The sequence below is a fragment of the Microbacterium sp. genome, assembly GCF_040394595.1.
GTDB lineage: Bacteria > Actinomycetota > Actinomycetes > Actinomycetales > Microbacteriaceae > Microbacterium.
Genome location: NZ_JBEBSA010000001.1, coordinates 1 through 112,525 on the forward strand (window position 1 = coordinate 1; position 112,525 = coordinate 112,525).

The 112,525-nt window shown below is 69.7% G+C and carries 113 protein-coding genes and 2 tRNA genes; 40 read left to right on the forward strand and 75 right to left on the reverse strand.

Annotated features, from left to right (window positions below; genetic code table 11):
• Positions 1-134: 134 nt before the first annotated feature.
• The 5 genes from ABWO84_RS00005 to ABWO84_RS00025 all read right to left on the reverse strand — a co-directional run bounded on the left by ABWO84_RS00005 (position 135) and on the right by ABWO84_RS00025 (position 5,026).
• Positions 135-1,628, reverse strand: coding sequence for an amidohydrolase (locus tag ABWO84_RS00005; protein ID WP_353111226.1), 1,494 nt, complete (start codon positions 1,626-1,628; stop codon positions 135-137).
• Positions 1,625-2,266 carry an FMN-binding negative transcriptional regulator gene (locus ABWO84_RS00010; RefSeq protein WP_353111228.1) on the reverse strand — a complete coding sequence of 214 codons (642 nt, stop codon included), beginning with the start codon at positions 2,264-2,266 and terminating at the stop codon, positions 1,625-1,627. Before ABWO84_RS00010 ends, ABWO84_RS00005 begins: the two co-directional genes overlap by 4 nt.
• A 62-nt stretch (positions 2,267-2,328) precedes the next feature.
• The gene (locus ABWO84_RS00015; protein WP_353111230.1) at positions 2,329-3,333 is read right to left on the reverse strand and encodes an Fpg/Nei family DNA glycosylase; all 1,005 of its coding nucleotides are present in this window, start codon (positions 3,331-3,333) and stop codon (positions 2,329-2,331) included.
• Position 3,334: 1 nt separating this feature from the next.
• On the reverse strand, positions 3,335-3,820 hold the full coding sequence (locus ABWO84_RS00020) for a ribose-5-phosphate isomerase (protein ID WP_353111232.1): 486 nt from the start codon (positions 3,818-3,820) through the stop codon (positions 3,335-3,337).
• A gap of 21 nt (positions 3,821-3,841) precedes the next feature.
• Positions 3,842-5,026, reverse strand: coding sequence for a ferrochelatase (locus ABWO84_RS00025; RefSeq protein WP_353111234.1), 1,185 nt, complete (start codon positions 5,024-5,026; stop codon positions 3,842-3,844).
• 151 nt (positions 5,027-5,177) lie between these two features.
• Between ABWO84_RS00025 and pepN the strand changes: the two genes are divergently transcribed.
• From pepN to ABWO84_RS00045, 4 genes are all read left to right on the forward strand, one after another.
• A complete protein-coding gene (pepN, locus tag ABWO84_RS00030; protein WP_353111236.1) occupies positions 5,178-7,724 on the forward strand; it encodes an aminopeptidase N in 2,547 nt (848 codons plus the stop codon).
• Between the two features lie 61 nt (positions 7,725-7,785).
• The gene (locus ABWO84_RS00035) at positions 7,786-8,922 is read left to right on the forward strand and encodes a mechanosensitive ion channel family protein (protein ID WP_502915354.1); all 1,137 of its coding nucleotides are present in this window, start codon (positions 7,786-7,788) and stop codon (positions 8,920-8,922) included.
• Complete coding sequence (locus ABWO84_RS00040; protein ID WP_353111238.1) at positions 8,919-9,344, forward strand: globin; 426 nt, start codon at positions 8,919-8,921, stop codon at positions 9,342-9,344. Before ABWO84_RS00035 ends, ABWO84_RS00040 begins: the two co-directional genes overlap by 4 nt.
• Before the next feature lie 32 nt (positions 9,345-9,376).
• Positions 9,377-11,038 (forward strand): FAD-binding dehydrogenase, encoded by a 1,662-nt coding sequence (locus ABWO84_RS00045; RefSeq protein WP_353111240.1) that lies wholly within the window; start codon positions 9,377-9,379, stop codon positions 11,036-11,038.
• Here ABWO84_RS00045 and ABWO84_RS00050 read toward each other — a convergent pair.
• Complete coding sequence (locus ABWO84_RS00050; RefSeq protein ID WP_353111242.1) at positions 11,035-11,694, reverse strand: DUF8185 domain-containing protein; 660 nt, start codon at positions 11,692-11,694, stop codon at positions 11,035-11,037. The genes ABWO84_RS00045 and ABWO84_RS00050 overlap by 4 nt on opposite strands.
• A gap of 62 nt (positions 11,695-11,756) precedes the next feature.
• Between ABWO84_RS00050 and ABWO84_RS00055 the strand changes: the two genes are divergently transcribed.
• Positions 11,757-12,641, forward strand: coding sequence for an acyl-CoA thioesterase (locus tag ABWO84_RS00055; RefSeq protein WP_353111244.1), 885 nt, complete (start codon positions 11,757-11,759; stop codon positions 12,639-12,641).
• A gap of 9 nt (positions 12,642-12,650) precedes the next feature.
• Here the strand turns inward: ABWO84_RS00055 and ABWO84_RS00060 are convergent, their stop codons facing one another.
• From ABWO84_RS00060 to ABWO84_RS00085, 6 genes are all read right to left on the reverse strand, one after another.
• Entirely contained in the window at positions 12,651-13,133 is a 483-nt protein-coding gene (locus ABWO84_RS00060; RefSeq protein WP_353111246.1) for an acyl-CoA thioesterase, read from the reverse strand.
• The gene (ettA, locus tag ABWO84_RS00065; protein WP_353111248.1) at positions 13,126-14,805 is read right to left on the reverse strand and encodes an energy-dependent translational throttle protein EttA; all 1,680 of its coding nucleotides are present in this window, start codon (positions 14,803-14,805) and stop codon (positions 13,126-13,128) included. Before ettA ends, ABWO84_RS00060 begins: the two co-directional genes overlap by 8 nt.
• Before the next feature lie 94 nt (positions 14,806-14,899).
• On the reverse strand, positions 14,900-15,391 hold the full coding sequence (locus tag ABWO84_RS00070) for a DUF6993 domain-containing protein (RefSeq protein WP_353111250.1): 492 nt from the start codon (positions 15,389-15,391) through the stop codon (positions 14,900-14,902).
• A 45-nt stretch (positions 15,392-15,436) separates the two neighbouring features.
• Positions 15,437-15,943: a single-stranded DNA-binding protein gene (locus ABWO84_RS00075; protein ID WP_353111252.1), complete on the reverse strand. Its 507-nt coding sequence runs from the start codon at positions 15,941-15,943 to the stop codon at positions 15,437-15,439.
• 130 nt (positions 15,944-16,073) lie between these two features.
• Entirely contained in the window at positions 16,074-16,595 is a 522-nt protein-coding gene (gene msrA, locus ABWO84_RS00080) for a peptide-methionine (S)-S-oxide reductase MsrA (protein ID WP_353111254.1), read from the reverse strand.
• A 59-nt stretch (positions 16,596-16,654) separates the two neighbouring features.
• Positions 16,655-17,281: a LysE family transporter gene (locus ABWO84_RS00085; protein WP_353111256.1), complete on the reverse strand. Its 627-nt coding sequence runs from the start codon at positions 17,279-17,281 to the stop codon at positions 16,655-16,657.
• Between the two features lie 90 nt (positions 17,282-17,371).
• On the opposite strand from ABWO84_RS00085, the gene ABWO84_RS00090 reads away from it, so the two are divergent.
• Positions 17,372-17,647 carry a hypothetical protein gene (locus ABWO84_RS00090; protein WP_353111258.1) on the forward strand — a complete coding sequence of 92 codons (276 nt, stop codon included), beginning with the start codon at positions 17,372-17,374 and terminating at the stop codon, positions 17,645-17,647.
• Between the two features lie 11 nt (positions 17,648-17,658).
• Here ABWO84_RS00090 and ABWO84_RS00095 read toward each other — a convergent pair.
• Positions 17,659-17,731 (reverse strand) — tRNA-Arg (locus tag ABWO84_RS00095).
• A 59-nt stretch (positions 17,732-17,790) separates the two neighbouring features.
• On the opposite strand from ABWO84_RS00095, the gene orn reads away from it, so the two are divergent.
• The 3 genes from orn to ABWO84_RS00110 all read left to right on the forward strand — a co-directional run bounded on the left by orn (position 17,791) and on the right by ABWO84_RS00110 (position 19,216).
• Positions 17,791-18,417, forward strand: a complete 627-nt coding sequence (gene orn / locus ABWO84_RS00100; protein WP_353111260.1) for an oligoribonuclease — start codon at positions 17,791-17,793, stop codon at positions 18,415-18,417.
• A 36-nt stretch (positions 18,418-18,453) separates the two neighbouring features.
• Positions 18,454-18,529: transfer RNA gene (locus ABWO84_RS00105), tRNA-His, on the forward strand.
• Positions 18,530-18,652: 123 nt separating this feature from the next.
• Positions 18,653-19,216, forward strand: coding sequence for an AAA family ATPase (locus tag ABWO84_RS00110; RefSeq protein WP_353111262.1), 564 nt, complete (start codon positions 18,653-18,655; stop codon positions 19,214-19,216).
• Positions 19,217-19,354: 138 nt separating this feature from the next.
• On the opposite strand, the gene aspS is transcribed toward ABWO84_RS00110, so the two are convergent.
• Entirely contained in the window at positions 19,355-20,656 is a 1,302-nt protein-coding gene (gene aspS, locus ABWO84_RS00115) for an aspartate--tRNA(Asn) ligase (RefSeq protein WP_353111264.1), read from the reverse strand.
• Between the two features lie 206 nt (positions 20,657-20,862).
• Here aspS and ABWO84_RS00120 point away from each other — a divergent pair, with 206 nt between their 5' ends.
• Genes ABWO84_RS00120 through ABWO84_RS00130 form a run of 3 tightly spaced genes read left to right on the forward strand, consistent with a single transcriptional unit; the run spans position 20,863 to position 21,988 of the window.
• Entirely contained in the window at positions 20,863-21,207 is a 345-nt protein-coding gene (locus ABWO84_RS00120) for a metallopeptidase family protein (RefSeq protein ID WP_353111266.1), read from the forward strand.
• Positions 21,204-21,491, forward strand: coding sequence for an ATP-dependent Clp protease adapter ClpS (clpS, locus tag ABWO84_RS00125; RefSeq protein ID WP_353111268.1), 288 nt, complete (start codon positions 21,204-21,206; stop codon positions 21,489-21,491). Before ABWO84_RS00120 ends, clpS begins: the two co-directional genes overlap by 4 nt.
• A complete protein-coding gene (locus tag ABWO84_RS00130; RefSeq protein WP_353111270.1) occupies positions 21,491-21,988 on the forward strand; it encodes a DUF2017 family protein in 498 nt (165 codons plus the stop codon). Before clpS ends, ABWO84_RS00130 begins: the two co-directional genes overlap by 1 nt.
• 12 nt (positions 21,989-22,000) lie before the next feature.
• Here ABWO84_RS00130 and ABWO84_RS00135 read toward each other — a convergent pair whose 3' ends face one another.
• The 9 genes from ABWO84_RS00135 to ABWO84_RS00175 all read right to left on the reverse strand — a co-directional run bounded on the left by ABWO84_RS00135 (position 22,001) and on the right by ABWO84_RS00175 (position 30,417).
• A complete protein-coding gene (locus ABWO84_RS00135) occupies positions 22,001-22,582 on the reverse strand; it encodes a nucleoside/nucleotide kinase family protein (protein ID WP_353111272.1) in 582 nt (193 codons plus the stop codon).
• A complete protein-coding gene (locus ABWO84_RS00140; RefSeq protein WP_353111274.1) occupies positions 22,566-22,883 on the reverse strand; it encodes a hypothetical protein in 318 nt (105 codons plus the stop codon). Before ABWO84_RS00140 ends, ABWO84_RS00135 begins: the two co-directional genes overlap by 17 nt.
• A gap of 40 nt (positions 22,884-22,923) precedes the next feature.
• Complete coding sequence (gene dinB / locus ABWO84_RS00145; protein WP_353111276.1) at positions 22,924-24,180, reverse strand: DNA polymerase IV; 1,257 nt, start codon at positions 24,178-24,180, stop codon at positions 22,924-22,926.
• Between the two features lie 28 nt (positions 24,181-24,208).
• Positions 24,209-25,729, reverse strand: a complete 1,521-nt coding sequence (gatB, locus tag ABWO84_RS00150) for an Asp-tRNA(Asn)/Glu-tRNA(Gln) amidotransferase subunit GatB (RefSeq protein WP_353111278.1) — start codon at positions 25,727-25,729, stop codon at positions 24,209-24,211.
• Complete coding sequence (gene gatA, locus ABWO84_RS00155) at positions 25,729-27,246, reverse strand: Asp-tRNA(Asn)/Glu-tRNA(Gln) amidotransferase subunit GatA (RefSeq protein WP_353111280.1); 1,518 nt, start codon at positions 27,244-27,246, stop codon at positions 25,729-25,731. Before gatA ends, gatB begins: the two co-directional genes overlap by 1 nt.
• Positions 27,243-27,542, reverse strand: a complete 300-nt coding sequence (gene gatC / locus ABWO84_RS00160; RefSeq protein WP_353111282.1) for an Asp-tRNA(Asn)/Glu-tRNA(Gln) amidotransferase subunit GatC — start codon at positions 27,540-27,542, stop codon at positions 27,243-27,245. The genes gatA and gatC overlap by 4 nt, the downstream gene beginning before the upstream one ends.
• Positions 27,543-27,575: 33 nt before the next feature.
• Positions 27,576-28,757 carry a DUF2079 domain-containing protein gene (locus ABWO84_RS00165; protein ID WP_353111284.1) on the reverse strand — a complete coding sequence of 394 codons (1,182 nt, stop codon included), beginning with the start codon at positions 28,755-28,757 and terminating at the stop codon, positions 27,576-27,578.
• A 79-nt stretch (positions 28,758-28,836) separates the two neighbouring features.
• Complete coding sequence (locus ABWO84_RS00170; protein ID WP_353111286.1) at positions 28,837-29,625, reverse strand: cache domain-containing protein; 789 nt, start codon at positions 29,623-29,625, stop codon at positions 28,837-28,839.
• A gap of 18 nt (positions 29,626-29,643) precedes the next feature.
• On the reverse strand, positions 29,644-30,417 hold the full coding sequence (locus ABWO84_RS00175; RefSeq protein WP_353111288.1) for a FadR/GntR family transcriptional regulator: 774 nt from the start codon (positions 30,415-30,417) through the stop codon (positions 29,644-29,646).
• A gap of 121 nt (positions 30,418-30,538) precedes the next feature.
• Here ABWO84_RS00175 and ABWO84_RS00180 point away from each other — a divergent pair, with 121 nt between their 5' ends.
• From ABWO84_RS00180 to ABWO84_RS00210, 7 genes are all read left to right on the forward strand, one after another.
• On the forward strand, positions 30,539-31,621 hold the full coding sequence (locus ABWO84_RS00180; RefSeq protein WP_353111290.1) for an ABC transporter ATP-binding protein: 1,083 nt from the start codon (positions 30,539-30,541) through the stop codon (positions 31,619-31,621).
• A 53-nt stretch (positions 31,622-31,674) separates the two neighbouring features.
• Entirely contained in the window at positions 31,675-32,850 is a 1,176-nt protein-coding gene (locus ABWO84_RS00185; protein ID WP_353111292.1) for an ABC transporter substrate-binding protein, read from the forward strand.
• A gap of 62 nt (positions 32,851-32,912) precedes the next feature.
• Entirely contained in the window at positions 32,913-33,839 is a 927-nt protein-coding gene (locus ABWO84_RS00190; RefSeq protein WP_353111294.1) for an ABC transporter permease, read from the forward strand.
• An 8-nt stretch (positions 33,840-33,847) separates the two neighbouring features.
• Positions 33,848-34,645, forward strand: a complete 798-nt coding sequence (locus ABWO84_RS00195) for an ABC transporter permease (RefSeq protein WP_353111296.1) — start codon at positions 33,848-33,850, stop codon at positions 34,643-34,645.
• A gap of 36 nt (positions 34,646-34,681) precedes the next feature.
• Positions 34,682-36,385 (forward strand): long-chain-fatty-acid--CoA ligase, encoded by a 1,704-nt coding sequence (locus ABWO84_RS00200; protein ID WP_353111298.1) that lies wholly within the window; start codon positions 34,682-34,684, stop codon positions 36,383-36,385.
• A gap of 49 nt (positions 36,386-36,434) precedes the next feature.
• Positions 36,435-38,240 carry a DEAD/DEAH box helicase gene (locus ABWO84_RS00205; protein ID WP_353111300.1) on the forward strand — a complete coding sequence of 602 codons (1,806 nt, stop codon included), beginning with the start codon at positions 36,435-36,437 and terminating at the stop codon, positions 38,238-38,240.
• Positions 38,241-38,276: 36 nt separating this feature from the next.
• Entirely contained in the window at positions 38,277-38,624 is a 348-nt protein-coding gene (locus tag ABWO84_RS00210) for a nuclear transport factor 2 family protein (RefSeq protein ID WP_353111302.1), read from the forward strand.
• Between the two features lie 22 nt (positions 38,625-38,646).
• On the opposite strand, the gene ABWO84_RS00215 is transcribed toward ABWO84_RS00210, so the two are convergent.
• The 4 genes from ABWO84_RS00215 to ABWO84_RS00230 form a co-directional block, all read right to left on the reverse strand.
• Positions 38,647-39,402: an ABC transporter permease gene (locus ABWO84_RS00215; RefSeq protein WP_353111304.1), complete on the reverse strand. Its 756-nt coding sequence runs from the start codon at positions 39,400-39,402 to the stop codon at positions 38,647-38,649.
• An 18-nt stretch (positions 39,403-39,420) separates the two neighbouring features.
• Positions 39,421-41,739 carry an NAD-dependent DNA ligase LigA gene (ligA, locus tag ABWO84_RS00220; RefSeq protein ID WP_353111306.1) on the reverse strand — a complete coding sequence of 773 codons (2,319 nt, stop codon included), beginning with the start codon at positions 41,737-41,739 and terminating at the stop codon, positions 39,421-39,423.
• A gap of 64 nt (positions 41,740-41,803) precedes the next feature.
• Positions 41,804-42,910 (reverse strand): tRNA 2-thiouridine(34) synthase MnmA, encoded by a 1,107-nt coding sequence (mnmA, locus tag ABWO84_RS00225; protein ID WP_353111308.1) that lies wholly within the window; start codon positions 42,908-42,910, stop codon positions 41,804-41,806.
• Positions 42,911-42,919: 9 nt separating this feature from the next.
• Positions 42,920-44,095, reverse strand: a complete 1,176-nt coding sequence (locus ABWO84_RS00230; protein ID WP_353111310.1) for a cysteine desulfurase family protein — start codon at positions 44,093-44,095, stop codon at positions 42,920-42,922.
• A 99-nt stretch (positions 44,096-44,194) separates the two neighbouring features.
• On the opposite strand from ABWO84_RS00230, the gene glgX reads away from it, so the two are divergent.
• The 3 genes from glgX to glgB all read left to right on the forward strand — a co-directional run bounded on the left by glgX (position 44,195) and on the right by glgB (position 50,609).
• A complete protein-coding gene (glgX, locus tag ABWO84_RS00235; protein ID WP_353111312.1) occupies positions 44,195-46,264 on the forward strand; it encodes a glycogen debranching protein GlgX in 2,070 nt (689 codons plus the stop codon).
• A 65-nt stretch (positions 46,265-46,329) separates the two neighbouring features.
• Positions 46,330-48,405, forward strand: a complete 2,076-nt coding sequence (locus tag ABWO84_RS00240; RefSeq protein WP_502915356.1) for an alpha-1,4-glucan--maltose-1-phosphate maltosyltransferase — start codon at positions 46,330-46,332, stop codon at positions 48,403-48,405.
• Positions 48,402-50,609: a 1,4-alpha-glucan branching protein GlgB gene (gene glgB / locus ABWO84_RS00245; RefSeq protein ID WP_353111314.1), complete on the forward strand. Its 2,208-nt coding sequence runs from the start codon at positions 48,402-48,404 to the stop codon at positions 50,607-50,609. Before ABWO84_RS00240 ends, glgB begins: the two co-directional genes overlap by 4 nt.
• A 40-nt stretch (positions 50,610-50,649) precedes the next feature.
• Here the strand turns inward: glgB and ABWO84_RS00250 are convergent, their stop codons facing one another.
• Positions 50,650-51,576 (reverse strand): tetratricopeptide repeat protein, encoded by a 927-nt coding sequence (locus ABWO84_RS00250; protein ID WP_353111316.1) that lies wholly within the window; start codon positions 51,574-51,576, stop codon positions 50,650-50,652.
• A gap of 16 nt (positions 51,577-51,592) precedes the next feature.
• Positions 51,593-53,455, reverse strand: coding sequence for a DUF8094 domain-containing protein (locus ABWO84_RS00255; RefSeq protein ID WP_353111318.1), 1,863 nt, complete (start codon positions 53,453-53,455; stop codon positions 51,593-51,595).
• Positions 53,456-53,632: 177 nt separating this feature from the next.
• Between ABWO84_RS00255 and ABWO84_RS00260 the strand changes: the two genes are divergently transcribed.
• The gene (locus ABWO84_RS00260) at positions 53,633-54,691 is read left to right on the forward strand and encodes an AI-2E family transporter (RefSeq protein WP_353111320.1); all 1,059 of its coding nucleotides are present in this window, start codon (positions 53,633-53,635) and stop codon (positions 54,689-54,691) included.
• A gap of 1 nt (position 54,692) precedes the next feature.
• Here the strand turns inward: ABWO84_RS00260 and ABWO84_RS00265 are convergent, their stop codons facing one another.
• The 9 genes from ABWO84_RS00265 to rpsB all read right to left on the reverse strand — a co-directional run bounded on the left by ABWO84_RS00265 (position 54,693) and on the right by rpsB (position 61,473).
• Positions 54,693-55,409 (reverse strand): alpha/beta hydrolase, encoded by a 717-nt coding sequence (locus tag ABWO84_RS00265; RefSeq protein ID WP_353111322.1) that lies wholly within the window; start codon positions 55,407-55,409, stop codon positions 54,693-54,695.
• The gene (locus ABWO84_RS00270) at positions 55,406-55,693 is read right to left on the reverse strand and encodes an Rv1322 family protein (RefSeq protein WP_353111324.1); all 288 of its coding nucleotides are present in this window, start codon (positions 55,691-55,693) and stop codon (positions 55,406-55,408) included. The genes ABWO84_RS00265 and ABWO84_RS00270 overlap by 4 nt, the downstream gene beginning before the upstream one ends.
• Positions 55,694-55,702: 9 nt before the next feature.
• Positions 55,703-56,293, reverse strand: a complete 591-nt coding sequence (locus ABWO84_RS00275; protein ID WP_353111326.1) for an aggregation-promoting factor C-terminal-like domain-containing protein — start codon at positions 56,291-56,293, stop codon at positions 55,703-55,705.
• Between the two features lie 174 nt (positions 56,294-56,467).
• Positions 56,468-57,052, reverse strand: coding sequence for a DivIVA domain-containing protein (locus ABWO84_RS00280; protein ID WP_353111328.1), 585 nt, complete (start codon positions 57,050-57,052; stop codon positions 56,468-56,470).
• Complete coding sequence (locus ABWO84_RS00285) at positions 57,052-58,248, reverse strand: phosphatidate cytidylyltransferase (RefSeq protein ID WP_353111330.1); 1,197 nt, start codon at positions 58,246-58,248, stop codon at positions 57,052-57,054. The genes ABWO84_RS00280 and ABWO84_RS00285 overlap by 1 nt, the downstream gene beginning before the upstream one ends.
• 5 nt (positions 58,249-58,253) lie before the next feature.
• Positions 58,254-58,808, reverse strand: coding sequence for a ribosome recycling factor (frr, locus tag ABWO84_RS00290; RefSeq protein WP_353111332.1), 555 nt, complete (start codon positions 58,806-58,808; stop codon positions 58,254-58,256).
• Between the two features lie 107 nt (positions 58,809-58,915).
• Entirely contained in the window at positions 58,916-59,632 is a 717-nt protein-coding gene (gene pyrH / locus ABWO84_RS00295) for a UMP kinase (RefSeq protein WP_353111334.1), read from the reverse strand.
• 90 nt (positions 59,633-59,722) lie between these two features.
• A complete protein-coding gene (gene tsf / locus ABWO84_RS00300; protein ID WP_353111336.1) occupies positions 59,723-60,550 on the reverse strand; it encodes a translation elongation factor Ts in 828 nt (275 codons plus the stop codon).
• Positions 60,551-60,588: 38 nt separating this feature from the next.
• A complete protein-coding gene (gene rpsB / locus ABWO84_RS00305) occupies positions 60,589-61,473 on the reverse strand; it encodes a 30S ribosomal protein S2 (RefSeq protein ID WP_353111338.1) in 885 nt (294 codons plus the stop codon).
• A 350-nt stretch (positions 61,474-61,823) separates the two neighbouring features.
• Here rpsB and ABWO84_RS00310 point away from each other — a divergent pair, with 350 nt between their 5' ends.
• On the forward strand, positions 61,824-62,378 hold the full coding sequence (locus ABWO84_RS00310) for a murein hydrolase activator EnvC family protein (RefSeq protein WP_353111340.1): 555 nt from the start codon (positions 61,824-61,826) through the stop codon (positions 62,376-62,378).
• A gap of 5 nt (positions 62,379-62,383) precedes the next feature.
• Here the strand turns inward: ABWO84_RS00310 and ABWO84_RS00315 are convergent, their stop codons facing one another.
• The 10 genes from ABWO84_RS00315 to ABWO84_RS00360 all read right to left on the reverse strand — a co-directional run bounded on the left by ABWO84_RS00315 (position 62,384) and on the right by ABWO84_RS00360 (position 70,664).
• Positions 62,384-63,289 carry a tyrosine-type recombinase/integrase gene (locus ABWO84_RS00315; protein WP_353111342.1) on the reverse strand — a complete coding sequence of 302 codons (906 nt, stop codon included), beginning with the start codon at positions 63,287-63,289 and terminating at the stop codon, positions 62,384-62,386.
• The gene (gene trpS, locus ABWO84_RS00320; RefSeq protein ID WP_353111344.1) at positions 63,286-64,374 is read right to left on the reverse strand and encodes a tryptophan--tRNA ligase; all 1,089 of its coding nucleotides are present in this window, start codon (positions 64,372-64,374) and stop codon (positions 63,286-63,288) included. Before trpS ends, ABWO84_RS00315 begins: the two co-directional genes overlap by 4 nt.
• 153 nt (positions 64,375-64,527) lie before the next feature.
• Complete coding sequence (gene dprA / locus ABWO84_RS00325; RefSeq protein ID WP_353111346.1) at positions 64,528-65,727, reverse strand: DNA-processing protein DprA; 1,200 nt, start codon at positions 65,725-65,727, stop codon at positions 64,528-64,530.
• Positions 65,724-67,253 (reverse strand): YifB family Mg chelatase-like AAA ATPase, encoded by a 1,530-nt coding sequence (locus ABWO84_RS00330; RefSeq protein WP_353111348.1) that lies wholly within the window; start codon positions 67,251-67,253, stop codon positions 65,724-65,726. Before ABWO84_RS00330 ends, dprA begins: the two co-directional genes overlap by 4 nt.
• Complete coding sequence (locus ABWO84_RS00335; RefSeq protein WP_353111350.1) at positions 67,250-67,612, reverse strand: YraN family protein; 363 nt, start codon at positions 67,610-67,612, stop codon at positions 67,250-67,252. Before ABWO84_RS00335 ends, ABWO84_RS00330 begins: the two co-directional genes overlap by 4 nt.
• Before the next feature lie 100 nt (positions 67,613-67,712).
• Positions 67,713-68,039, reverse strand: coding sequence for a DUF2469 family protein (locus ABWO84_RS00340; protein ID WP_353111352.1), 327 nt, complete (start codon positions 68,037-68,039; stop codon positions 67,713-67,715).
• A gap of 44 nt (positions 68,040-68,083) precedes the next feature.
• Complete coding sequence (gene rnhB / locus ABWO84_RS00345) at positions 68,084-68,740, reverse strand: ribonuclease HII (protein ID WP_353111354.1); 657 nt, start codon at positions 68,738-68,740, stop codon at positions 68,084-68,086.
• Entirely contained in the window at positions 68,737-69,471 is a 735-nt protein-coding gene (gene lepB / locus ABWO84_RS00350) for a signal peptidase I (protein ID WP_353111356.1), read from the reverse strand. Before lepB ends, rnhB begins: the two co-directional genes overlap by 4 nt.
• Before the next feature lie 114 nt (positions 69,472-69,585).
• On the reverse strand, positions 69,586-69,933 hold the full coding sequence (gene rplS, locus ABWO84_RS00355) for a 50S ribosomal protein L19 (RefSeq protein ID WP_353111358.1): 348 nt from the start codon (positions 69,931-69,933) through the stop codon (positions 69,586-69,588).
• Positions 69,934-70,112: 179 nt separating this feature from the next.
• Positions 70,113-70,664: an MFS transporter permease gene (locus ABWO84_RS00360; RefSeq protein ID WP_353111360.1), complete on the reverse strand. Its 552-nt coding sequence runs from the start codon at positions 70,662-70,664 to the stop codon at positions 70,113-70,115.
• Positions 70,665-70,705: 41 nt separating this feature from the next.
• Between ABWO84_RS00360 and map the strand changes: the two genes are divergently transcribed.
• Entirely contained in the window at positions 70,706-71,488 is a 783-nt protein-coding gene (gene map, locus ABWO84_RS00365; RefSeq protein ID WP_353111362.1) for a type I methionyl aminopeptidase, read from the forward strand.
• A 17-nt stretch (positions 71,489-71,505) separates the two neighbouring features.
• Here the strand turns inward: map and ABWO84_RS00370 are convergent, their stop codons facing one another.
• Genes ABWO84_RS00370 through rpsP form a run of 5 tightly spaced genes read right to left on the reverse strand, consistent with a single transcriptional unit; the run spans position 71,506 to position 73,916 of the window.
• The gene (locus tag ABWO84_RS00370; protein ID WP_353111364.1) at positions 71,506-71,946 is read right to left on the reverse strand and encodes a pyrimidine dimer DNA glycosylase/endonuclease V; all 441 of its coding nucleotides are present in this window, start codon (positions 71,944-71,946) and stop codon (positions 71,506-71,508) included.
• Positions 71,947-71,956: 10 nt separating this feature from the next.
• Complete coding sequence (gene trmD, locus ABWO84_RS00375; RefSeq protein WP_353111366.1) at positions 71,957-72,637, reverse strand: tRNA (guanosine(37)-N1)-methyltransferase TrmD; 681 nt, start codon at positions 72,635-72,637, stop codon at positions 71,957-71,959.
• A 13-nt stretch (positions 72,638-72,650) separates the two neighbouring features.
• Positions 72,651-73,256 (reverse strand): ribosome maturation factor RimM, encoded by a 606-nt coding sequence (rimM, locus tag ABWO84_RS00380; RefSeq protein WP_353111368.1) that lies wholly within the window; start codon positions 73,254-73,256, stop codon positions 72,651-72,653.
• Entirely contained in the window at positions 73,240-73,470 is a 231-nt protein-coding gene (locus ABWO84_RS00385) for an RNA-binding protein (protein ID WP_353111370.1), read from the reverse strand. The genes rimM and ABWO84_RS00385 overlap by 17 nt, the downstream gene beginning before the upstream one ends.
• Positions 73,471-73,475: 5 nt before the next feature.
• Positions 73,476-73,916 (reverse strand): 30S ribosomal protein S16, encoded by a 441-nt coding sequence (rpsP, locus tag ABWO84_RS00390; RefSeq protein WP_353111372.1) that lies wholly within the window; start codon positions 73,914-73,916, stop codon positions 73,476-73,478.
• Positions 73,917-74,153: 237 nt separating this feature from the next.
• On the opposite strand from rpsP, the gene ABWO84_RS00395 reads away from it, so the two are divergent.
• On the forward strand, positions 74,154-75,296 hold the full coding sequence (locus ABWO84_RS00395; protein WP_353111374.1) for a glutamate--cysteine ligase: 1,143 nt from the start codon (positions 74,154-74,156) through the stop codon (positions 75,294-75,296).
• Between the two features lie 6 nt (positions 75,297-75,302).
• Here ABWO84_RS00395 and ABWO84_RS00400 read toward each other — a convergent pair whose 3' ends face one another.
• Positions 75,303-76,277 (reverse strand): sugar-binding transcriptional regulator, encoded by a 975-nt coding sequence (locus ABWO84_RS00400; protein WP_353111376.1) that lies wholly within the window; start codon positions 76,275-76,277, stop codon positions 75,303-75,305.
• A 101-nt stretch (positions 76,278-76,378) separates the two neighbouring features.
• Between ABWO84_RS00400 and ABWO84_RS00405 the strand changes: the two genes are divergently transcribed.
• From ABWO84_RS00405 to glpK, 3 genes are all read left to right on the forward strand, one after another.
• The gene (locus ABWO84_RS00405) at positions 76,379-78,088 is read left to right on the forward strand and encodes a glycerol-3-phosphate dehydrogenase/oxidase (RefSeq protein WP_353111378.1); all 1,710 of its coding nucleotides are present in this window, start codon (positions 76,379-76,381) and stop codon (positions 78,086-78,088) included.
• Between the two features lie 100 nt (positions 78,089-78,188).
• Entirely contained in the window at positions 78,189-78,947 is a 759-nt protein-coding gene (locus ABWO84_RS00410) for an MIP/aquaporin family protein (protein ID WP_353111380.1), read from the forward strand.
• A 26-nt stretch (positions 78,948-78,973) separates the two neighbouring features.
• Positions 78,974-80,488 carry a glycerol kinase GlpK gene (gene glpK, locus ABWO84_RS00415; RefSeq protein ID WP_353111382.1) on the forward strand — a complete coding sequence of 505 codons (1,515 nt, stop codon included), beginning with the start codon at positions 78,974-78,976 and terminating at the stop codon, positions 80,486-80,488.
• Between the two features lie 54 nt (positions 80,489-80,542).
• Here the strand turns inward: glpK and ABWO84_RS00420 are convergent, their stop codons facing one another.
• The gene (locus ABWO84_RS00420) at positions 80,543-81,412 is read right to left on the reverse strand and encodes a LysR family transcriptional regulator (protein ID WP_353111384.1); all 870 of its coding nucleotides are present in this window, start codon (positions 81,410-81,412) and stop codon (positions 80,543-80,545) included.
• A gap of 78 nt (positions 81,413-81,490) precedes the next feature.
• Here ABWO84_RS00420 and ABWO84_RS00425 point away from each other — a divergent pair, with 78 nt between their 5' ends.
• The gene (locus ABWO84_RS00425; protein WP_353111386.1) at positions 81,491-82,414 is read left to right on the forward strand and encodes an EamA family transporter; all 924 of its coding nucleotides are present in this window, start codon (positions 81,491-81,493) and stop codon (positions 82,412-82,414) included.
• Position 82,415: 1 nt separating this feature from the next.
• Here ABWO84_RS00425 and ffh read toward each other — a convergent pair whose 3' ends face one another.
• The gene (gene ffh / locus ABWO84_RS00430; RefSeq protein WP_353111388.1) at positions 82,416-83,966 is read right to left on the reverse strand and encodes a signal recognition particle protein; all 1,551 of its coding nucleotides are present in this window, start codon (positions 83,964-83,966) and stop codon (positions 82,416-82,418) included.
• A 40-nt stretch (positions 83,967-84,006) separates the two neighbouring features.
• Positions 84,007-84,600: a TetR/AcrR family transcriptional regulator gene (locus ABWO84_RS00435; protein ID WP_353111390.1), complete on the reverse strand. Its 594-nt coding sequence runs from the start codon at positions 84,598-84,600 to the stop codon at positions 84,007-84,009.
• Positions 84,601-84,696: 96 nt separating this feature from the next.
• Here ABWO84_RS00435 and lipB point away from each other — a divergent pair, with 96 nt between their 5' ends.
• Positions 84,697-85,338: a lipoyl(octanoyl) transferase LipB gene (gene lipB / locus ABWO84_RS00440; RefSeq protein WP_353111392.1), complete on the forward strand. Its 642-nt coding sequence runs from the start codon at positions 84,697-84,699 to the stop codon at positions 85,336-85,338.
• Positions 85,335-86,324, forward strand: a complete 990-nt coding sequence (gene lipA / locus ABWO84_RS00445; RefSeq protein WP_353111394.1) for a lipoyl synthase — start codon at positions 85,335-85,337, stop codon at positions 86,322-86,324. The genes lipB and lipA overlap by 4 nt, the downstream gene beginning before the upstream one ends.
• A 31-nt stretch (positions 86,325-86,355) precedes the next feature.
• Here lipA and ABWO84_RS00450 read toward each other — a convergent pair whose 3' ends face one another.
• The 3 genes from ABWO84_RS00450 to smc are packed head-to-tail and all read right to left on the reverse strand — an operon-like array spanning position 86,356 to position 91,359.
• A complete protein-coding gene (locus tag ABWO84_RS00450; RefSeq protein WP_353111396.1) occupies positions 86,356-86,856 on the reverse strand; it encodes a DUF2004 domain-containing protein in 501 nt (166 codons plus the stop codon).
• Positions 86,857-86,903: 47 nt separating this feature from the next.
• Entirely contained in the window at positions 86,904-87,779 is an 876-nt protein-coding gene (gene ftsY, locus ABWO84_RS00455) for a signal recognition particle-docking protein FtsY (RefSeq protein ID WP_353111398.1), read from the reverse strand.
• 58 nt (positions 87,780-87,837) lie between these two features.
• Positions 87,838-91,359: a chromosome segregation protein SMC gene (smc, locus tag ABWO84_RS00460; RefSeq protein ID WP_353111400.1), complete on the reverse strand. Its 3,522-nt coding sequence runs from the start codon at positions 91,357-91,359 to the stop codon at positions 87,838-87,840.
• 511 nt (positions 91,360-91,870) lie between these two features.
• On the opposite strand from smc, the gene ABWO84_RS00465 reads away from it, so the two are divergent.
• From ABWO84_RS00465 to ABWO84_RS00485, 5 genes are all read left to right on the forward strand, one after another.
• A complete protein-coding gene (locus tag ABWO84_RS00465) occupies positions 91,871-92,158 on the forward strand; it encodes a hypothetical protein (protein WP_353111402.1) in 288 nt (95 codons plus the stop codon).
• A gap of 23 nt (positions 92,159-92,181) precedes the next feature.
• On the forward strand, positions 92,182-93,267 hold the full coding sequence (locus ABWO84_RS00470; protein WP_353111404.1) for a GNAT family N-acetyltransferase: 1,086 nt from the start codon (positions 92,182-92,184) through the stop codon (positions 93,265-93,267).
• Positions 93,264-94,340: a GNAT family N-acetyltransferase gene (locus ABWO84_RS00475; RefSeq protein WP_353111406.1), complete on the forward strand. Its 1,077-nt coding sequence runs from the start codon at positions 93,264-93,266 to the stop codon at positions 94,338-94,340. Before ABWO84_RS00470 ends, ABWO84_RS00475 begins: the two co-directional genes overlap by 4 nt.
• 83 nt (positions 94,341-94,423) lie before the next feature.
• Complete coding sequence (locus ABWO84_RS00480) at positions 94,424-95,119, forward strand: ABC transporter ATP-binding protein (RefSeq protein ID WP_353111408.1); 696 nt, start codon at positions 94,424-94,426, stop codon at positions 95,117-95,119.
• Positions 95,116-96,438: an FtsX-like permease family protein gene (locus tag ABWO84_RS00485; RefSeq protein ID WP_353111410.1), complete on the forward strand. Its 1,323-nt coding sequence runs from the start codon at positions 95,116-95,118 to the stop codon at positions 96,436-96,438. Before ABWO84_RS00480 ends, ABWO84_RS00485 begins: the two co-directional genes overlap by 4 nt.
• A gap of 39 nt (positions 96,439-96,477) precedes the next feature.
• On the opposite strand, the gene ABWO84_RS00490 is transcribed toward ABWO84_RS00485, so the two are convergent.
• Both ABWO84_RS00490 and ABWO84_RS00495 read right to left on the reverse strand, forming a co-directional pair.
• Entirely contained in the window at positions 96,478-97,053 is a 576-nt protein-coding gene (locus ABWO84_RS00490; RefSeq protein WP_353111412.1) for a hypothetical protein, read from the reverse strand.
• A 106-nt stretch (positions 97,054-97,159) separates the two neighbouring features.
• On the reverse strand, positions 97,160-97,693 hold the full coding sequence (locus ABWO84_RS00495) for a hypothetical protein (RefSeq protein WP_353111413.1): 534 nt from the start codon (positions 97,691-97,693) through the stop codon (positions 97,160-97,162).
• A 127-nt stretch (positions 97,694-97,820) separates the two neighbouring features.
• On the opposite strand from ABWO84_RS00495, the gene ABWO84_RS00500 reads away from it, so the two are divergent.
• Positions 97,821-98,309, forward strand: a complete 489-nt coding sequence (locus ABWO84_RS00500; protein ID WP_353111415.1) for an RES family NAD+ phosphorylase — start codon at positions 97,821-97,823, stop codon at positions 98,307-98,309.
• Between the two features lie 494 nt (positions 98,310-98,803).
• On the opposite strand, the gene mutM is transcribed toward ABWO84_RS00500, so the two are convergent.
• From mutM to ABWO84_RS00530, 6 genes are all read right to left on the reverse strand, one after another.
• On the reverse strand, positions 98,804-99,718 hold the full coding sequence (gene mutM / locus ABWO84_RS00505; RefSeq protein WP_353111417.1) for a bifunctional DNA-formamidopyrimidine glycosylase/DNA-(apurinic or apyrimidinic site) lyase: 915 nt from the start codon (positions 99,716-99,718) through the stop codon (positions 98,804-98,806).
• Positions 99,711-100,403: a ribonuclease III gene (rnc, locus tag ABWO84_RS00510; RefSeq protein ID WP_353111419.1), complete on the reverse strand. Its 693-nt coding sequence runs from the start codon at positions 100,401-100,403 to the stop codon at positions 99,711-99,713. The genes mutM and rnc overlap by 8 nt, the downstream gene beginning before the upstream one ends.
• A gap of 16 nt (positions 100,404-100,419) precedes the next feature.
• Complete coding sequence (rpmF, locus tag ABWO84_RS00515) at positions 100,420-100,629, reverse strand: 50S ribosomal protein L32 (RefSeq protein ID WP_353111421.1); 210 nt, start codon at positions 100,627-100,629, stop codon at positions 100,420-100,422.
• 2 nt (positions 100,630-100,631) lie between these two features.
• Positions 100,632-101,126, reverse strand: a complete 495-nt coding sequence (locus ABWO84_RS00520) for a YceD family protein (protein WP_353112272.1) — start codon at positions 101,124-101,126, stop codon at positions 100,632-100,634.
• Positions 101,127-101,233: 107 nt separating this feature from the next.
• Positions 101,234-101,731, reverse strand: coding sequence for a pantetheine-phosphate adenylyltransferase (gene coaD, locus ABWO84_RS00525; protein ID WP_353111423.1), 498 nt, complete (start codon positions 101,729-101,731; stop codon positions 101,234-101,236).
• A gap of 57 nt (positions 101,732-101,788) precedes the next feature.
• On the reverse strand, positions 101,789-103,960 hold the full coding sequence (locus ABWO84_RS00530; protein WP_353111425.1) for an ATP-dependent DNA helicase RecG: 2,172 nt from the start codon (positions 103,958-103,960) through the stop codon (positions 101,789-101,791).
• Positions 103,961-104,024: 64 nt separating this feature from the next.
• Here ABWO84_RS00530 and rsmD point away from each other — a divergent pair, with 64 nt between their 5' ends.
• Complete coding sequence (gene rsmD, locus ABWO84_RS00535) at positions 104,025-104,594, forward strand: 16S rRNA (guanine(966)-N(2))-methyltransferase RsmD (protein ID WP_353112274.1); 570 nt, start codon at positions 104,025-104,027, stop codon at positions 104,592-104,594.
• Positions 104,595-104,604: 10 nt separating this feature from the next.
• On the opposite strand, the gene thiL is transcribed toward rsmD, so the two are convergent.
• Entirely contained in the window at positions 104,605-105,603 is a 999-nt protein-coding gene (thiL, locus tag ABWO84_RS00540; protein ID WP_502915358.1) for a thiamine-phosphate kinase, read from the reverse strand.
• Between the two features lie 23 nt (positions 105,604-105,626).
• On the opposite strand from thiL, the gene ABWO84_RS00545 reads away from it, so the two are divergent.
• On the forward strand, positions 105,627-106,133 hold the full coding sequence (locus ABWO84_RS00545; RefSeq protein WP_353111427.1) for a DUF3515 family protein: 507 nt from the start codon (positions 105,627-105,629) through the stop codon (positions 106,131-106,133).
• Positions 106,134-106,137: 4 nt separating this feature from the next.
• Here ABWO84_RS00545 and ABWO84_RS00550 read toward each other — a convergent pair whose 3' ends face one another.
• From ABWO84_RS00550 to leuC, 6 genes are all read right to left on the reverse strand, one after another.
• The gene (locus ABWO84_RS00550; RefSeq protein ID WP_353111429.1) at positions 106,138-107,220 is read right to left on the reverse strand and encodes a D-alanine--D-alanine ligase family protein; all 1,083 of its coding nucleotides are present in this window, start codon (positions 107,218-107,220) and stop codon (positions 106,138-106,140) included.
• The gene (locus tag ABWO84_RS00555) at positions 107,120-108,262 is read right to left on the reverse strand and encodes an NAD(P)H-dependent glycerol-3-phosphate dehydrogenase (protein ID WP_353111431.1); all 1,143 of its coding nucleotides are present in this window, start codon (positions 108,260-108,262) and stop codon (positions 107,120-107,122) included. Before ABWO84_RS00555 ends, ABWO84_RS00550 begins: the two co-directional genes overlap by 101 nt.
• The gene (locus ABWO84_RS00560; RefSeq protein WP_353111433.1) at positions 108,252-109,001 is read right to left on the reverse strand and encodes a lysophospholipid acyltransferase family protein; all 750 of its coding nucleotides are present in this window, start codon (positions 108,999-109,001) and stop codon (positions 108,252-108,254) included. The genes ABWO84_RS00555 and ABWO84_RS00560 overlap by 11 nt, the downstream gene beginning before the upstream one ends.
• A gap of 4 nt (positions 109,002-109,005) precedes the next feature.
• On the reverse strand, positions 109,006-110,370 hold the full coding sequence (gene murA / locus ABWO84_RS00565) for a UDP-N-acetylglucosamine 1-carboxyvinyltransferase (RefSeq protein ID WP_353111435.1): 1,365 nt from the start codon (positions 110,368-110,370) through the stop codon (positions 109,006-109,008).
• Positions 110,371-110,446: 76 nt separating this feature from the next.
• Entirely contained in the window at positions 110,447-111,043 is a 597-nt protein-coding gene (gene leuD, locus ABWO84_RS00570; RefSeq protein WP_353111436.1) for a 3-isopropylmalate dehydratase small subunit, read from the reverse strand.
• Positions 111,044-111,045: 2 nt separating this feature from the next.
• Positions 111,046-112,482 carry a 3-isopropylmalate dehydratase large subunit gene (gene leuC, locus ABWO84_RS00575; protein WP_353111438.1) on the reverse strand — a complete coding sequence of 479 codons (1,437 nt, stop codon included), beginning with the start codon at positions 112,480-112,482 and terminating at the stop codon, positions 111,046-111,048.
• Between the last annotated feature and the right edge of the window lie 43 nt (positions 112,483-112,525).

A 112,525-nucleotide genomic window follows, 5' to 3' on the forward strand; every position in this document is an offset into this window, starting at 1 on the left:
CGCCCCAACGCCCGCGCCCCCGCTCCCCCCCCCGGGCCACCCCCCCCCCCCCCCCCCCGCCCCCCCCCCCGCGGCGGGGGGGGCGGGCGCGCGCGCGCCCCCCCCCCCCCCCCTCTGCATCCGCCTGCCGTCGCTCATCCGCCGTACGTGAAGCGTCCGCCGACGAGAGTGGCCGCGATCTCCATCGTCCTCAACGCGTCCGCATCCGCATCACGCGGATCCTCGGCGCACAGAGCGATGTCCGCCAGAGCCCCGGGGGCGATCTCCGCGCTTCCCCGGGTGCCGTGGTGCGAGCTCGCGCGCAGGGCCCTCTCGATCGGGATCCGCTCCTCCGGACGCCAAGGGGTGTCATGGTCGGCATCGATGCGAGTGACCGCCGACGCGATCGCCTGCCAGGGGTCGAGCGGAGCCACAGGTGCATCCGAGCCGAATCGCAGTCCCGCACCGGCCGCGTCCAGGCTGGCGAGCGGATAGGCGACCGACGTCTGGGCCGCCCACAGCCGATCGACGAGCCGGCGGTCGTCCATCGCATGCTGCGGCTGAACGCTGGCATCGACCCCGAGCCGCGCGAAGCGGACGAGATCCGCGTACCGCACGAGCTGCGCATGCTCGATCGTGCCCTGGATGCCGGTCGCCGTGAACGCGTCGAGCGCGATGGTCGTGGCCACGTCGCCGATCGCGTGCACAGCGGCCTCGAGCCCGGCGCCGGCCGCACGGACAAGCAGCGCATGCAGCTCGTCCGCCGAGACGTTCAGCATCCCTGTGCCCTCGGCGCCGTCCGTGTAGGGATGGCTGCAGGCAGCCGTCCGCGTGCCGAGAGAGCCGTCCGAGATGACCTTCAACGGCCCCATGCGCACGAGCCCGTTCGTGCCGTCGATCTCGGAGCCGGTCGCAAGGCCTTCGGCGATCGCCCGCTCCAGCTCCGCGGGATAGACGGCGCACTCGACGCGGTGGGACGAGAATCCGCCGGCGACACGGCGTGCCCAGGCCTCGGGGTTCCAGGCCATGTCGAAGTCGACGACGCCGACGACACCGCGCGCCGCGGCACGACGGCCCGCCTGTTGCACAGCTCCGTCCGCGACGTTCGAGTCCGCGGCGTTGAGGCGGCGAGAGATCTCGAACGCCGGCGCCTCGCGCAGCACCCCGTCGTCATCGGCCCCGATGAAGCCCTCCCGGCGCAGAGCGGCCGTGTTCAGCCAGACGCTGTGGACGTCGGCGTTGATCAGGTACGTCGGGGTGGTTCCGGTCGCCGCGTCGAGCAGTGCCCGCGACGGAGGCTCGGTCCAGAGCGCGTCGCGGTAGCCGGACCCGACCCTCCGCCCGTCACCCAACGCGGACACCGACGCCATCAGCCGCGCGGCCTCGGATGCGGATCTCGCCGCGCCGAGGGGCTCGCGCTGCGCGGCCAGTGCCCATTGCACCGTGTGGACGTGATGATCCCAGAGGCCGGGGATCGCCCAGCATCCCTCGCCGTCGAACACCTCTCCGCCGTGCCGGAGGTTCCCGGAGGGAGCGATGTCCACGATGATCCCGCCACAGATCAGCAGGTCGACGGGATCGCCGGTCGGGAGCAGCTCGCTTCCAGCCCCCGCGACGCGGATGTCGCGGAGGAGTACCTCAGCGCTCATCCGCGTGCAGCCACTCGGGCCTGATGCGCCCGGCGCATCTCCGCCGCCAGCTCGGGCTGCCCGTACTCCCCGCCCGCTTCGAGCTCGGCGATCACGGCCTCCACGACGTTGTCGGGCCGATTCTGGCTGAGCTTGCGTTTCGCGACCACTCGCGTCGGCGTCAGCCGGAATCCCGCCGTGCCGAACTCGAGGGCGGAGATGTAGGCCTCGTCATTGGGCGCTTCCCACATTGATCGCGGCTTCGGCAGCCTGCTCTCGAAGTGGCGGACGAGGTCGTCGAGCACCTTCAGGTTCTCCTCTGTGCTGAGCACCTCCGGCACCCCGGAGAGATGGACGGCGACGTAGTTCCAGGTGGGCACCGCCTTCACATCGCCGTACCAGTTCGGCGAGACGTACCCGTGCGGCCCCTGGAAGACGAGCATCAGCTCCCGTTCTCCCAGTCCGAGGATCCGGTCGTCCGGCTTTCCCACATGGCCCACGACCGTGAGGTCGTCGCGGGCGGGGTCGAGCAGCACCGGATAGTGGGAGGCGACGAGCCCCTCCTCGCCGCCGGAGACGATCGTCGCCCAAGGGTTGCGGGCGATCACGCGACGGAGCTCCGTCACATCGGTCATCGCGAAACTCGGGTTCTGACGCATGAGAACAGACTACGGTCGCGCGGACGTCCCGGCGCTCCGCGAGACCGATTCGGACGCAGGGTTCAGCGCTGGCAGGAGGGGCACCAGTACAGCTTGCGCGCGCCGATCTCCTCCAGCGCGATCTCCGTGCCGCACACTCGGCAGGGCAGGCCGGCGCGGTGATAGACCCAATGCCGGTCGTCCCGGCTCGCCATCGCCGCCCGGTACCCCTCGGGCGAGAGCCCGTCCATCGTCATCATCTGCCCGGTCTCGACGCCGATCGAGAGGAGCGCCACCCAATCGCTCCAGAGCGCACGGACGATCTCCTCCGGCACGTCCCGCCCGGGGGTGTGCGGGTCGAGACGCGCGCGGAACAGCATCTCCGCACGGTAGACGTTGCCGATGCCGCTCACCACGGCCTGGTCCATCAGCAGCAGCGCGATCGCCGTGGGCTTGCGCCGCACGGCGGCGACGAATCGCTCCTCGCCCTCGGCAGGATCGCCCACGAGCGGGTCGGGACCGAGCTTCGCCACAGTCGCGAGCATCTCGTCCGGCGTCTGCAGGACGCACGCGGTCGGTCCGCGCAGATCCGCGCAGGTCGACTCGGTCAGCAGCCGCAGCCGCACCTGGCCCACCACCGGCGGCGGCCATTCCGCATCGTCGTCCGCGAGCGGGCTCGTCTGCTCCGACATCCGCACGTGCACCCGAGCCCGGCGCGGGGCGCCGATCGAGGTCAGGGAGTTCTCCCCCGCCTCGTCGAGCACTGCAGCCTCAGCGTCCAGGACGGTGCCGCGTTGATTGGTCTGCCCCATGCGCCCGTTCGCCGCGGCGATGGTCGGATCCACGAGGATCTCACCGGCGAAGTCCCAGGCGCCGTAGAGTCCGAGGTGCACGCGCAGCCAGGTGTCCCCCTCGAACTCCAGGAACATCTGCTTGCCCACCGCCATCGCCCGCAGGGTCTCGCGCCCGTCGAGCACGGCGGCCCCTTCCGCGAACCGCCCCTGTGGGCTGGACGCGTGGATCTGGCGGCCGACGAAGTTCCGCGTGAACTGCCGGGCGATCCGGTGGACGGAATGTCCCTCTGGCATGTCAGGCCCGCGGGTCCGGGAGCAGGGAGCCGTCGCGCTCGAAATCGGCGATCTGCCCGATCCGCCGCACGTGGCGCTCCTCCCCCGAGAAAGGCGTCTCGATGAAGCGGTCGATGAACGAGACGACCTCCTCGAAGGTGTGCTGGCGTGCGCCGATCGAGATCACGTTGGCATCGTTGTGCTCGCGGGCGAGCTCCGCCGTCGAGAGGTTCCAGACGAGCGCGGCGCGGATGCCCCGCACCTTGTTCGCGGCGATCTGCTCACCGTTGCCGGAGCCGCCGAAGACGATGCCGAGAGCCTCGGCACCCGTCGACTGATCGGCGACGACGGCCTGCGCCGCGCGGATGCAGAACGCCGGATAGTCGTCGACCGGGTCATAGGAGAGCGGACCGTGGTCGACGACCTCGTGGCCCGCGGTCCGCAGATGCTCCTGCAGCTGTGTCGAGAAGTCGAGGCCTGCGTGATCGGTGGCGATGTGGATGCGCATGGCAACCATCCTAGAAGCGGCTCAGGGCGCGATCCCCGCCGCCGCAGGACGGAAGCCGAGACGCGCGTTCTCGCAGTCACCCGGACGGGAGACGTCGTACCAGGGGCCTAGAGGTGTCACGTGCGGCCTCTCCGCCGCCGGCGTGCCTTCGATCCGTTCCTCCACGAGGTCGACCAGGCCGGAGACGAACGCCGGATGCACACCGGGGGTCGGCGTGCGCACCGCGCGGATGCCCGCCTCCGCCGCCGACTCCATCGCTTCGGTGTCCAAGTCCCAGAGCACCTCCATGTGGTCGCTGACGAATCCCAGCGGCACGATCACGACCGCCTCGACGCCCCGCGAAGGGAGCTCGGCGATCACGTCGTTGATATCCGGCTCGAGCCACGGCTGGCTGGGCGGGCCCGAGCGCGACTGGAAGACCAGCTCCCACGGCAGCACCCCTCCGCCGACCGGCAGGTTCTCCATCACGAACTCCGCGACGGCGCGGTGCTGCGCGGCGTACGCCCCGCCCTCTCCCCAGTCGACGTCGCGCGGACCCGAGCGCTCGGCGTCGCCGGTCGGGATGCTGTGCGTGGCGAAGAGGACCTGGATGTGCTCGGCGGGGATCCCGTCGTCGAGCAGCGCCGATACGGCCTCGGCGACGCCCTCCTGAAACGGGGCGACGAAACCGGGGTGGTCGAAGAAGAGGCGGACCTTGTCGGCGACGACCTGCCCCTCCAGCTCCGACGCCGTGATCGCCCGCGCGATGTCCTCACGGTACTGGCGGTCGCTGGAGTAGGAGCTGTAGGCGCTCGTCGCGAGGACCAGGAGTGTGGTGTGGCCGTCGTCAGCGGCCTGTGTGAACGCCTCATCGAGGTACGGGCCCCAGTTGCGATTGCCCCAGTACACCGGCAGCTGCAGTCCGCGACGGGAGATCTCCGCCTCCAGGGCGGCCTTCAGCGCGCGGTTCTGCTCGTTGATCGGACTGATGCCGCCGAAGTGACGGTAATGATGGGCGACCTCCTCGAGACGCTCATCCGGGATCCCCCGCCCACGTGTGACGTTGCGGAGGAACGGGATGACGTCCTCCTGCCCCTCAGGACCGCCGAAGCTGGCGAGCACCAGCGCGTCGTAGCCGACCGGGGTCTCGACGAACGGTGCGCCGCTCGCCGCGGCGGGTGAGGCGAACAGGACGACGTCTGAAGTCTCGATTGTCACGCCTCGCATCCTCGCATCCTCGCCTATGACTCTCCTCTGTCCGGCCGATGACGCGCGGGCACCGCCCCCGCGAGCACCTGGCGTAGGCTGTCAGGGTTGCCGCCGGCGCCAGCAGCGTCACACCATGGCGACACCCCCTGAACCCCCTGGGAGAAGAGCAGTGCCTGGAGAGAACCTCACCCGCATCGAGGCGCAGGAACGTCGCGCCGTCGTCGACACACAGTCCTATGAGGTCGCGCTCGACCTCACCAAGGGCGACGAGGTCTTCGGCTCGCGCAGCGTGGTGCGCTTCACCGCGACACCGGGGAGCTTCACCTTCATCGACCTCATCGCCCGTTCGGTGCGGGAGATCTCGCTGAACGGCGAGCAGCTCGATCCCGAGGACGTGTTCGCCGACTCGCGCATCGCCCTCACCGACCTGCAGGCCGAGAACGTGCTCGTCATCGACGCCGACTGCGCCTACACGAACACCGGAGAGGGCCTGCACCGCTTCGTCGATCCCGTGGACGGCGAGGTCTACCTCTATTCGCAGTTCGAGGTGCCGGACTCCCGCCGCGTGTTCGCGGTGTTCGAGCAGCCCGATCTCAAGGCCACCTTCCAGTTCACGGTCACTGCGCCGGCCGCTTGGAAGGTCGTCTCCAACTCCCCCACCCCCGAGCCGATCGTGCACGGCGAGAACGCCACCTGGGGCTTCGAGCCGACTCCGCGCATCTCTTCCTACATCACCGCGCTCGTCGCCGGACCCTATGAGGCGGTCTTCTCGGAACTCACCAGCGCGTCCGGCCGGGTGATCCCCCTCGGCGTCTACGGGCGCAAGAGCCTGTGGCAGTACCTCGACGCCGACTACATCTTCGACAAGACACGAGAGGGCTTCGCCTATTTCGAGTCGAAGTTCGGTGTGCCCTATCCCTTCGCCAAGTATGACCAGCTCTTCGTGCCCGAGTTCAATGCGGGCGCCATGGAGAACGCGGGCGCGGTGACGTTCACCGAGACCTACGTGTTCCGGGGCAAGGTGACCGACGCGGTCAAGGAACGCCGCGTCGTCACGATCCTCCACGAGCTGGCGCACATGTGGTTCGGCGACCTCGTGACCATGAAGTGGTGGAACGACCTGTGGCTCAACGAGTCGTTCGCCGAGTGGGCGTCGACCATCGCCACCGCCGAGGCCACCGAGTGGACCGAGGCCTGGACGACCTTCAACGCCATGGAGAAGACCTGGGCGTACCGCCAGGACCAGCTTCCGTCGACGCATCCCGTCGTCGCCGAGATCAACGATCTGCAGGACGTGCAGGTCAACTTCGACGGCATCACCTACGCCAAGGGCGGGTCCGTGCTCAAGCAGCTCACCGCGTGGGTGGGCATCGACGCCTTCTTCACAGGCGTCCACGAGTACTTCGCCAAGCACTCCTGGGGCAACACGGAGCTCTCCGACCTCCTCACCGAGCTGGAGCGGACCAGCGGACGCGACCTCGGATCGTGGTCGAAGAAGTGGCTCGAGACCGCCGGCGTGAACACACTCGCTCCCGTCATCGTCGAAGACGCATCCGGGGTGATCTCCCGCTTCGCCGTCACCCAGACCGCCCCCGCGGACTACCCGACGATCCGCCCGCACCGCCTCGGCATCGGATTCTACGACCTCGACGGCGACGCCCTGGTGCGCACCCACTACGTCGAGGTGGACGTCGACGGCGACCGCACCGAGATCCCCGAACTGCAGGGACGCAAGCGCCCCGCGCTCGTCCTGCTCAATGACAACGACCTCGCCTACGCGAAGATCCGTCTCGACGAGAAGTCGCTCGCCACGGCGATCGAGCACCTCTCCGACATCAGCGACCCCCTGGCGCGGTCCCTGGTGTGGGGTGCGGCCTGGGACCAGACCCGCGACGCCGAGAGCGCGGCGAGCGACTACATCGACCTGGTGCTCGGCAACATCGGCCGCGAGAGCGAGTCGACAACCATCCGCACGACGCTCGCGCAGCTCCTCCTCGCGGCGAGCAGCTACGTCGCGCCCGGAACCAGGGCGGCGACGCGCGAGAAGGTCGCCGACGGCCTCTGGGCCCTCGCACAGCAGGCCGCTCCCGGCAGCGACAGCCAGCTGCAGCTGGTCACCGCGTTCGCGAACGTCCTCGTGACCCCGGAGCACGCCGGCATCGTCGGACGCCTGCGCGCCGGCGAGGAGACGCTGCCCGGTCTCGACATCGACGCCGACCTCTCCTGGCAGCTCCTCGCGGGCCTCGCCGCGGCGGGGGCGACCGACGCGGCCGCGATCGACGCCGCGCTCGCCGCGGACAACACCTCGAAGGGTGCCGAGTTCGCGGCGCAGGCCCGTGCGGCCCTGCCGACCGCGGAGGCCAAGCAGACCGCCTGGTCCTCGCTGATCGACGAGGATTCCCTGCCCAACACGCTGGTGCGCTCCGCGGCGCTGGGCTTCGTGCATCCCTCGGGCGTGGACGTGCTCGACGAGTTCGTGCCGCGGTACTTCGACATGCTGCTGCCCATCTGGGAGGGCCGCACGTACCAGATCGCCGACTACCTGGTGGTCGGGCTGTACCCGCGTTCGCTCGCCAGTCGTGAGCTGCGCGACGCGACACGCGGCTGGCTGTCGGAGCACCAGGACGCGCCGCCCGCGCTGCGCCGCCTGGTGCACGAGAACCTCGCCGACGTCGAGCGGGCCCTCGCTGTGCAGAGCCGCGACGCCGACATCTGAGCCGCTTCGAGAAGGCCTCCGCACCCAGCCGGCGCGGAGGCCTTCTCGATAGGATCGGCCTGTGACTGTCCTCCCCTTCGCCACCAACGATCCGGGTTTTCCGACCACCTGGAACGACGTCGTGGCGCTCCTCGGGACCATTGGTGAAAAGCTGCTCCGGATCGCCATCGTCGTCGCGATCTGCGTGGCGCTCGCCTTCCTCCTCAGGCTCGTGATCCGGCGTGTCGTCCGCCGGATCGTGAACAGCGCCAAGAGCAAGGCCCAGGTGAGCGACACCGTCGCCCTCGAGCGCTCCCCGCTCGCCGACATGCGGCTCGTGCAGCGCACCCGCACCCTCGGCACGATCCTCCAGAACATCGTCAACGTCACGCTCGTCGTGGTCGCGCTGGTGCTGATCGTCAACGTGATCGACAACCAGCTCATCGGATCGCTCACACTCATCACCGCGGCTGTCGGCGCCGGCCTCGGCTTCGGCGCCCAGAACATCGTCAAGGACGTCCTCAACGGCCTGTTCATCGTCGCGGAGGACCAGATCGGCATCGGCGACGTGGTCGATCTCGGGCTGGCGACGGGTGTCGTCGAGTACGTCAGCGTGCGGATCACACAGGTACGCGATGTGAACGGCACGCTCTGGTACGTCCGCAACGGCGAGGTCACCCGCATCGGCAACATGTCCCAGGGCTGGGCACGGGCGATCACCGACGTCGGCGTCCCTGCGGACGCCGCGATCGAGGACGTCGAGCAGGCGCTCATGGACGCCGCGCACGGGCTCGCGACCGACCCGCGCTGGCGCACCCGCATCATCGAGAGCCCCGAGCTGTGGGGCCTCGAGGTCATCACGGGCGAGACGCTCATCATCCGCGTGGTCATCAAGACCCGCGCGAACGCCAAGGACGACGTCGCCCAGGAGCTCCGGCTGCGACTCAAGGCCGCGATCGAAGGCCTCGGGCTCCCGGCGCCCAGCCTCACCGCGGTGTACCCGACGGGCTCCGAGGGCTCCCGGCGCGTACGGGGCGCGAACCCTCCGCGCACTCGTCCCAATGCGGTGACCGGCGTCCCTGCTCCGGAGCGCGGCACCTGGCGCAAGCGGAACCCCACGCCGAAGACCGAGAAGGCACCGGCGGAGACGCCGAAGAAGCCGCGGAAGCCGGCCGAGGGGTACGGCCCCGGCGCCGACGGAGAGGACGGGAAGAAGTGACGTTCTACGACGAAGTCGGCGGCCACGACACCTTCGAGCGTCTGGTGTCGGTGTTCTACCGCGAAGTCGCCCTCGATCCCGTGTTGCGCCCGATGTACCCCGAGGAGGACCTCGGCCCGGCGGCCGAGCGCCTGACGCTCTTCTTCGTGCAGTACTGGGGCGGGCCGGGGACCTACAGCGAGCAGCGGGGGCATCCCCGTCTCCGTATGAGACACGTCCCCTTCCGCGTCGACCCCGACGCCCGGGACCGCTGGCTGCGGCACATGCGCACCGCGGTCGACGAGGTCGGCTTCTCGCCGATGCACGAGGCCGCACTGTGGGACTATCTGGAGAGGGCCGCGCACGCCATGGTGAACACCATGGAGCGCTCCGACCTCGGCCCCTCGCAAGGGCCGCGCACCGACCTCGGACTCACCTCCTGAGCCCGAGTCCTCTCACGACGAAGGAGTCGCAGATGACGTCCACTCCCCTCGAGACAGACGTCCTCGTCATCGGCTGGGGCCTCTCGGGCCTCGTCGCCGCGGCGGAGGCGCTGGCCGCAGGCAAGCATGTGACCGTGATCGACCAGGAGCCGAGGAGCAACCTGGGCGGACAGGCCTGGTGGTCGTTCGGAGGTCTCTTCCTCGTCGACTCGCCGGAGCAGCGACGGATGGGCATCCGCGACTCCTACGACCTGGCCCGGGAGGACTGGTTCGGGAACGCCGGTTTCGACCGGCCGGAGGACGAGTGGCCGCGCCGCTGGGCCGAGGCCTATCTGCAGTTCGCCGCTACGGAGAAGCGGACCTGGCTGCGCGAGCGGGGAGTCGGTCTCTTCCCCATCGTGGGGTGGGCGGAACGCGGAGGCTATGGAGCGATCGGCCCGGGAAACTCCGTCCCGCGCTTCCACATCACCTGGGGCACCGGCCCCGGCATCGTCGCCCCGTTCGCCGACGCCGTCCAGCAGGCGGAGTCCGAGGGTAAGGCGGCGCTGCTCCCCCGCCATCGGGTCACCGAGCTGATCGTCTCGGAGGGCACAGTCGTGGGAGCGCGCGGGTCGGTCCTCATCGCGAGTGCCGAGGCGCGGGGTGTCGAGAGCAGTCGCGACGTCTCCGGCGACTTCGAGATCAGGGCCGGCGCGACGATCGTCGAGTCCGGCGGGATCGGCGGCAATCACGAGCTCGTGCGCAAGGCCTGGCCCGGGCGGCTCGGGACGCCGCCGGACGAGATGCTCACGGGCGTCCCCGCCTACGTCGACGGCTCGATGCACGAGGTGTCCCGGGCCGCCGGAGCCCGGCTCGTCAACGAGGACCGGATGTGGCACTACGTCGAGGGCATCACGAACTGGGATCCGGTGTGGCCGTCGCACGGCATCCGCATTCTGCCCGGCCCCTCCTCCCTCTGGCTCGACGCGACAGGGGCACGTCTTCCCGTGCCCCTGTTCCCCGGCTTCGACACACTGGGAACCCTCGCGCATCTGCGGACGACCGGGTACGACCATTCCTGGTTCGTGACCACGTTGAAGATCGTGGAGAAGGAGTTCGCCCTCTCCGGCAGCGAGCAGAACCCCGACCTCACCGGCAAGGACGTGCAGCTGCTCCTGAGGTCGCGCCTCGCCAAGGGAGCCACCGGGCCGGTCCAGAGGTTCCTCGAGGAAGGCGGCGACTTCATCGTCGAGGACGATCTCGACCTGCTGCTGCGGCGGATGGCCGCGATGCCGGGCGGCGAGCACCTCGATCTGGATCGCGTCCGTCGGGAAATCGTGGCCCGCGATCGCGAGATCGACAACGACTTCACCAAGGACTCCCAGATCGCGATGCTGCGCTCGATGCGCGCGTACCGCGGGGACAAGCTGCTCCGCACCGCACCGCCGCACAGGCTCCAGGACCCGTCCGCCGGGCCACTGATCGCCGTCAAGCTGCACGTCCTCACGCGCAAGTCGCTCGGCGGCATCGAGACCGACCTCGACGGCCGCGCTCTCGACGCCACCGAACAGGCGATCCCCGGCCTGTACGCGGTCGGCGAAGCGAGCGGGTTCGGCGGAGGGGGCATGCACGGTTATCGCGCACTGGAGGGGACCTTCCTCGGCGGATGCCTCTTCTCGGGACGCCAGGCGGGAAGGACGGTCGCCCGCTCCTAGCTGCCCGTCTCGCGGATCGGCGTCAGCCCGACGGCTGCGGGGCCGCGGCTCAGCACATGCCCTCGCCGGAATGCGAGACGCGTCCAGCGGCCGGAGACGGTCACGGCGATGTCCTCGGCGCCTGAGATGAAGCCGAACGCGTGAGCCGCGAAGGCGACACCCCGCGGCAGATCCCCGAGTTCCGGATCGGGCTCCCCCCATACCGAGGCGCGGACGCTCCGCACGATCTCCTCGCCGGACTGCGTCCCGGCACCGCGCGCGACCGCGGCCATCCCCCACTGAGCGCGTTCTGCGATCGTCGAGGCGGCGATCTCACCGGTGCGCTCCCATCCGCCTCGGGGGGCGGAGATGCCCGCCCAGGCGGGCGCACGACCGCTGTCCGGCAGCTGCAGCATCCGGTCGTCGTCCGTCTCCCCGAGCTCATCGACGACGAGGTCGCATTCGAGCTCGGGATCGGCGTGGACGATCCGCATCGCGAGCACGGTCGGGGTGCGATCGAAGAGCCCCTGAGGCGCGAGGGCGGCGGCGGTGACCGCGAGCACGCCTCCGGAGGCCTGAAGGCGCACGCCGTCATCGGAGATCGTGGCCGCCCGGCCGAGGAAGGTCAGCACATCCCGAGCGGTGGGCGCATCGGCGAGCACGAGACGAGGGGGCACGCCCTCTAGAATACCGATCGGTGCCGCGACCGAGGCCGGCGCCGAGGAGCGGAAGGCGGGCGATGGAAGAGCAGACCACGGCGGAGGAGACCGTCGAACGACTGCTGGCCGTGCTCGATCTGGACGGCTCCGGCGCGCGCACCACCGAGGACATCTTCACCGGGGTCTCCCATCCGATGCCCACCGGACGCATCTACGGCGGGCAGGTCCTCGCGCAGTCCGTCGTGGCCGCGGAGCGGACGCTTCCCGATGATCGCGCTCTGCATTCGATGCACGGCTACTTCCTGCGCCCCGGGGATGCCTCCCAGGGGTTGACGATCTCCGTCGATCGGATCCACGACGGCCGTTCCTTCTCCACCCGCCGTGCTCAGGCCTATCAGAACGGCGTGCCCATCTTCTCGATGATCGCGTCCTTCCAGGATGAGGCCCCGGGCATCGAGCATGCGGAGCCGATGCCCGTGGGCATACCGGCACCGGAGGACCTCCCTTCCGATGAGGAGGTCTCCGGAGGCATCCATCCTCTGTCGCAGCGGATGCTGACCGATCGGCCGGCGGATGTCCGTCACGTCGAAGGCCCGATCTACCTGGCCGCCGGCGAAGAGAGGAAGGCCAGCCAGGCGGTCTGGATGCGCATGCGTGCGCCGCTCCCCGACGAGCCGGGCATCCACCGCGCGGCACTCGCGTACCTCAGCGACATGACGATCCAGGAGTCGATCCTCCGTGCGCACGGCCTCGCCTGGTCGCTCGGCGGGATGAAGGTCGCGAGCCTCGACCACGCGATGTGGTGGCACCGCTTCGCGCGGGTGGACGACTGGCTTCTCTACGTGCAGACCTCCCCGAACGCGCGGAGCGGTCGGGGTCTCGCCGCCGGCCGGATCTACACCCGCGACGGCGTGCTGGTCGCGAGCATCGCACAGGAGATCATGATCCGGGTCCCGGAGGACTGATCCACCGCCTCAGCGGCGGACGTATTGCAGGGGCTCCCCCACGTACGGCTCCCACGCTTCACGCATCTCCGGGGCGAGGCGGACGGGCCTCGTGGTCTCGGCGTCCACGAGCACGATGACCGCGGTCGAACGGGCGTAGAGCACGCGCTCCTCGCTGCCCGGATGGTTGTACACCTCGTAGCAGACCTCGATGCTGGATCCGCCGAGCTTGCCGAACCACATCTGCACGTCGAGCGGGTGGCGCTGATACGGCACCGGCGCCAGGTACTCGATCTCCTGCCGTGCCACGAGCGTGAGCACGCCCGCGTCGATCCCGGACGACAGCACCGCGGTCGGCGGGGCGTCCTCCCCCGGTCCGGCGGTCCAGAAGGCGCGTACGCGCGCCTCCTCGAGCAGTTTGAGCATCGACGTGTTGTTCACATGGTTGAACGCGTCGAGGTCACCCCATCGCAGATGGATGGGGATGCTCAGCCGGCCCGGTCCCTCAGTCACGGGTCAGCTTGCGGTGCGCGGTGCGGTGCGGGCGGGCGGCGTCGGGGCCGAGCCGCTCGATCTTGTTCTTCTCGTACGCCTCGAAGTTGCCCTCGAACCAGTACCACTGGTCGGGCTTCTCGTCAGTCCCCTCGTAGGCGAGGATGTGCGTGGCGATGCGGTCGAGGAACCACCGGTCGTGGGTGATCACCACGGCGCAACCCGGGAACTCGAGGAGGGCGTTCTCCAGCGACTGGAGGGTCTCGACGTCGAGGTCGTTCGTCGGCTCGTCGAGGAGCAGCAGGTTGCCGCCCTCCTTGAGCGTCAGGGCGAGGTTGAGACGGTTGCGCTCACCGCCCGAGAGCACCCCGGCCTTCTTCTGCTGGTCCGGTCCCTTGAAGCCGAACTTCGAGACGTAGGCCCGGGAGGGGATCTCGGTCTTGCCGACCGTGATGATGTCGAGCCCGTCGGACACGACCTCCCAGAGGGTCTTGTCGGGGTCGATGCTCGCGCGCGACTGGTCGACGTAGCTGATCTTGACGGTCTCGCCGACCTTCAGGTCCCCGCCGTCGAGCGGTTCGAGGCCCACGATGGTCTTGAAGAGCGTCGTCTTGCCGACGCCGTTCGGGCCGATGACGCCGACGATGCCGTTCGGCGGCAGGTTGAAGCTGAGCCCGTCGATGAGCGAACGGCCGTCGAAGCCCTTCTGCAGGTTCTTCGCGTCGATCACGATACTGCCGAGACGCGGACCGGCGGGGATCTGGATCTCCTCGAAGTCCAGCTTCCGGGTGCGCTCGGCCTCGGCCGCCATCTCCTCGTAGCGGGCGAGACGCGCCTTGGACTTCGTCTGGCGTCCCTTCGCGCTGGAACGCACCCACTCGAGCTCGTCCTTGAGACGCTTGGCGAGCTTGGCGTCCTTCTTGCCCTGGACCTCGAGGCGCTCGGCCTTCTTCTCGAGGTAGGTGGAGTAGTTGCCCTCGTAGCCGATCAGGCGGCCTCGGTCGACCTCGGCGATCCACTCGGCGACGTGGTCGAGGAAGTACCGATCGTGGGTGATCGCGATCACGGCGCCCTTGTAGGCCTGAAGGTGCTGCTCGAGCCAGAGCACGCTCTCCGCGTCGAGGTGGTTGGTCGGCTCGTCGAGCAGGAGGAGGTCGGGCTTCTGCAGCAGGAGCTTGGCAAGGGCGACGCGGCGCTTCTCTCCACCGGAGAGAGGGGCGATCGAGGCGTCTCCCGGCGGCGTGCGCAGAGCGTCCATCGCCTGCTCGAGCTGCGAGTCGAGGTCCCAGCCGTCGGCCGCGTCGATCTCCTCCTGGAGCACGCCCATCTCGGCCAGCAGGGTGTCGAAGTCGGCATCAGGATCGGCCATGAGAGCCGAGATCTCGTTGAACCTGTCGAGCTTCGCCTTGATCGCGACGCCGTCCTGGATGTTCTCCAGCACGGTCTTCGACTCGTCGAGCTCCGGCTCCTGCATGAGGATCCCGACCGAGAAACCGGGACTCAGCTTCGCCTCGCCGTTCGAGGGCTGATCGAGACCGGCCATGATCTTCAGGATCGTCGACTTTCCGGCGCCGTTCGGGCCGACCATGCCGATCTTCGCCCCGGGCAGGAACGCCATCGTCACGTCGTCGAGGATGAGCTTCTCGCCCACCGCCTTGCGCGCGCGAACCATGGAGTAGATGTACTCGGCCACGAAGATGCCCCTTCTGTCGGCGATCGTCCGGTCGTCAGGACCGACTCACCAGCCTACCGGCCTTCTCCGCCGCCTCGCGCGGGCGGCGCGGTCTTCACCAGTCGATCGGCCGCGTGTCCCCGATCAGGCACCGCCCCTCGGCGAGCTGCGCCATCACCATGGTCACCGGCTCGCCCGTGGACGGACCGACCTGCCCGATCAGGCACTGCTTCTGTCCCCAGGCCACCGAGAACTGCAGGCTCTCTGCCGGATTCCGCACGGTCGACTCGTCCTGCGTCACCTGCATCCGCTTCTTGTCGAAGCCCGCCGCGACGAGCGCGTCGACATAGGCCCGCCCCTCCGCCTTCTTGGCCGCCCCCCACACGCTCATGGTCACCTTGTCGAACAGGGGAAGGTTCTCCTCCGCCGTCCCGTCGGGGTGGAGCACCGGCTCCGAGGGTCCGGCCGTCGACGCGGTGTTCCCAGGGGAAGGCGAGGCCGAAGGCGTCGCCGCCGGAATCGGAGAGCACGCCGTCAAGGCGAGCAGCGCGACCGCGAGAGCAGCGGTGCGGATGCGGGCTGAGGACGAGATCTTTCCACGGGGCACGATCCGAGTCTATGCGGCCGCGCGCGGCCTCCCGCGGTCCGGGGCTCAGGCCGTCTGCAGCGCGACCGGGAAAGCCGGCGCCTGCTCGTCCTCGGCCGGGACCTCCCAGCTCTCCGCATCCGACACCACCCCGCCGACGTCGGCGGCCCGATCGGCGGAGCGCTCCGATGCAGGCGCCTCAGCGTTCTGCCCCGCACGGTACGGCTTCGTGAACGCCGCCGTGCCTCGTCGGAGGTCGTGCCCGATCGCATCGGCCTCGATCTCCACCGCGGTCCCCCGCTTGCCGTTGCTCTCCCAGCGCCGCACGCGGAGCCTCCCCGTGACGATGACGGGATCCCCGATCCTGAGCGAGGACTTCGCGTGGTCGGCGAGTTGCCGGAAGGCCGAGACGTCATACCAGTTCGTCTCGCCCTCGACCCACGTCGAGCTGCGCGGGTCGTACCGACGCTGCGGCGAGGCGAGTCGGAAGTTGATCACCGCGTCCCCGCGTCCGGTGGTGTTCCTGACGGGCTCGGCGGCGACGTTGCCGAGGATCGTGACGGTGTCGTTCATGGTGTGCTCCTTCGTCGTCCGGCTCACGTCGTCCGGGTGGCAACAGCGTGCCAAGGACCGACGACGCAGCGGGCCGGAGAAACCCCGAACGGTGGAAAGGCCGGAGCAGAAGCGAATTCGTGAGGGGAAGTCAGCCGAGGTACGCGGAGAACCGCGCGCGCACCTTGTTGACCTTGGGCACGGCGACCGCGAGGCAGTACCCCTGCGTCGGGTTCTTGGCGAAGAAGTCTTGGTGGTAGTCCTCGGCCGGATAGAACTCGGCTGGCCCCTCGATCGTGGTCACCGGGGCGCCGTCCCAGATCTCGGCCGCACGGTCGCGCGCGGCCTCGAAGATCTCGCGCTGGCGCTCATCGGCCGGGAACATCGCACTGCGATACTGCGTGCCGATGTCGTTGCCCTGGCGGTTGAGCTGGCGCGGATCGTGCATGGTGAAGAACGCGTCGAGGATCACCTCGGCGGGGATCTGCTCCGCATCGAACGTCACCGCGACCGCCTCGGCGTGCCCGGTGGTACCGGTGCACACCTGCTCGTAGCTGGGGTGTGCGACGTGTCCGCCGATGTAGCCGGACACGACCGACTCGACACCCCGCAGCGGACGGTATGCCGCGTCCAGGCACCAGAAGCAGCCTCCGGCCAGAACGAACGTCTCCATCGTGGTCCTCTCTTCGGTGATTTCCACGCTAGTCGCTCCCGGAGGGCCACGGGCCGTCGTCAGTGGATGAGGACGAGGAGCACGGCGACGGCGATGAACAGGGTCCCGAACACCCTGTTGAGGACTCGCTGCCCTCTGGTGGTCGACGTCAGACGACGGAACGGCCGCGCCGCGGCGGCGAAGAACAGCCACATCACGAGTACGTCGACCACCACCACCGTCGCGATGAGGATGAGGTACTGCGAGAGCTGGTCCCGATCCGGCCGCACGAACTGCGGCACGAAGGCGAGGAAGAACACGATCGCCTTGGGATTGAGGATGTTGACCCAGAAGCCGCGGCGGAACATCGACCATCCGCTCTCCCTCCGCGCCGTCGCCGTCTCCTCCTCCCCCTGGAGGGACGGCCGCGCCAGGATCAGCCGGAGGCCGAGGAACACCAGATAGGCGGCGCCGAGGTACCGGATGGTCTCGAAGAGGATCGGGGATCGGGACACGAGGAGTCCCACTCCGGCGGCGACGATCGCGACATGCACGACGAGCGCGGCCTGCTGCCCCGCGACGCCCCACAGGGATCGGCGCCACCCCTGCGTCAGGGAATTCGTCATGGTGTTGATCGCCCCCGCCCCCGGGGTGAAGCTGATCACGATGCTCGCCACCAGCAGCGAGAGCCAGAGCGTCCAGGTCACCAGCACAGTGTAGGGAGAATGCGGTCGACCGGCGCCATCGCGGGGCGATGTCGGTGGCCCTCCGTAGATTCGTCCTCGGAAGGAGACATCATGACCGCCATCGCCGAACACCCCATCGCATCGCCCGCACCCGTGCTCTGGGCCACGCCGTCGCTCCGGTCCGGTCGTGAGACGCTTCAGCGGGCAGGGGACCAGCTCTGGCGGGTCCTCGACGCGCGCGGCGCCATCCGCGGCCATCTGCGCACCGTGGCCGACCCGCTCGGAGTGCGCTACCGAGCGGAACGGCTGCATCTCGCCACCGGCGCCTTCCGCGTCGTGGGCGAGTTCTGGAGCCCGGACGATGCCGTGGCCGCGCTCCGCCTCTGAGACGGGATATGCGCCCCCTGCAGGATTCGAACCTGCGACCCACAGATTAGAAGGCTGTCGCTCTATCCACTGAGCTAAGGGGGCTTCACCCTCCAGGCTATCGCGACGGGGCCGGAAAGCACGCAATCACTAGGATGGAACGTATGGCTTCAGCGACTGAGAACGACCGGCTCGTATGGATCGACTGCGAGATGACCGGCCTCGATCTCTCGGTGGACGAACTGGTCGAGATCGCCGTCGTCGTGACCGATTTCACGTTGACCCCGCTGGATCCCGGATTCCACGTCGTCATCAAACCGGGAGACGCCTCTCTCGCCCACATGAACGACTTCGTCACCGACATGCATCGCACGTCGGGCCTGCTGGATGACATCCCGAACGGGATTCCGCTGCCCGAGGCGCAGCGGCGGACCCTGGAGTACATCAAGCGCTTCGTGCCCCAGGAGCGCAAAGCGCCTCTCGCCGGCAACACGATCGGCACCGACCGGATGTTCCTCGCGAAATACATGCCCGAGCTCGACCAGTACCTGCACTACCGCAACGTCGACGTGTCCAGCATCAAGGAACTGTCGCGGCGCTGGTATCCCCGGGTGTTCTTCCAGGCTCCGGCCAAGGACGGCGGCCACCGGGCGCTGGCGGACATCCTGGAGTCGATCCGCGAGCTGCAGTATTACCGGTCTGCGGTCTTCATCGATGAGCCCGGTCCCTCCAGTGACGAGGCGCGCGACATCGCCGCTCGCGTCGTTTCGGAGTTCGGCACCAGTCTGTAATAGACTTACGTGGTTGCCTGCTTCAGCGGGCGCATGGTGGGTATAGCTCAGTCGGTAGAGCGCCTGGTTGTGGTCCAGGAGGTCGCGGGTTCAAGCCCCGTTACTCACCCCAGATGAGCGAGGTGCGAACCTCGACTGTTGAACCAGTCGGGGTTCGCACCTCGCTGGTTTTCAGGCCTCCGATCTCAGCGCGGATGGCTGATTGTGCCGACACACCCGGCGTAACGTGGGCCCTATGAGCGCTGATGTCATCATCCTCACCGGACCGCCCGGTGCGGGGAAGTCGACGACGGCCCGTCACCTCGCCGAGTCCTTTTCGCGGTCGGTGCACCTTCACACGGACGATTTCTGGGACTACATCGTCACAGGCGGGATCCTGCCGTATCTGCCCGAGTCCGACCAGCAGAACCAGACCGTGATGCGCGTCATCCAGCAGGCAGCGTTCACCTATGCTGCCGGCGGGTTCAACACAGTCGTCGACGGCATCATCGGTCCATGGATGATCGGGCGCTTCGCCGCCGACAGCCGCGTCGCGGCCGCACCCCGCCTGCACTACGTGGTGCTGCGCCCGTCCCGAGACGAAGCCGTACGACGAGCACAGGCGAGAACCCGCCCGGGTGCGCTCGTGGACGAAGGCCCCATCGTTTCGCTGTGGGAGCAGTTCGCAGACCTCGGCGGGTTGGAGCCCCATGCGATCGACACGACCGATCAGACGCCGCCCGAAACGCTGCAGGCGGTCGCAGATGCGATCGGCAGTGGCCGATTCGTCCTCGACCCGGCTGCCGCGCAATCGACCTGATACCCCCGGCAACCGCGGTCCCGCGATCACCCGCCCCTCCGCAGCGAGCGTCGGGGGGCGCTTGGCCACTGACCGCACGAGGCCCGCTCCTTGCACACATGCGCCGAAGCGGGCCTCGCACTGGCTCGGACAAGCATCTCAGGGTGCGAGCCGATGGAGGTCTCGCGGGAAGAGGGTCGCCTCCCGGATGTTGGTCGCTTCGATCAGCCGGCCGACCCAGCGCTCGAGGCCGATGGCGAAGCCGCCATGAGGCGGCATACCGGCCGAGAACGTCGGCAGATACGACGCGTAGGCGTCCGCCGCTTCTCCCCTCGCCTCGATCGCCGCCACGTAGTCGCCATGCCGATGAAGCCTCTGGCCTCCCGTCACGAGTTCCATGCCGCGGAAGAGCAGGTCGAAGCTGTTGCTCCACCGCGGGTCGTCCGGTTGGGGATGGGTGTAGAACGGCCGCTTGCGCATCGGGTACCCCTCCACGGCGAGCACATCGCTGCCGAGCTCCGCCCGGGCCCATCTGCCGAGCTCCCTCTCGTGCTCAGGGGCGAGATCGGGCTCGTCGGCCGGCGCCCCTACCCTCGCAAGGGCGTCGCGGAAGTGGATGACGGGGATGTCCGCGGGGATCACCGGGAGCCGCACCCCGAGCCGGCCCAGCGCCTCTTCCGCATGTTCGGCGACGGCCTCGACCATCCCCGAGAGGACCTCGCGGAGCACGGCGAGCACATCGCGGTGGTCATCGATGAAGCCGAGCTCGACGTCGAGTGAGACGTATTCGGCCAGGTGACGGACCGTGTCGTGCGGCTCCGCCCGGAACACCGGACCCACCTCGTAGACGCGCTCGAAGACCCCGACGAGCTGCTGCTTGTAGAACTGCGGGCTCTGCGCAAGGAATGCCGGCCTGCCGAAGTAGTCGACCTCGAACACGTCCGCACCCGACTCCGCGACCGTCTCGACGATCTTCGGGGTGTGCACCTCCACGAAACCGGCACGGTCGAGCGTCTCTCGGAACCCTCGCAGGCTCGCGGCTGTGAGCTGCCACTTCGCGCGCTGCGCGAGATGGCGCCAGGTCACCGGGGCATGGTCGAGCAGCGTCGGCAGCCCCGTGGACAGCGAGGGGCGCCAGAGTTCGACCGGCGGGGTGCGCGCAGGATCCGACAACGCGATGATTTCCGCACCCACGACCTCGACGCCGCCTGGCGCCTGCGGGTTCTCGATCGCAGTCCCGGACACCTCGACGGGCGTCTCCTCCGGCGGGATGTCCCCGGCGGCCATCTCGTCGGGGCGCACGACGATCTGCGCGAGCCCGCTCCGGTCGCGAAGCACGACGAAAGTCACCGTCGACAGCTCACGCCGCCGATGGACATGCCCGCGAAGGACGACTCTCTCCCCGGCAGGCATCGTTCCGAGCTCGGCGGCAAGGACGCGCGGGGGTACAGGTGATCTCATTTCTCCTCCAGGTGGTGAAAGCCCTGGAGGTGCGGGCGGGGGCTAGATCGCGGTGCCACCACACCTTCGCCGGCGGATCGCACCGGCCTCTCGTCGGTACGCCGGACGCGCGGGCGGCGTTCGCCTCGGAGTTCCTCGGCGGAGGATCGTCACTCCTCCACGTCGCCGAGGCCAGCCTACCCCGCACCGCAATAGGCTTGGTCACGATGGAGATGGAAGCCGAAGCATTCGAGACGCTCGTCATCGACGAGCTGGACCGCCTGCCCGACGACATGGTGAACGGCCTGGAGAACGTCGTGTTCGTCGTCGAAGAGCGCGCGGAGAACGGCGAGGATCTCTTCGGCCTCTACGACGGCCTGGCGCTCCCCGAACGCGGGCAGTACGGTCTGGGTGAGCTGCCCGACCGCATCGTCGTCTACCGACGTGCCCACCTCGATGCGTGCGAGAACGAGGACGAGCTGCGTGACGAGGTGCACACCACTCTCGTCCACGAGATCGCCCACTTCTACGGCATCGATGACGAGCAGCTTCACGAGATGGGGTGGGCATGACCATCCCCGCGGCGGTCCCCGATCTCGAGGAGGTGTTCGTCACCGCTCCCCTCGAGCCGTGGCAACTCGTCGTGTGGGACGATCCGGTGAACCTCATGAGCTACGTCGTGCGCGTCTTCCGCCGTTACTTCGGCTATTCCACGGAGCACGCGACATCACTGATGCTCGCCGTGCACCAGGAGGGACACGCGATCGTGGCGACGGGTCCGCGCGAGACCATGGAGGTGCATGCGCAGGCGATGCACGACTACGGACTGTGGGCCACGATCCGGAAGGCGTCGTGATGGAGGACGGCGCCGTCGTCGTGCCCCTCGCACTGCTGGAGGGACGCCATCTGCTCGCGCTGATCGAGGAGTTCCGGCTGATCATCGAATCCGCCGATGACGACGACCGCGATCTCACCCGGCGACTCGTGCCCGACGCGTACCCTGACGATTCCGAGGCGTCTGCGGAGTTCGGCGCGCTCACCCACGGCGACCTGTTCGAGCGGCGTCTCTCCGACGGCGCCGCCGTCCGTCAGGATCTCGTGGCCTCCGGGTTCGATGACGAGAACCCGGATGAGGATCCCCTGGGTCCGCGGAGGCTCGCGATCCCGGCTGAGCGGCTCGACGCCTGGATGCGCACCCTCACGGCGATGCGGCTGATGATGGCGTCACGGCTGGGAATCGGTCAGCAGGACGCCCACGACCCCGAGGATCCTCGTTTCGGCGTGTACGACTGGCTGGGCTATCGGCTCGACGGCCTCATCCAGCTTGCGGACGAGTTCGACGAGCAAGCCTGATCTCCGCCTCCGTCACGGAACCTCGATGCGGATCTGCGCGGAGGCCTCCGGAGCATGGACGCGGATGTGCTCATCCTCCTGCCTCGCCCAGCGCTCCCAGTGCGGGCGGAACCCGTCTCCGTCCCTTTCCAGGGCGCGCCGCCGACGGCTCTCGGCGGGACCGTCGACCCAGACGGACACGTCCGCCACGCGTGCCGCTGCCGGAGTGAGGACACCACAGCCTTCGAGGATCAGCCCGAGCGCAGGGTCGACCCCATGTGTCTCGGCTTCGGCGCTGCGCTCCCAGTCCCACCGCCGCCAGCTGCCCATGAGCCCCCGGGCGTGCGCCCGGAGAACGCCGTCATAGGCGCGCTGCGCACCCTCGGCGAGGCCGTCCCAGCCCGGGTAGAGCGAATCGAGGGCGACCATCTGCACCGGTCCCCCGATCGGCCATCGGTCGGCGACGAGACGGGCCAGCGTGGTCTTCCCCGCACCGCTGCGCCCGTCGATCACGACCACCGGGTTCGTCACCCCGAGCGCCTCGACGGCGCGCACGATCTCCTCCGCGGCGGCGGAGATCCGCTCGCCGAAAGGATCGCTACTTCTTGAGGGCACGGATGATACGGGTGATCGCCCGTCCGGCGACCCACACGAACGGCACGGCGACGACGAGCAGCGTGATGACGTTCGGCTCGAAGCGCAGTCCCTCCTCGCGCCGGACGTAGACGCCGAGAGGCACGGCGATGCCCCCGGCGGTGCCTCCGTCCATCTCCTCCGACCCACCGGCGGCGTACCCGGAGACGGTGAGCGCGACGGGTGTGACGACGGCGCCCTCCACGTCGATCGGCGCACCGTATGCGCTGTCGACGCCGAACTTGGCGGCCTGCTTTCCGAGATCCCCTGCGATGTGCGGCATGCCTCCACGCTAGTCGACGTGCGCACCGGACGCCGAGAGATCACTCCAGACCGCGCGCCTTCGGGTGCTGCGGCGCGCCGCGTCCCTCTCCTCTGCCCACATGCCGTGCACGCGTGATGGTCGCGTTGCCGAACCGCGCGCGAGCATCGTCGAGCGCGCCCTCGAGCTTCCTGCGTCCGGCATCGTCGTCCCACAGCGCCATCCCGCCGGCACCGGCGTCCTGGAGCTTCTCCGCCCGCACACCGATCAGGCGAACGGGATCACGACGCTCGATCTGCTCGAAGAGCGCGATCGCGGTCTCTCCGATCCTCTGCCCCACATCCGTCGGCTCCGAGAGCGAGAGCGATCGGGACAGCGTGGTGAAGTCATCGAAGCGCACCTTGATCGAGACGGTCCGCGCCTCCCAGCCAGCCTTCCGAAGCCGCTCACCGACGCGATCGGCGAGCAGCAGCATCTCCGATCTGAGCATGTCGGCATCGACGACGTCCACTTCGAAGGTCTCCTCGTGCCCGACGCTCTTCTCGATCCTGTTCGTCTCCACCTCTCGCGCATCGAGACCCCGCGCGAGCTGCTGCAGGCGTTCACCGAGGGAGGACCCCACGGCGCGCGCCAGCATCTCCGCGGGCGCCTCCCGCACATCGCGGATGAGGCGGATACCCCGACGCTCGAGCGCCTCCGCGGCTTTCGGGCCCACTCCCCACATCGCGCCGACGGGGCGCGGATCGAGGAACTCCTGTGTGCGGCTTCCCGGCACGATGAGCAGGCCGTCGGGCTTCGAGATCGTCGAGGCCATCTTCGCCACGTGCTTCGTCGCCGCAACGCCGACGCTGCAGGTGATCCCCACCTCTTCGGACACCCGACGCCGGATGAGTGCGGCGATCTCTCCCGGACTCCCCCACAGCCGGCGGGCGCCGCGGACGTCGAGGAAGGCCTCGTCGATCGACAACGGCTCGACCAGGGGCGTCACCTGCTCGAAGATGGCCATCACCTGCTTCGAGACCTCCTGATAGCGCCGGAAGTCGGGCGGCACGATCCTCGCGGTGGGGCACAGGCGGAGCGCCTGAGACACCGGCATCGCCGAGCGGACGCCGAAGCGCCGTGCCTCATAGGAGGCGCTGGACACCACCGAGCGCCCGTCGGGCGCACCGATGATCAGCGGCAGCCCGCGCAGCGAAGGGTCGTGCAGTACCTCGACGGCTGCGTAGAACGCGTCCATGTCGACGTGCAGGATGCCGGTGCCGGTGTCGTCCGCGCCGGCGGGCGACACCAGGCGTCCCGAACCATCGCCGCGTCCCATGCCTCCATTCTCCCGGAGGCCGGGGACATCAGCCCTCCAGCGCCGCGCGCTCCAGGATCAGCTCCCGCACGCGCGCGGCGTCGGCCTGTCCCTTCATCGCCTTCATCACGGCGCCGATGATCGCACCGGCGGCCTGCACCTTGCCGTCCCTGATCTTCTCGAGCACGTCGGGCTGAGCCGCGAGGGCCTCATCGATCGCGGCGATCAGGGGCCCGTCGTCGGAGACGACCGCGAGGCCACGGGCGTCGACGACCTGCTGCGGCGTGCCCTCCCCCGCGATGACGCCCTCGAGCACCTGGCGCGCGAGCTTGTCGGTGAGGGTGCCCGCGTCGACCAGCTTCTGCAGGGCCGCGACGTTCTCCGCGCTGACGAGGTCGACAGCGTCCCGCTCCCCGGCGTTCGCCAGACGGGTGATCTCACCCGTCCACCACTTCCGGGCGGCCGCCGGGGCCGCGCCGGCCGAGATGGTCGCCTCGACGACCTCGACCAGGCCGCCGTTGCGGACGTCCTGGAACTCCAGATCGGTGAAGCCCCACTCGGCCTTCAGCCGACGGCGACGGGCGACCGGCTGCTCGGGAAGCGCTGCGCGAAGCGCTTCGACGAGCGCACGAGGAGGGACGACCGGCAGCAGGTCCGGCTCCGGGAAATAGCGATAGTCATCGGCGTCCGATTTGGGACGACCGGGCGACGTCGTGCCGGTGTCCTCGTGCCAGTGCCTCGTCTCCTGGACGATGACTCCGCCCTCGGCGAGGATCGCCGCCTGGCGCTGGATCTCGTAGCGCACCGCGCGTTCGACGGAGCGCATCGAGTTGACGTTCTTCGTCTCCGTGCGGGTCCCGAGCTTCTCCTGTCCGCGCGGGCGCAGTGACACGTTGGCGTCGCAACGCAGGTTTCCGCGCTCCAGACGGGCCTCCGAGATACCCAGCCCCCGCACGATGTCCCTGATCGCCGAGACGTACGCCTTGGCGAGCTCCGGGGCGCGATGCTCGGCCCCGAAGATCGTCTTGGTGACGATCTCCACCAGCGGCACGCCGGCGCGGTTGTAGTCCACCAGCGAGTACTCCGCGCCCTGGATACGCCCGGTCGCCCCGCCCACGTGCGTGAGCTTCCCGGCGTCCTCCTCCATGTGCGCGCGCTCGATCGGCACCGTCACGAGGGTGCCGTCCTCGAGCTCCACCTCGACGGACCCCTCGAAGGCGATGGGCTCGTCGTACTGGGAGATCTGGTAGTTCTTTCCGAGATCCGGGTAGAAGTAGTTCTTCCGCGCGAACCGGCAAGACTCCGCGATCGAGCAGCCGAGCGCCAGGCCGAGGCTGATCGACGAGCGCACCGCCTCCTCGTTCACGACCGGCAGGGATCCGGGGAGGCCGAGGTCGACCGGGGCGATCAGCGTGTTCGGCGCTGCGCCGTGGTGCGCATCGTGCGCCGGGTTCGGTGCGTCGGAGAACATCTTCGTCTCCGTGTTCAGCTCGACGTGCACCTCGAAGCCGAGCACCGGCTCGAAGAGCTCGAGGGCCTTGTCGTAGTCCATGAGCTTCACAGCGGCCATCAGCGGGTTCCTCCTTCGAGCGACGGAGCTCTGTCGAGCAGCGGTCCGCCCCACGAGTCCACCAGCAGCGCCTCCAGCGCGGCGCCGACACGGTACAGACGTGCGTCCTCGCGGGCGGGGGCCAGGAACTGGATCCCGACCGGCAGCCCGTCCTCGGACGCGAGGCCGGAAGGGATCGAGATGCCGGGGACACCGGCGAGGTTCGCCGGGATCGTGGTCAGATCATTGAGGTACATCTGCAGCGGGTCGCCGATCTTCTCGCCCAGTTTGAACGCGGTCGTGGGCGCGGAGGGCGTCGCGATCACGTCGACCTGGGAGAAGGCCTGCGCGAAGTCGCGCTGGATCAGCGTACGCACCTTCTGGGCGCTGCCGTAGTACGCGTCGTAGTAGCCCGCGGACAGCGCGTAGGTTCCCAGGATGATGCGCCGCTTCACCTCGGGTCCGAAGCCCGCCTCGCGGGTCGCCGACATGACGTCCTCGACCGTGGGGCTCCCGTCAGGCGTCACCCGCAGCCCGAAGCGCACGGAGTCGAACTTCGCCAGGTTGCTCGACGCCTCCGCGGGGAGGATCAGGTAGTAGGCGGCCACGCCGTACTCGAAGTGCGGTGCCGAGATCTCGACGATCTCCGCCCCCTGCGCCTCCATGACGGCGAGGGACTCGCGGAACGAGGCCGCGACGCCCGCCTGGAAGCCGGAGTCGGGCAGCTCGGCGACGACGCCGACCTTGAGCCCCTTCAGCACCTGACCGGTCGCCCCCTCCCGGGCCGCGGCGGCGAACGAGGGCCACTCCTCGGGCAGCGAGGTCGAGTCCCGGGGATCGTGACCGCCGATCACGTCGTGCAGCAGCCCCGCGTCCAGCACCGTGCGCGTGACCGGGCCGACCTGGTCGAGGCTCGAGGCGAGCGCGATCGCCCCGTAGCGGCTGACGCCGCCGTAGGTGGGCTTGACTCCGACCGTCCCGGTGACATGGGCGGGCTGGCGGATCGAGCCTCCGGTGTCGGAGCCGAGCGCGAGAGGCGCTTCGAAGGCCGCGACGGCGGCCGCCGATCCGCCGCCGGAGCCTCCGGGGATGCGGTCCAGATCCCAGGGGTTGTGCGTCGGGCCGAACGCCGAGTGCTCGGTCGACGAGCCCATCGCGAACTCGTCCATGTTGGTCTTCCCGATGCCGATGAGACCAGCTTCGCGGGAGCGCGCGACCACGGTCGCGTCGAAGGGCGACATGTACCCCTCCAGGATCCGTGAGCCGCTCGTGGACGGCTGGTCGGTGGTGACCAGCACGTCCTTGATGGCGAGCGGCACTCCGGCGAGGGCGCCGAGCCGCTCTCCCGCGGCGCGGCGGCGGTCGATCTCCGCCGCCGCGTCGAGCGCGTGCTCGTTGACGTGGAGGAACGCGTGGACGTCGCCGTCGACGGCGGCGATGCGGTCGAGGTGCGCCTGCGTCGCCTCCACGCTGGAGACCTCTCCGGAGGCGAGCCTCTCGCCGAGTTCGGCGGCGGACAGACGGATGATGTCGCTCACTGCTCTTCTCCCAGGATCGCGGTCACGCGGAAGCGGTCGTCATCGGCGTCGGGGGCGTTCTGCAGCACCTGCTCGATGGTGAGGGTCTGCCCCGGCACGTCCGGGCGGAGCACGTTCTCCATCGCGATCGGGTGGCTCGTCGCCGCCACGTCCGGGGTCGCCACCTCCGACACCTTGGCGATGTTGTCGACGATGGCGTCGAGCTGTCCGGTGAGCTCCGTCACCTCGTCATCGGTGAGCTGGATGCGCGCGAGCACGCCGAGATGGCGCACGAGATCAGGGGTGATTTCAGACACCACCCCAGTCTAGTTCGACCGCCTCGGTGTCGATCACGGATAGCCGAGCACCCACAGCAGCACGATCGCGACAGGCTGCACGGCGATGCCCGCGATGAGCAGGCAGACGCGCAGCCCGCGTCGCTCGGCGAGTCCGGGATCGCCGAGCATCGGTGCCAGAGGGAGGAGCAGCCGCGGGAGGCTCTGCTGAGGAAGGAACACGGCGAGCAGATAGAGCCCGTACGAGGCCGGCCAGCTGACCAGGACGAGGGGATCGGCACCCGCTGCGAGCATCCGTCTGCGGGAGCCGACGATCCACCAGGCGAACAGCCCGGCGACCACGAGTACCGCCACCCAGCCCAGGAGACCGAGATAGCGTCCCCAGAAGAGGAACCACGGCGTGAGCGGCAAGAAGTCGACCCGGCCGATGAACCCCGCCCACCAGGCCGTCTCCGTACGGAGATACGCGTCGGGAACGCCGGTGACGGCTCCGGCGATCATCGGCCAGCACAGTCCCGCCGCGGCGATCAGGAGTCCCGAGACCACCACGGCCACGGTGCTGCGTCGCGACAGCCGGGCTCGTCCGCGCGCGCGTACCGAGCGCATGACGAGGACGATGCCGAGCGTCAGTGCGATCGCGAGCGCACCCGGACGGGTGAACGCGGCGACGATGCCGAGCCCACAGGCCAGCGACCACCGCTCGCGGCGGATGGCATGGAGCGCGAAGAACGCCAACGTGAGGAAGAGGCTCTCCGCGTACTCCGCCTGGAGCACGAAGCTGAGGGGGCCGAAGCAGAACAGCGCCACCGCCCACAGAGCAGAGCGATCCGACCCGTCGACCCGTACGAGCAGGTAGAGGCCGATGGCCGCGAAGGCTCCGGCGACCACCGAGACCACGATCCCCGCCAGGTCGACGTTCAGACCGGTCAGCGATACCGCGCGGACCACCAGTGGATACACCGGCAGGAACGCCCACTCGTTCGCCTTCACCTCGCCGTCGGGGCCGATGGGGAGCGACGCCGGATACCCCTGGACGGCGATATGACGGTAGTACGTCGCATCCCAGCCGCCGGAGAAGAAGCGCAGGTCGGGCGTGCATCGCGATCCGCAGTCCCCCTGAGCCGCGAACGGCAGCACGGCGAACAGGAACACCGTCGTCACCAGACGGGACAACGCGTAGAGCGCCAGCACGCGGGGAATCGCGCGCTTCACTCCCGCGGCGGGGTACGAGGGCATCCTCGCCACGATAGCGGTCACGAGCGCCTGGCGGACAGACTGTGCGCCGGAGCGGCGTCGGCCGCGCTGCGCCGTCCGCTCAGGCCTGGAAGACGAGGAAGAGCGAGACGTCGCCGCACCGCACGGCCCGTGCTCCCCCGACCGCGACCCGCGGGGCGTCCCCTTCATGGAGCGCGGTGAGCGCCAGCTGCACCTCGTCGCCGCGGAGCAGCGAACCCGTCGCCCGATGCGAGTCGTTCGAGGCCACCACGCGCTTCGAGCCGTTCACGATCGAACAGACGCCGTCGGCCTCCCGGAGGATCGGGAGGAGGACCCGCTCGAGACGCGACACGTGGACGTCGGCGCCGACCACCCCCACCATCCGCCCGCCCGCCGACACCGGGGACGTGACGGTCATCGTGTAGTCGTCGGTGCAGAGGTAGTCCACGTAGGGGCCGGTGATGTGCCGTCGGCCCGTCCTCTCCGGCACCCGCCACCACTCCAGCTGACGGTAGTCGCGGAACTGGTCCGAGTCGGGATCGTTCACGGCCTCGAGGCGACGCACGCCGCCCCGGTCCCCGCGGTCCAGACCGTGCACCTCCCGCAGCCACCAGGCGAGATGCCACGGCGCATCCGCGAGCACTCCCGGCGTGGCGACGAACCCGGCGCCGGTGATGAGCCCGCCCGGCTCCTTTAGCGAAGGCCGGGCGATCCCCTCCATGAAGGGGTCGAGCGCCGATGCGGAGGGCGCCTGCCCGGCGAGGGCGAAGCGCTCGAAGCGGGCGACCACCTCCGCCCGCCACCCCTCGACGAGTTCGAACACGGGCGCGAGGGTCATCGCCACCCGCTCGGCGGTGCGCTCGTCATGCTCGGCGACAGTGCCGTTCATCTCACACTTCCATTCCTGTCACAGCGACGGCGAAGGGATGCCGTCCACCAGCTCCAGTCGCGACTTCTCGTCGAGAAGCCATTCCACGCCGCCGAAGATCCGGCGCAGCGTGATCGCACGCGCCTCCTCGACGTCCGCCTCTCGGATCGCCTCGATCACGCGACGACGCGCCTGCGCGCTGCGGACCCGATTGTCCTCCTCGCGCAGGCAGAGCCAGATCAGTGTGCCGATCTCGGCCTGCATCCGCAGTTCCTCGCGCACCAGTCGGGGCGACTGGCTGAGCGCGGCGATCTCGAGCTGGAAGCGCGCGACCGCCCGCCGCGCGCCACCTTCGCTCTCGTGGTCCGCCTGCTCCTCCAGCTCGAGCAGGCCCTCCACATCGTCCTCGCTGGCACGGTCCGCGGCGACCTCTGCAGCCATGCCCGCGATCGCCGCGTAGTGGATCGACGCGTCACGCAGTTCGACGCGACTGAGGGTGCGGATGCGCTCGTCGGTGAACTTCCTCGCCCGTGCGGGATCGAAGCTCACGAAGCTGCCGCCGTCGCGGCCACGCCTGGTGTAGATCAGCTCGGCATCGCGAAGCGCCTCGAGCGCCTCTCGAGCGGTCACCACGGCGACGCCGAACCGCCGGCCGAGCTCGGACTCGCTGGGAAGCCGCTCCTGGTCGTGGAGGACTCCGGTGGTGATCGCATCCTGCAGCCGCTGGGCCACCAGTTCGGCGCGTCCGACGTCGGAGAGCGGCGCGAACACGGCGGAGCGGGTGGGGTCCACACCTGCCGTCACCTGGGTCACAACGCCTCCGTTCCGCTTCGTGACACGACCGTAACACGAGGGACTGGACAAATTCATCTGTTCCCATATGATTCAATTCATCTACTAACAGAGGATTAGTCCTCGCATCGAAGGAGATGTGATGACCGACAGACCAGTCGCGATCAGCCTGACCGGGCTCACCCGCACCTTCGGCGCTGTGACCGCCGTCGACGGCGTGGACCTCGAGATCGCCGAAGGGGAGTTCTTCTCCATGCTCGGCCCCTCGGGGTCGGGGAAGACCACCGTGCTCCGCCTGATCGCCGGCTTCGAACAGCCGACCTCGGGAACCGTCCGCCTCTTCGGCGAGGACGTCACCTCACGACCGCCGTTCGACCGCGACGTGAACACCGTCTTCCAGGACTATGCGCTCTTCCCCCACATGTCCGTGCTCGACAACGTCGCCTACGGACTGCGGGTGCGCGGAGTCGGGAAGAGGGAGCGCCGCGATCGCGCGATGACCGCGCTGGCGAGCGTCCGGCTCGAGCATGTCGCCGACCGCCGCCCCACCCAGCTGTCCGGAGGCCAGCGGCAACGCGTGGCGCTCGCACGGGCCACCGTCGTCCAGCCCAAGGCGCTCCTGCTCGACGAGCCGCTCGGCGCGCTCGACCTCAAGCTCCGTGAGCAGATGCAGGTCGAGCTCAAGCAGATCCAGCGCGACCTCGGGATCACCTTCATCTTCGTGACGCACGACCAGGAGGAGGCACTGACCCTCTCGGACCGGATCGCGGTGTTCAACGCCGGACAGATCGAGCAGCTGGGCACGCCTTTCGAGCTGTACGAGAAGCCCGCCTCGCGGTTCGTCGCCGACTTCGTCGGCACGTCGAACCTGTTCGACGACGTCCGCAGCGAGTTGATCCTCGGCCGCCCCGGCCACCACTCCCTCCGCCCGGAGAAGCTCGTCGTCTCCGACGGCGCGACCGGCTCACCGGGTATGCGTTCCGCCGAGGGCGTCGTCGCCGAGTCGATCTACCTCGGATCCGCGGTGCGCATCGTCGTCGACCTCGACGCCGGCATGCGGGTCTCCGTCCTGCAACAGAACGTCGGCGGTCACGCGCACGGGAACCACGGCGACCGTGTGCACGTCTCCTGGCGGGACGCGGACGTCGTCGTGCTGGACGATTCCCCCATCGGCGAGCAGAACGACACCCCCAGCAGCACCATCCGAACGGTCGGCACCCGCTGACCGGAATCACCTAGCACCGCACCACCTCATCGCATTCGAACAAGGGAGTATCCATGCGAAAGAACGCCATCACCGGCCTCGCCGCGATCGGCCTGGCCACCGCCGTGATCGCCGCCCTCACCGGCTGCGGTACCGCCGGCCCATCCGCCGGTTCCGCCGCCGGCCCCGCCCAGAAGCTCGGAGAACGGGAGGGCAAGGTGTCGATCCTCTCCTGGCCCGGGTACGTCGAGAACGGCTCCAACGATCCCAACGTCGACTGGGTCTCCGCATTCGAGAAGGAGTCCGGCTGCAAGGTCGAGGCGAAGACCTTCGGTACCTCGGACGAGGCGCTGAACCTCATGAAGACCGGCGACTACGACGTCGTATCGGCGTCCGGCGACGCCTCGCTCCGGCTTGTCGCCTCGGGCGACGTCGCCGAGGTCAACACCGATCTCCTGAAGAACTACGCGGGCATCTACGACTTCCTCAAGGACCGCGCCTGGAACACCGTCGACGGCAAGCACTACGGGGTTCCGCACGGCTACGGCGCGAACCTGCTGATGTACAACAAGGCCGACTTCCCCACTGCGCCGACCTCCTGGGACGTCGTCTTCGACAAGGCGTCCGAGCACGCCGGCAAGGTGACGGCATACGACTCGCCGATCTACATCGCCGATGCGGCCGTCTATCTGATGGCGCACAAGCCCGAGCTCGGCATCAAGAACCCGTATGCGCTCGACCAGAAGCAGTTCGACGCCGCGGTATCGCTGCTCAAGGACCAGAGGAAGAACATCAGCGAGTACTGGGGCGACTACCTCAAGGAGGTCCAGTCGTTCCAGTCCGGCGACAGCGTCGTCGGCACCACCTGGCAGGTGATCCAGAACACGCTCGCCTCCGAGGGAGCGAAGACCGACGTGGTCCTCCCGAGCGAGGGCGCCACCGGCTGGAGCGACACCTGGATGATCTCCGCCAAGTCGAAGAACCCGAACTGCGCATACGCCTGGCTCGACTACATCTCGAGCCCGAAGGCCAACGCGCAGGCCACCGCCTTCTTCGGCGAGGCCCCCTCCAGCGCAGAGGCGTGCAACTACCGCGACGACTGCGAGTCGTACCACGCCGGCGACGCCGACTACGCCGGGAAGATCTGGTACTGGACCACTCCGATCGAGAAGTGCCTCGACGGCCGCACCGATGCGAAGTGCATCGACTACGCCGGCTGGACGACCGCCTGGCAGCAGATCCGGAACTGAACGGAGGCTGCCCGGGGCACGAGCTCCGGGCAGCCGCCACCGGCTTCGAAAGGACAACCTCCATGAGTGCCATCGCCCCGGCGAAGACGCCGCCGCGCTCGCCGCTTCCGAACCGGCGCCGCACCCCGGCCCGGCGCGGATCCGCCTTCCTCTCCGCCCATCCCCGCGCCCGGCTGTCGCTGCTCCTCTCCGCGCCGCTGTTCTGGCTCGGCGCGGTCTACGTCGTCGCGCTGGCTCTGCTCCTCGTCACCGCGTTCTGGAAGACGGACACGTACACGGGGCAGATTCGCACGGAGTTCACGCTCGACAACGTGATCACCGTGGTCACCGACGCGTTCTACCAGGGGATCACGCTGCGCACCGTCGGGATCGCGCTCGCGGTGACGGCGATCGACGTCGCGCTCGCCCTCCCGATCGCCTACTTCATGGCGATGGTCGCCTCACCGGCCCTGCAGCGCACGCTGGTCGTCCTGGTGCTCACCCCGCTGTGGGCGTCCTATCTCGTGAAGGCCTTCGCCTGGCGGTCGGTGCTCTCCAGCGACGGCATCCTCGAGTGGCTTCTCCGTCCTCTCGGCGGCCACTCCCCCGGCTACGGCATCCCCGCGACGATCATCACGCTGGCGTACCTCTGGCTGCCCTATGTGATCCTGCCGATATATGCCGGCCTGGAACGGGTGCCCGGTTCGCTGCTCGAAGCGTCGGGCGACCTCGGCGGACGCGGCTGGACCACCCTCCGTCTCGTGGTTCTCCCCCTGGCGCTCCCGGCGATCATCGCAGGGACCATCTTCAGCTTCTCCCTCTCCCTCGGCGACTACATCACCATCGGGATCGTCGGCGGAGGCAGCCAGATGCTCGGCACGCTCGTCTACCAGGACATCGGGGCCGCGAACAACCTCCCGCTCGCCGCCGCGATCGCACTCATCCCGATCGTCATCATCTTCGGCTACCTGTTCCTCGTCCGGCGCACCGGCGCGCTCGACAACCTGTAGGAGTCCTCATGCGCATCTCCCTCGGAACCCGGACGACGCTCGGGATCATCACGGCGGTCATCCTCGTGATCGTCTACGTCCCTCTGCTCGTCGTCCTGGTCAACTCCTTCTCCACGTCGTCGTCTCTCACCTGGCCGCCTCCGGGCTTCACTCTCGAGTGGTGGGCTCGGGCGTTCCGCAGCGACGGCGCGCTCGATGCCGTGGGGACCAGTGCACTGGTCGCACTCATCTCGTCGGCGCTCGCACTGGTCCTCGGCACGATGCTGTCGTTCGCGCTGCAACGGTTCGAGTTCTTCGGCCGCAACACGGTGAACCTCCTGGTCATCCTGCCGATCGCCCTTCCCGGCATCATCACCGGTATCGCCCTCAACAACCTCTTCCGCACGATCATGGGCGTTCCGCTCTCGATCTGGACGGTGATCATCGCGCACACCACGTTCTGCATCGTCACCGTGTTCAACAACGCGATCGCGCGACTGCGGCGGATGGGCACCTCGCTCGAAGAGGCATCGGCGGACCTGGGAGGCGGGATCTGGACGACATTCCGGCTCGTCACCTTCCCACAGCTCCGCTCCGCCCTGCTCGCCGGCGGTCTCCTCGCCTTCGCGCTGTCGTTCGACGAGATCGTGGTGACAACCTTCACGGCCGGCTCCGGGGTGAAGACGCTGCCGATGTTCATCATCGACAACATCACCCGCCCCAACCAGGCGCCCATCGTCTCGGTCATCGCGATCGTGCTCGTCGTCGTCTCGATCGCTCCGATCGCGCTCGCCCAGAAGCTCTCCGGCAGCGAGCAGCGCCGATGACGCCGACGCCCGCGGCACGGTAATAGGCTCGTGCCTGTGACGACGTTCGTACCGCCCCGCCCCTGGACAGCCAGCTACGCGGAGGGCGTGCCGGAGGATCTCTCCCCGGTGTCCGGTTCGCTGATCGACATCGTGGAGGCCTCCGCCCGCGACTATCCGGATGCGCCCGCGCTGCAGTTCTTCGGACGCGAGACCACTTACCGGGATATGCAGGACGCGATCGAGAGGGCCGCGGCCGGCCTGCGCGCCCGGGGCGTGGGAGCCGGCGATCCCGTCGCGATCGTCCTGCCGAACAGCCCGCAGCACATCGTCGCCTTCTACGCGGTGCTGCGACTCGGCGCCGTCGTCGTGGAGCACAATCCGCTGTACACCCCGCGCGAGCTCCGCAAGCAGTTCGAGGACCACGGCGCCACGCACGCGATCGTCTGGAACAAGGTCGTCGCCACCGTGCAGGACTTCCCCGCCGACCTGGCGGTGCAGAATCTGATCTCCGTGGACGTCACCCGCGCCATGCCGTTCGGGATGCGGTTCGCTCTCGGACTGCCCGTCAAAAAGGCACGGGAGTCGCGTGAAGCCCTGACGACGAAGGTGCGCGGCACCACGACCTGGGAGCAGGTGCTCTCCTCGGAGCCGCTCCCCGCCTCGCACCCGCGGCCGGCCACGGATGACCTCGCGATCATCCAGTACACGTCCGGCACGACCGGCACGCCCAAGGGGGCGGCGCTGACGCACCGCAACCTGCTCGCGAACGCGGCCCAGGCGCAGGCCTGGGTCCCGTCGATCCAGCGGGGCAAGGGCTGCGTCGTGTACGCGGTCCTGCCGATGTTCCACGCCTACGGACTGACGCTCTGCCTGACCTTCGCGATGTCGATGGGCGCCCGTCTGGTGCTCTTCCCCAAGTTCGACCCGGACCTCGTGCTCGCCGTGGCGAAGAAGCACCCGGCGACGTTCCTGCCGCTCGTGCCGCCGATCGCGGACCGCCTGCTCACCGCGGCGAACGAACAAGGGGTGTCGCTGGAGGGCACCGAGATCGCGATCTCCGGCGCGATGGCCCTTCCCCATGAGCTGGTCGTCCCCTTCGAGGCGGCGACGGGCGGCTATCTCGTTGAGGGCTACGGCCTCAGCGAGTGCTCTCCCGTGCTGATGGCGAACCCCGTCGCCGGCAACCGCGTGCCGGGAACGGTCGGTCTCCCCCTCCCGGGCACGGAGTGCCGTGTCGTCGACCCCGACGACCCCGCCCGCGACGTCGAGCCCGGAGAGGCCGGCGAGCTGGTCGTCCGCGGACCGCAGGTGTTCCAGGGCTACTACGGCAAGCCCGAGGAGACCGAGGCGGTCTTCACCGACGGCTGGTTCCGCACCGGCGACATCGTGACGATCGACGAGGGCGGTTTCGTCCGGATCGTCGACCGGATCAAGGAGCTCATCATCACGGGCGGCTTCAACGTCGCCCCGACCGAGGTCGAGAACGTGCTGCGGCAGCATCCGGACATCGAGGACGCCGCCGTGGTCGGGCTTCCCAGCTCTCACTCCGGCGAGGAGGTCGTCGCGGCGATCGTCGTCGACGGCGCCAAGGACGTCGACGTCGAGGCCGTCCGGGACTATGCGCGGAGCATCCTCACCCCGTACAAGGTGCCGCGACGGCTCTTCGTCGTCGACGAGCTGCCGAAGTCGCTCATCGGCAAGGTGCTGCGCCGTCAGGTGCGGGAGAAGCTGCTCGAGCTCACCGGCGCAGGCGGCTGAGCAGGCACTCTCCCAGCGGCGGGCGCCCCTCGGGCGCTACGGTTGGTCAGTGACTACCGCAGATCAGGCCGCGCAGGCAGACGACGTCCCCGAGACCCCCGGCTTCGACGAGCTGGGCATCACCGGTCCGGTGCTCGCGGCGATCCGCGACCTCGGCTACGAGACCCCCTCCCCGATCCAGGCCTCCACGATCCCGCTGCTGCTCAACGGCCGCGACGTGCTCGGCACGGCCCAGACCGGTACCGGGAAGACGGCCGCGTTCGCCCTGCCCGTGCTGGAACGACTCGACCACGCGCAGAAGACCCCGCAGGCGCTCGTGCTGGCGCCCACGCGCGAGCTTGCACTGCAGGTGTGCGAGGCTTTCGAGGCCTACGCCGCGCGGATGAAGGGCGTCCGCGTACTGCCGGTCTACGGCGGACAGGGTTACGGCGTGCAGCTCTCCGCCCTGCGCCGAGGCGTCCACATCGTCGTCGGCACGCCCGGGCGCATCATGGACCACCAGGCCAAGGGCACGCTCGACCTCTCCGAGCTGAAGTACCTCGTGCTCGATGAGGCGGACGAGATGCTGAAGATGGGCTTCGCCGAGGACGTCGAGCAGATCCTCGCCCAGACCCCCGAGGACAAGCAGGTCGCGCTCTTCTCCGCGACCATGCCTGCGGCGATCCGGCGGCTGGCGCAGCAGTACCTTCATGACCCCGAAGAGGTCGCGATCACCGCGAAGACCACGACCAACCAGAACATCACCCAGCGCTACCTCGTGGTCTCCTACGCGCAGAAGGTCGACGCGCTGACCCGCATCCTCGAGGTCGAGAACTTCGACGGGATGATCGTCTTCGTCCGCACGAAGAACGAGACAGAGACGCTGGCGGAGAAGCTCCGTGCCCGCGGCTATTCGGCCGCGGCGATCAACGGAGACGTGCCGCAGGTGCAGCGCGAACGCGCCGTGAACCAGCTCAAGGACGGCAAGCTCGACATCCTCGTGGCCACCGACGTCGCCGCCCGTGGCCTCGACGTCGAGCGCATCAGCCATGTCGTGAACTTCGACATCCCCACCGACACCGAGTCGTACGTGCACCGCATCGGCCGCACCGGCCGGGCGGGGCGCTCCGGCGACGCCATCAGCTTCATCACGCCGCGAGAGCGCTACCTGCTGAAGCACATCGAGAAGGCGACGCGCCAGCAGCCCGCCCAGATGCAGCTCCCCACCACCGAGGACGTCAACACCACGCGCCTCGCCCGCTTCGACGACGCGATCACGGCGGCCCTCACCGAGTCCTCCCGCATCGAGGGATTCCGCGACATCATCGCCCACTACGTGCGCCACCACGACGTGCCGGAGGCCGATGTCGCCGCCGCGCTCGCGGTGGTCGCCCAGGGCGAGACGCCGCTGCTGCTCGACCCGGAGAACGATCCCCTCGCCGCGACGGTCGAGGCGGCGGGGCGTCCGCCGCGCGAGCGCACCGAGCGCGCGCCGCGCGAGCCGCGCCGCGGCAGGGGCGACTACCAGCCGTACCGCATCGAGGTGGGCCGCCGCCATCGTGTCGAGCCGCGTCAGATCGTCGGCGCCCTCGCCAACGAGGGCGGCCTCGGCAGAGACGACTTCGGCGCGATCGCCATCAAGCCCGACTTCTCCATCGTCGAGCTCCCGTCGAACCTCGACCCCACGGTGCTCGACAAGCTCCGGGACACCCGCATCTCCGGCCGGCTCATCGAGATCAAGCTCGATCGCGGCGCTCCGAATCGCCGCGCACCCAGGGACGGGGATCGCCGTCCCTCCGAGGGCACCCGGGGACGCCGGGACGACCGTCCTGAGCGCGACGACCGTCCGCCGCGCAAGCCTCGTCACAGGGGCTGATCCACGACCGGCGTCTCAGCGCGGAAGGACGGGCCCATGGGAGCCGATGACCTCGATCTGGTGCTCGCACTCGAACGGGAGCTTCAGACGCCTGCCTGCCGGCAGGACCGAGGACGCCTCGAAGAGCTGCTCGCCCCCGAGTTCGTCGAGATCGGCGCCTCCGGCACCCGCTGGAGTCGCGCGGAGATCATCGAGTCGCTCCTCGATGAGGATGCCGGGACGATCGTCGTCCGAGGCATCTCGGCGCGCGCGATCGCGGAAGACGTCGTGCTCGTCGCCTGGTCATCCGAGTGGGAAGGCCGCCGCGCGCTGCGCACCTCGCTCTGGCGCCGCGAGCCGTCGGGCTGGAGGCTGACGCACCACCAGGGCACACCGACCGCCTGACCTCGTCAGGCCGCAGGGACCATCAAGCCGGGGCGGCGACCCGTATCGCGACGCCGCCCTGCCACGTGGCCACCAGCACCGCGGTGACGGCTCCCGCCGCCATGATGGCGGCGAGGACGATGATCTGGAACCGGCCGGCGTCGACCGGCGACAGCCCGCCGAAGATCGCGCCCACGAACGCCCCGGGGAGCACCACGAGTCCCGTGGTCTTGGTCTGATCGATCGAAGGGATGAGCGCCTCTCGCACCGCTCGACGGGCCAGATCACGGGTGGAACGCCGAGGAGTCGCCCCGAGGGCCAACCAGCCCTCCACCTCGTCCCAGTGGTCCGCCACGGCACCGGTGAACAGACGCCCGGTGAGAGTGGCCACGTTCATCGTGTTCCCGATGACGATCGCGCCGATCGCGAGGGCGTACCGGGGCGTCGGCTCGAGGGCGCCGGAAGAGAAGATCGCGATCACCGAGACACCGATGCCCGCGGCCATCGAGGTCGCCATCACCGCCCAGGCGCGCCGACCGCCGCCGATCCGTCGCACGGCGACCGCTGTCGCCACCGCGAACATCACGAGCAGAGCGAGGCCGATCAGCATCGGATCGACGAGGATGCCGCCGAGGATCAGGCTGATGATCGCCAGCTGAACCGTTCCGCGGAGGATCGCCGCTGCGGGACCCCAGGACCCCCGGACGCCGAACAGCAGGAGAGCCGCCGACGCGATGGCCACCAGGACGACGACCGCGACGGCCGTCGGCAGCAGGGCGGCCGCTGTGGTGGTGCTCATGCGGTTCCGGGAACTCCGCTAGGCGTCCAGCGCATCGGGTCCCTCGGTGACCAGCAGGTGGAACTGCGCGGCGTCGAGAACGCGGACGCCGAGCTCCTCCGCCTTCGCGAGCTTCGATCCCGCGCCGGGACCCGCCGCGACGAAGTCGGTCTTCTTCGAGACGCTCGTCGCCGCCTTGCCGCCCGCCTTGATGATCGCCTCCTGGGCGCCTTCACGGGTGTAGCCGTCGAGCGATCCGGTCGCGACGACCGTCAGGCCGTCGAGCACCCCGCCCTCGGCGACCGCCGCTCCGGGCCCGGGATGCCCCGGCGTCGTCCACTGCACCCCGGCGTCCGCCCATCGCCGCACGATCTCCTGGTGCCAGTCCACCTCGAACCAACTCCGCAGCGACTCCGCGATGATGCCGCCGACGCCTTCGACCGCGGCGAGCTCCTCCTGGGACGCCGCGCGGATCGCATCGAGCGAACCGAACCACTGTGCGAGCGCCCGGGCGGCGACGGGGCCGACGTGGCGGATGTTCAGCGACACGAGGAGCCGCCAGAGCTCCTTCGTCTTGGCCTTCTCGAGCTCGGCGAGGAGCTTGATCGCCTGAGAGGAGGGCTGCGGTCCCTCGACCCCCTCCTTGCGCTCGGACGCCGTGGGATTGCGACGGAAGGGCGCCCGGGTCTTCACGACGCCGTCCTCGTCCTCCTTCGGCAGCCCCGTCTCGGCGTCGCGCACGACGACCTCGATGGGCACCAGCTGGTCGAGGGTCAGGGTGAACAGCCCCGCCTCGGTCTCGAGTGGAGGCTCCGACGGCAGAGAGGGCTGCGTGAGGGCCGCGGCGGTCACCTCTCCGAGCGCCTCCACGTCGAGCGCGCCTCGCGAACCGATGTGCTCCACCCGGCCCCGCACCTGCGCGGGGCATGAGCGGGTGTTGGGGCAGCGCAGGTCGATGTCGCCCTCCTTGGCGGGCGCGAGCACCGCGCCGCACTCCGGACACTCCACGGGCATCACGAACTCGCGCTCGGAGCCGTCGCGCTTCTCCACGACCGGACCGAGGACCTCGGGAATGACATCACCGGCCTTGCGCAACACCACGGTGTCGCCGATGAGGACGCCCTTGGCCTTCACCACGTCCTTGTTGTGCAGGGTGGCCTGCCGCACCACCGACCCCGCGACGTGGGCGGGTGCCATCACGGCGAACGGCGTGGCTCGCCCCGTGCGACCGACGGACACGACGATGTCGAGGAGGTGCGTCTGCACTTCCTCCGGCGGGTACTTGTAGGCGATCGCCCACCGCGGCGCTCGGCTCGTCTGACCGAGCTCGGTGTGCAGCGCCAGCTCATCGACCTTCACCACGATCCCGTCGAGCTCATGCTCGATGTCGTGCCGGTGCTCACCGAAGTAGGCGACGAACTCCGCGACCTCGTCGATCGTGCGGCACACCTTCGTATGCGGGCTGGTCGGCAGCCCCCACTGCGCCAGCAGCTCGTAGACCTCGCTCTGCGCGTCGACCGGCGGGTTGTCCCACGCACCGATCCCGTGCACGTACAACGAGAGGGAGTCCACCCGCAGCAGACCGGCCTCGAGCTCGAGGCCGTCCTTCTTGTCCAACTGCTGCCGGAGACCCCCGCTGGCGGCGTTGCGCGGGTTGGCAAAGGACGGGAACCTCCGTGCCGCCGCCGCTCGGGCCTTCTCCTCGTCGAACGGCTTCTTCACGCCCGTACGGCTCTCCCAGCGCCCGAGCGCGTCGGCGTAGGCCCGCTCGCGGAACGCAGCCTGTGCGGCGTTCAGGCGCTCGAAGGCGGCGACGGGGATGAACACCTCGCCGCGCACCTCGACCAGCGTCGGATGCCCGGTTCCGGACAACCGCTCCGGGATGTCGGCGAGACGGAGGGCGTTCTCGGTCACGACCTCTCCCACCCGTCCGTCGCCGCGGGTCGCCGCGGACGTGAGGACCCCGTTCTCGTACCGCAGGTTGATCGCGAGGCCGTCGATCTTCAGCTCGGTCAGCCAGGCGACCTCCCGCCCTGCGGACGCCTCCGTCTTCACGGCCCACTCGCGCAGCTCGTCGAGGGAGAACACGTTGTCGAGGCTGAGCATCCGCTCCGCGTGCTCGATCGTGTCGAGTCCGGTCGACTCCGCGGCCCCGACCATCTGCGTCGGCGAGTCCTGCCCCTGCAGCTCGGGATGCAGACGCTCGAGCTCCTCCAGCCGCCACATCCAGCCGTCGTAGGTGGCGTCGTCAACGAGGGAGGTGTCGCGCCCGTAATAGGCGTCCTTCGCATCGAGGATGCGGGTCGTCAGCTCCCCCGCTTCGAGGCGGGCGTCTTCCAGCGAGATGTTCTCCGGCACTCGTCGATTCTACGAGCGGGCACCGACATCGGCGGAGTGCCGCTCGACCTCCCGAGCCCCGGGATCAGCCGGCGGCGACCGCCTCGGGGACCGCCGACACGGTCGTGTCGATCGTGAACTGACCCAGCACGCGGGTGCCGATGTAGAGCACCGCGCTCTGACCGGGGGCGACGCCGTCGAGCGGCGCGTCGGGGACGACGCGCACCCCGGAGCCGCCCACGAACGCCGTGGCGGGGACCGGCTCCGCGTGCGCGCGGATCTGCACCTCGCAGCCGAACTCGACTGCCGCGGGGGCTGCTCCTGCCCAGGAGAACCGCTCCCCCGAGATCTCCGCGATGGCGAGCGCCTCCTTGGGACCGACCACCACGGTGTTGGTGACCGGACGAACCTCGAGCACGAAACGGGGCTTCCCATCGGCGGCGGGGACGCCGAGCTTGAGCCCCCGACGCTGGCCGACGGTGAACGCGTGCGCCCCCTCGTGCGAACCCACCACCGCGCCGGAGCGGTCCACGATGTCGCCCTGCTCCGCGCCGACCTTCTCCGCGAGCCACCCGCGCGTGTCGCCGTCGGGGATGAAGCAGATGTCGTGGCTGTCGGGCTTCTGCGCGACGCTCAGCCCCCGCTCCTCCGCCTCCTCGCGGACCAGCGCCTTCGACGGCGTCGCGCCGAGCGGGAAGTAGGTGTGCGCGAGCTGTTCGGCGTTCAGCACGCCCAGCACGTAGGACTGGTCCTTCGCCCCGTCCGAGGCCCGGTGCAGCTCGAGACCCCCCTCGCCGGCGACGAGCGTCGCGTAGTGCCCGGTGCAGACCGCGTCGAAGCCGAGCTCGATCGCGCGCTCCAGCAGCGCCGCGAACTTGATCTTCTCGTTGCAGCGAAGGCACGGGTTCGGGGTGCGCCCGGCGCGGTACTCGGAGACGAAGTCCTCGATGACGTCATCGCGGAAGCGCTCGGAGAAGTCCCAGACGTAGAACGGGATGCCCAGCAGGTCGGCGGCGCGACGGGCGTCCATCGCGTCCTCGATCGTGCAGCAGCCGCGGCTGCCGGTGCGGAGGGTACCGCCGGCACGGGACAGCGCGAGGTGCACGCCGACGACGTCGTGGCCCGCCTCCACGGCCCGCGCGGCCGCGACGGCGGAGTCCACTCCGCCGCTCATCGCCGCCAGGATCCGCATCGGTCCAGTCTACGAGCGTCCGGCTGAACGGGCTCCGGATGCCCGGGCGTAGGCCTCTCCGATGGCCTCGACAACCGCATCCACGTCTGCGTCGTCCGACGTGCGGCCGAGCGTGAAGCGCAGGACGCTCCGCGCGGCGCGTTCGTCGCGGCCCATCGCCCGCACCACATGGGAGGGCTCCGCGACACCGGCCTGACAGGCCGACCCCGTGGACGCCGCCACGCCCGCGCGGTCGAGGAGGAAGAGGAGGCTCTCCCCCACCGCTCCCGGGAAGAGGAGATGCGCGTTACCCGGAAGCCTTCCGACCGGATCGCCGAGCAGCTCCGAGCCGGGAGCCTCGCGGAGGACGCCGGCCACCAGGCGGTCGCGCAGGCGTGCGAGCCGCGACGCCTCCCCCTCGCGCTCCGCCTCCGTCCGCTCCAGTGCGACCGCCAGCGCCGCGGCACCGGCCACGTCCTGCGTACCCGCGCGGAGGCCGCGCTGCTGCGTGCCGCCGTGCATCGACGCCGTGATCCTCGCGGACCGCGCGACGACGAGCACGCCGACGCCGACCGGGGCGCCCAGCTTGTGCCCGGCGATGCTCATCGCGACCAGTCCCTCGCCGGCCTCCGCATCCCCGCGCAGCCGGCGGAACGACAACGGGACATGCCCCCAGGCGGCGACCGCGTCGAGATGGAACGGGACGCCCGCGTCGGCGGCGGCCGCGGAGAGCGCCGCACTGTCATTGACCGTGCCCACCTCGTTGTTCGCCGCAAGGGCCGTGGCCAGCGCAGCTCCCGGCAGCGCGGCGGCGAAGACGTCGGGCCGGATCCTCCCGAAGCCGTCGAGCGGGACGGCGCGCACCTCTGCGCCGTCGCGCACGAGGGCGGCGACCGAGTCCATCGACGCATGGTGCTCGCCGTCGGGGAGGACGATCGCCGAGGTCCCTCCTCCGCGGGAGAGCCAGAGCCCGCGGAGCGCGAGATTGATCGACTCCGTCCCTCCCGAGGTGAAGACGACCTCGATCGGGTCGCATCCGAGCACCGCCGCGACGCGCTCGCGGCACTCCTCCAGCAGTCTCCTGGCGTCCTGCCCCGCAGCGTGCGTCGACGACGCGTTGCCGAGCACCGTCGCCGCGCCGAGCCAGGCCTCTCCGGCCTCGGGGCGCAGCGACGTCGTGGCCGCATGATCGAGGTAGAAGCGCATCGCCTCCATCATCCCACCCGCTGCGGACGCGGGACTCGGAACCGGGACCGGCGGCACCCGGGTTCACGGCGTTCATCTCGGGCGTCTAGGCTGTTCCCCATGCCCGCGCCGACCACGATGCCTCTCGGAGGCACCGCTCTCGACGATCTCGGCGTCCGTCTGCACGACGGCGTCGGCACGCTCCGCATCTGGTCGCAGAACGCGTCGGCCGTCGAGCTGGTCATCTTCGACGCGACCGATCTCGACTGGGAGACCGCGCAGCTGCCGCTCGAACGGCAGCCCGGGGGCGTCTGGGAGGTGAGCAGCGAGCTCCTGCAGCCCGGCATCCGCTATGCGATCCGGGTCGACGGCCCGCACGGCCCCGGGAACACCTTCAACCCCGAGACCCTGCTGCTCGACCCCTATGCACGCGGTCTGGCACAGGGCGACGGTTACGAGGAGTGGCGCTCGGTGGTCATCGCCGACGGCTTCGACTGGGGCGGCGTGCCCAAGCCCGCGATCCCCCTCGATCGCACCGTGATCTACGAGGGGCATCTCAAGGGGATGACGAAGCGGCACCCCGACGTGCCGCCCGCCCTGCACGGCACCTACGCCGGCCTCGCGCACCCGGCGATGATCGAGTACTTCCGCTCCCTCGGCGTCACCGCGGTGGAGCTGCTCCCCGTGCACGCCTTCGTGCCCGAGCCCCGGCTGCTGGAGCGCGGACTCACCAACTACTGGGGGTACAACACCCTCAGCTTCTTCGCTCCGCACACGGCGTACGCGACCGAGGAGTCCCGCAAGGGCGGTCCCGAGGCCGTGCTCGCGGAGTTCAAGGGCATGGTCCGGCTCCTGCACGAGGCGGGTCTCGAGGTGATCCTCGACGTCGTCTACAACCACACGAGCGAGGAGGGCATCGGCGGTCCCCGCTCGAGCCTCCGCGGCATCGACAACACCTCCTATTACCGCCAGCAGCCCGACGGCGCCTACGTCGACACCACCGGCTGCGGCAACACCCTCGACACGGCGACGGATGCGGGCGCGCGCCTCGTGCTCGACTCCCTGCGCTACTGGGCGACGGAGATGCAGATCGACGGCTTCCGGTTCGACCTCGCGGTCGCGCTCGGTCGCAACGCCCAGCACGAGTACGAGCGCGAGCATCCGCTGCTGAAGGCGATCGCCGAGGACCCCGCGCTGCAGGATGTCAAGCTGATCGCCGAGCCCTGGGACGTCGGGCTCGGCGGCTGGCAGACCGGCAACTTCGCCGCAGGCTGGAGCGAGTGGAACGACCGCTATCGCGACAGGGCGCGCAACTTCTGGCTCAGCGACATCGACTACGCCCGCCGCGCCTCCGCACCGGTCGGCATCGGAGGGTTCGCGAACCGTCTCGCCGGCTCGGCGAACACCTACAGCGAGGAGCGGGGTCCGCTCGCCAGCATCAACTTCGTGACCGCGCACGACGGCTTCACGCTGCACGACCTCGTCTCCTACGACGTCAAGCACAACGAGGCGAACGGCGAGGACAACCGCGACGGCGCGGACATGAACAGGTCGTTCAACCACGGGGTCGAAGGACCCACCGCCGACCCCTCGATCCTCGCCGCGCGCCGCAAGGCGATGCGGAACCTCCTCGGCACCCTCCTCCTGTCCGCCGGTATCCCGATGCTCACGGCCGGGGACGAGTTCGGCCGCAGCCAGCGCGGCAACAACAACGCCTACTGCCAGGACTCGCCGCTCACCTGGCTCAACTGGACCCATGAGCCCTGGCAGCAGGACCTGCGCGAGCACGTCGCGCTCCTCACCCGGCTCCGGGCCGAGAACCCGGCCCTCCGTCCCGCCCGGTTCGCGCGACTGGGCGAGCACATCCCCGAGTCCAGCGTCATGGACTGGTTCGACCAGAACGGCGAGACGATGGAGGTCGAGCAGTGGAACGATCCGCGCAACCGTACGCTGCAGTACGTGGCCGCCAGTGTTCCGGTCGACGGCGCCGCCAATCGCATCCTCCTCATCGTGCACGGAACCGAGGCTCCGATCGACGTGCGGCTGCCCGAGTCGATCGAGGGCGCCAGCTCCTTCGTATCGCTCTGGTCGAGCGCTGACGAGCGTCCGGACGGCAACGGACAGCGCTTCCAGCCGGGAGACGTCCTGCCCGTCCCCGGCACCTCCATGCACCTCTTCCGCGTCGAGTAGCCCCCGATCTCCGAGCCACCCTCGGCGCGCTACCTCCCGACGCCGGGGCGCGGTACATTCAACGTGTGGCTGCACGAACCGTCCCGAGTCCTGCGGCGCTGAGAAGCCCCGCGCAGATCCCGTCGCGGCCCGCCGCAGATCCCGGAGACGTCTCCGACGGCATCCTCACCGGGCGGATACCCCTCGCCGATCCCCAGCCGTCAGCGCCGGGCGGCTTCGCAGCGAAGGCCTTCGCGGGCGAGGTGGTCCCGTTCCGCGTCGTCGCATTCCGCGAGGGGCATGATCTCGTCGGCGTGCACCTCCGGCTCACCGCACCCGACGGAACCGAGACCCTGCACCGCCTCGCCCCCCTCGCGGACGGCACCGACGGCTGGATCGCGTGGATCGCCCTCGATGCCACCGGGCCCTGGTCCTACCGCTTCGAGGCGTTCTCCGACGACTTCGCCACCTGGGCGCACGCCGCCGAGGTGAAGGCGGAAGCGGGGGTGGACATCGCCGTCATGTCCGCCTCGGGCTCCGCCCTGCTGTCCTGGGCGGCCGCCGAGGCCGACCGTCCGACGGCGGAGCGCAAGACGATCCGCGCCGCCGCCAAGCGCCTCGCGAAGCCGGATGCCGCAACGCTCTCCGCCGTCGCCTCGGACACCGCCCTCTCGGCGTTCTTCGCAGAGCGCCCCGTCATGACGCTCGCCTCGTCGACCGCTCCGCAGCGGATCCTCGTCGAACGGGAGCGCGCAGGCGTCGGCGCCTGGTACGAGTTCTTCCCCCGGTCGGAGGGCGCCACGCGCCGCAAAGACGGCTCCATCGCCGGCGGGACGTTCCGTTCGGCCGCCAAGAGACTCCCCGCCGTCGCGGCGATGGGCTTCGACGTGCTCTACCTCCCGCCGATCCACCCGATCGGACGGACGCATCGCAAAGGCCCGAACAACACGCTGACCGCCGGTCCCGAAGACCCGGGCTCGCCGTGGGCGATCGGAGCCGCGGAAGGCGGGCACGACGCGGTGCATCCCGATCTGGGTACGCTCGCCGACTTCCGGGCCTTCGTCAAGGCCGCGCGCAGGGCCGGGGTCGAGGTGGCGCTCGATCTGGCACTGCAGGCCTCGCCGGACCACCCGTGGGTCGCCGCCCATCCGGAGTGGTTCACCACGCTCCCCGACGGGACCATCGCCTACGCCGAGAACCCTCCGAAGAAGTATCAGGACATCTATCCCCTGAACTTCGACAACGACCCCGAGGGACTACACGCGGAGGTGTTCCGCGTGGTCGAGCACTGGATCGCGCAGGGGATCCGGATCTTCCGCGTGGACAACCCCCACACCAAGCCGCTGCGCTTCTGGGAGTGGCTGATCGGCGCCGTGAACGCGAAGCATTCCGACATCGTCTTCCTCGCCGAGGCCTTCACACGGCCCGCACCGCTGCGGGGCCTGGCCGCCGCGGGGTTCCAGCAGAGCTACACCTACTTCACCTGGCGCAACACCAAAGAGGAGCTCGAGGAGTTCCTCGGCTCGCTCGCGACCGACACCGCGGACTATCTCCGCCCGAACCTGTTCGTGAACACGCCGGACATCCTCACCGAGTACCTGCAGTTCGGCGGCCGGGCGGCGTATCGCGTGCGCGCCTGCATCGCCGCCACGGCTGCGCCGCTCTACGGCGTCTACGCCGGGTACGAGCTGTTCGAGAACGTCGCCCGGCCGGGCTCTGAGGAGAACATCGACAACGAGAAGTACGAGTACAAGCTGCGGGACTGGGCCGGAGCCGAGGAGCGCGGTGACTCCCTCGCTCCCCTGCTCACGACGCTGAACCGCATCCGGCGCGCGCATCCCGCGTTGCGCCAGCTGCGGAACATCCGATTCCACTGGAGCGACGACGACGCGATCCTCGTCTACAGCAAGCACCTCGACGCCGCGTTCACCGGCACGGGAGCCCACGACACGATCCTCGTCGTCGCCAACGTCGACCCGCACTCGGTGCGGGAGACGACGGTCCATCTCGACACCACGGTCTGGGGTGTGCCGCTCGGCGAGGACTTCGAGGTCGAGGACCTCCTGACGGGGAGCGTCTGGACCTGGAGCGACCACAACTACGTGCGACTCGACGCGTTCGCCGAGCCGGTCCACATCCTGAGGGTGAAGGAGCGATCATGACCCACATCGAGGACGTCGCGGTCGGCGCGGACTGGGAGGAGATCGCGAACGGGGCGCATCACGACCCGCATTCCGTTCTGGGGGCGCATCCGTCACAGGACGCCGTGGGTCGCACCACCACCGTCATCCGGGCGCGGAGGCCCCTCGCCGCCGAGGTGTCGGCCGTCTTCGCCGATGGATCGAGGCTCGGCCTCTCACACGTCTCCCACGGCATCTGGGAGGGGCGACACGAAGGCCCTCCCGTCGAGTACCGGATCGCGACCGCCTACGAGGGGCAGGACGAGACGCTCGCCGGAGACCCCTACCGCCATGCTCCGACCGTCGGGGAGCTCGACCTGCATCTCATCGGCGAAGGCCGGCACGAACGCCTCTGGCAGGCCCTCGGGGCGCATCCGCGGGTACGCGACGGAGAGAACGGTGTGGCGTTCGCGGTATGGGCGCCCGATGCCCGGGCAGTGCGAGTCGTCGGCGACATGAACGACTGGTCCGGCGAAGGCCATGCCATGCGCTCCATGGGCGGCAACGGGGTGTGGGAGATCTTCGTCCCGGACGTCCGGACCGGCACGCGCTACAAGTACGAGATCCTCACACCCGACGGATCCTGGCTGCTGAAGGCCGACCCGATGGCGCAGGCCGCCGAGATGCCGCCTGACACCGCCTCCGTCGTCGCACTCTCCGCCCATGTCTGGGGGGACGGAGCATGGATGACCCGTCGCGCCGCGACGCACGCGGTCGCACAGCCGATGTCCGTCTACGAGGTGCACCTCGGTTCGTGGCGCGGGAGCCTCGGCTACCGCGAGGCCGCTGACCCGCTCATCGAGCACGTGACGGCGACGGGATTCACGCACGTGGAGTTCATGCCCCTGGCGGAGCACCCGTTCGGCGGGTCCTGGGGTTATCAGGTCAGCGGCTACTACGCCGCGACCAGCCGGTACGGCTCGCCCGACGACCTCCGATACCTCATCGACAGGCTGCATCAGGCCGGCATCGGCGTGATCATGGACTGGGTCCCCGGTCATTTCCCGAAGGACGAGTTCGCCCTCGCCCGCTTCGACGGCAGGCCGCTGTACGAGCACCCCGACCCCCGCCGCGGGGAGCACCAGGACTGGGGCACGCTGATCTTCGACTACGGGCGCCCGGAGGTACGCGGCTTCCTCGTGGCCAACGCGCTGTTCTGGCTCTCCGAGTTCCATGTCGATGGACTGCGTGTCGACGCCGTCGCCTCGATGCTCTACCTGGACTACTCCCGGCAGGAGGGCGAGTGGGAGCCCAACGTCCACGGCGGGCGCGAGAACCTCGAGGCGATCCGCTTCCTCCAGGAGGTCAACGCCACGGCGTACCGCACGCACCCCGGGATCGTGATGATCGCCGAGGAGTCCACGGCTTTCCCGGGGGTCACCGCGCGCACCGACCACGCCGGCCTCGGGTTCGGGTTCAAGTGGAACATGGGCTGGATGAACGATTCGCTCGAGTACATGAAGCACGACCCGATCCATCGCGCCCATCACGAGGGCGAGATCACCTTCTCCTTCGTGTACGCGTTCGGCGAGAACTACGTGCTGCCCATCAGCCACGACGAGGTGGTGCACGGCAAGGGGACGCTGGTGTCGCGGATGCCGGGAGACCACGCGGCCAAGCTCGCGAACGTACGCGCCTACCTCGGGCACATGTGGGGGCATCCCGGCAAGAAGCTGCTGTTCATGGGGCAGGAGTTCGGGCAGATCGGCGAATGGTCGGTGGACCGCGAGCTGGACTGGTGGCTGCTCGACCAGCCGTCGCATGCTCAGCTCCAGGAGTTCGTCAGCACGATGAATCGCGTCTATCGGGGACAGGCACCGCTGTGGGAGCGGGACGATGACGGCTCGTCCTTCTCCCGCCTCGGCGCGCCGACGTGGGATCCGAACGTGATCGCCTTCGAACGGCGAGACGCCCATGGCGGAAGGCTGGTCGTCGTCAGCAACTTCGCTGGAGCGCAGCGCACCGGCTTCCGGCTCGCGCTGCCCCTGGAAGGCACCTGGCACGAGGTCCTCAACACCGACGCCGCCGAGTACGGCGGCTCGGGCGCCGGCAACCTCGGCCTCGTCACCGCCCATCCTCTGGAGGAAGAGGACGCGCCGATCGCCATCCTCACGCTGCCCGCGCTGTCGACGCTCTGGCTGCGCCATCAGGCGGATCCGCACGTGCCTTCTGTCGTGCGCTACTGACGCCGCACCGGCGTCCGCGCCGATGCGGACACCGGCCGGTTCAGAAGAGCAGCGAGGCGAGGCGAGTCCGTGCGGCGGCGACGCGCGGGTCGGCGACGCCGACCAGATCGAACAGCTCGATGAGCCGCTCCCGCACGGGCGCACGGTCCTCTGCGCCGAGCACGGCGAAGAGGTCGAGGAGACGGCCGAAGGCGTCGTCGACATGACCGCCGGCGAGATCGAGGTCCGCCACGGCCAGTTGCGCCTCCACGTCCTGCGGAGCCGCCGCGGCGGCTGCCCGGGCCTCCTGGAGGTCCAGGTCCTGCACGCGGGCCAGCAGCCGCACCTGGCCGAGACCGGCCTTCGCGTCCTCGTCCCGCGGGTTCTCTGCGAGAGCCTTCTCGTACGCCGTGATCGCCCGTCCGTAGTCGCCGGCCTCGATCGCCTCGAACGCCTCTGCATGGAGCGGCGGCAGCGGCGTCTCGACCGGCTCGCCGTCCTCCTCGCCCTGCTCCCCCACCGGAACGGAGCCGCTCACGCCGTTCTGTGCGGCGAGCTCGAGCAGACGTCCGAACACCTCGCGCACCTGCGCCTCAGGAACGGCACCGGTGAACATCGGCACCGGCTGTCCCGCGATGAGGGCGACGACCATCGGGATCGACTCCGCGCGGAAGCCCTGCGCGATCTGCGGGTTCGCGTCGACGTCGACCTTCGCGAGGACGACGCGGCCGTTCTGCTCGCGCGTCACCTTCTCGATGATGGGGCTGAGCTGCTTGCAGGGACCGCACCACTCCGCCCACAGGTCGACGACGACCGGTACCGTCCGGGAGAGCTCGAGGATCTGCCCGAACGTCGCGTCCGTCACGTCGACCACGACATCCGCGGCGGGAGCCGGGGACTCGCCGCCGCCCGCAGACGGCTGCGGACGATTGCGCAGCGAGGACAGGTCGACGGCGCCACGGAGGGCGGCTGCGGAGATGTCGGTCATCGGATCACTCCCACACTCACTTGAGGACTTCGATGCTGAGGGTGTCCTGGTGGTATCCCAGGAGCCGGATCTGCTCGGTGGCACCCTGAGCCGGCACCGAGAAGAAGAGCTGCAGGCCGTACGTGGTCTTCACGCCCTTCGACGACTCCGAGACGCCGGTCAGCGCCTTCGCCTCCGGGACGTCCCCGAAGCGGATCACGGCATCCGGTGTCCTCGGGGTGATCGTCTCGAGATCCACGACGGACACCGCGACGATCGCGCCGCTGTTCAAGGTGGTCATCGAGATCGGATCGGCGTCCGTCGCCTGCATGTCGAAGTCGGCCTTGGAGGTCGTCGCGGCGTTCTTCTCCGCGAGCTTCTTCACCTGCGCCGCACGGCTGTCGCGAACCGCGGTCGCCAGCTTGTGCGCGGCCTCGTCGAACACACCGTCGAACTGGCTCTTGTCCGCCTCGTCCACGAGCGACGCGAAGGCCGCGCCGAGGTCTTTCGGCTGCATCATGAGGAAGTTCGACTCCGGCGGGACGCGCGAGGTGCCCATCCACTCGGGAGCGAGTTTGGGCAGCTCCGCCGAGGCCTGCATCTCGGCAAGGCTCGTGATGCGGTAGTTCGACCAGGGGTCCGCCTGCGTCATGGTGAAGATCACCGGGGGCGTCTTGTCATCGCCGGTCTTGCTGGTGAGCATGAGCACCGTCCGCGGCCAGTTGTCGGTCGCCTCCGGCAGGAGCACCTCGACCTTGTCCGTCGGGATCGGGTTGGGGGCCGAACGGTCGGCGAGCTTCGCTCGCAGGGCGTAGTCCACCTTCCTGGCGGCGAGGACCTCCCCGTCGAGCCTCGTCGCGGCGAGGTCGGCGTCCTTCGCCTCATCGGCCTTCGCGACGGTCTCCGCGACGCTCTTCAGGATGCGATTCGCCTGCTCGACCGTGACGGCCGGCGGCTTCTGGTTCTCCGGGGCGACGACCGTCGCAGTCGGGCTGGGCGTCGGCGAGGCCTCGCCGAGCTGGGGCCATGAGTCGGCGGTGCACCCCGTGGCGAGCACGGCGGTCAGGCCCAGCGCGGGAACGGCGACAGCGAGACGACGACGAAGCGACCGTGCCGACCTCTCCGTCCTCCCCTGCTCGCCCTTCGGCTGCTCCTCCGCGTCTGCGGGCGCCGAAGCGGGCGCATCGGCGGCGTCGGGAGCGGGGGCGATCGCCTCCCGCTCGGGCAGCGTGTCCACGGCGAGGTCGATCGGCTCCGTGGCGGGCATCGGCCCCGGTCCCTTCCGGCGCGGTCCGCGCCCACGCCGCTGGTGGCGGATCCCCAGCACGTAGAGGATGAGACCGATCAGCAGCATCACGCCGCCGGCCACGATCAGCGGTCCTGCGAGCGGCGTCCGGCTGTCGATCGGCCACGACACGACCAGGTCGCTCGGCGCGTCCTGCACGCCGTCCCGCGCGACGAGCACGCTCATGCCCGCAGGGAGCTTGAGCGGCGTGATCAGGGAGTCCTTGTCGGTGAAGGAGTCGAGCCACAGATCCGAGCCGGACGGGTTGCGGCCCTCCCCCTCGGCCTTCTCCTTCGGCGCGACGACCTGCGTCTTCGGCTCGCCCTGCTTGTCCAGCGTGACGCTGTTGTAGGACGCGTCCGAGAGCCAGGCCTTCATGTCGGCGGTGCGGCCGTAGGCGGCGAAGATGTCGCCCTTGCCCCGCATCATGAGGGTCTGCAGCCCGGGGTTCGCGCGCAGCACCTCCCCGTCGATCAGGATGTAGGGCTCCGGTTGGTCGACCGTCAGCTCCACCTTCTTCTCGGAGGGTCCCAGGAAGATGGTTCGCTGAGCGATACCGGCTCCGATCAGGACCGTGGCCAGGACGAAGGCCAGGACGGCCCATACGAATCGCACGAAAATGACTCCTTACGTGACCCGGCGTTTGCGCCTGCGGTCTCCGCTCGACATTTCAGGTTAGCGAACCCGTCTGTATATTGCCCACGAGCGTCGCGGATGAGGCGAAGACGCACGTCGCGGCGAAGAACGTCGGACGGGTCGAACTAAGCTTTCCAGCATCCGACTGGAGAGCCGATGAAGATCCACAACCCGTTCCGCACCGCCCTCGTGGCGACGCTCGGCGTCGGCCTCGGCATCATGCTGATCGGCAGTGTCCAGAGCCTGTCGACCGTCCTGCTGTACGTCGGGACCGCGCTCTTCCTCAGCCTGGGCCTCGATCCTCTGGTGTCCTTCCTCGAGCGCTGGCTCCCCCGCTGGGCCGCCGTCCTCGCCACGATCCTCGCCGTGCTCGGCGTGTTCACGGGCATCGTGCTGATCGTGCTCCCGGTACTCATCGACCAGATCTCGCAGCTCGTCTCGCGGATCACGATCATGGTGCAGTACGGACGCACGCTCGACGACATCAAGGAGTGGATGAAGGCGACCTTCCCCACCCTCAAGGTCGACGAGGTCTTCGCCTACGTCACCGACTGGCTCAACAAGAACGTCGCAGAGATCAGCGGATCGATCGGGCAGGGAGTGCTCACGGTCGGCGGCGCCGTCCTCTCCGGGGCCTTCGGCACCTTCATCGTGCTCATCCTCACGATCTACCTCACCGCCTCGACACCGTCGTTGAAGCGCTCGGTCTATCAGCTCGTCCCGGCCTCCAAGCGCGAGCGGTTCATGGACATCGGAGACCAGATCACCGACTCGGTCGGCTACTACGTCATGGGGCAGGTCGCACTCGGCGCGATCAACGGGGTGCTGAGCGCGATCTACCTCTCGATCATCAACGCGCCCTACGCCGCCGTCCTCGCGGTGATCGCGTTCTTCTTCTCGCTGATCCCGCTGGTGGGCACGCTGACGGGCTCGACGCTGATCGTGCTGACGTGTCTGATCCCCGGACTGGGCTCACCCGGCACCGCTCTGGCCGCCGGCATCTACTACCTGATCTACATGCAGATCGAGGCGTACTTCATCTCGCCGCGCATCATGAGCCGGGCGGTCGCGGTACCGGGCGCGGTGGTCGTAATCGCGGCCCTCGCCGGCGGCGCGCTCCTGGGGCTCCTCGGCGCCCTCATCGCGATCCCGGTCGCCGCGAGCATCCTCATCATCTACCGGCAGGTGGTCATCCCACGGATGAACGACCTCTGAGTCAGTCTTCCCATTCGGTCGGCAGCGGAAGCCCCGCCGGGTTCACCGCGGCGACGATCTCGGTGAGCACGCGCCGGGTCTGGGTCTCGCCGACCCACAGATGCCGGCCGCCGTCAACCGCGATCAGGGTCGCATCCGGGATCGCGGCGAAGCGCTCCCTCGCCTCCGCGGGACGGAGATAGTCGTCGAACTCGGGGATCAGCGCGATCACCCGGCGCGGATCGTCCGCCCACCCGGCGAGATCCTCGCCGGTGGCGCGATGCAGCGGAGGGGAGAGCAGGATGGCGCCGTCCACCGGATGCTCCCTGCCGTACTTCAGGGCGAGCTCCGTGCCGAAGGACCAGCCCAGTAGCCAAGGGCGAGGCAGCGCACGCTCGCGCACGAGGTCCATCGCCGCGGCGACGTCGAGACGCTCGGAGGCCCCGCCATCGAACGATCCCTCGCTCGTGCCCCGGGGAGACGTCGTCCCCCGCGTGTTGAACCGGAGCACCGCGAGGTCTGCCAGCGCCGGGAGCCGCGCCGCCGCCTTGCGGATGATGTGAGAGTCCATGAAGCCGCCGGCCGTCGGCAGCGGGTGCAGCGTCACGAGGGTCGCCACCGGGTCGTGCTCGAGCGGGAGCGCGAGCTCGCCGACGAGCGTCAGGCCGTCGGCGGTGCGCAGCTCGATGTCCTCGCGACGGGCGGGCAGCTCGAGCGGCCCGCGGATCTCGACGCTCATGCGATCCTCCAGCAGTGCGAATGCCAGTGACGGCGAGCCGCGAGGTCCGCGGCGTCGCCCAGCACGCCGTCTGCGCGCCACACGACCACGTGGGCGACGCCGGCGGCGACGGCTCCCCCACATCCGGGGCAGACGTAGTCCTTCTGCGCCTGAGCCGAAGAGACCGGTTGAACCGACCACTCCTGCCCGCGCCGGGACTCCGTGCGCTTCCAGCCGGAGATCAGGCGGTCGAGCGACTCATCGGCGGCGCTGCTGTCCGGTCGGCGTCGTCGTGAGCGTGCCATCGCGGCCGCTCACCACCAGTGCTGACGAACCCAGGCCGAGTACGCGCCCGCCCAGCCGCCGTAGCGGCTGTTTGCGTAGCCGGTGCCCCAGCGCAGGTTGTCGACGGGGTTGTAGCCGTTGCCCGGCACCTTGCTGCACGGCAGGGCCTGGACGAGACCGCAGGCTCCCGAGCCCTTGTTCGTCGCGTTCGGGTTCCAGCCGCTCTCATGCGAGACGATGTAGTCGACGTAGGGCCAGTCGCTCTGCGCGATGCCGGCCGCCGTCATCCACTGCTCCTTGGAGCCGCCGCCCGTGTACTTGGGCGTGCCGACGTTGCCGCCACCACCGCCGCCGGACTTGCCGGTGCCGTCGTTCGACGCCGTGGTGGGCTTCTCCACCGGCTTGGGCTTCGGCTTGACGTAGACCTCATAGGAGCCGCGCACGATGGGCTCGATCGTCGCGCCCTCGGCCGACACCGTGACGCTCTGGGTGTCCTTCGCTGCGAGCGAGTACGCCGTCACGGACTCCGTCGTGGCGGGCGGGTCGGCCAGTGCCACTCCGGTCGGGGCGAGGAGCGCGGCGGAGAAGCCGACGACCGCCAAACCGGCCAGCACGGCCACGACGGGCTTACGCGCTGACTTCCGCGTGCTCTGAGCGGATCGCACGGAGGCCGCAGGACGCAGGTCTTTTGATATCGATTCGTTATCGGGAGTCACGATGAAGCTCAGTCTACGCAATCTCGTCTGAAACATCTATGGGAAGCCCGGCACGTCGCAACATGACGTGTCCGGGCGTCAGCGCACGGCGAGGATGACCTCGACCGTGGCGTCGAGCAGGGCGTCCACCTGCTCCTCGCGGTATCCACCGCGCTGCATCCGGAACGCCGTCGACCTCACCTGCTCCGCGGTCAGATGCTCCCCGTCGCGGAGGAACCGCACGATGCGATCCGCCACATGGTCGACCTCGTCGATGCGGTACCCGAACGTGAGAACGCCGGTACGGGCGAAGCGGTGCCGTCTGTCGCGCGCGAGATGGTCGAGAATGAGCTGCGCCTCGGTCCTGGCACTCTCGACCCAGGCCCCCACCCCCTGCTCGCGCACCGCTCTCTCCCGTCGCCGAGCGGCGAAGGCGTCCTCGACGCGCCCGAGGGCCGCATCGACGTCGGCGACGGCGTATCCGTTCTTCACCAGCGGGAACGAGGCGGTCCGCACCTCCTCGGCGCTCAGCTCCGCGCGGTCGTCCTCGAAGGCGCGCCGGGCGGACTCGAGGAACGCGTCGACCGCCGTGCGGTGGTAGCCCTTCACCCGCCCGCTGGTGAGCGGGAAGGCGGCGGGACTCGACTCGGCGTCCTGGGGAGCATCGGTGCGGGCAGCCATCATCAGGACACCATCCAGGAGGAGAGCAGGACGTACAGGGCGAGGGCGGGCACCGTGGAGGGCAGGATGCTGTCCAGACGGTCCAGGAGGCCGCCGTGACCGGGAAGCCAGGAGCTCATGTCCTTGATGCCCAGGTCGCGCTTGAGCATCGATTCGCCCAGGTCGCCCATGGTCGCCGACAGCAGCACCGCCGCACCGAGCACGAGACCGGCCCAGATCGGGATGTGGAGCAGGAAATAGCCGAGCAGCGCACCGGCGAGCAGCGAGCCGACCACCGCACCGGCGAAGCCCTCCCAGGTCTTCTTCGGACTGATCCGGGGCGCCATGGGATGCCGGCCGAACGCGAGGCCCGTCGCATAGGCCGCGGTGTCCGCCGCCACGGCGATCGCGATGAACGACAGCACCCACCATTCGCCGTTCTCACGATTGAGCAGCATCAGCGCGACGGCGGTGAGGAACGGCACATACACCTGGATGAAGGCGCCGACCGTGAGGTCGGCGATCACGGCGCCATAGGTCCGACCGTCCTGCTCGACCATCTGGCCGATCACCCGCCAGACGACAGTGAACGCCACCGCGGCGAACAGGGCGACCCAGACGAGCCAGGGGGCGGCGAAGTACCCGGAGACGATGAGGAGGCCGCCCGCGACCATCTGCGGGATGACGTCGATCTTCCGGCCGCCGGCACGGAGCGCACGAGCAAGCTCATAGGTGGCGAGCACGCCGATCGCGACGGCGATCGGGACGAACAGCACCTTGTTGAAGAGGAGCGAGCCAAGCAGGACGGCTCCGAAGACGAGCCCGATCGCGATCGCGAGGAACAGGTTGCGTCCCGTTCGCTGGTTGATCCGCTCGTTCGCCTGCTCGAACTGGTCGCGCGCATGCGCGACGTGCGTGCCGATCTCGTCACGGGCTGCGCGCCACTGCTCGCGGATCGCGCTCTGATCCCCCGTGCTGAGACCGTCGATGTCATCCGCGGGGTGCGGGGGGCGCGGGGGGATGCTGCGGGCGTCGAATCCGGGGAAGGCCTCGTCCTCGAGCGGCACCGCCGGCGCAGGCGCGGGCATCACCGGAATGCCGCGCACCGGCGTCTCGACGTCCTCCCCATCCATCCGGAGGCCGTCGTCGTCCGGCGTCCCCACGTCCCGCGCCTCGCGCCGGGTGCGGGGACGATCCTGCGAATCGGACTCGTCGGACATCCCGCTCACACCTCGAGGAGCTCGGCCTCTTTGCGCTTCAGGGCGTCGTCGATGAGGTCGACGTGCTGGCGGGTGAGCCCGTCGAGCTCCTTCTCCCCGCGCGAGACCTCGTCTTCGCCGACATCGGACTTGAGCGCGTCCAACTCGTCCTTCGCCTTGCGGCGGATGCCGCGGACGTGGACCTTCGCGTCCTCGCCCTTGGAGCGCACGAGCTTCACGTACTCCTTGCGGCGCTCCTCCGTGAGCTCGGGCATCGTGACACGCACGATGTTGCCGTCGTTGGTCGGATTGGCTCCGAGGTTCGGCATGTCGCGGACCGCCTGCTCGATCGCCTTCAGCGCCGACTTGTCGTAGGGCGTGATGACGAGGGTCCGCGCCTCGGGGTTGGCCATCGAGGCCAGCTGCGCGAGCGGGGTCGGCGACCCGTAGTAGTCGACGAGGAGCTTCTGGAACAGCTGCGGGTTGGCGCGGCCGGTTCGGACCGTGGCGAAGTCCTCCTTGGCGGCTTCGACCGCCCGCCCCATGCGAGTGGTGGTTTCAGCGAGGACGTCCGCGATCACGGGTTCTCCTATCGTCGAGTGGTTCCTGGCAATCTTATCCGGAGGGCACGATCCCGTCCGGAGCATTCGGCTCTGTCCCGGCGATCCGGGCCCGCCGCTGCAGCACCTCAGGCGGTGACGAGGGTGCCGATCTGCTCCCCCAGCAGCGCACGCGTGACGTTGCCCTCGGGCTCCATGCCGAAGACGCGCATGTCCATGTTGTTGTCCATGCAGAGGCTGAACGCCGTCGAGTCCACCACCTTCAGCCCGCGCTGCAGGGCGTCCCGGTAGGTCACGCGATCGATCCGCTCGGCCTCGGGGACCTTCTTGGGGTCGGCGGTGTAGATCGCGTCCACGCCGTTCTTCGCGACGAGGACCTCCTGGGCGCGGATCTCCAGCGCGCGCTGGGCCGCGACGGTGTCCGTGGAGAAGTAGGGCAGGCCCGCGCCCGCACCGAAGATGACCACGCGACCCTTCTCCATGTGGCGCTCCGCCCGCAGCGGGATGTAGGGCTCGGCGACCTGGGTCATCGAGATGGCGGACTGCACGCGAGTCGCTGCACCCGCCTGCTCGAGGAAGTCCTGGAGCGCGAGGGCGTTCATGACGGTGCCCAGCATGCCCATGTAGTCGGCGCGTCCGCGGTCCATGCCCCGCTGGCTGAGCTCCGCGCCGCGGAAGAAGTTGCCTCCGCCGACGACGATGGCGATCTCGACGCGGTCGACCGCAGCGGCGATGTCGCGCGCGATCTGGCTCACCACATCCGGGTTGACGCCGAGCTGGCCCCCGCCGAAGGCCTCTCCGGAGAGCTTGAGGAGGACGCGACGGCGTCCGGTGCGTTCGGTCATGAGTGGGTCCTCTCGTCCGGGAATCACGATAGTGGGTGCGGGCATGAAGAAGGGGTTCGGACCCTGTGGATCCGAACCCCTTCCGGTGCCTTACGCGCCGACCTTGAAACGCGCGAAGTCGGTGACAGTGATACCGGCGTCCTTCGCGACCTGGCCGACGGACAGCTTGTTGTCCTTGGCGTAGTCCTGGTCGAGCAGTGCGACCTGCTTGAAGAACGCGGCCACGCGGCCCTCGACGATCTTCGGCAGGGCGGCCTCGGGCTTGCCCTCGTTGCGGGAGATCTCGGTGACGATCTCGCGCTCCTTCTCCACGACGTCCGCCGGGACGTCCTCACGGGTGAGGTAGATGGGGTCGGCGAACGAGATGTGCTGAGCGATGCTGCGCGCGGTCTCCGCGTCGGAGCCGCTGTAGGCGACGACGACGCCGATCTGCGGCGGCAGGTCCTTGCTGGTGCGGTGCAGGTAGACCTCGAGGCCCTCGCCCTTCACCGTGCGGACCCGGCGCAGCTCGACCTTCTCGCCGATGATGGCGGCTTCGTCGGAGATGAGCTGCTCGACGTTCTGGTCGCCGGCCGGCGCGGCCAGGACGGCCTCGACCGTCTCGGCGCCGACAGCGGCGGCCGCGTCGGCCACCTTCTCGGCGAGGGCGATGAAGCGCTCGTTCTTCGCGACGAAGTCGGTCTCGCAGGTGAGCTCGATCAGCGTGACGGAACCCTCGCCCTCACGAGCGACGATCAGGCCCTCGCTGGTCGAACGGTCAGCGCGCTTCGCGTTGCCCTTCGCGCCCTTCAGACGAAGGATCTCGGTCGCCTTCGCGACGTCGCCCTCCGCCTCCTCGAGAGCCTTCTTGGTGTCGACCATTCCGGTTCCGAGCTGCTCACGCAGCGCCTTGATGTCGGCGATGGTGAAGTTGGCCATGTGTGGTGGCTCCTTGCTTCGTGTGTGTGCGTGGGTGCTTACTTGTTGTCCGCGTCGGCGTCGGCCTCAGCCGGAGCCTCCTCGACAGGAGCCTCCTCGGCGACTGCCTCCTCGGCGGGAGCCTCGACGGTCTCCTCGGCCGGGGTCTCGGCGGCCTCGGCCGGAGCCTCGTTCTGCTCGAGCAGCTCGCGCTCCCACTCCGCCAGCGGCTCGGCGTCGCCGGCCTCGGGGTTGTGCTTCTGCTGCAGGCCCTCGGCCGCGGCGTCGGCGATGATGCGGGTCAGCAGCGAGACGGAGCGGATCGCGTCGTCGTTGCCGGGGATCGGGTACTGGAAGTCGTCCGGGTCGGCGTTGGTGTCGAGGATGCCGATCACCGGGATGCCGAGCTTCTTGGCCTCGTCGATCGCGAGGTGCTCGCGCTTGGCGTCGACGACCCAGAGGGCGGACGGCGTCTTGGTGAGGTTGCGGATGCCGCCGAGCGACTTGTGCAGCTTGTCGAGCTCGCGCTTCTTGAGCAGCAGCTCCTTCTTGGTGAAGCCGCTCGCCGCCGGGTCGTCGTAGTTGAGCTCCTCGAGCTCCTTCATGCGGGCGAGGCGCTTCGAGACCGTCGAGAAGTTGGTCAGCAGGCCGCCGAGCCAGCGCTGGTTCACGAAGGGCTGGCCGACGCGGGTGGCCTGCTCCGCGAGGATCTCCTGCGCCTGCTTCTTGGTGCCGACGAAGAGGACGGTGCCGCCGCGGGCGACGGTCTCCTTGACGAAGTCGTACGCCTTGTCGATGTACGACAGCGACTGCTGCAGGTCGATGATGTGGATGCCGCTGCGCTCGGTGAGGATGAAGCGCTTCACCTTCGGGTTCCACCGACGGGTCTGGTGTCCGAAGTGCACGCCGCTGTCGAGCAGCTGGCGGATGGTGACCACAGCCATGGTCGTCTCCTGGTTCTGACGCTCTCGCGTCGTCGAGGTTTCTTCTCTCGGGCCGAAAGGCCTTCGATCCTGGTGCCCGGCACGCTCCCGCCTCGGAAGAGGACCTGTGGGAGCGGATGCCGCGATCGAGATCGCTATGGGCACGCGTAGTCACCCCGATGTTCGAGGTGCCTCATCAGTGTACAGGATGCACGGCGGCAGGACGGCTGACCCTCCATCCCCATTCCATCCTTCTCCCCGCCGCTCCCCCGTGCCTGGATCGTCGCCGCACCGCAGGGGAAGCGGGCGCGGACAATCGACCGATGCTGCCGATTCTGCCCTCTCCTCCCTCCCCACCGGGGCGCCCTCGCGTGCCCGCAAGACCTCTCCCGCTCCGCGCTGCCGGCGCGCTGTTGGCCCTGACCACGGCCGCGATCGGTTCGCCCGTCGCCGCGTCGCCGCCGCGGACCTCCTTCTCGGCCCCGGGAGGCGACGTCGCGGCACCGTCGGACGTTCCCTGGGTCTGGCCGGTCGGGGGCGCGCGCACGATCGTCGAGCCGTACCGCGCGCCGGAGCACCGCTACGGCGCCGGTCACCGGGGAATGGACCTGACGGCAGCCGGCGTGGTCGTCGCTCCGGCAGCGGGCATTGTCGCCTTCGCCGGGCGCATCGCGGATCGCGGCGTGCTGACCATCGACCACGGTGACGGCTACGTCATCACCCTGGAGCCGGTCGCATCGACGCTCGTGCCGGGCGACGCCGTGGGCGCAGGGACGCCGATCGGAGAGGTCGCCTCCGGAGGGCATGCGCCGGGCGGAGCGCTGCACGTCGGCGTACGCCTGGATGGGGAGTATCTGAACCCGCTGCCCCTCTTCGGCGCGGTGCCTCGAGCGATCCTGTACCCGTGCTGCGAGGGTGCGCCGTGAGCGGCTCAGGCGCGCGGGTGGGCCAGACGATACGCCGCGGCGAGACGCTCTGACGAGACGTGCGTATAGATCTGAGTGGTGCCCAGGCTCGCGTGCCCCAGGATCTCCTGCACCGCACGCAGATCGGCTCCGCCGTCCAGGAGGTGCGTCGCGGCGGTGTGACGTAGCGCGTGCGGCCCGATCGTCTCCGTGCCCACCACAGGGGCGAGCACGCGCGCGACGAGCTCGTAGACGCTGCGGGCGCCGATCCTGCGTCCACGGGCGCCGAGCATCAGCGCAGGACTCGCGCCCTCGGCCCGCACCGCGAGAGAGGGACGGCCGCGCACGAGGTAGGCCGACAGCGCGTCGCGCGCCGGAGATCCGAACGGCACGACGCGCTCTTTGGCCCCTTTTCCCAGCACCCGGGCTGTGGCGCGGTCGAGGTCGAGGTCGTCGATGTCCAGACCGCAGAGCTCGGACACGCGCATGCCTGAGCCGTAGAGCAGCTCGAGCGCCGCGTGATCGCGCAGAGCGACCGGATCACCGCCCGCCGCCGCGTCGCGTTCGGCGTCGAGGAGGCCGCGCATGCCCTCTTGCGAGGCGACGACCGGCAGCGTACGGGGGCGCTTCGGCGTGACCAGGCGCAGCGCGGGGTCGACGGTGATCAGCTCTTCGTCCTTCGCCCAGCGGAACAGCGATCGCGCCGCGGCCGCCCGGCGCGCCAGCGTCGATCGCGCGTCGCCCCGCTGCGTCGCCCGCCACAGCCACTCCCGAAGGGTCTCCAGATCGATCTCGTCCAGGCGCCCCTCAAGCCCCACGACGGCGCCGAGGTCCGTGAGATCGGCGCGGTACGCGCGCACCGTCGCTGGCGAGAGACGACGCACCTGTTCCAGATGCGTCGTGAACGCCGAAACCGCCTCGTCGAACCTCACCCCCTCAGAATGCCGCTCCCTCCCTCTCCGGACGTGCCGCCGCGCCGGTCCCCGTAGTCCATCCCCATCGCCGATCGCACCTCGTCGAGCGTGCGACGCGCCGTCTCACGTGCCCGCTCGACTCCTTCGCGCAGGACTCCCGTCGCCGTCTCGTCATCGATCTCCGCACGGCGTGCGCGATGCGCCGAGAGACGTCCGTTCACCGCGTCGATGGCCAGCGCCTTCAGCGCGGCGCTGCCGGCCCCTCCGAGGCGATCCGCGATCGTCCGGGGGTCCTCGCCGGTGCAGACCGCGACGGTGTCCAGCAGCGCCGAGACGCCCGGGCGACTTCCCGGGTCGTAGGTGATGCCCCGCTCGGAGTCCGTCCGTGCGCGCCGGATCACCGCAGCCGTCTCGTCGGCGCTCATCCCCAGCGAGACCGCGTTGCCGTAGCTCTTCGACATCTTCCGGCCGTCCAGTCCGGGCAGCTCCGGCGCGTCGGTGATGAGTCCCTCCGGCTCGGGGAACACCTCGCCGAAGCGCTCGTTGAAGCGACGTGCGATCGTCCGCGCGACCTCGACGTGCGGCAGATTGTCTTTGCCGACGGGAACGAGGTCGCCCTTGCAGAACAGGATGTCCGCGGCCTGATGAACGGGATAGGTCAGCAGAAGGCCGCTGAGCGCCCGTCCGGACACCGCTGCCTCTGCCTTGACCGTGGGGTTCCGGTGCAGCTCGGCCTCGGTGACGAGGCTGAGGAACGGGAGGATCAGCTGGTTGAGCTCGGGGATCGCGGAGTGCACGAAGATCGTGGTGCGGTCCGGATCGATCCCCGCCGCAAGATAATCGCGAACGGCGCCCAGCACATGGGCGCGGACGTCGCCCAGAGTGTTCCGATCGGTGATCACCTGGTAGTCGGCGACCACGATGTGCGTCTCGACACCGAGGTCCTGGAGCCGTACCCGCTCCTGGATCGTGCCGAAGAGGTGCCCGAGGTGAAGGGGGCCCGTCGGCCTCTCGCCGGTCAGCATCCGATGACGTTCGGGATGGGCGGCGATGTCGTCGCGCAGTGCGGTCATCCGTGCAGCGGTCGCGGTGAAGGAATCCATTCGTGTGCTCCGAGGTCAGGGGACGCACGGATGCCAGTACCGCGCTCACGCGGCTGCCGTGCAGCCCGCGCGAGTTCATGCGTTCGACTGCTAGGTCAGCAGCCACCAGTCGAGGTTCGAGAAACGCATGCGACCAGGATATCCTCTCGACGGTCAGCCCCTGCACACCCAGCCGCCCTCCCGCCGCGAGACGCCCTCCTCCAGTTCGAGGAGGCCGAGCAGCCCACTGACCCGCGCGAAAGACAGTCCCGCCCTCCGCGCGATCTCCTCCGCGCGGAGGGGCATCCTGGTGCTCATCGCGTCGAGGAGCCGCCTCCGGTCGGGATCCTGCGTCGCAACGGTCTCCGCGGAGTCCCCCTGCTCGCCCCAGAGCTCGCGCACCTCTGCGGCAGTCGTCACGCAGGTCGCGTCGAACTCGCGCATCAGCCGATGGGTTCCCGCCGAGGACGCGGATGTCACCGGCCCGGGCACGGCGCCCAGCGGGCGTGCGAGCGCCGCCGCGTGGGCCGCGGTGTTCAGGGATCCGCTCCGCCGCCCCGCCTCGACGACGACGGTCGCCACACCGGTCGCAGCGATCAGCCGGTTGCGCTGAAGGAACCGCCACTTGGTGGGAGCACCGCCGCACGGGACCTCGCTCATGATCGCCCCGCTCTCCTGGATGCTGCCGAACAGCTGCCGGTGTCCGGCGGGATAGAGCCGATCGACCCCGCCTGCGAGGAACGCCACTGTTCGGCCCCCGGCACCCAGCGCCGCACGATGCGCCGCACCGTCGATGCCATAGGCTCCACCGGACACGATGACGGCGCCGCCCGCTGCGAGATCGCCGGCGAGCTCCGTGGCGACGTGCTCGCCATAGGAGGTGGAGGCCCTCGCCCCGACGATCGCGACCGGCCGCACCGCGCCCAGCGCCTGCGGATCGCCGCGTACCCAGAGGAGGACCGGCGCGTGAGCGCCGAGGTCATCGACCCCGACCGGCCACGCCCGGTCGCCGGGGAACAGCAACGATGCGCCGACCTCGACGGCACCGCGCAGCGCCTCACCGATCGCGCCGGCATCCGCGCGAGGACGCCAGCGCGCGACGGCATCCGAGAGGTCCGCCGCCGAGATCTCGGCGCGCTCCCAGGCCTCAGACGAACAGAGTCCTCCCCCGGGCCAGACGAACCTCAGCGCATCGATGGGCCCGTGCGCCTGGATCAGCGCTCCGGCGATCCGGTCGCCCGGCTCGATCAGCACCGACCAGGTCGCGCGCGCGATCGTCTCCGCCGTCGAAGTACTCGGCCGAAGCCTCAGCGCGATGTCCGTGAACTCGGCGGCCGACAGCAATGCCGCGATGCTCATCGACGGCGCGCTCATGCGGCCAGTCCCCTTTTCAGGTAGAGCGCACGGCCGATCTCGTCCGCACCTGGGCTCATGGCACCGGCGAGATCAGCGAGGGTCCAGGACAGCCGGAGCGTGCGGTCATACCCGCGAAGCGTGAGCCCGCCTCGTTCGAGCGCGCGATCGAGCGGCGCGCGTACCTCCCTCGAAAGCCGGAGATCGCCCGACCGCAAGCGCTCCCCCGGCACGTCGGCGTTCCGTCGCCATGGGGTCCGCGCCCACCGGGCCGCAGCTGCCGCCCGCGCCTCGCGCACGAGTCGGCGCGCCGATGCCGTCGTCACCGGCGACCGCTCGCCTGCCGTCGCCGCCGACGCCGCGACGCGCGATACCTGCAGCTCGATGTCGATGCGGTCGCGGAGCGGCCCCGAGAGCTTCGACGCATAGCGCCTGATCGCGATCGGCGGGCAGATGCACTCACCGCCGCGTACCCCGTACTCGCCGCAGGGACAGGGGTTCATGGCCAGCATCAGTTGGAACCTGGCCGGATAGGCCGCGGTGAAGCCGGCCCGATGCACCTCGATCCTTCCCGATTCGAGCGGCTGACGCAGCGCATCGAGGGCGATCCGTGAGAACTCGGGCGCCTCGTCGAGGAACAGGACGCCCCGATGCGCCCGCACGATCGCGCCCGGTCGGGCCGCCCTCGACCCGCCTCCGACGAGCGCGGCGGGCGACGCGCCGTGATGCGGGGCTTCCAGTGGCGGGGTCCGGTCGAGTCGGGTCACGCCCTCGCCGGCGAGCGAACGGATCGCCGCCACCTCGAGCGCCTCGTCGTCCGCGAGTTCAGGGAGTATCCCCGGCAGTCGCCGGGCGAGCATCGTCTTCCCCGCCCCGGGCGGACCGCTGAGCAGCAGGTGGTGTCCGCCCGCTGCGGCCACCACGAGCGCCTCGACCGCATCATCCTGTCCGATCACCTCCGAGAGGTCGAGCTCGTGCCGATCGACGACCGGGGATGGCGGTCCCTCGACCGCGTCGACGTCGGGGACCTCGACCTCCGCACCGTGCACGGCAGCCGTCTCGGCGAGCGACGAGACCGCGCACACCTCGATCTCCGGCACGAGCCTGGCCTCCTCGGCATTGGCATACGGCACGACCACGCGTTCGAACCCCGCACGTGCGGCGGCGAACACGGCGGGGAGGACCCCGGGCACCGGCCGGACGCGGCCATCGAGCCCGAGCTCACCGATGTGCACGGTCTGGCGTATCGAGCGCGAGGGCATCATCCCGCTGGCGGCGAGGGTGCTCACGGCGACCGCGAGGTCGAAGCCCGATCCCTGTTTGGGCAGGCTCGCCGGGGACAGATTGACCGTCATCCGTCGCCGCGGGAGGTCGAGACCTGCATTCGCGCAGGCGTTCCGCACCCTCTGCGCCGCCTCACCGAGCGACTTGTCCGGGAGCCCGATGATCCGGAACTCGGGGGTCTGGTTCGACACGTCGGACTCGACCTCGACCATGTGTCCGTCCACCCCCGTGAGCGCGACCGCCCAGGTGCGTGCGGTCGTCACAGCAGGTCTCGCAGATGCTCGAGCCGCGCCGTCCTCGGATCGTCTCCCACGAGGCCGATCGCGTCGAGGCGGATCACGCGCCCCCGGGATCGCTCCGGATGCGCGGACGCCCACGCGAACGCGAGCCGCCAGAGCCGCCGCCTCTTGCGCTCGTCGATCGCCTCGAAGGGATGCCCGAAGCGCTCACTCGAGCGGGTCTTCACCTCCACGACGATGAGGGAACCGCCCTCGCTCGCGACGAGGTCGATCTCGCCCTGATCACACCGCCAGTTGCGGTCTTCGATCACGTAGCCGAGCCCGCGCAGATGCGCCGCCGCCCGCTCCTCCCCGGCCCTGCCGAGGTCGTCTTTCGCTGCCATCCCGCCAGCGTGCCGTCTCCGGTCGCCGGCGGAGCAGCGGAATCACGTCATCCGGGAGAGCCGGCGAAGGTCATGCGATGGGGAGCAGGAGTGGATGCAGTCACTTGCCATCGAGGGACAGCTCGTCGGGGAGCTCGAACTCCCGGCGCTGCAGCTCCTCGACGTTGACGTCTTTGAAGGTCAGCACCCGCACGGCCTTCACGAAACGATCGGCGCGGTAGATGTCCCACACCCAGACGTCGTTCATCGAGATCTCGAAATAGAAGTCGTGCTCGGTGTCACGGCGCACCACGTTCACCTCGTTGGCGAGGTAGAACCGGCGCTCCGTCTCCACGACGTACTGGAACTGCGAGACGACGTCGCGGTACTCGCGGAACAGCGCGACCTCGAGTTCGCGGTCGTAGTCGTCGAAGGCTTCGTCATCCATGGTTACTCCATCCTAGGAGGACGGAGAGGGCGACGCCCACCGCGTCAGAACAGGGTCGGGGCGCCGGCGATCGACCACGACGCGCGATGATGCGGGGACAACCCGAGATCACGGATCGCGGCACGGTGCTCGGCGCTCGCGTATCCCTTGTTGCGGTCCCATTGGTACTCCGGATGCTCCGGATGCAGCTCGCCCATGTACGCGTCCCTCGCGACCTTCGCGATGACCGACGCCGCCGACACCGAGGCGCAGTCCCGATCGCCCTTGATCACCGGGCGCACGTCGAGCCGCACCGGGTGGACGGCGGAGACGTAGTCATGGTTCCCGTCGAGGATCACCAGCACGCGCTGTGAGGAGATCCCTGCGCTGACCGACAGGATCGCGCGAGAGGCGGCCAGCCCGAGCGCCCTCATGATGCCGACGTCGTCGATCTCCCCTGCACTCGCCCATCCCACGGCGGACGCCTGAACCCATGACGCCGCTCGCGCGGCGACATCGGGGCGACGCCGCTCCGTGACGAGCTTGGAGTCGCGCAGTCCGTCGGGTACCCGGCGCCTCGCGCCCGCGGGATCCATCAGGGCCGCGCCGACGGCGACGGGACCGGCGAGAGCTCCTCGCCCGACCTCGTCGAGGGCGATGATCAGGTCGACGTCCTTCAGCAGCCGCCGCTCCAGGCGGAGTGTCGGCGCGACCACGGTCACTTCTTCGGCTCCGCCACTCCCGCGAAGACGTCGTCATGCGTGTCGACGATGCCGAGCCGGTCGAAGGGCCAGGTGGTGAAGAACGCCCTCCCCACCACATTGTCCAGCGGCACGAATCCTCCGCCCGGGAGGTTCTGGTGCGCCCGGGAGTCCTGGGAGCGGTCACGGTTGTCCCCCATGACCCAGATCGATCCGGCGGGGACGGTCACGTCGAAATCGTCGTCCGACGCCCGCGTGTCGCCGGGCGGGAGGTCCAGGTAGGAGGACTCGTCGATCGGGGTCCCGTTGATGGTGATCTGCCCGACGGCGTTGCAGCAGACGACGTGATCGCCCGGGAGGCCGATGATCCGCTTGACCAGATGGTCCTGCGAGTCGGCCGCGGACAGGCCGATGAAGGTCAGCACGTTGTCTACCGCCTCCACGAACGCCGGACGGGACGGCGTCTGGGGTGCCGGCGGCAGCCAACCGCCCGGATCCTTGAAGACCACCACGTCGCCCCGGTCGTAGTGGGTCCAGCGCGGGGTCAGCTCGTCGACCAGGATCCGGTCGTTGATGAGCAGGGTGCGCTCCATCGACCCGGAGGGGATGTAGAACGAGCGCACGACGAAGGACTTCACCACGAAGGACACCAGCGCCGCGATCACGATGATCACCACGATGTCGCGCAGGAAGACGAGGAAGCCGCGCCGCCGTCTCGGGGTTTCGGCTGCGGGTGAGGCCTCGGTCGTCATATCCATCCTTCGCATCGCACGCCGTCCGGCGACGGCACCTTCAAGGTTCGCACATCCCCGGTGAACGAACGCACCCCGGGACGAAGTGTCCCGGGGTGCGTGTCGGAGATGCGCTTACTTGTCGCGCTTCTCCTTGATCTTCGCCTTCTTGCCGCGCAGGTTGCGCAGGTAGTAGAGCTTCGCGCGACGCACGTCACCGCGGGTGACGACCTCGATGTGGTCGATCACCGGGGAGTGCACCGGGAAGGTGCGCTCGACGCCCACCTGGAAGCTGATCTTGCGGACGGTGAACGTCTCGCGCACGCCATCGCCCTGGCGGCCGATCACGACACCCTGGAAGACCTGGATACGCGAGCGGTTGCCCTCGGTGATGTTCACGTGCACCTTGACGGTGTCGCCGGGGAAGAACTCGGGGATGTCGCTACGGAGGGAAGCCGCATCGACGGCGTCGAGGATCTGCATGATCGTCTCTCTCTGCACTCGCCACAGGTCGCGTGCATGCTGGAAGGGATACGTAGTGGTGTGCCGAACGGCGCCGAAGGCGTCCGCGGGTTCCCCTGAGGCAGAACCGGTTCACGGCACAAACATCTATTCTGCCATGGATCGGGAGCGCCGCCAAAACGCGGAGGACGGCGATCCGCTCAGTCGCGCGACTCCGTCTCACGGACGATGATGACGTCGTGCACGCGGTCGCGCTCGGGCGCTCCCGCATCGGAGACCGGCCCCTGCCAGGAAGCGGTCTCGCGGATGCTCAACCCGCTCCCCCGCGCCTCGCTCCACAGCTGCCAGAGCTGCAGCCAGAACAGGGCGAGGGCCGCGGCGATCGCACCGGTGAGCAGCAGCGGGAACACACCTTGCGGGAAGAACCCCACGGCGATGGTGAGCGCATGCCACACGCCGAATCCGAGCACGTCCCACCAGGAGACCGCCCGCTCGACGCGCACCGACGGGCGAGCCCGCGTGAGCAGCGTGAGGACGAGCTGCCCGACGAGCACGGAGGGCACCGCGATGAACAGAACCCAGAGGAACGCCCACCCGTTGGCCTGGAACACTCCCCACCCGATCAGCAGCCACAGCGGCAGCACGAAGGCGGCCGGGATCAACCACCGGAAGAACACGCTGCGCAGCCACATACTTCGATCGTACGTCGCCGCGATGCCGGGGGCTTCGGCGTTCGCTGTGAGCTTGCGCACCATCTCATCAGGGAGAATGGAGGAGAAGAGAGGATCCCCCGATGATCGAACTGCGCACGCCCGCCGAGATCGAAGAGATGCGCGCCGCCGGCCGCTTCGTGGCCGAGACGCTGGCGACCCTGCGCGACGAGACGAAGGTCGGGACGAATCTGCTCGCGATCGATCGCCGCGCCCATGACCTGATCCGGAAGGCCGGGGCGGAGTCGTGCTACATCGACTACGCACCTTCCTTCGGGAACGGCCCGTTCGGCAAGGTGATCTGCACATCCGTGAACGACGCGGTGCTGCACGGTCTCCCGCACGACTACGCCCTTCGCGACGGCGACCTCGTCTCGCTGGACTTCGCGGTGTCGGTCGACGGGTGGGTCGCCGACTCGGCCGTCTCCTTCGTGGTGGGCACGCCCCGCGACGAGGACCTGCGCCTCATCGACACCACCGAGCGCGCACTCGACGCGGCCATCTCCGCCGCCACTGTCGGGAATCGGACCGGCGACATCTCCGCGGCGATCGCCGCGGTCGCGCACGGCGAGGGCTACTCGATCAACACCGACTTCGGCGGGCACGGCGTGGGGCGCACCATGCACGGCGACCCGCACGTCGCCAACGACGGACGCGCGGGCCGGGGCTTCCCGCTGCGCGCCGGCCTCGTCCTCGCACTCGAGCCCTGGTTCCTCGCGACCACGGACGAACTGATCACGGATGCCGACGGCTGGACCCTGCGCAGCGGGGACGGATCACGGGGATCCCATTCCGAGCACACCGTGGCGATCACGGCGGACGGTCCGATCGTCCTCACCGACCGCACCTTCCTCGGGGTCCGCTGACGCGGAACGCCGCCGCTTCAGGCGCTTCCGGCACGCTCCCACTCCGCCACCGGCCCGGGCACGACGACGAAGAGCGGATGCGGCTCCGGTGCGGCGACGCCGCGCCATCGTTCCCAGAGCTCGGGGCTGCGCCGGGCCAGCTTCGCCAGCAGATGCTCCCATTCCGCCGACAGCTGCCCGTCGGACACCTCGATCCGCCCGTCGACCGCCGTCCGCCGCCCGATGCGGTCACGGTCGAAGCGGTATCCGCGCGCATCCGCCTCGTCGGCGACGCCCCTCAGGAAGGATGCGACCGCGTCCAACGGCTCGGACTGCGCGCGGAAGCGCACCAGCTGCGGGTGGCTGCGGTATCCGCGCGTGTCCCCGGCGAGGACCGCCTGAGCGAGCAGGGCCTCCCGCCAGCAGGCCACCAGCGCCTGACGGTCGAGATGGCGCGGATGCACCGACCAGAGTCTCATCGCGCGGCTCTCAGTCCAGGAGGTCGGGGCGCCGTTCCCGGGTGCGCTCGAGCTGCTGTTCGCTGCGCCAGGCGGCGATCGCACCGTGGTTGCCGCTGAGCAACACCTCGGGGACCGCCCGATCGCGCCAGACCGATGGCTTGGTGTACGAGGGGTATTCGAGCAGCCCGTCCTCGTGCGACTCCTCGACGAGGCTCTCCGGGTTGCCGACCACACCGGGGATCAGCCGGCCGATCGCCTCGACCATGGCCATCACAGCGACCTCGCCGCCGTTGAGCACGTAGTCGCCGAGGCTGATCAGCCGGACCTCTCCGAGTTCCGCCGCGTAGTCGAAGACGCGCTCGTCGATGCCCTCGTACCGGCCGCAGCCGAACACGAGGTGATCCCGGTCCGCGAGCTCCCGGGCCGTCGCCTGCGTGAAGACCTCTCCGGCGGGCGACGGGAAGATGATGGTCGGACGGTCTCCCGTCGCGAGGTCGTCGAGCGCCTGCCCCCACGGCTCAGGCTTCATGACCATGCCGGCACCGCCGCCGTACGGGGTGTCGTCGACGGTGCGATGGCGATCGGTCGTCCAGGTACGCAGGTCGTGCGTGCGGAGGTCCAGGATCCCCGCGTCCTGCGCCTTGCCGAGCAGCGACAGGGTCAGACCGTCGAAGTAGGAGGGGAAGATCGAGACGACGTCGATGCGCATGCTGCTGCCCTCGTCAGTCGGATGCCGCGGCGGCATCCCGTTCCGCGTCCTCCGACGCGTCCTGGCCGGGGAGCTCCTCGAACAGCCCCGGAGGAGGGGTGACGACGATGCGTCCCGCCGCGATGTCGACGGTCGGCACGATCGCCGACACGAAGGGCACCATCACCTCGCGGTCGCCCGCCTTCACGATCAGGAGGTCCTGCGCGGGGAAGTGGTCGACCCGCACGAGGCGTCCGACGACCTCGTCATCCCGGACGACATCGAGTCCGGCGAGCTGATGGTCGTACCAGGCGTCGTCCTCGGCGTCGTCCTCGGCGTCCTGGTCGATCCAGAGGATCGCGCGCACGAGCGACTCGGCGGCGGTGCGGTCATCGACGCCCTCGAAGAAGACCACGGAGTTGCCGTTCATCACCCGGTACTCGCGGACGGTGATGGTCTTGCCGTGCCAGGGCGAGGCCTCGGGGACCTGGAGGGTGAACTCCGCACCGGTGACGAAGCGGCGCCCCGGATCGTCGGTGTAGAGCTCGAGCTTCAGGGCGCCCTTGAGACCGTGCGCCTTGAGGAGCCGACCGACCCGGAGCTGATTGCGTTCCAGGGCCACGTCAGTCGTCCGCGACATCGACGCGGACGCGGCGGCCGTCGGCCAGCGCGGAGATGAGCGTCCGCAGCGCTTTGGCGGTGCGGCCGCCGCGCCCGATCACGCGACCACGGTCGTCGGGGTGCACGTGCACCTCGAGCAGATCGCCCCTCGGCGACGTGGATGCGGTGATGCGGACATCGTCCGGGTGATCGACGATCCCCTTGACGACGTGTTCGAGCGCGGCGGCGAGCACAGCGATTACTCTGCGTCGGCAGCGGCCTCGGCCGCGTCCTCGGCGGGAGCCTCGACGACCGGGGCCTCCTCGGCGGGAGTCTCCTCGGTCTTCTTCTCGGCCTTGGGCTTGATGACCGACTTCTTGGCGGAGTCGACCTCGAAGGCCGTCTTCGGCTCAGCGGTCTTCAGGGTGGACTTCGCACCCTTCTCGCCCTTGAACTTGCCCCAGTCGCCGGTGATCTTGAGGATCGCGGTGACCTGCTCGGTCGGCTGGGCGCCGACGGAGAGCCAGTACTGAGCGCGCTCGGAGTCGACCTCGATGAACGAGGGCTCCTCGGTGGGGTGGTACTTGCCGATCTCCTCGATCACACGACCATCGCGCTTGGTGCGCGAGTCGGCGACGACGATGCGGTAGTAAGGCGCACGGATCTTGCCCAGGCGCTTGAGACGGATCTTGACAGCCACGATTCTCCTGAATGGTGTGGAAGGAAAGACGAACTGATCACCTGGAGCGTGGGGTGCACACCCGGTGGAAGCTCTGCGGGAGGATGGCGCGCTGGATAGAGGGTCGAGCAGGCCGTCCGACCTTCTATTGTGCCAGATCACTCCGCCGCGGGCGAACCGCCCCGCCCCGGCGCGCCGCGTGTTCCGCTCTGTGTCGCCTTCGTCGTCGCCCTGGTCCCCGCATGTCAGACTGTGCACGTGACGATCGACTTCGCCGAATCCGCACGCTCGACGGTCGGCGTCGAGTGGGAGATCATGCTCGCGGATCCGCACACCGGCGACCTCGTCGGTCGCGCACCCGAGCTGCTCACCTCTCTCGAGGAGTCCAGCGCGCCGGAGCGCCACACCGTCACCGGGGAACTGCTGACGAACACCATCGAGGTCACCAGCGGCGTCGGCGGCACCGTCGCCGACGCGATCGCGGACATCTCCGCGGCGATCCGCGAGGTGCGCGCGGCCACGGATCCCGCCGGCATCGAGCTGCTCTCGGCGGGGAGTCATCCCTTCGCGCAGTGGTACGACCAGCGCGTCACCGACAAGACCCGCTACCACACGCTCATCGAGCGCACGCAGTGGTGGGGCCGGAACATGATGATCTGGGGCATCCACGTGCACGTCGGAGTGGAGGACCGCGCGAAGGTGCTCCCCCTCATCGGCGCCCTCGCGGCCTATCTCCCCCACCTGCAGGCGCTCTCGGCGTCGAGTCCGTTCTGGGCGGGCGAGCGCACCGGGTACGCCTCCAATCGTGCGCTGGTCTTCCAGCAGTTGCCCACCGCAGGGCTCCCCTGGCCGCTGCCGGACTGGGCCGGCTTCGAGTCCTATGTCGACGACATGGTGCGCACCGGGGTGATGGCGGACGCCACCGAGGTGCGCTGGGACATCCGCCCCGCACCTCGATGGGGAACGATCGAGGTGCGCGCGTGCGACGGCATGTCGACACTGCCGGAGCTCGCCGCCGTCGCCGCACTCGTCCAGGTGCTCGTGGAGAAGCTCTCCCGAGACATCGACGAGGGACGCCGGCTGGAGGTGCTGCCGCCCTGGTACCTGCGCGAGAACAAGTGGCGCGCCGCCCGATACGGACTCGACGCGACGGTGATCACCGACGCCGGAGGCGGTCAGCGCCCGGTGCGCGAACACCTCGCGGCCCTCATCGACGACCTCGCCCCGGTCGCCCGTGATCTCCGCTGCGGCGCAGAATTCGCACGGCTGGGGTCCATCCTCGACGGCGGCGCGAGCTATGAGCGCCAGCTCGCGGTGGCCGATGCGTCCGGAGATCTGCGCGACGTCGTGCGGCACCTGGTGGAGGAGTTCCGCAGCGGCCCCCACGACCACCTGGGCTGACCGTCCTCAGCCCTCCTCGGCGAGCCGCCGCGCCAGTCCCTCGTCGAGGATCACGTCCGTGACGAGCCCCGCCGACAGGCCCGCGCGCAGGCTGGCGAGCTTCGACATCCCGGACACCACGCAGACCCGGCGCGGCACGCGACGGAGCCGGTCCAGATCCGGACCGGTGGCCCGGGCGTTGATGCGGATGTCCTTCCAGCTGCCGTCGGCGCGGAAGAATACGGTCGCGAGGTCTCCGATGGCATGGTCCTCGTTGAGGCTCCGGTAGTCCTCTTTGCTGAGGTATCCGCCGACGTAGACGCGGCTCGGCACCTCGGCGGCCGGTGAGCCGAGACTGAAGACGGCCACGTCCATCTTCGCCTGCAGGTTCAGCACCCGCAGGGTGCTGCGCTCCCGCCACATGCCCTCCCGGGTCGACGGGTCGTCGAAGAAGGCGGGGACCGGGAAGTGCTGCACCTGCGCCCCGAAGGCGAGGCCGAAGCGCTGGAGGATGTCGCTGGAGTACTCGACGCCGCTGGTCTGCGTGTTCCCGGCACCGTTGAGCTGGACGACGGTGGTGTTGTGCGTCTGCTTCTGGGTGAGGCTGCGGCTCACGACGCTGATCGTGGACCCCCACGCGACGCCGACGGTCATGTTCGAGTCGATGAACTGCGAGAGCAGTCGTCCGGCGGTCAGCGCGACCCTCTCGAGCCGCTCGACCTCGTTCGCGATCTCCGGCGTCGGCACCACGTGCGCGGTCACGCGGAACCTCTCGCGGATCCGGTGCTCCAGCATCCCGACGCGCTCCAGCGGCGAGTTGATCCGGATGTCCACCAGCCCCGTGTCCCGCGCGAACGCCAGCAGACGCGAGACCGAGGAGCGGGAGGTGCGCAGTTCGCGGGAGATCGCCTCCATCGTCATGTCCTGCATGTAATAGAGCCGCGCCGCGGTGAGCGCGGCGATCAGCTTCGCGTCGCCCGAGCGGCTTCCGATGTCCGTCATCCCGACCTCCCGATCCGATCCTTGCACATATGTGCACGCTTGTTGCGCCCGATGCCCACCTGGGCGGATGCTGGGAGCCAGCCAAGGAAGGGAGGTCGACGATGACCGTGTCGTCGCACTCAGCATCGGAACGCGCGGAGGTCCGCGCCGTCCGCGAACAGGGCCGCACCTCGGTCCTCATCATCGGCGGGGGGATCAACGGCATCTCCACTTTCCGCGATCTGGCTGTCCAGGGGATCGACGTCGTGCTCGTCGAGCGCGGCGACTTCGCCTCGGGGGCCTCGGCGGCGTCGAGCCACATGGTGCACGGCGGCATCCGCTACCTCGAGAACGGCGAGTTCCGCCTCGTCCGGGAGTCCGTCCACGAGCGCAACGCCCTTCTCAAGACGGCGCCGCACTACGTGAAGCCGCTCGAGACGACCATCCCGATCTACTCGACCTTCTCCGGCATCCTCTCGGCGCCACTGCGCTTCCTCACCCACCGCAGCGGCAAGCCCAAGGAGCGCGGCGCCTTCCTCATCAAGGTGGGCCTGACGATCTACGACACCTTCTCGCGCGGCGGGGGCACCGTCCCCCGGCACCGGTTCCTCGGACGGCGGCGCTCTCTCGAGGAGCTGCCCGCCCTCGATCCGCGGATCAAGTACACCGCGACCTACTTCGACGCGTCGATGCACGACCCCGAGCGGCTCGCCCTCGACGTGCTGCAGGACGGCCTCGCCGCGCATGACGGCGCGCACGCGCTGAACTACGTCGAGGCCGTCGGCCGCGACGAGGACGGCGTGCACCTGCGCGACAGGGAGACCGGCGCCGAGTTCACCATGACCGCCGACGTCGTGGTCAACACCTCCGGCCCGTGGACCGACCTCACCAACGAGGCACTCGGTACCGCGACCCGGTTCATGGGCGGCACCAAGGGATCGCACATCGTCCTGGACCACCCCGAGCTGCTCGCCGCGACGCGTGGCCGCGAGATCTTCTTCGAGCACTCGGACGGGCGCATCGTGCTCATCTACCCGCTCAAGGGCCGCGTGCTCGTCGGCACCACCGACATCGATGCCGACCCCCGAGAGGTCCCGGTGTGCACCGAGGAGGAGATCGACTACTTCTTCGACCTCATCCATCATGTGTTCCCCCAGCTGAAGGTCACGCGCGACGAGATCGTCTACCGGTTCTCGGGCATCCGCCCGCTCCCCCGACACGAGGACACCGCGCCCGGCTTCGTATCGCGCGACTACCGGATCGAGGTCGACCGCAGCGGATCCACCCCGCTCGTCAGCCTGGTCGGCGGGAAGTGGACCACGTTCCGCGCGCTCGGCGAGTCGATGGGCGACACGATCATCGGTCTCCTCGGGCGCAGCCGGACCGCCTCGACCGACGGGCTGCCGATCGGCGGCGGGCGCGGCTTCCCTCGCACCCCGCGCGCCCGGATGCAGTGGTTCGACGAGAACCTCGCCGGCGCCGGAGGACGGGCCGAGGTGCTCTTCGCCCGGTACGGCACCCGTGCCGCCGCGGTGTGGAGCGCGATCGAGCCCGGAGAGGACGCCATCCTCGCCGGCGGAGCCCTGTCCACCGGCGAGCTGGCCTGGATGGTGCGCAACGAGCACGTCGTGCGACTCGCCGACGTCGTGCTGCGCCGCACGAACGTGGTCTTCACCGGCGACGCCGACATGGACACCCTCGACGAGATCGCCGACGCGATGGCCCCGCTCCTGAACTGGGACCGCGACCGCCGCGACGACGAGGTCGAGCAGACCCGCCTGCTGCTGAACCAGCAGCACGGACTCGAACTGCCCGCGCGCATCCAGCGCTGACGGGACAGCACAAACACGGTCGCCCTCACGCACCGGCCGTGCCATCCTCGAAGCAGGGACGAGGGCTCCCTGCTTCTGCCAGAAAGGTCAACGCAGACTCATGACTGACACCAATCTCGGGCTGTACTTCCTGTCCGAATTCGTCGGGACGGCCATGCTCGTCCTCCTCGGCTGCGGCGTCGTCGCCAATGTCGTGCTCGCCAAGAACAAGGGGTTCGGCGGCGGCTTCCTGATGATCAACTGGGGATGGGGCCTCGCGGTGTTCGCGGGTGTGCTCGTCTCCGCGTACTCGGGCGCGATCCTCAACCCGGCCGTCGGCCTCGGCCTGCTGATCGCCGAGAAGATCGACTTCACGCAGTTCGCCGTCGCCGCCGGCGCCGAGCTGCTCGGCGCGATCATCGGTGCGATCCTCTGCTGGCTCGCCTACAAGCAGCACTTCGACGAAGAGCCCGACGCCGCGAACAAGCTCGGCGTCTTCTCCACCGGTCCGGCGCTGCGCTCGTACGGCTGGAACCTCGTGACCGAGGTCATCGGCACGTTCGTCCTGGTGTTCGCCATCTTCGCCTTCGCGGACTACGGCGACATCAAGGTGGGCGTCCCCGGGGGCCTCGGCCCGCTGACCGCGCTGCCCGTCGCCCTCGTCGTGGTCGCCATCGGCGCCTCGCTGGGTGGACCGACCGGCTACGCGATCAACCCCGCGCGTGACCTCGGCCCCCGCATCGCGCACGCGATCCTGCCGATCAAGGGCAAGGGCTCCAGCGACTGGGCCTACTCGTGGGTTCCGGTCATCGGCCCGCTCGCCGGTGGCGCGCTCGCTGCGCTGCTGGCGCCGTACCTGCTGCACCTCGCGACCGCCTGACCACAGCGATTCGAAGGAGAACGAACATGGCCGAATACATCATCGCCATCGACCAGGGCACGACCTCGAGCCGTGCCATCCTGTTCGACCGGAAGGGCAGCATCGTCTCGACCGGTCAGAAGGAGCACGAGCAGATCCTGCCGAAGGCCGGCTGGGTGGAGCACGACGCCGCCGAGATCTGGCGCAACGTCCAGGAGGTCATCGGCCTGGCGCTGAGCCGCGCCGGCATCACCCGACACGACGTCGCCGCCGTGGGCATCACGAACCAGCGCGAGACCGCGGTGGTGTGGGACAAGAACACCGGTCAGCCGGTCTACAACGCGATCGTCTGGCAGGACACCCGCACCCAGGAGATCGTCGACCGCCTCGCGGCGGAGGGCGGCGTGGAGCGCTTCAAGCCGGTCGTCGGTCTGCCGCTGGCGACCTACTTCTCGGGGACGAAGATCGCCTGGATCCTCGAGAACGTCGAGGGGGCGAGGGCGAAGGCGGAGGCCGGCGACCTGCTCTTCGGCACGACCGACAGCTGGGTGCTGTGGAACCTCACCGGCGGCGTCGAGGGCGGCGTGCACGCCACCGACGTCACCAACGCGTCGCGCACCATGTTCATGGACCTCGAGACCCTGGAGTGGCGCGACGACATCCTCGAGGCGTTCGGCGTGCCGCGCTCGATGATGCCGGACATCCGCTCCTCCTCCGAGGTCTACGGTGCGGCCGCGAGCTCCTCGCTGCTGCGCGAGACGCCGATCGCCGGCATCCTCGGCGACCAGCAGGCCGCGACGTTCGGGCAGGCCGCCTTCCAGACCGGCGAGAGCAAGAACACCTACGGCACCGGCTGCTTCCTGATCTTCAACACGGGCGAGGAGATCGTCCACTCGAAGAACGGGCTGCTCACCACCGTCGGCTACAAGCTCGGAGACGGTCCGACCCACTACGCGCTCGAGGGCTCGATCGCTGTCACGGGATCGCTGATCCAGTGGCTGCGCGACCAGCTCGGCATCATCGACTCGGCCCCCGAGGTCGAGCAGCTGGCCGAGAAGGTCGAGGACAACGGCGGCGTGTACATCGTGCCGGCGTTCTCGGGCCTCTTCGCCCCGTACTGGCGCCCGGACGCCCGCGGAGCGATCGTCGGGCTCACCCGCTACGCGAACCGCAACCACATCGCGCGCGCCGCGCTGGAGGCCGTCGCCTTCCAGACCCGCGACGTGCTCGACGCGGTGAACGCGGATGCCGGCGTGGACCTCACCGAGCTGAAGGTCGACGGCGGCATGGTCGCCAACGACGCGCTCATGCAGTTCCAGGCCGATGTCCTCGGCGTGCCGGTCGTTCGGCCGGTCGTGGCGGAGACCACCGCCCTGGGCGCCGCCTACGCGGCCGGCCTCGCGGTCGGTTTCTGGTCGGGCCTGGACGACCTGGCCGCGAACTGGCAGCAGGATCGCCGCTGGGAGCCCACGATGGACGCCGCCGAGCGCGACCGTCAGCTGCGCCTGTGGCGCAAGGCCGTCACCAAGTCCACGGACTGGGTCGACGACGACGTGCGCTGACCGGAGGGATACGAAGGGGCGGGACCGGTTCTCCGGTTCCGCCCCTTCGTCGTCTCAGCGGACCCCGAGGTAGGGCAGGAAGGCGCGCGCCGCGGCCCGGGGCTCCCGGGCGTGCCAGACGGCGTACTCCGTGCGCATCGGACCGTCCTCGACCTCGACGGCCTCCACTCCCGGCACCTGGGAGACCACTCCGGCGGGGAGCAGCGCGACGGCGAGTCCGACGCGGACGAGATCGAGGATGAGATCGGCCGTCGCCGACTCGAACGCGACGTCGCGGGTGATCCCCGCCGCGGCGAAGGCGTGATCGCTCTGCTGGCGTCCGGAGGTCTCCGCCGGGAAGTCCGCGAAGGACTCCCCGCGCAGCTCGTCGAGCGTGACCGAGCGGCGGCCCGCGAGAGGATGCGCGTCGTCCACCGCCATCACGAGCCGTGCTCGGCTGAGGACGCGCACCGCGACCCCGGTGGGCTCGACGCCCTCGCGGAGGCCGAGCAGCGCGACGTCCAGCCTCCCCGCACGCACAGCGGGCACGTGCTGGTCGCTGTTGCCCATGGTGAGCTCCACCCGCGCGTGCGGATGCTCGCGGCGGAAGCTCCGGAGAGCGGCAGGCAGGTCGACGGCGGTGACCGTCGGGATCACGCCGATGCGCAGCACGCCGCGGATCTCACCCGCGGTGGCGACCGCCTCGTCCCGTGCGCGGTCGGCGGCGTCGACCGCCTTGCGCGCATGCCGTAGGAACGCCTCGCCCGCTTCCGTCGGAGTGACGGTGCGTGAGGCGCGATCGAAGAGACGGACACCGATCTCCCGCTCGAGCGCCGCGATCGCGTGGCTCAGGGCCGACTGCGTGACGTGCCTGCTCTCCGCGGCGCGGGTGAAGCCCCCCTCGTCCACGACGGCGAGCACATAGCGCAGCACGGTGAGTTCCATCAGTACATGATCCCAGCTCATGACGCATGTGAACAATATGCGTTGGACACATATCTGGCTGACGAGGAGGCTCGAGACATGAACAACCGCATCCTGCCCGTGCTCCTGCTCACCGCGCTCGCCCCGATCGCCTGGGGCACGACCTATGCGGTCACCACCGAGTTCCTGCCCGCGGGCCATCCGCTCTTCGCGGCGCTCATGAGATCGCTGCCCGCTGGACTGCTGGCACTCCTGCTCTCCCGTCGGCTCCCACGCGGTGCGTGGTGGGGCAAGGCCGCTGTGCTCGGGGTCCTCAACATCGGCGCCTTCTTCCCGCTTCTCTTCCTCGCCGCGGCGCTCCTTCCCGGCGGCGTCGCGGCCGCGGTGGCCGGCGCGCAACCCCTGGTGGTGCTGCTGCTCTCCGCCCTCGTACTGCAGGAGAGGGCGAAGGCGGGAGCGGTCGTCATCGCCGTGCTCGGCGCGGTGGGCGTGGGCATGGTCGTCCTCGGCCCGGCGGCGTCCCTCGGCCCGATCGGCGTCGCAGCGGCGATCAGCGGCACGCTCGCGACATCCTTCGGCATCGTCCTCACCAAGAAATGGGGCCGCCCGGAGGGCGTGGGTCCTGTCGGCTACGCGGGCTGGCAGCTCACCGCGGGCGGACTGGTCCTCCTGCCCGCTGTGCTCCTCTTCGAGGGCGCGCCGACGTCGGTCTCCCCCACCGGCGTCGGCGGCTACCTGTGGCTCGGCACCGTCGGCGGGCTGATCGCCTACACGCTCTGGTTCCGCGGCATCGTCCGGCTTCCCGCCTTCGCCGTGGGCCTGCTGTCCCTGCTCTCCCCGGTGACGGCCACGCTCATCGGCGTCCTGGTGCTCGATGAGACGTTCACCGCGCTGCAGGCCGCCGGTCTCGTGCTCACGCTCCTCGCCCTGCTCTCCGGGCAGCTGCTGGCGATGCGCTCACCGGGGCAGGCGGCCTCCCCCGCGTCCCCGGAGCGCGCCGCCCGGGAACCGGTCGGCGCCTGACTCAGCCGCGTCCGAAGAGCTTCTGGATCTCGGCGAGATCGGTCTCGCTCGGCGCCTGCTGCGCGCTGCCGATCCCGAAGCCCGACCCGGTGGCGTTCCCGCCCGCGGGGACCCCGGCGTTCTCCGCGGCGCGCTTCGCAGGGTTGCCGGAGCGCGAGCCGCTCTTGCCCTTGGCGCCCTTGCGCCCGCGCTTCGCGGACGCCCCGGGCTTGCCCATCGGCCCCATTCCGGGGATCTGCGGCGTGCCGCCACGGGCGACGGTCTTCATCATCTTCGCGGCCTGCTCGAAGCGCTGCACGAGCTGGTTCACGTCGGTGACGGTCATGCCGGAGCCCTTGGCGATGCGCAGCCGGCGCGAGCCGTTGAGCACCTTGGGGTTGCGGCGCTCGCCCGGGGTCATCGAGCGGATGATCGCCTCGGTGCGGTCGATCTCGCGCTCGTCGAAGTCCTCGAGCTGCTGCTTCATCTGGCCCATGCCCGGCAGCATGCCGAGCATCTTCTTCATCGAGCCCATCTTCTTCATCTGCTGGAGCTGCTCGAGGAAGTCCTCCAGCGTGAAGGCCTCGTTCGCGAGCTTCTCCGCGACCTTGCGCGCTTCCTCCTCGTCGAAGGCCTGCTGGGCCTGCTCGATGAGGGTGAGGATGTCGCCGAGGTCGAGGATGCGGCTCGCCATGCGGTCGGGGTGGAACGGCTCGAGGTCGTCGAGGTTCTCGCCGGTCGAGGCGAAGATGATCGGGCGGCCGGTGACCGAGGCCACCGAGAGCGCGGCGCCACCGCGCGAGTCTCCGTCGAGCTTCGAGAGCACGACGCCGGTGAAGTCGACGCCGTCCTGGAACGCCTTCGCGGTGTTGACCGCGTCCTGACCGGTGAGCGAATCGATCACGAACAGCACCTCGTCGGGGCTGGTCGCCCTGCGGATGTCGCTCGCCTGCTTCATCAGCTCGGCGTCGACGCCCAGGCGCCCTGCGGTGTCGATGACGACCACGTCGTGCTGATGCCGGCGCGCGTACTCCACGCCCGCCTCCGCGACCTTCACCGGGTCTCCGACGCCGTTGCCGGGCTCCGGCGCGAAGATGCTCGCGCCGGCCTGCTCGGCCACGACCGTCAGCTGCGTCACGGCATTCGGCCGCTGCAGATCGCAGGCGACGAGGAGCGGCGTGTGCCCCTCCCCCTGCAGCTGCTTGGCGAGCTTTCCCGCGAAGGTCGTCTTTCCCGATCCCTGAAGACCGGCGAGCATGATCACCGTCGGCGGGTTCTTCGCGAACTCGAGACGACGCTGCTCGCCGCCGAGGATCGCGATGAGCTCCTCGTTGACGATCTGCACCACCTGCTGCGCGGGGTTCAGGGCCTTGTTGACCTCATCGCTCAGCGCGCGCTCGCGGACCTTGCCCGTGAACTCCTTCACAACGGCGAGGGCGACGTCGGCGTCGAGCAGCGCCCGGCGGATCTCGCGGACGGTTCCGTCGACGTCGGCCGGGCTGAGCTTGCCCTTCGTGCGCAGATTGCGGAAGGTCTCGGTCAGCCGATCGGAGAGCGTGCCAAAGGTAGCCATGATCCCCCAAGTTTACGGGAGTCCGGCGACTCCGACGGCGTCAGACCCGGTCGGACCACGGAAGGTCGTGGATGCACCGCAGTGCGCGGTCGAATCGCGTCTCCAGCGACGCCTGCCCCGCCCCCTCCTCCGCCCAGGTCCTGATCGACGACAGCACCGCCGCCGCGCAGGCGGAACCGAGGATCTCGGCGGGGACCGGCTCGACGCCGGCGGCACGCGCCGCGGCCGCGACGCCGCCCGCGATCTTCGCATGCCGGACGCCGCTGTCGCGGAGGAGCTCTGCTTCGAGACCCATCGCGCTCGCATTGCGCAGTGCCAGGGCGAGGGGGTCGGGGGCGAACCCGCGGACGAGCCCCGCGAGCACAGCGCGAACCGCAGGGCCGTCGGCGCCCGCGCCGAGCGCGGCGAGCTCCACGAGGGCGTGATCGATCCGATCGTCCAGACCCGACCACAGCACGTCGCTCTTCGACGAGAAGTAGTTGAAGAAGCTCGAGCGGCTGACGCCCGCGCGGCGCGTGATATCGGCGACCGAGGTCTCCTCGTATCCCTGCTCCAGGAACAGCTCGCAGGCCGCGTCAGCCAGGGTCTCCCGCGACGAGGCCTTCGGCCTGCCGACCCGCGATATCGGTTCCATACTCCCCAGAGTACCGGCGAGGCGCGCGCCCGCCGACCGATCAGGCGTATTGTTGGACGCGATCCAATAAGATTCCCGATCCTTCGGAGGGCGACCATGCTCGACATCCAGATCGCCGGACTCGCTCCGGACCACGTCCCCTACCTCGACGGGTGGGCATTGCAGCGCGAGGTCCATGCCGAGGTCGTCGCGGGCTCCCGCCCCGACACGCTGCTGCTGCTCGAGCACGAGGCTGTGTACACCGCGGGGAAGCGCACCGAGCCCCAGGAGCGCCCGCAGGACGGGACGCCCGTCGTCGATGTCGACCGCGGAGGCAAGATCACCTGGCACGGGCCCGGCCAGCTCGTCGGCTACCCGATCGTGCGTCTCCCCGAGCCGATCGACGTCGTCGCGCACGTGCGGAGGCTCGAGCGACTGCTCATCGCCGTCCTCCGCCCCCTCGGCGTGGACGGCTACCAGGTCGAGGGACGCAGCGGCGTCTGGGTGCGCCGGCCGCTGAGAGAGGACAAGGTCGCGGCGATCGGCGTCCGCGTGCAGCAGGGGGTCACGATGCACGGGTTCGCCGTCAACTGCGACAACACCCTCGCAGGCTTCCGCGGCATCATCCCGTGCGGGATCACCGATGCGGGAGTGACGACCGTCAGCGAGGTCGTCGGCGCCGATATCCGCCCCGTGGACATCGTGCGGTCGGTGGCGGACGCCTTCGCCGCGGAGTACGCGACGGAGGTCGCCGCATGACCGCCGCTCCCGAGGGCCGCCGACTCCTCCGGCTCGAGGTCCGCAACGCCGAGACGCCGATCGAGCGGAAGCCGGAATGGATCCGCACGAAGGCGAAGATGGGCCCGGAGTACCAGGCGCTGCACTCCCTCGTGAAGTCCGAGGAGCTGCACACGGTCTGCCAGGAGGCGGGCTGCCCGAACATCTACGAGTGCTGGGAGGACCGCGAGGCCACGTTCCTCATCGGCGGCTCCCAGTGCACGCGCCGCTGCGACTTCTGCCAGATCGACACCGGCAAACCCGCCGACTACGACACCGATGAGCCGCGCCGCGTCGCGGAGAGCGTCACCCGGATGGGGCTCCGCTACGCGACCGTCACCAGTGTCGCCCGCGACGACCTGCCGGACACCGGGGCCTGGCTCAACGCCGAGACGGTCCGGCAGATCCACGCGCAGAACCCCCGCACCGGCGTCGAGCTGCTGGCGAACGACCACGGCGGCGATCCGGAGTTCCTCGGGCAGATCTTCGACGCCCGTCCCGAGGTCTTCGCGCACAACGTCGAGACCGTCCCGCGCATCTTCAAGCGGATCCGACCGGCCTTCCGCTACGAGCGCTCGCTCGGCGTGCTCACCCAGGCGCGCGATGCAGGTCTCATCACCAAATCGAACCTCATCCTCGGGATGGGCGAGGAGCCCGAGGAGGTGGTGCAGGCCCTGCACGACCTGCACGACGCCGGCTGCGACATCATCACGATCACCCAGTACCTCCGCCCCTCCCCGCGGCATCTGCCCGTGGCCCGCTGGGTGAAGCCCGACGAGTTCGTCGAGTTCAAGGAGGAGGCGGAGCGGATCGGTTTCCTGGGTGTGCTCGCCGGACCCCTGGTGCGCTCGTCGTACCGCGCGGGACGGCTCTGGGCGCAGTCGATGATCTCCCAGGGCCGGGAGATCCCCCCGCACCTCGCGCACATCGCCGAGGGCGCCGACCTCGGCTTCGCCCAGGCGGTCTGACGCGGGAGCACCCCTGCTCAGCGTCCGGAGGCTAGTCGCCGCTCATCACCGACAGCACGGAGCCGTCGGAGGAGAGGTTCACCAGCAGGACGTCATCGGTCGCATCCGCATCGAGCGCGTACTCCAGCACGGCGAACGGCTCGCTCCCGCCGTGCTCGTCCACCAGGATCGTCATGCTCATCAGGCTCAGCGAGCGGATGATGTCGACGGCGTCGTCGCCCGAGACGTCGACGAGCAGGTCGACGAGCTCCTCGCCGAACATCTCCTGCTGCTGGAGGATGAACTCCGTCACCTCACTCGTGCGGTCGTCGACCTCGGTGAGCATCGCTCGCCGGGCCGTGCCGTCGACGTCCTCGAGCGCGTTGATGAGGGCCGCGGCGATGTCGAGGGCATCGAGGGAGACATCATCCTGATCCGGCGCCGTCAGATCAACCGTGACCGACTGATCGCCGAACTCGACGCGCTCCGACCAGAAGATCGATCCGTCAGGCCCGGAGGACAGCAATCCGAAGTAGTCGTGTTCGATCGCCATATCGCTATGCAACCAGCCTTGTGCGCGATGCGCCAGCCCGACGCGCCTCAGGCACCGACGAGCGACTGCACGAAGACGTGCGGCGTGAACCCGGTGAGATCGTCGATGCCCTCGCCCTGGCCGAGCAGCTTGACGGGGATGCCCGTGCGCTCCTGCACCGCGAGCACGAATCCGCCCTTCGCCGATCCGTCCAGCTTGGTGATGACCAGCCCGGTCACGCCCGCGTGCTCGAGGAAGGCCTCGGCCTGGATCACCCCGTTCTGCCCGGTGGTCGCGTCCAGCACCAGCAGCACCTCGCTGATCGGCGCCTGCTTCTCGACGACCCGTCGGATCTTCGACAGCTCGTCCATCAGCCCGCCCTTGGTGTGCAGGCGCCCCGCGGTGTCGATGATGACGATCTCGGTGCCGTTCTGCTTCGCGTAGTCGACCGTCTGAAAGGCGACGGAGGCCGGATCCTGACCCTGCTGCTGCGGTCGGACGATCGCGGCGCCCGCGCGTTGCGCCCAGGTCGCCAGCTGATCGACGGCAGCGGCGCGGAAGGTGTCGGCGGCCCCGACGACCACGCTGCGCTGGTACCCGCGGAGGAACTTCGTGAACTTGCCGATCGTGGTGGTCTTGCCGACGCCGTTCACGCCCACGACGAGGACGACCGCGGGTCGCTCGGAGAGCTTCAGCGTGGTGTCGAACTTCGCGAAGTGCTCCTCGAGCGTCTCCTGCAGCATCCGCTGCAGGTCCTTCGGGTCCGTCGTGCGGTACCTCTCGACCTTCTCGCGGAGTTCGTCGAGCACCCGCTCGGCGATGTCGGGACCGAAGTCGGCGCCGATCAGCGCGGTCTCCAGGTCCTCCCACGTCGTCTCGTCGATCGTGGGCTTGACGAACATGCCGCGCAGCGCGCGACCGAGGGACCAGGACTTCTCCGCCATGCCACCAGCCTACGGCGCTCCGGCATGCGCCACAGCGAAGGGCGTGCCGCCGGCGAGATCAGGCCGACGCAGTCGCCCGGTCTCCCACGCGCTGGCCCACCACGGCGGACACCCCGTCCTGCCGCATGGACACGCCGTAGAGCGCATCGGCGATCTCCATCGTGCGCTTCTGATGGGTGATCACCAGCAGCTGCGAGCTCTCGCGGAGCTGCTCGAAGACCGTCAGCAGCCGACCGAGGTTCGCATCGTCCAGGGCCGCCTCCACCTCGTCGAGGATGTAGAACGGGCTCGGGCGGGCCTTGAAGATCGCGACGAGGAGCGCGACCGCCGCCAGGGATCGTTCCCCGCCGGACAGCAGGGACAGGCGCTCGATCTTCTTGCCGACCGGGCGCACGGCGACCTCGATCCCCGTGGTCAGCATGTTCTCCGGGTCGGTCAGCGAGATGCTGCCCGACCCACCGGGGAACAGCAGCGGGAAGACCTCGGTGAACGCCTGCCTGGTGTCCTCGAACGCCGCCGCGAAGATGGTCTGCATCCGCTCGTCGAGCTCGGCGATGATCGTCAGCAGATCCTGGCGGGTCTTCGTGAGGTCCGACAGCTGCTCGGTGAGGAAGGCATGCCGCTGCTCGAGCGCGGCGAACTCCTCGAGCGCCAGAGGGTTCACCCGTCCGAGCTGCGCGAGCTTCCGCTCGGCGTCCTTGAGGCGTCGCTCCTGGATACGACGGTCGAAGGGGATCGCCGAGTCGTCGTCGAGCTCATCAGCACCAGGATCGCGGGGAACGAGCTGATCCGGACCATATTCCGCGATGAGAATATCTTCTTCGAGCGCGAGCTCGGATGCCACGCGCTCGAGCAGGCTGGTGAGATGGAGCTTCTTCTCGTGGATCTGCAGCTCGAGGCCGTGCACGCTCTCGGTGAGCCCGGCCAGACGCTCCCGCAGAGAGGTCTCCTGCGCACGCAGCGATGTCAGCTCTTCGTTGTGCGCGGAGCGCTCCGCCTCTGCGGCGGCCAGCGACATCCGGGCCTCGGTGACCGAACGATCGATCGAGTCGAGCACACGCGGCAGTTCCGCCGCGACGCCCTCGGCCGCCTCGCGCTGCGCCCGCCGGATGACCGCGCGACGCGCGGCCTCGGCGGCCGCCTCCCGCTCCTGCTCGCGTTGACGCTCCAGCGTCGCGACCCGCGCCTGCGCCGCCCGCACGCGTTCGCGGAGGGTCTCGATCTCCAAACGCGCCCGCACTTCGCCCTCGCGCGCCTGCTCCAACGCCTCGAGCAGGCCGTCGCGGGCGGAGGCGTCCAGCACCGGACGCGGAGCGCTCTCGGCGGACTCCAGCTCGTCCTTCGCCGCGGCGGCGGTCCTCTCGGCGTCCGTCACGGCCGTCTGCGCCTGGGCGAGACCGGACTCGAGGCGCTCGCACTCGGCGACAGCGGCCTCGTGCCTCACTGTCACGCGGTTGAGCTGCTCCGCATAGCTGGCGAGGGCCGCGTCGTGCTCGCGCAGGGCCTGGAGCGCCTCCTTGGCGGCCTGGCGCGTCGCCTCGACGCGATGAACGGCCTCGGTCCGCTCGGCACGGAGGTCGTCGACGATCCGGCGCACCTCGGTCAGCCGGTCGGTCGCCGCGTCGCGCTCCGCCGTCAGCTCGAGCCTGGAGCGCTCCCCCGAGCCCGCGCGCAGGGTCTGCGCCGTGATCACCTCTCCGCCCCGCGTGACGATCGTCGTGGACCGGTCGCCCAGGCGGTCGAGCGCCGTGCGGGCACGACGGGCGGAGTCCAGATCGTCCGCGACCAGCACGTGCGCGAGCACGCCCCGGACGCCGCGCGGGGCCGTCACGACGTCCCCCGCGGGAACGGTTCCGTCGACGCGCACCGGATCGGCCTCGGCGACTCCCGGCTCAGCGATCACGATGTCGACGACCCCTCGCCCTTCGGTCCGGGGCACGAGAGCGAACGCTTCGTCGGCGGCGTCCACGAGAACGCCCTCGGCCAGCGGACCGAGCACAGCGGCGATCGCCGCCTCGTAGCCGGCCTTCACCTGCACGGCATCACCGACCAGCCCCCGCACACCCGGGAGCCCGGCAGCGACCAGGTCCGCCGCACCGCCGGAGAGCGACAGTGCACTGCTCAGCGCTGCGGCCTTCGCCGTGAGCGAGTCGGCCTCGCGCTCCGCCTCGTGGAGGCGCTCACGCAGTCCGTCGCGCTCGGTCTCCGCCGTCTGGGCCCGACGCTGCGCCTCTTCGTAGGCGGCGGTGTGCTCGGCCGCCGACCCCTCGGGCGCGGACGCGTCCTCGAACGCCTCGCGCTCCTCTGCGGCCTCCCGTCGACGCGCATCCGCCGCCTCGATCGCGTTCTCCTGCCGCAGCAGGGCGCCGCGCACCGCGGCGAGGGTTGACGCCGCGGCGTCCGCCGTGCCACGCAGAGCCGTCAGCCTCATGTCGTACTCCGACACGAGCGCGCTCTGCTCCGCGATGTCGACGTCGAGCGTGTCCAGCTCGGCACGCGCGGAGACGACCTCACGGCTCGCGGCGACGGCCGCGTCCTGGGCGTCCCCGAGGCCCGCCGAGATGCGCGTGATCTCGTCCTTCGCCTCGTCGATCGTGTCCTGGGTCACGGTGATCGCCGTGATGGCGTCGTCGTCCTCACCGCCCAGCAGCGCGAGCCGCTGGTTGGCCAGCGTGAACAGACCTCTCATCCGCTCCTGCACCTGCTCGAGCCCGAAGGAGACACGACGGGCCTCGTCCACGGCGGCGGAGTTCTGCTCGGCTTCGAGCCGGGTGATCCCGGCGTGCACGGCGTCGACCTGCTCGGAGAGCACGAGGCGCTCCGTGTGCCGCTCGTGCTCCGTGCGCGTGTGATCGGCGAGGGTGGTCCGGAGGGCGACCACGTCGTCCGCGAACAGGCGCGCCTTCGCATCGCGGACCACCGCGGCGATGGTCTGCGCCTCCCGCGCGATCTCCGCCTGCCGGCCGAGAGGCTTGAGCTGCCGCCGGATCTCGCCGGCGAGATCGCTGAGGCGTGTGAGGTTGGTCTCCATCGCATCCAGCTTCCGCAGGGTCTTCTCCTTGCGCCGCCGGTGCTTGAGGATCCCCGCGGCCTCCTCGATGAAGCCCCGGCGGTCCTCCGGAGAAGCCTGCAGGACGGTGTCGAGTCGTCCCTGGCCCACGATGACGTGCATCTCGCGCCCGAGCCCCGAGTCGCTGAGGAGCTCTTGCACGTCGAGCAGGCGGCAGCTCGTGCCGTTGATGGCATACTCGCTCGACCCGTTGCGGAACAGCGTGCGACTGATCGTCACCTCGGAGTACTCGATCGGCAGCGCTCCGTCCCCGTTGTCGATCGTCAGCTGCACCTCCGCACGACCCAGCGGTCCACGCGTCGAAGTGCCGGCGAAGATGACGTCCTCCATCTTGCCGCCGCGCAGCGTCTTCGCGCCCTGCTCCCCCATCACCCAGGCGAGTGCGTCCACGACGTTCGACTTGCCGGAGCCGTTCGGGCCGACGATGCAGGTCACACCGGGCTCGAAGAGGAAGGTCGTCGGCTGCGCGAACGACTTGAACCCCTTGAGCGTGAGGCTCTTCAGATGCATGCAGTGGCCTTCGGGGTCGGGTGAATCACGCCCATACGCTACCGGAACGACGGGGTTCTCCCGGGATTCCGCGCCGTGCGGAGGGCGATGCGGGGATGCGCGACACGCCGGCGACACGCCCGGGTTCTTGACTCGACGGCGCTCCGCCCGCTAGCGTGACTCACCGATCGCTCTGAGAGAGGAGGTTCCGATGAAAATGACGATGATCACCAAGCACGACGCCGGCCGCTACGGCCAGGCCTCGTTCCGCTCGTCCGCGTTCTCGGTGACCTCCGCCGGCGTCTGCGGACTCGGCCACTAGGCCACTCCGCCCCTCTGCGGTCCCGCGGCGTCATCACGCCGTCGGAGCACCGCGCTGTCAGCCTCTCGTGCTGACCTCCTGCGCCTCACGGCGCCTCCTCCGCGCATCCGTCATCCCGGAGCGCGTCTTCCGGATCGATGCGTCCGGCCTCTGCCACGCCTCGTTCCGCCGACGATCGTCCGCCGATCGTCACAACGGAAAGCACTCATCGTGAACACTCTTCTGACCGAGACCACCGTCGACACCACCGTCGTCCCGCAAAAGGCCTCGGGGCACCCGCCCCAAGCCGATCACCAGGTCGTCACCCTCCCCGACGCCGAACGGCTGCGCCGCCTGCCCGTCGGCGACAGGGTCGCCCTGCGCATCGGACTGTGGCTGCTCGAGCGCGGACTGCGCGAGCCCCGGCCCGGGACGCCCGCCTCCCCGGAGCGCATGCTCGTCACCGAGGCCCGCGCGATCACCATGCTCACCTTCGATCTACAGCAGCGGCTCCGGTGAGGAAAGGGAACGAGAACACCACCATGATCGATCTCCCTGACGACGCGACCCTGCGTCGGCTCGAGCTCCCCGCTCGGGCCGGCGCAGGACCCTCCCCGTTCCTTCGCGAGTACGCCGCCGTACGGAACGAGATCGTGCGCGAGCTCACCTCGGGCCGCGCTGAGCAGATCTCCGCTGAAGAGCTCCTGCCGCTGCTGTACGACACCCCTGACAGGGTCCGCCGGCAATGGGCCGTCGAGCGCCGCGGCGCGATCATCGGCTGCGCCACGCTGACCGTCATCCAGGACCAGGACGGCCGCGACGCGGTCGCGAACGTCGTCCTCCGCGACGGGCACCGCGGCCGCGGCATCGGCACCGCCGTGGACGCGACGCTGGCCGAGGAGGCCCGCGCCGCCGGTGCGCAACGGATCCTCGCCTGGACCGAGCACCCCGTCCCCGCCGAGGACCGGCTGGTCCCGCCCACCGGCATCGGCAGCATCCCGCGCGACGGCACCGCCCGCTTCGCGCTCTCCCGCGGCTATGTGCTCGAACAGGCCGAGCGCGTCAGCGCGTACGTCTGGGGTCCCGAATCGGTCCCCTCGCTCCTCGCCCATCGTGAGGAAGCGCGGCGCCACGCTGACGGGTACCGGATCGTGCAGTGGATCGGCCCCACCCCCGCCGAGCACGTCGACGGCTACGCGTGGCTCAAGTCGCGGATGTCCACCGACGCGCCCGATGCCGACCTCGATCTCCCCGAGGAGACCTGGGATGCGGAGCGCGTCGCCGAGCACGACGAGCGGATACGCGAGAGCGGCTTCACCATCCAGGTGACCGCCGCCCAGCACGTCGCGACCGGGGAGCTGTGCGCCTTCAACGAGCTCGAGATCGAGTCCGACCACCATGGCACGACGCACCAGCAGGACACCCTGGTGCTCGCCGACCATCGGGGACACCGACTCGGGATGCTGGTCAAGGCCGCCGGACTGCTCTCCTGGCGGCAGCGGTTCCCGCACTCCGACCAGGTCGTCACCTACAACGCAGAAGAGAACCGCCCGATGCTCTCGATCAACGAGGCCATCGGATTCGCGCCCGTCGCCACGATGGGCGCCTGGAAGAAGGAACTGACATGAACGCCGGTCTCACGATCACCGAGATGACCCTCCCGGAATCGGCCGACGCGCCCGACGCCGCCGACCTCGTCGCGCTCGTCGCGCTCAACAACGCGATCTGCCTGAACGATTCCGGGGTCACCGACCTCGCTCGCACCCCCGAGGAGATGCTCGTCGACCTGCGCAGCGACGAGGACTGGGCCAGTCGGGTGTTCCTCGCCCGCGACGGCGGGACGATCGTCGGCGCCGCGGTCTTCGGGCACGCGGTCGCCGAGCCGACGAGCGCCGACCTCGATCTCATGGTGCTCCCGGAGCACTGGGGTGCCGGAGTCGAGGACGCCCTCCTCGCCAGAGCCGAGGAGGAGACGCGCGCGCTCGGCCGCTCCGTGCTCCAGACCTGGACCTTGCACCGCGCCCGTGCCGCGGGCGAGACCATCTCCCCCGCCACCGGTTGGGGCGTCGTCGAGCGCACCCCGCTCGCGGCGCTGCTCCTCCGCAGCGGATTCGTGCTGGAACAGGTCGAGCGCAACAGCGCCTTCGATCTGCGAGGCCCGTTCGCCGGTGTGCACGAGGCCCTCGCGGCATCGATCGCTGCCGCCGGGGACGACTACCGCCTGATCGAGTGGACCCTGCCCACCCCCGCGGCGCAGATCGAAGGATACGCCTGGGCGCTGTCCCGGATGTCGACGGATGCGCCCTCCGGCGGGCTCGAGGTGGACGAGGAGGTGTGGGACGCCGCACGGGTGCAGCGCCGCGACGCCAAGATCGCCGAGTCCGGGAAGAAGATGTCCGTCGCCGCGGTGGAGCACGTGCCGACCGGGCGCCTCGCCGCCTTCAATGAGCTGAGCATCGGCCCGGACCCCGAGGAGGCCACGCACCAGTTCAACACCCTCGTGCTCAAGGAGCACCGGGGGCACAGGCTCGGCATGCTGGTGAAGTGCGCGAACCTCGTCCGCTGGCGGGACGTCGCGCCGCGCTCTCCGCGCGTGACCACCTTCAACGCGGAGGAGAACCGCCCGATGCTCGACATCAACGAGGCGATCGGCTTCGTCCCGGTGTCCTATGCGGGCGCCTGGCAGAAGCGCCTCTCGTGAATCACTCCGCAGGATGACGATCCGGGGCGGGGATCATCCGCTGGTCCGATGATCTCCGCCGCCGGTCGCACGAGGCTGGATCCATGACCGATCCGATCCTCCAGGCACACGCCCTCTTCAAGTCCTACGGCCCCACCCACGCCCTCGCCGGCGTCGACCTCGCCGTGATGCGCGGCGAGTCCGTCGCGATCATGGGAGCCTCGGGGTCGGGGAAGACCACGCTCCTGCACGTGCTCGCCGGAATCGTGTCCCCCGACTCGGGAGGGGTGCGCTTCACCTCGCGCACCGGCGAGGCGATCGAGGTCACCTCGCTCGCGGAGTCCGCCCGCTCGCGGCTGCGGCGCGAACGCTTCGGCTTCGTGTTCCAGCAGGGGCTGCTGATCCCCGAGCTCACCGCGATCGAGAACGTCGCGCTGGCGATGATGATCAACGGGACCTCCCGCCAGGACGCGACCCAGCACGCGGCCGCCTGGCTGCACTCCCTGGGTCTCGCAGGCATGGAGGACCGCCGGATCGGCGAGCTCTCCGGCGGACAGGCCCAGCGGGTCGCGATCGCGCGGTCCCAGGTCACCGGCGCCGAGCTCATCTTCGCCGACGAGCCGACCGGGGCTCTCGACTCGCGCACCTCTGCGGAGGTGATGGACGCCCTGCTGTGGTCCACCACCGGACAGGGCCGCACCCTCGTCGTGGTCACGCACGACGCCGACGTCGCCGCGCGCTGCTCCCGCGTCGTCTCGATGCGCGACGGCGCGATCGTCCCGGCAGGAGTCGCCGCATGAACGCCGGCGTGCTCCGGCTGCTCCTCCGGCCCGCGCCGGGCGGCCTGGCCCCGATCGCGATCCCGGCCGTCGCCTTCACCGTGGTCACCGGTCTCGTGCTCATCGTCGTCGGCGGCGCGCAGAGCTTCTGGACCTGGGACGACGAGCTCTCACTGGTCTATCAGCTCCTCGCCGCGGTCGCGCTCGTCCTGCTGGTCGTGCCGCTGATGAACCTCGGCGGCGCCGCCGCGAGACTGTCCGCGCGGCGACGCGACGAGCGGCTGTCGACGCTTCGTCTGCTCGGCGTCACCCCCGCCGGGGTCTCCGTCGCCACGGTCATCGAGTCGGCGCTGATCGCCGCGATCGGTGCGGTCGCGGGTGTCGCGCTGTACTTCGCGACGACTCCCCTGATCGCTCTCATCCCCTTCCGGGGAGAGGCGCTCGGCATCGGCGGAGTGGTCCTCCCCGCGTGGATGATCGCCGCCGTTGTCGGCGGCGTGCTGCTGGTCGCGGTGGTCAGCGCCGTGATCGGGCTCCGCCGCGTGAACATCTCGCCGCTCGGGGTGCGGATGCGCGCGGAGGCTGCTCCGGTGCACTGGGTTCGCGCGGTGATCGGACTGTCCCTCGCCGTCGTGGCGTTCGTCATCGCCGGCGCAGTGCCCGGAGCACAGGGAATCGTGATGCTGATCGGCGGTCTCGTGGTCGTCTTCGCCGGGACCCTGGCTCTGCTGAACCTCGTCGGGCCCTGGGTTCTGAAGGTGAGCGCCCGGCGACAGCTCCGCCGCGCGGAGCGTCCCGAGCGGCTCCTCGCGGCGCGACTCGTGCTCGACTCCCCCAAAGCGGCGTGGCGTCAGGTGAGCGGCATCGCGATGGCGAGCTTCATGGCCGTCTTCGCAGGCACAGGGGTATCGCTCATGAGCGTCATGGGCGGCGAAGGAGCGCAGGCCGGCGAGGTCGCACTCATCGCCGACATGCGCACGGGGCTGATCATCACGCTGATCGCGTCGTTCCTCATGGTCGCGGCGTCGGTGGGCGTCAACCAGGCCTCCGCGATCTCGGACCAGCGCGAGCTGCATTCCAGTCTGCACCGCCTCGGTATGCCCGTCGAGGCGGTCGACCGCGCACGGACCAGAGCCATCATGTCGCCCCTCCTCGTCACCGCGATCGGATCGGCGATCTGCGCGGGAGTCATGATCTTCCCGCTCGTCGGGATCACCCTGATCGTGGCGCCCCTCTCGCTCGCCACCATCGCGGCGGTCCTCGCTGCCGGGATCCTCACGGTCTGGCTCAGCACCCGCGTCACCAGACCGCTGCTCACGCGATCGTTCCGGACGGCGTGATCCGTGTGCGTGCCGGCCATCCGAGCCGGCACGCATCCCTCAGGACCTTCGAAAGTCGCTCACCCGGATGCCCCGGTGCATCCGGGTGCCGCCGTCGAGCCCGGCCTCGAGAAGGCGGCTCCGGACCTCCTCCGGAACCGCCTCGATGAAGGGCTCGATCGCGTTGTGCCGGTACAGTTGACCGATCGTCCAGCGCTGGCGACGACCGGCGGCATCGATGCGCACCCGCGCGGGGGCTCCGTCGTGGGCGATCAGGACCCGTTCGACCTCCGTGAGCCGCCACGACCGTGGCGGGAGGGCGCCGTCCTCGACCGAGAGGCTGTCCGTCGTGATGCGGATCACCAGTTCACGCGCCAGCAGCACCAGCCGTAGGTAGGAGACGATCGATGTGACAAGTCCGAAAGCGAGGACGCCGGTGAGGATCAGCCCCGGGGTCCCCGCCCCGGCGAGCACGGCGACGAGGGCGGCCACGACCCCGACCGACCTGGCGCCGGCCAGCAGCCCGGGCGAGAGGGCGTCACGGACGCTCGAGACGGACACCCGCATGCTGAAGGCGCCGTCTTGGAGCTCCCACCCCGCCGGTCCGGTACGGGGAGATGCGGGCGACGCAGGCATCCTCTCACTCTAGGACGAGAGCCCGAGCCCCCTCCCGCCGGAGACAGGGCGTGGCCTTCGCGAGCAGCGCGGAGCCGGGTCGGCACGCCGCTCTCATCCGCGCCGTTCAGGCTCCCGCAGCCGGCGGCGCCGAAGGCTCTGTCCGACCACGAGACGGCCGCGTCGACGCCCGGATGACGACGAGCACGATCCAGGCCGCGAACAGGCCGAGCCCGATCGGAATCGCGCCGACGGTGTAGACGGACAGGACGAAGAAGGACCACGTCCCGGCGAAGGCGGACGAACGCCAGCCCAGCTCGACGATCACACCGGCGACGCCGCTGAACATCAGGATCGCGGCGGCGGTCAGCCAGACGACGCTGACGAGGACGGGCAGCGCGCGCAGCCATCCTCTTCCCCGCGCCGCTCTCCGACCGAGGACCATACCCGCGGACACGGACACGCCGAGGGAGAGCAGGAGGGAGATGCCCCCCATCGCGAGCGAGATGCCTGTCTCGCCGACGTTGTCCGCGCGCGGTGCCGAGCCCTCGAGCCCCCAGGCGCCGAACATCATCAGCACAGCTGCCAGCGCCGTCGCCGCGCCCGCACCCGTCCAGGAGACGGCCCGGTCGAGGCGGGTGGATCGATCGTCGGCCGTCATCCGGCCACCCTATCGGAGTGTGCGTTCGGGAACCCGTGCTCGTGCTCGTTCTCGTGCTCGTGCTCGTGCTGCGCATCGTCACCGGCGATGTCGCGATCACCTCGCCGCAGGATGAGAGGATGACGTCATGGCCGGCTCCCCTCCGATCTTCACGTCGGTCCGCGGCACGTTCCACCGCGCCGTGGACCCCCGGTTCCGCGAGTTCGCGATCTCCGGATCCCGTTCTGCCGGGCGCTACTCCCGGCCTGAGGAGCCGACACTGTATCTGAGCTCCTCCGTCGACGGCGTCGAAGCCGCGATGGTGGCGCACAGGGACGCGCGTTCCGCGGCGCTGGAGATCCTTGAGATCGAAGTCGATGGATCCGGCATCTTCGACCTGCGCGATGCCGCTGCCCTGGAGGCCGCGGGGATCGACCGGGCCGACGCCGTCGCACCGTGGCAGGAGATCGTCTCCTCCGGAGGCGTCCCGAGCTCGTGGCGGGTTCGCGACCGTCTCCTCCAAGCCGGAGCGAACGGTCTCATCGACCCTTCGAGGACGAGCCCTGGGCTCTGGCATCTCGTGCTCTTCCGCTGGAACGAGACCGGCGCCCCGACCGTGCGACCGGCAGAGAGCTGAGACCACGTCCGCACGATCCGTCCCCGGCACCCCGGAGGATGACGTGAACCCACCGAAGCGGGGAGAGACGGTGGGTTTCTTCAGGCGCACGCAGGGTGCGGTGGCGGCGTGAGGTCTGCTCTGAAGGACCCACCGAGCTGGGGGCGCAGGGCAGGATGCGCCCGGCATCCGGCCCCGCTGCGGCGTTCTCCATCACCGCCCTCGAACAGGATCGCGTGTTCACGAACGCATCACCCCTCCCCGGCGCGACCTTGATTTTCGAGCACAGGGTCGCACCGGCAGACGGTGGCACTGAGGTCGAAGTCTCCGTCGGCGTCGAGGGACTTCTCGCTCCGCTCTGGCAGCGCCTACTCCGTAAGAGCATGGGTAATGCGGCACGCTCCAGCGTGACCGGGCTGCTCGAACACCTGCGCGCCTCGTGACTCGCAGACCGCTCGGCGGCGCCTCCGCGGATCGCGCCTACTTCTCGGTCCTGGGAAGGAGGGCACGAGACGTCACAGACTGCCTCGCTGCCCTTGACGACGACGCTGGCAACGCGGGCAGTAGTGGGAGGAGCGGTTCATGAACGCCTCCCGTCGGATCGGCCCGGCGCAGCGCGGGCACTCCTCGCCCGTGCGCCCGTAGGCGTTGAGGGAGTGCGCAAAGTAACCGGCCTGCCCGTTGACGTTCACGTACTGCGCGTCGAAGCTCGTCCCGCCTTCGGCGAGGGCCTTCTCCAGCACCAGGCGGACCTCGCCGAGGAGCCTGGCCAGCGCGGGACGCGACAACGCGCGTCCCTCGGTCTCGGGGTGGATCCGGGCCGCCCAGAGGGACTCGTCGGCGTAGATGTTGCCGATGCCGCTGATGAGCCCCTGGTCGAGGAGGATCCTCTTGATCCCGCTCGCCCGGCGACGGACCGCGGCGAAGAATCCTCCGTCGTCGAAGGCGGGATCGAGGGCGTCACGGGCAATGTGGGCAACCTGAGACGGGATCCGCGGAAGCGGGCTGCCGAATCCGCCGGCGGCGTGATCCGGCGTGTCGAGCAGTTCGTCGACAGCGAGGGACCCGAAGGTGCGCTGATCCGCGAAGACCACGGCGAGCTCGCCGTGGCGGGGATGACGGATGTGCAGCCGCACGCGCTCGTGACGCTCCGGAGCCGCATCCGGAGCACGCAGGAGCATCTGACCGCTCATCCCGAGGTGGGCGATCAGCGCGTCGCGCTCGCCCTGGACGGGAAGCCAGAGGAACTTCCCACGGCGGACAGCGGCGACCACCTGGGCGCCTTCGAGACGGCCGGCGAAGTCCGCCGCCCCCTGCGCATGACGGGTGAGGGCTCGTTCGTCGAAGACGCTGACCGCGGTGATCTGCGCACCGACGACGGCCGGGGCGAGCCCGGCTCGGACCACCTCGACCTCGGGAAGCTCAGGCACGGTCGCTGAGCAGGCGCCACACGCTGAGCGCCGCCGCCATCTCGGCGGTCTTCTTGCTGGTGCCCTCGCCGGTCTGCGCGACCTCGCCGACGCTGACCGTCGCCGTGAAACGACGGTCGTGATCGGGACCCGTCGCCTCGACCGAGTACTTCGGCGGCATCAGGCCCAGCCGCGCCGCCAGCTCCTGCAGGCTGGTCTTCGGGTCCATCGCCGCACCGTACCGCTCCGGGTCGGCGAGCAGCGGCTCGGTCAGTCGGAGCACCAGCTCGGTCGCGGCGTCGGGGCCCGCGGACAGATAGGTGGCGCCGAAGACGGCCTCCATCGTGTCTGCGAGGATCGAGTCCTTGTCGCGTCCGCCGGTCTGCTCCTCACCGCGGCCGAGCAGCAGATGCGCACCCAGCCCGATGCCACGGGCGACCTCGGCCAACGCGACGGTCGACACGACGCTGGCCCGCCTCTTGGCGAGCTCTCCCTCGTCGAGGTCGGGGTGCGTGGTGAACAGCATCACGGTGACCGCGAGGCCCAGCACGGAATCGCCGAGGAACTCGAGGCGCTCATTGTGCGGGATGCCGCCGTGCTCGTACGCATAGGACCGGTGAGTCAGCGCACGCTCAAGAAGCTGAGGGTCGATATCGACCCCCAGCTTCTTCGCGAGGGAACCCGCGCTCTGCGCGAGATCGGTCACGGTCGTCAGACCGCGATCAGATGTCGGCGACCTTGCGGCCCTTGTACTCCAGGAAGAGCTCGGTGCCCTGCGAGTCGGTGACGACCTTGGCCTGGTGCGGGCGGCTGTAGACGACCTTGCCGTTCTCGACGGTCTTCACCAGAGCGGTGGGAGTCGCCTTCCACTGCGCGCGGCGCGAGCGGGTGTTCGAACGGGAGACCTTGCGCTTCGGGGGGTTACCAGCCATGACTAGCTCTCTTCTTTCTCGGCGGCGCGACTCCCTGCCGCACCGTCCTGGTCTGTGATCTGTCGGAGCGCGCTCCACCGAGGATCGATGGGAGCGGCATCATCCGCTCCGGTGCTCTCCGTCAGCAACTCGCCCGTACTCGGGTCGAGACCCGGGCAATCCGGCCGACACACCGGTTGAAATGGAAGCGACAACACGATCGCATCCCTGACCAGAGTTTCAAGATCCACGTGGTCGTCTTGAACCTCGAAGTCAGTTTCTTCTTCCCCAGGATACGCGAAAAGCTCCTGGAACTCGACTTCGACAGGCGCGGAGATCTCGGTGAGGCACCGTCCGCACTCCCCGGTGTACTCCGCATCGGCGGTTCCGGACACGAGAATGCCCTCATGCACCGACTCCAGCCGGACATCGAGGGCGAGGCTCTCCCCCGCTTCGACGGCGACGATGCCCTCGCCCCACTTCTCGGTCAGTTCGATGTCGAGGCGGTGTTCGCGCATCTCACCCGGTCTGCGGACGATGTCGCGGACGGGCAGGACGAAGGGGCCGTTGAGTCGGGAGCGCACCACGCCATGCTACCCGGGTCCCGCTGGGCGGGGCCCGATGATCAGAGTCCGCGGGCGCCGGTGTCCAGGAAAGCAGCGACCGACGGGGGGACGAACGGCGAGACGTCGCCGCCGAGGCCGGCGACCTGCCTCACGAGCGAGCTGGAGACCAGCGCATGCGCCGGATCCGGCAGCAGGAAGACCGTCTCGATGTCGGCGAGGTGGCGGTTGACGATCGCCATCGGCGATTCGTAGGCCACATCGACCTGCGAGCGGATGCCCTTCACCAGCACGCCGGCGTCGACGTCGCGCGCATAGTCGACGAGGAGCCCCATGCTCCAGGAGCCCACGATGATGTTGCCCTCGAGGCCGCCCTCCGCGATCGACTGCTCGAGCAGCGACAGCCGCTGCGCGATCGGGAGCATCGCCTCCTTGCCGGGGTTGTGCACCACCAGCACGTGAAGCTCGTCGTAGAGGCGGGCCGCACGGCGGATCACATCGAGATGTCCGAGCGTCGGCGGATCGAACGAACCAGGGACGACGGCGATGCGGCTGTTCACTTCGACTCCATCTGTCGCTCCGTGCAGGGCATGCTGACAGCCTAGGACACGGCCGGATCAGTTCTTGCTGAGAGCGGCGCGGTCGTCCTCGGTCACTCGCCGGGCGATCGCCGCCCGCAGCCCCGGATGCCCGGAGAGGTCGGGGTCGGCGGCGAGGATGCCCGCCGCGAGCTCCCGGGCCCGGGCGATCAGGTTCGAATCCTTCACCACCCGCAGCAGGCGCAACGACGACTTCACGCCCGACTGGCTGGCCCCCAGCACATCGCCCTCCCCGCGCAGCTCGAGGTCCACCTCGGCGAGGGCGAAGCCGTCGAGGGTCGCGGCCACTGCGTCGACGCGCTCCCGGGCCACCGTTCCCTCCTCTGCCTCGGTCACGAGCAGGCAGAGGCCGGGCACGCCGCCTCGACCCACGCGGCCCCGGAGCTGGTGCAGCTGCGACACGCCGAAGCGGTCGGCGTCGAGGATCACCATGGTCGAGGCGTTGGGGACGTCCACGCCGACCTCGATCACGGTGGTGGCGACGAGCAGATCGATCTCGCCCCGCGCGAAGGCCTGCATCACCGCGTCCTTCTCATCGGACGGCATCCGGCCGTGCAGGACCGCGCGCCTCACTCCGCCGAGGGAAGGGTGGGTGGCGAGCACCTCGTCGAGCTGGACGACGCCCCAGTGCGGCCCCTTCGCGGCGGCATCCGGCGGCGGGGCGCCGTCGGCCTCCGCCGTGTCCTTCGAGGTGTCGATCGCCGCGCACACGGCGAACACCTGGCGTCCCTGCGCGATCTCTTCGGCGGAGCGCTCCCAGACCCGCTGCCACCACGAAGGATGATCTGCCAGGGGCGCGACGAAGCTCTGGATGCCGGCGCGTCCCGAGGGCATCGACCGGATGACGGACGTGTCGAGGTCGCCGAACACGGTCATGGCCACCGTGCGCGGAATGGGCGTCGCGGTGAGCACGAGCGCGTGCGGGCTCGATCCCTTCGCCCGGAGCGCCTCGCGCTGCTCGACCCCGAAACGGTGCTGCTCGTCGACGACCACGAGCCCGAGGTCGGCGAACGTGGTCTTCTCGGCAAGGAGGGCGTGCGTGCCGATCACGATGAGCGCCTGCCCCGCGGCGACGCGGAGGGCGGCCTTGCGACGCTCCGGTGCCGAGAGCTGCCCGGTGAGCAGCGTGGGCATGAGCAGCGGGGCGAGGTCGGGTCCCAGCATCTTCGTGATCGATCGCAGATGCTGGGCGGCCAGCACCTCCGTCGGGGCGATCAGAGCCGCCTGTCCCCCCGACTCCGCGACCTGCAGCATCGCGCGCAGGGCGACGAGGGTCTTACCGGAGCCGACTTCTCCCTGCACCAGACGGTTCATCGGCGTGGTGGCGGCGAGGTCCTCGGCGATCCGGGTGCCGACCTCCCGCTGGTCCTCGGTGAGCGTGAACGGCAGGGCGGCGTCGAACCGCTCCAGCAGCCCGCCCGTCGACGCCGGGCGTCCGGTGGTCGTCAGCCGGCGGATCTCGGCCCGCTGCTGGAGAAGGGCCGTCTGCAGGGTGAGGGCCTCGTGCATGCGCAGGGTGCGCACCGCCGGGTCGATGTCATCGCGGGTCGGCGGGCGGTGCACGTGGTCGAGGGCCGTCCGGGCGTCGAGCAGCCCCTCCGCGCTGCGGAGCTCCTCGGACAGCGGCTCCGGCACCGGTCCGAGGTCGTCGAGCACGCGTGCGACGATCTCCGCCACCTTCCAGCTCGCGAGCGTCGACGTGGCGGGATAGATGGGGATCGGCACACGTGCCTGCTCCCCCGCCCGCTGCAGGGCCGCGTCCTCGTCGTCGAACAGCTCGTACTGCGGGTGGGCGAACTGGACCTGATCGCGGAACTCGCCGACCTTTCCGGAGAAGACCCCGCGTCGCCCCTCACGCAGCTCCTTGCGCCGCCAATCCAACTGCCCCTCGCCCTTGCCGAAGAACGTGAGGGACATGCGCCCGATGCCGTCGCCGATCACCACGTCGAGCATCGCGCCGGAACGGTTGCGCATCCGCCGGAGGCTGACGGAGAGCACCTCGGCGACGATCGTCACCGTCTCGCCGATGGGCAGGTCGCGAATGGGCGTCAACTCGCCGCGATCGGCATAGCGACGCGGATAGTGCGCAAGCAGGTCGCCGACCGTCGCCATGCCGAAGGCACGGTCGAACGCCTTCGCGACGGCGGCGCCGAGGGCGTCGTCGAGGCGCGAGTCGAGCGAGAGCGGCATGTCCACGAGTCTAGGGATGGTCGGCGACACCGGGCGCCCGCATCGGGTGTCGTATCGTGAGCGGGTGACGAGGATCATCTCTGGAACCGCCGGCGGCGTGCGCCTCGACGTGCCCTCGGCGGGCACCCGACCGACGAGCGACCGGGTGCGCGAGTCCCTGTTCGGCGCCCTCTCGTCGATGGACGTCCTCACGGGCGCCCGCGTGCTCGATCTCTACGCGGGCAGCGGCGCCCTCGGCCTGGAGGCCTGGAGTCGAGGGGCCTCCTCCGTCGACCTCGTCGAGAGGTCCCGCCCCGCCGCTGCCGTCGTCCGCCGCAACATCGGCACGGTGGCGAAGGCTCTCCGCGGCGGACCAGAGGCGAAGGCGCACGAGTCGACGGTACTCGGATTCCTCCAGCGCGCGACGGGGCCCTACGACCTCGTGTTCACCGATCCGCCGTACGACCTCGACGACGAGGCGATGACGGCTGACCTGATCGCCCTCGCGCCTCTGCTGTCCCCGGAGGCCGTCGTCGTGATCGAGCGTGCGAAGCGGTCATCGGCCCCCGACCTCTCGGCCGCGGGACTCGCGCTCATCCGCGAGAAGACCTACGGCGACACGCGCGTCTGGTGGGCCGAGCCCGCCGCGGACTGACCACGGGGTCTCACTCGTCGGCGACGCCGTCCCAGTCCCGATAGGGGTCCCACCCCGCCGCGCCGGCGGGTTCCCCATCGCGGAGCACCGCATGGGCGCCCGGCGCGAGCACCGTCCCGATGCGCCGGAATCCCGGGGGCAGGGTCTCCGGAGGGAACGTCGCCAGCAGCGCGTGGTCCTCCCCGCCGGCAAGCGCCCGATCGGGGTCGGAGCCGAGCAGAGCGGCCTCCAGCGCGAGCGTCACCCCCGACGCCTCCGCGAGGCGGGCGGCATCGAGCGCCAGTCCGTCTGAGACGTCCATCATCGCCGTCGCGCCGGTCACCGCGGCGATCGGACCGAGACCGATCGGCGGCTGCGGTCGCAGCTGCGCGTCGACCGCACTCCGCTCGGCAGCCGTGAGCGTGGAGGCGTCCACCGGGACGGGGGTGCCGTCGTCCCGGAACCTCTCGAAGAGCAGCCGAAGCCCCTCCGCGGCGAGGCCCATCTCTCCCGCGATCGCGACGAGGTCGCCGGGACGCGCTCCCGCCCGGGTCACGGCGGGGCGCCCGCCGAGGTCACCGAGCGCCGTGACCGCGATGGTCAGCACGTCGGAGGTCGTGAGATCGCCGCCGACCACCGCGCACCCGGGCGCGAGCGCCGCGCAGGCCTCGCGGAAGCCGTCCGCCAGGCACGCGACGAAGGAGAGCCGCAGGTCCCGGGGCACCGCGAGTGCGACGACGAGGGCCGTGGGGGCGGCACCCATCGCGGCGATGTCGGCGAGGTTCACCGCCGCGGACTTCCAGCCGAGATCGAAGCCGCTCGACCAGGCGAGGCGGAAGTCGGGGCCGTGGACGAGGCTGTCGGTCGTGACGACGACGGAACCCGACGGAGCCGCGATCACCGCGGCGTCGTCACCGGGGCCGAGGATCGTCGAGGACGAGGGCGACGTTCGGGAGAGGATCGTGCGGAGGATCGTGCCCTCCGAGACGTCGCCGAGCCGTGGGTCGTCGTCAGCAGGCATCGGGGGCATGCAGTCAAAGGTAGCCTGGAAGCATGCTCCGTCGCCTTGCCGCTGCCGCCTGCGTGCTCGCGGCGCTCGCCCTGTCGAGCTGCTCGTCCACCGTGCACATCGAGCCGGCCAAGGACGCGAACGATCCGCTCTGCGCCGAGGTGACCGTCCGCCTTCCCAACGCCCTCGCCGACCAGGATCGACGGTGGACCGACGCACAGGCCACCGGCGCCTGGGCCGCGCAGGGCTCGACGGACTCCACGACGATCGTCAGCTGCGGAGTGGAGGTCCCGGGACCCACCAGCCAGCTGCAGTGCATCTCGATCGAGGGCGTCGACTGGCTCGTCGACCCGGCGAAGGAGCCGTGGATGCGCATGACCACCTACGGCCGCGACCCCGCCGTGCAGGTCTTCGTGAACACCAAGGTGGTCAACGGCAATGCCGTGCTCTCGAACAGGTCGCTGGTCACCGCCGTGCAGAAGATCCCGGTCGATCGCAAGTGCATCGCCCCGGACAAGCTGCCCGACGGCTACGAGGCGCCCAAGGGCTGAGCGCTCAGCGGCGCAGACCGGCCTCCACCAGCTCCGTGATGAGGTCGCCGTAAGCGAGTCCCGAGGCGATCCAGCACTTCGGGAACATCGAGATCGGGGTGAAGCCCGGCATCGTGTTCAGCTCGTTGACGACGAGCTCTCCCTCCGTGGTGAGGAACATGTCCACCCGCGCCAGTCCGCGGCCGTCGACCGCCTCGAACGCGTGGACGCCCACGCGCTGCACCGCGGCCGTCTCAGCCTCCGTGAGTTCGGCGGGGCAGACGGTCTCCACTCCGTCGCCGCCGAGGTACTTGCCCTCGAAGTCGTAGAAGCCGCGCGAGGTCAGCACGATCTCACCCGGAAGCGAGGCGCGCACGCCGTCGGCGCCCTCGAGCACGGCGACCTCGATCTCGCGCCCCGTGATGCCGGTCTCGACGAGCACCTTCTCGTCCTCGGCGAACGCGATCTCCAGCGCCGCGTCGAGTTCCGCGAGGTCGGCGACCTTCGACACGCCGACGCTCGACCCAGCTCGGGCGGGCTTCACGAACACCGGGAGACCGAGCTCGGCGATCCGGGTGCGCAGAGGGCCGGCGTCACGGACCCAGTCGCGCCGGCGCACCGTGACCCATGGCGCCACGGCGATGCCGGCCGCCTGCAGGGCGACCTTCATGAAGTGCTTGTCCATGCAGAGCGCGGAGTCCATCACGCCGCCCCCGGCGTAGGGGACCTCGAGCGTGTCGAAGAAGCCCTGGATCGTGCCGTCCTCGCCGTGGGTGCCGTGCAGGATCGGCAGCACGACATCGACCTCTCCGAGGTCCTCGACGCGCCCGTCCTGATGCACCACGCGGAGCGTACGGTCGCCACCGGGCTCCGGCCACCTCACCCGGCTGCCGTTGTCGGCCACCTCCGGGAGACGAGCCGCGTCGAGGGCGAACTTCCCGGGATCGTCCTGCTCGAGCACGAAGGCGCCCTCGCGCGTGATCCCGACCGGGATCACCGCGTAGCGGTCACGATCGATCGCCGCCAGCACCCCGCCCGCCGTGGCGGAACTGATCGAATGCTCGCTGGAACGCCCGCCGAAGAGCACCACCACCGTCTGCCTGTCCATGATTGGTCCTCTCCCCCTGCGGGGTGTCGTCGTCGGTCGTCAGGTGAGGGGCGATGTCGCGGGGATCCATCCTGCCGTCGAGCACCATCTTCACCTGCTCCACGATGGGCATGTGCACTTCCGCCTCATGGGCGAGCTGCAGGATCGGCGCCACGGAGGCGAGCCCCTCCGCCGTCTGCTGCATCTGCTTCACCACGTCCTGGAAGCTGTACCCCTGGCCGAGCAGCCGCCCCGCGGTGTTGTTGCGGCTCAGCGGCGACTGGCAGGTGGCGATGAGGTCGCCGAGACCGGCGAGGCCCTGCAGCGTCTCAGGGTGCGCGCCGTTCGCCACGGCGAAGTCGGTCATCTCGACGAGGCCGCGGGTGATGATCGACGCCTTGGTGTTCTCGCCGTAGCCCACGCCGTCGACGATGCCGATCGCGACGGCGATGAGGTTCTTCAGCACCCCGCCGAACTCGGTGCCGATCACGTCGGTGTTCACGAACGACCGGAAGTAGGAGTTGCGCGCGGCGCGGGCGACCGCATCGGCGGTCTCCTGACTGCGCGAGGCGATGACCGCGGCGGTGGGCTGCTCGCGCGCGATCTCGAGCGCGAGGTTGGGCCCGGAGGCCACCGCGATGAGCCCCGGGTCGCAGCGGAGCTCCTGCTCGATGACCTGGCTCATCCGCAGGCCGGTCGTGCGCTCCACGCCCTTCATCAGGCTGACCACGGGGATGTCGCGCCCCTCGATGAGCGGACGCACGGCCTTGAGGTTCTCACGCAGCGACTGACTGGGCACCGACAGGAACACCTGGTCGACGCCCTCCATCGCGCGGGCGAGCTCGTGAGTCGCGTTCATGGCCCGCGGGAGGTTGATCCCGGGGAGGTACTTGGAGTTGCGCTTCGCCTCGGCGATCTCCTGAGCCAGCTCGGGGCGGCGGGCCCACATGGTGACCTGCGCGCCGCCGTCAGCGAGGATCTTCCCGAACGTCGTCCCCCAGCTGCCGGCGCCGACGACGGCGACACGGGGGCCTGCGGCGGCGGGGGTACGTCTAGGAGTCAAGGCGCCCCGTCTCCTTCTGTCCGTGCTCCGCCGGGTTCCAGCGCTTCTCCGGTGCCTTCTCGCCGCGCACCGGCTCCAGGAGGGCGGTGATCGCGTCCATCAGCCGCCGGGTCGCCTCGGCGAGCACGGCCTGATCGCCGGCCCTTCCCGTCAGGTCGGAGAGGTCGACGGGGTCGCCGATCACCACGGTCACCTTCTTGCGCGGCGGCCAGAAGCGGATGACCTTGCCATAACGGGGCATGATCTCCTGCACGCCCCACTGCGCCATCGGGATGAGCGGGATGTCGCCGGCGAGGGCGAGGCGCACGGCGCCCGTCTTCCCCCGCATCGGCCACAGGTCGGGGTCGCGTGTGAGAGTGCCCTCCGGATAGACGATCACACCGCGTCCATGCTGGACGAGCTCGCGCGACTGCACCATCGTCTGCTTGGCAGCGGCGGCCGATGAGGCCCGCGCCACCGGGATCATGCCGGTGCGCTTGAGCGCCCAGCCGAGCACCGGGACGCGGAACAGGCTCTCCTTCGCCATGAAGCGCGGCGCGCGCTTCAGACGCCAGACAGCGACCGCCACCACGAGCGGGTCGAACTCCGAGTAGTGGTTCGGCGCGAGCACGAACGCGCCCTCTCGCGGCAGCTTCTCCTTGCCGACGAAGGTGATCTTCGCCAGGAACGAGACCACCGGCACGACGGCGACGGCGAGCAGCCAGAACAGGCTGGGTCTGCTCTTCTCCGAGGCGGTCATCGGCTCATCCGACGACGTCGAAATCGGCGCCCAGCGCCGAGAGCTTCGTCAGGAACTTCTCGTAGCCGCGGCTGAGGATGTCCACGCCGGAGACGTGTGACTCCCCCTGGGCGGTGAGCGCCGCGATCACGTGGCTGTAGCCGCCGCGGAGGTCGGGCACCACGATGTCCGCGGCGTGCAGCGGGGTCGGGCCGGTGATGACGGCCGCCTGCTCGAGATCGCGGCGAGCGACACGACGCGGGCCGTCCTGCAGACCGTGCGGGTGCACGACGATGTCGGCGCCCATCTTGACGAGCGCCTGTGTGAAGCCCATCCGGTTCTCGTACACGGTCTCGTGCACGATCGACCGGCCCTTCGCCTGGGTCAGCGCCACCACCAGCGGCTGCTGCCAGTCGGTCATGAAGCCCGGGTGCACGTCGGTCTCGACCACGACGGGCTGCAGCTCGCCGTCACGGCGGAAGAGGATGCCGTCCTCCTGGATGTCGAACCAGCCGCCCGCCTTGCGGAACACGTTGAGGAATGTCAGCATCTCGGGCTGCTTGGCGCCGCCGACGAAGATCTCGCCGTCGGTCGCCAGTGCCGCACTGGCCCAGGACGCCGCCTCGTTCCTGTCGAAGATCGACCGGTGATCGTATCCCCGCAGACGGTCGACGCCCTCGATGTAGATGACGCGGTTCGGCTCGTAGGAGATGATCGCGCCCATCTTCTGCAGGACGGCGATCAGGTCCATGATCTCCGGCTCGATGGCCGCGTTGCGGAGCTCGGTGACGCCCTTCGCCCGCACGGCGCTCAGCAGCACCTGCTCGGTGGCGCCCACACTGGGGTACGGCAGGTGGATGTTCGCGCCGCGCAGACCGCTCGGCGCGGAGAGGCGGATGCCGCTGGGCAGCTTCTCGACCACGGCGCCGAACTTGCGCAGCGCGTCGAGGTGGAAGTCGATCGGACGGTCGCCGATGCGGCAACCGCCGAGGTCGGGGATGAACGCCTGCCCGAGGCGGTGCAGCAGAGGGCCGCAGAAGAGGATCGGGATGCGCGAGGCTCCCGCGTGCGCGTCGATCTCCTCCATGTGCGCCGACTCGACGCCGCTCGGGTCGAAGGTCAGCGAGCCGGGCTCGTCCCCTTCGATGACGCGGACGCCGTGGACTTCGAGCAGCGAACGGACGACCGCGACGTCACTGAGGTCCGGCACATCGCGCAGTGTGCTGGGGGTCTCTCCCAGGAGCGTCGCGACCATCGCCTTGGTGGCGAGGTTCTTCGCGCCCTTCACGTCGACCCGGCCGCGCAGCGGCTGCCCCCCGCGGATCGCGAGTTCGGATCCGGTCAGCGCCGGTGCTCCTCGGAGAGCGGCATCGCGCACAGGTGTCGTCATTCGGGCCTCTTCTTCATCGGTGTGAACGCGGCTCGCGCCGCCGGGGCTTGTGGCCCCGGGCCCCACGAGCTCCGTCCTAACGGACCGGAAGCGTGCGTGGCCGCCACGATTCGCGGCGGGCCTCGAACTGCGCGATCTTGTCTTCGTTGCGCAGCGTGAGCCCGATGTCATCGAGCCCTTCGAGGAGCCGCCACCTAGTGTAATCGTCGATCCCGATGGCGGTCTGGAAGCTGCCGATCGTGGCGGTGCGCGCGCTGAGGTCGACGGTGACGGACACGCCCGGATCGGCGTCGATCAGCTCCCAGATGCGCTCGATGTCGGCTTCGTCGACGGTCGCCGCGAGCAGTCCCTGCTTGCCCGAGTTGCCGCGGAAGATGTCGGCGAACCGCGAGCTCAGGACCACGCGGAAGCCGTAGTCGCGCAGCGCCCAGACCGCGTGCTCGCGGCTGGATCCGGTGCCGAAATCGGGGCCGGCGACCAGCACGCTGGCGCCTGCGAACGCGGGCTGGTTGAGCACGAACCCGGGGTCCTGGCGCCAGCCGTGGAACAGCGCGTCCTCGAAGCCCGTCTTGGTGACCCTCTTGAGGAACACGGCGGGGATGATCTGGTCGGTGTCGACGTTGGAGCGCTTCAGCGGAGCCGCGATACCGGTGTGGGTGGTGAACTTCTCCATGGTCAGGCCTCCTCGACCAGGTCGCCGGGGCTGGACAGGGTGCCGCGGATGGCCGTCGCCGCGGCGACGAGCGGCGACACCAGGTGGGTGCGCCCGCCCTTGCCCTGGCGGCCCTCGAAGTTGCGGTTCGACGTCGACGCGCACCTCTCACCGGGGGCGAGCTGATCGGGGTTCATCCCCAGGCACATCGAACACCCGGCGAAGCGCCATTCCGCACCGAACTCGGTGACGATCCTGTCGATCCCCTCGGCCTCGGCCTCCAGGCGGACGCGTGCGGAGCCGGGGACCACCATCACGCGGACGCCGTCCGCCTTCTTCTTCCCCTCGATGATCGAGGCGAAGGCCCGCAGGTCCTCGATGCGGCTGTTCGTGCAGGAGCCCATGAACACCGCGTCGACCTTCACGTCCTTCAGCGGCGTCCCCGGCGTGAGGTCCATGTACTCCAGCGCGCGCTCCGCGGCGGCGCGCTCGTTCGCGTCGGTGATCGTCGCCGGATCCGGGACGTCGGCCGACAGCGAGCTGCCCTGTCCCGGGTTCGTCCCCCAGGTGACGAAGGGCTCGAGCCGGTCGGCGTCGATGAACACCTCTGCGTCGAAGACGGCGCCGTCGTCGGTGGGAAGCGTGCGCCAGTAGGCGACCGCCTCGTCCCACTCCTGCCCCTGCGGGGCGTGCGCCTTGCCCCGCACGTAGGCGAAGGTGGTCTCGTCCGGGGCCACCATGCCCGCTCGCGCACCGGCCTCGATCGACATGTTGCAGATCGTCATGCGGCCTTCCATCGACAGCGCGCGGATCGCGCTGCCGCGGTACTCGAGCACGTAGCCCTGGCCGCCGCCCGTGCCGATCTTGGCGATCACCGCGAGGATGATGTCCTTCGCCGTCACCCCCGGACGCAGCGTGCCCTCGACGTTGATCGCCATGGTCTTGAAGGGCTTCAGCGGCAGGGTCTGCGTGGCCATCACGTGCTCGACCTCGCTGGTGCCGATCCCGAAGGCCATCGCGCCGAAGGCGCCGTGGGTCGACGTGTGGGAGTCGCCGCAGACCACGGTGATCCCGGGCATCGTCAACCCCAGCTGGGGGCCGACCACGTGCACGATCCCCTGCTCGGCGTCGCCCAGGGAGTGCAGGCGCACGCCGAACTCCTCCGCGTTGCGGCGCAGGGTATCGATCTGTGTGCGGCTGGTGAGGTCGGCGATCGGCTTGTCGATGTCCAGCGTCGGCGTGTTGTGGTCCTCGGTGGCGATCGTCAGGTCGAGGCGGCGCAACGGGCGCCCCTCGGCGCGGAGGCCGTCGAACGCCTGCGGACTGGTCACCTCGTGCACGAGGTGCAGATCGATGTAGATGAGGTCGGGCTCGCCGTTCTCGCCCTTGACGACGAGGTGGTCGTCCCAGACCTTCTCGGCGAGGGTGCGCGGACGGTCGGCCGGTGCGGGGGTGGTCATGTGTCGCTGTCTCCTGTCTCGGCGTGCGGCCAGAACGGACTCC

Coding starts and splice junctions, on each gene's coding strand:
- ABWO84_RS00370 (WP_353111364.1), bottom strand. CDS start 71,946: ATGAGACTCTGGTCGGTGCATCCGCGCCATCTCGACCGTCAGGCGCTG.
- ABWO84_RS00210 (WP_353111302.1), top strand. CDS start 38,277: ATGGGAGCCGATGACCTCGATCTGGTGCTCGCACTCGAACGGGAGCTT.
- ABWO84_RS00340 (WP_353111352.1), bottom strand. CDS start 68,039: ATGGATGACGAAGCCTTCGACGACTACGACCGCGAACTCGAGGTCGCG.
- ABWO84_RS00545 (WP_353111427.1), top strand. CDS start 105,627: ATGCTCCGTCGCCTTGCCGCTGCCGCCTGCGTGCTCGCGGCGCTCGCC.
- aspS (WP_353111264.1), bottom strand. CDS start 20,656: ATGAGATCACCTGTACCCCCGCGCGTCCTTGCCGCCGAGCTCGGAACG.
- ABWO84_RS00190 (WP_353111294.1), top strand. CDS start 32,913: ATGAGTGCCATCGCCCCGGCGAAGACGCCGCCGCGCTCGCCGCTTCCG.
- leuC (WP_353111438.1), bottom strand. CDS start 112,482: ATGACCACCCCCGCACCGGCCGACCGTCCGCGCACCCTCGCCGAGAAG.
- ABWO84_RS00280 (WP_353111328.1), bottom strand. CDS start 57,052: ATGATGGCTGCCCGCACCGATGCTCCCCAGGACGCCGAGTCGAGTCCC.
- pyrH (WP_353111334.1), bottom strand. CDS start 59,632: ATGACCGAACGCACCGGACGCCGTCGCGTCCTCCTCAAGCTCTCCGGA.
- ABWO84_RS00045 (WP_353111240.1), top strand. CDS start 9,377: ATGACGTCCACTCCCCTCGAGACAGACGTCCTCGTCATCGGCTGGGGC.
- ABWO84_RS00400 (WP_353111376.1), bottom strand. CDS start 76,277: ATGACGGACATCGGAAGCCGCTCGGGCGACGCGAAGCTGATCGCCGCG.
- thiL (WP_502915358.1), bottom strand. CDS start 105,603: ATGCCCCCGATGCCTGCTGACGACGACCCACGGCTCGGCGACGTCTCG.
- ABWO84_RS00500 (WP_353111415.1), top strand. CDS start 97,821: ATGGCCGGCTCCCCTCCGATCTTCACGTCGGTCCGCGGCACGTTCCAC.
- ABWO84_RS00475 (WP_353111406.1), top strand. CDS start 93,264: ATGAACGCCGGTCTCACGATCACCGAGATGACCCTCCCGGAATCGGCC.
- rpsB (WP_353111338.1), bottom strand. CDS start 61,473: ATGGCTGTGGTCACCATCCGCCAGCTGCTCGACAGCGGCGTGCACTTC.
- map (WP_353111362.1), top strand. CDS start 70,706: ATGATCGAACTGCGCACGCCCGCCGAGATCGAAGAGATGCGCGCCGCC.
- rimM (WP_353111368.1), bottom strand. CDS start 73,256: ATGTCGCGGACGACTGACGTGGCCCTGGAACGCAATCAGCTCCGGGTC.
- ABWO84_RS00110 (WP_353111262.1), top strand. CDS start 18,653: ATGAGCGCTGATGTCATCATCCTCACCGGACCGCCCGGTGCGGGGAAG.
- clpS (WP_353111268.1), top strand. CDS start 21,204: ATGACCATCCCCGCGGCGGTCCCCGATCTCGAGGAGGTGTTCGTCACC.
- trmD (WP_353111366.1), bottom strand. CDS start 72,637: ATGCGCATCGACGTCGTCTCGATCTTCCCCTCCTACTTCGACGGTCTG.
- ABWO84_RS00130 (WP_353111270.1), top strand. CDS start 21,491: ATGGAGGACGGCGCCGTCGTCGTGCCCCTCGCACTGCTGGAGGGACGC.
- smc (WP_353111400.1), bottom strand. CDS start 91,359: ATGCATCTGAAGAGCCTCACGCTCAAGGGGTTCAAGTCGTTCGCGCAG.
- ABWO84_RS00435 (WP_353111390.1), bottom strand. CDS start 84,600: ATGGAACCGATATCGCGGGTCGGCAGGCCGAAGGCCTCGTCGCGGGAG.
- ABWO84_RS00335 (WP_353111350.1), bottom strand. CDS start 67,612: ATGGCAGCGAAAGACGACCTCGGCAGGGCCGGGGAGGAGCGGGCGGCG.
- trpS (WP_353111344.1), bottom strand. CDS start 64,374: ATGGATTCCTTCACCGCGACCGCTGCACGGATGACCGCACTGCGCGAC.
- ABWO84_RS00470 (WP_353111404.1), top strand. CDS start 92,182: ATGATCGATCTCCCTGACGACGCGACCCTGCGTCGGCTCGAGCTCCCC.
- glgB (WP_353111314.1), top strand. CDS start 48,402: ATGACCCACATCGAGGACGTCGCGGTCGGCGCGGACTGGGAGGAGATC.
- murA (WP_353111435.1), bottom strand. CDS start 110,370: ATGACGACACCTGTGCGCGATGCCGCTCTCCGAGGAGCACCGGCGCTG.
- ABWO84_RS00170 (WP_353111286.1), bottom strand. CDS start 29,625: ATGAACGGCACTGTCGCCGAGCATGACGAGCGCACCGCCGAGCGGGTG.
- ABWO84_RS00260 (WP_353111320.1), top strand. CDS start 53,633: ATGAAGATCCACAACCCGTTCCGCACCGCCCTCGTGGCGACGCTCGGC.
- lipA (WP_353111394.1), top strand. CDS start 85,335: ATGACCGCCGCTCCCGAGGGCCGCCGACTCCTCCGGCTCGAGGTCCGC.
- ABWO84_RS00015 (WP_353111230.1), bottom strand. CDS start 3,333: ATGCCAGAGGGACATTCCGTCCACCGGATCGCCCGGCAGTTCACGCGG.
- leuD (WP_353111436.1), bottom strand. CDS start 111,043: ATGGAGAAGTTCACCACCCACACCGGTATCGCGGCTCCGCTGAAGCGC.
- orn (WP_353111260.1), top strand. CDS start 17,791: ATGGCTTCAGCGACTGAGAACGACCGGCTCGTATGGATCGACTGCGAG.
- ABWO84_RS00550 (WP_353111429.1), bottom strand. CDS start 107,220: ATGGACAGGCAGACGGTGGTGGTGCTCTTCGGCGGGCGTTCCAGCGAG.
- ABWO84_RS00405 (WP_353111378.1), top strand. CDS start 76,379: ATGACCGTGTCGTCGCACTCAGCATCGGAACGCGCGGAGGTCCGCGCC.
- ABWO84_RS00005 (WP_353111226.1), bottom strand. CDS start 1,628: ATGAGCGCTGAGGTACTCCTCCGCGACATCCGCGTCGCGGGGGCTGGA.
- ABWO84_RS00530 (WP_353111425.1), bottom strand. CDS start 103,960: ATGCCGCTCTCGCTCGACTCGCGCCTCGACGACGCCCTCGGCGCCGCC.
- ABWO84_RS00450 (WP_353111396.1), bottom strand. CDS start 86,856: ATGGCGATCGAACACGACTACTTCGGATTGCTGTCCTCCGGGCCTGAC.
- ABWO84_RS00075 (WP_353111252.1), bottom strand. CDS start 15,943: ATGAACGACACCGTCACGATCCTCGGCAACGTCGCCGCCGAGCCCGTC.
- msrA (WP_353111254.1), bottom strand. CDS start 16,595: ATGGAGACGTTCGTTCTGGCCGGAGGCTGCTTCTGGTGCCTGGACGCG.
- ABWO84_RS00285 (WP_353111330.1), bottom strand. CDS start 58,248: ATGTCCGACGAGTCCGATTCGCAGGATCGTCCCCGCACCCGGCGCGAG.
- ABWO84_RS00020 (WP_353111232.1), bottom strand. CDS start 3,820: ATGCGCATCCACATCGCCACCGATCACGCAGGCCTCGACTTCTCGACA.
- glgX (WP_353111312.1), top strand. CDS start 44,195: ATGCCCGCGCCGACCACGATGCCTCTCGGAGGCACCGCTCTCGACGAT.
- rplS (WP_353111358.1), bottom strand. CDS start 69,933: ATGCAGATCCTCGACGCCGTCGATGCGGCTTCCCTCCGTAGCGACATC.
- ABWO84_RS00410 (WP_353111380.1), top strand. CDS start 78,189: ATGACTGACACCAATCTCGGGCTGTACTTCCTGTCCGAATTCGTCGGG.
- ABWO84_RS00270 (WP_353111324.1), bottom strand. CDS start 55,693: ATGGCACGCTCACGACGACGCCGACCGGACAGCAGCGCCGCCGATGAG.
- ABWO84_RS00230 (WP_353111310.1), bottom strand. CDS start 44,095: ATGCGCTTCTACCTCGATCATGCGGCCACGACGTCGCTGCGCCCCGAG.
- rpmF (WP_353111421.1), bottom strand. CDS start 100,629: ATGGCTGGTAACCCCCCGAAGCGCAAGGTCTCCCGTTCGAACACCCGC.
- ABWO84_RS00485 (WP_353111410.1), top strand. CDS start 95,116: ATGAACGCCGGCGTGCTCCGGCTGCTCCTCCGGCCCGCGCCGGGCGGC.
- ABWO84_RS00025 (WP_353111234.1), bottom strand. CDS start 5,026: ATGCGAGGCGTGACAATCGAGACTTCAGACGTCGTCCTGTTCGCCTCA.
- dprA (WP_353111346.1), bottom strand. CDS start 65,727: ATGAGCGCGCCGTCGATGAGCATCGCGGCATTGCTGTCGGCCGCCGAG.
- ftsY (WP_353111398.1), bottom strand. CDS start 87,779: ATGGCGGAGAAGTCCTGGTCCCTCGGTCGCGCGCTGCGCGGCATGTTC.
- dinB (WP_353111276.1), bottom strand. CDS start 24,180: ATGGGACGCGGCGATGGTTCGGGACGCCTGGTGTCGCCCGCCGGCGCG.
- ffh (WP_353111388.1), bottom strand. CDS start 83,966: ATGGCTACCTTTGGCACGCTCTCCGATCGGCTGACCGAGACCTTCCGC.
- ABWO84_RS00265 (WP_353111322.1), bottom strand. CDS start 55,409: ATGAGCGTCGAGATCCGCGGGCCGCTCGAGCTGCCCGCCCGTCGCGAG.
- ABWO84_RS00195 (WP_353111296.1), top strand. CDS start 33,848: ATGCGCATCTCCCTCGGAACCCGGACGACGCTCGGGATCATCACGGCG.
- ABWO84_RS00250 (WP_353111316.1), bottom strand. CDS start 51,576: ATGACCGACATCTCCGCAGCCGCCCTCCGTGGCGCCGTCGACCTGTCC.
- ABWO84_RS00490 (WP_353111412.1), bottom strand. CDS start 97,053: ATGCCTGCGTCGCCCGCATCTCCCCGTACCGGACCGGCGGGGTGGGAG.
- lepB (WP_353111356.1), bottom strand. CDS start 69,471: ATGACGACCGAGGCCTCACCCGCAGCCGAAACCCCGAGACGGCGGCGC.
- ABWO84_RS00165 (WP_353111284.1), bottom strand. CDS start 28,757: ATGCCCTCGTACCCCGCCGCGGGAGTGAAGCGCGCGATTCCCCGCGTG.
- ABWO84_RS00560 (WP_353111433.1), bottom strand. CDS start 109,001: ATGACCGCCTCGGAGAAGAGCAGACCCAGCCTGTTCTGGCTGCTCGCC.
- ABWO84_RS00480 (WP_353111408.1), top strand. CDS start 94,424: ATGACCGATCCGATCCTCCAGGCACACGCCCTCTTCAAGTCCTACGGC.
- lipB (WP_353111392.1), top strand. CDS start 84,697: ATGCTCGACATCCAGATCGCCGGACTCGCTCCGGACCACGTCCCCTAC.
- mnmA (WP_353111308.1), bottom strand. CDS start 42,910: ATGCGGATCCTGGCGGCGATGAGCGGCGGAGTGGACTCCGCCGTCGCG.
- gatB (WP_353111278.1), bottom strand. CDS start 25,729: ATGGCCGCTGTGAAGCTCATGGACTACGACAAGGCCCTCGAGCTCTTC.
- ABWO84_RS00090 (WP_353111258.1), top strand. CDS start 17,372: ATGACCGCCATCGCCGAACACCCCATCGCATCGCCCGCACCCGTGCTC.
- ABWO84_RS00010 (WP_353111228.1), bottom strand. CDS start 2,266: ATGCGTCAGAACCCGAGTTTCGCGATGACCGATGTGACGGAGCTCCGT.
- ABWO84_RS00420 (WP_353111384.1), bottom strand. CDS start 81,412: ATGGAACTCACCGTGCTGCGCTATGTGCTCGCCGTCGTGGACGAGGGG.
- glpK (WP_353111382.1), top strand. CDS start 78,974: ATGGCCGAATACATCATCGCCATCGACCAGGGCACGACCTCGAGCCGT.
- ABWO84_RS00185 (WP_353111292.1), top strand. CDS start 31,675: ATGCGAAAGAACGCCATCACCGGCCTCGCCGCGATCGGCCTGGCCACC.
- ABWO84_RS00520 (WP_353112272.1), bottom strand. CDS start 101,126: ATGCGCGAACACCGCCTCGACATCGAACTGACCGAGAAGTGGGGCGAG.
- ABWO84_RS00180 (WP_353111290.1), top strand. CDS start 30,539: ATGACCGACAGACCAGTCGCGATCAGCCTGACCGGGCTCACCCGCACC.
- ABWO84_RS00215 (WP_353111304.1), bottom strand. CDS start 39,402: ATGAGCACCACCACAGCGGCCGCCCTGCTGCCGACGGCCGTCGCGGTC.
- tsf (WP_353111336.1), bottom strand. CDS start 60,550: ATGGCCAACTTCACCATCGCCGACATCAAGGCGCTGCGTGAGCAGCTC.
- ABWO84_RS00425 (WP_353111386.1), top strand. CDS start 81,491: ATGAACAACCGCATCCTGCCCGTGCTCCTGCTCACCGCGCTCGCCCCG.
- ABWO84_RS00120 (WP_353111266.1), top strand. CDS start 20,863: ATGGAGATGGAAGCCGAAGCATTCGAGACGCTCGTCATCGACGAGCTG.
- ABWO84_RS00140 (WP_353111274.1), bottom strand. CDS start 22,883: ATGCCGCACATCGCAGGGGATCTCGGAAAGCAGGCCGCCAAGTTCGGC.
- ABWO84_RS00055 (WP_353111244.1), top strand. CDS start 11,757: ATGGAAGAGCAGACCACGGCGGAGGAGACCGTCGAACGACTGCTGGCC.
- ABWO84_RS00495 (WP_353111413.1), bottom strand. CDS start 97,693: ATGACGGCCGACGATCGATCCACCCGCCTCGACCGGGCCGTCTCCTGG.